Raw genomic sequence first — 105,734 nt, 5'->3', positions numbered from 1 at the left:
GCGAATCCTCCGCCGTGCCCACAAGCGCGAGTGCCACTTCCAGGCTCCCATCGGCGCCGGGTGCACCACTCGGCACAGCGGCCGTGGCGGGGATCCCGTTGAAGGAGAACGCCGAAACCTGCTGCTGCCTGCCCTTCTTTGTCATTCGCCAGCCTCGTCCTTCTTGCGGACCCACTCGGCGTGGGCGTCGGCGACCCGCGCCTTCCACTCCTGCCACGCCTCGTACGTGGGCAGTACCTCCGGGACACTCTCGCCGATGAGCGCCCTGGCGAACTCACTCAGGACGATCTCCGGGACCCCGCTTCTGAGCCAGCCGTAGTACCGGCCACCGCGGATCGTGGTCTGCGTTGGCGAGTCGTCCTCCAGCACCTGGCGTATGAACCGGGGGTCAGGCTCGAAGCGCCAGTCGTGCTTCACCATGATCCGGATCGTGTCCATTTCGTCCTCGGTCAGCCGAAGGCCCGGCTTCCGGTCGTGCATACCTCTCCTCTCAAGGAAAGGAGCCTGCCAGACACCACTGACAGGCTCCCCAGGGACAACTAGCGGACCGGGCGAACCACCACGTCCGCCGGCTCGCTTCCCGACTCGTCCAACCGGTGAGCGTTCACCCAGTGCGGCTTCCGCCACAGCAACTTCGGCACCGATCCACCGGGGCCGGTGTGGTACGTCTGCCATGTCGGCCGCCGCCTGTGGGCCCGAGGGCTGCGCCTGGTCGAGCCGTCTCCGGCTGATGCCCGGTTCTCCTGCTCGTGGCGCTGACGCTCGGCGAACAGTTCCGGCCCGAGCCGCCAGCCCACCTTCACCAGGCTGTCGATGTCGCCAGCCCGCGGTCGGCGCTGTTTGCGCGCCTTCTGCTTCGCGTTAGCGGCCGGACGGTAGATCTCGATGTCCGGCTGGTCGGTGCAGACGTACAGCACCGTGTTGAAGACCTGCGTGACGTACCTCCGAAGCCACGCCTCCAGCCGAGCGGGGTCGGACTCCCCGATGTCAGACGACCACCGGAAGCCCTTGACCGTCGTGGTCACGGCCTCATCGACGGACGTCACGTCACCGGCAAGCGGGACGCTGCACCTGATCACCGAGAAGCAGCTCGCCCCGTTGTCGACGATCTCGCCGGCGAACATGATGCCGAGGACATCCAGTCGCGGGTCCGTGGTCGAGCACATGTACTTCCCGCTGTCCCGCTTGCCGTAGACAAACGCGCCGGCCGGCAGCCCGACATGGGTGCGGTAGTAGCGCGTCTCCTCGTCATCGAAGTCCGGGGACGGAAGCAGGACGAACGGGTTCCCGTGCCGAAGGTCCCGCAGGACCCCCGTCGGCACCTTGTCCGCCGAGGACTCACTCAGCTCGCCGAGCAGACGGTCGTCCATGGCGTAGGCGACCTTGCTGCGCTCCCACAGTCGGTAGATGGCTGTGTCCGCCGAGTACGCCCGCACCTGAGTGAACGTGCGCGGGTCGTCCTCGTAGGGTTCGAGCCGTTGCAAAAGGTGCGCTGGGATCTTCGAGTCGCCGCCCGCCATACTCTCGGCCAGCGGCCGAACCACAGGGTAGAGCTGCTGACCCTGCTGTACATGAGCGGCGACATCCCCCATCACCTCACGGACGCTGGCCAGAGCCTCCTTGTCCGTGCGTCGAATCACTGCTCTCTCCTCTCACAGAGCACAAAGAAGAGGGCCCCGCCGGAACCACCCGGCAGGACCCTCTCTCTGCTGTGTTGGGCTACTTGCCCTTGTTCGCCTTCTCGAAGGCTTCGCGGACCTCGGCCGGCACGCGACCGCGGGTCTTCAGGTCGGGCCAGCCGTTTGACCTGGCCCAGGCCCGGATCGTCGTCGAGTCAGCGCCGACCTCGACGGTCGTCGTGGCAGCCGGCTTCCGACGGCCCGAGATCTTCCGCCCCGCCCCCGTGTAGGGCTCCAGGATTCCCCGGAGCTTGTCCGCGTTGGACGTGGTGAGGTCAATCTCGTACGTCTTCCCGTCCAGCGCGAAGGCGACCGTCTCGTCCGCCTCCCCGCCGTCCAGGTCGTCGACCAGCAGAACCTGAACCTTCTGTGCCACTTGCTCGCCTCTCCTCGCACTTCGTTGCAAGGCAAACTACCTTGCATGGGACCTTTTACTCCTGGCCCCTTCAGGCCCTCCCCGCCGGAGAAGAGAGCTGTGGTGACGGCGGGGAGAACCTGAACGGATCAGGAGATGGTCGGGGCCTCCGGGAGGAGAGGTGTGGTGACCGGAGGCCCCTGGTGCCCGGACGGGGGATCGAACCCCGCTGCTGCCTCCCCGATCATGAAGACTCGGGGCCGGGCGGTAGTGCTAGATGGTGTTCCTCGACACGAGGAGCTTGGTCAGCGCCGTGTCGTGCTGCTCGTTGGCTCGCGCCACTTCCGCGTCCAGGTCACGGTTGACCTGGTCGCCGTTGTCCGCGTTCCAGATCAGCCGCTTGACGGCGCCCTCGTAGGCGCCCAGACGGCGCTCCAGCCGGCTGATCTCCAGCTTGAGCTTCTCGACGTCGTCGTCCGCGCCGTGCTCCTGTTCGTAGCGCCTGAGCAGGGTGGTGCAGACCGTGCAGTCCTCCGCCGGGAACTCGTCCAGCTCGGAGTGGACCAGGCAGTTGCCGTCGTTGCCGACCGGCCAGCCGTGGCGGTGCTCCAGCCAGTCGTTGTAGTCCATGCCCGTCAGCCCGAGGAACTCGTACTGCTCGGTGGGCTGCGCCTCCCACTGCTCGCGCAGCGCGGTCATGAAGTCCTGCTTGCTCACTGCTTTCTCCTTCGCGCCACATGGCGCGCAAGGGGAAGGTCAGCGATGGACACCTCTGCGAGCCATGTGGATCTCTCCTCTCACGGCTGCGGACGAGGTGTCCGCATGGCGCCCCGGCCGGGAATCGAACCCGGCGCTTCCTTCAGGGCTGCTCTGTCCCCAGAGCGTCTCGCATCTTCGCCACCTCTTGCTCTAGGTGCCGGCGTAGTGCGCCGCGCTCCTCGTCGAGCTGGTGACGTCGGCGGAGAACCGCTGCGAGCTTGTCGGACAGCTCCTTCTCCTCCGCAGCCAACTTTTCGTCCTGCTCGTTCAGGGCCTGGAGGCGCTCCTGCGCGCGGGTCGCTGGCGAACGCGGGGCGGCGGACTTCTTGGTCCGTGCCTGGCGGGCGACCTCTTCCTGTATCCGCCGGTACTCGTCGAACTCCGCAGTGACGTAGTACTTCGTGGTCACCGCTCCCCGCTTCGTCATGACGATGTCCGGGAAGCTCGCGTGCCGGCGGATCCAGCTACTGACGGTGCTGGGGTCGACGCTCACGCGCTTGGCCAGTTCAGTGACCGTGGAAAGCTCATCCTCGCGGCCCTGAAACTCTGTCCGGTGCCACTCGACCTGCTCTTCCACGGCACTCCTCTCAGCAACGGCGGCTGGCATAAACCTACCCCCGCGCTGCGAGCGTGCTGACCAGGTCAGCCGCCCAGGATCGCAGAACATCGTCCGGCATCGTCGGCCGGTACTCGGCGACCAGCTTGTCGATGCGGACCTCCCGCTCCATGCCCGCGGTCAGCTCGGCGTCCACGTCAGCGGACACCACGACGCTCGGGTGCAAGGTGGTGACGCCGAGCGACACCGTCTGGCCGTCGTCTCCCAGGAGGATCGCGGCGTCGGCCAGCGGGCGGACCCCGTCCTCGCCGATCTCGACGAGACGGAGCCTGTTCAGTTCCTGCATGTGCTCTCCTCTCAGAACCGACTCAGCATTTGGCTGCCTTCGTCAGGCCGTGGGAACCACCCCACGACGACGCCTCCCGGCGTTTCGGCAATGTGGAACAGGATCAGAGGTCGACACCGATGCAGTGCCAGGGACCTCCGTTGATCGAGCGGTATAGCTCGCGGCTGTGACGGACCACGTCCTTGTGGAGCCAGGACCGGTGCACGACCTTGATCCGGATCCCTTTCACGCGGACATCACCGCGGTGACCTCGACCGGCTTCGCTTCGCCGGCCAGAAGGGCACACCACGCCTTCGTCAGCGCGTGGCCGTCCTCCTCGTTGAGGCCGTAGAACCCGAAGCGTTCGAGCGCATCGCCGTCCGCCAGGAAGTCCAGGTGCCCCAAGGCGTACTCGTAGCCCTGGCCGTTCCCGTCCTCGGCGTAGACCTGGCCGAGCACGCAGAAGTACCCGTGGTCGATGTCGAGCAGGCTGGGTTCGACCCGCTCCTGCCAGTCCTCCGGACCGACGCGGTTCAGCAGTGCGAACCCGTTGGACGCGCGCTGCTCCACGGACAGAGTGCTAACACCCATGTGCTCTCTCCTCTCAAAGCTGACGGCTGCCGTCGTCAGGCCGTGGGCACCACCCCACGACGACCCCCGAGGGGGTTTCGGCATGTGTAGGAAACGGACCTTCTCAGCGTCTCTTGCGGGCCTTCTTGACGGCGCGCTCGGTCTCTCGGGCGAGGCGAGTCATCTCGGCGTTGTCACGCCCACGGCACCGCCAGAAAGCGCCCTCGGGCCATTTGGCGTCCTCGGGCACCCAGTTGTGGGCGGGATGATCCTCGGTGTTCGAGCACTCCATGTGTAGGGCGGGGCGAGTGTTCTGACTCTTCTTGGCCATGACGCTCTCCTTTGAAAGCTGACGGCTGCCGGCGTCAGGCCGTGGGTACCGCCGCGCTGGTGGTGTCCCAGATGTTCAGCTCGTCGATCGCTTGGACGAGGTCGTACTCCTCGCGGCTCTCGTCGCTGTACATCAGGTGCTCTCTGATCTCGGACTCCATGTCCCCGATCACGTTGCGGACCACGTCCTCGATCGTCCGCGCACTGCCCTCGCAGTCCATCAAGGAGGCGTCGACCACGATCTTGCCTGCGAAGTGGATGGTGACCTTCTCGACGGGAACCTGGTCCTGGTCGTTGCTCATGTGCTCTCTCCTCTCGTGCGCTGACTTCAGCGGGCTGCCTTCATCAGGCCCACGGCACCACCCGTGGACGACGCCTCCCGGCGTTTCGGCATGTGTTGGATCAGTTCGCGCTCTGGGGGATCGGGGGCAGTGCAGACAGCAGCGATGCCGCCTCGCACTTCAGCTCTTCGCTCGCGTCCCAGAACTTCTGGAAGAACTGGGTCGTGATCAGCTTGTCCAGCGCGTCGGGGTCGGTCTCGTCGCCGTACTCGTCGCGGTACTGGTCGCGGACGTCCACCCACTCGCCGTCTACGGTCTCCCACTGCTTGACCTTCGCCAGCAGTACCGACAGGAGATCCTCGACCTTCTGGGTTCTGCCGATCACGGGACGGACGGTCGCCAGCGGACGCTCGTCGATGCGTTCGGCCAGGCAGGAGGACCCGTCCTCCTGCGGGCTCCACCGCTCCTTCAGCTCGTACTCGACGTCACGAGCTGCCTCGGACGCCAGGACGGCCACATCGGTGTCGGAGTCCACGTACAAGTCGACGAAGCCGGCGAAGTGCACCCGGACCGTCCTCCGGTTGTCGCTCATCTGCTCTCTCCTCTCAACGCTGACACCAGCGGGCTGCCTTCGTCAGGCCGTGGGCACCACCCCACGACGACCTCCCTCCAGGAGGTTTCGGCGATGTTGGACTACTTGCTCGCGAGCACCTTCGTGGCGACCTTGTCCAGGTACTCGTTCGTGTTGACGGCCAGGTCCTGCTTGACCCTGACCTCGTGCGCCACGCTGGCCCGGAACGCTTCCAGCAGGTAGCGGACCAGTTCGGGGGAGCGCGGGAGGTCCATCCGATCGGGCAGGTACAGATCGTTGCTGGGCGGGAGCATCCCAAGGCGGGTGAACGCCTCGATCAGGGACCACTGCCAGCCCTCGGCCTTGGACGTCGGGCACAGACCCAACTCCATGTCCCCGGCCATCACGAAGCAGACCGGGAGGTCGTCGATGATCTCCGCCGCCTCCGGCCACTCGATGTCGAACGCCTCGGACATACCGAAGTAGCTGTTCTCGACCGGAGCCTTGTCCTTGCGGCCGAAGCGGGTGTAGTGCTCGCGCCAGTCGTTCAGGAAGACCTTGCGGGTGTAGACGTCCCACGGGTCCTCGAACTCACCGACGAAGTGCACCTGCCGGCCGGCCAGAGCCTGCAACGTCTCGACCGGGATCCGATCGGGCTCGGGCACGTGGCACCAAGTCCACGCCCCTCCACCGATGTCGTACAGGTCGTCGTGGTCGGGGTCGACCACCGTGGTCATCTGCGAGGGCCTGTCCGACGAGTCCCACTCCCAGCTCACCCACAGAACGAGGGCGCGCCTTTCGGTGAAGTTCTCGTCGCCGGACCTCGGGAAGTCCATGTCGACGACGTGCACGCACTCCCAGCCCGTACCGTGCTGGCGGGCCATCGACTGCGTGTACTCGGCGACCTTGCGGACCTGGTCCAGAGTGAACCGGGGCCGCAGGTAGCCGTTCCACGTGTCGCCCAGATCGGCCATCGCCTCGAACAGGGGCGAGTCCTCGATCCGGACGCGTACAGACTGCATGCTCATCTGCTCTCTCCTCTCAAAGCTGACTTCAGCGGCTGCCGTCATCAGGCCGTGGGCACCACCCCACGACGACCTCCTTCCAGGAGGTTTCGGCGATGTTGGAACGGATCAGGGGACGATGGCACCCAGTCCCTTGATGAGCTTCTTGACGCGCTTCGCAGCGAGCGGGATGTCGTCCACGCCCCAGTCGCCGGCGAGGAGCTGCTCGCCCTCGCAGTCGATGGACCAGGCCCAGTTGGGCCACGTGGTCACCCACAGGATGTGCTTGTCGGTGAGCTTGACGACCGAGGCCCAGCAACCGCCCCCGGTGCTCTCCAACTCGGCCTTGACGCCGAGCCGGACCAGCTCCTTGGTCATCTGCTCGCACTCGTCGTGCTCGGACAACTCCCTGGGCTCCTCGTCCTCGTCGTCCGGGAGGGAGACGGGGGTGAGTTCGCCCTCGAACGCAGCGGCGATCTTGTACTCGCCGTGCAGTTCCGTGAGCATCAGGTCGTGCGGCAGGCCGGTGTCGACGCCGGGAAGCCCGCCGTCGCACTCCCCGTAGTACCGGGGGAACGACCACTCGAAGACGTCCTGCGGGCTGTCGCCTCGGTCCGTCCACACGATCGGCTTGAAGTCCGGGTCGTGGTGCTTGATCACGACGATCGTCCACGACTGGCGCTCTTCGCCCATGTTGCTCTCTCCTCTCGTGAACTGACTTCAGCGGCTGCCTTCATCAGGCCCACGGCACCACCCGTGGACGACCTCCGTTCAGAGGTTTCGGCGTTGTTGAATCAGACGTACTCAGCCCGGACGGCCAAGTCCTCGGCCAGAGGGAACGCGTCCATCTCGTAGTCCCCCACCAGGTGGTCGTGGTCCTCCTGCTTCTCATCCAGGAGGTAGCCGTCCGGATCACGGTTGGGCTTGTCCTCCTCGTCGTACTTCTTGAGCAGTTCGACGAGTTCCTGGAGCTTGTCCCAGAACCTGTGCTGGGGGCGGAGGTCGTTCCAGTGGTAGGCGCAGTCCTCGGCCGGCGCACCCTCGCGCGACTTCTCCGGGACGATGTAGCAGTCCACGGATTCCTCGCGACGGATGTGCGTCGACAGAGCCACGGCCCACGCCTGCTCCCGCGACTCGGCGGAGACCACGTACGTGTACGGGGCCTCTCCGTCGTGGCGCTCGGAGCCGGCGATCGTGACCGTCCAGTCCCTCCGCTCTCCCGGCTCCTCGGAACCGAGGTGGCCGTACAGCGGACGACTGTCGAACACCTTGGAGACCGGACGATCACCCAGACGCTCATCTCGCGCCCGGATCTTGCGGACGGCGTCCCACGCCGCCGCGTTCGTCCGGAACCCCAGGAACTCGGACTTCTCGCCCTGAGCCCTGCCGTCCGGGAGCGCTGCCCAGCCACGGTTCGTCTTGGCGACGTAACCCTGCCACGGACCGCCCTCGGCACGGACGTTCAGAAGGTGTTCACCCTTGTCAGACATAGCTCTCTCCTCTCAAAGCTGACTTCAGCGGCTGCCGTCATCAGGCCGTGGGCACCACCCCACGACGACCTCCTTCCAGGAGGTTTCGGCTGGTTGGATCACCGGAACATGTCGAGCGTCTCGATGCGCCACGTGATGTTCGGGAACAGACGACGTGTCCATTCCTCCGCGAACTTCTCGGCGGCCTCGTGCGACTCGTGAGTGGGCTCGTTGGCGAACTCGTGGAACCCCTCCGCGCACAGACCCTGCCGTTCGGAGATGATCCGCATGACGTCCTCGACCGTCAGGCTCTCGGGAAGCTCGTCGCCGTTGTCGAGACAGAAGGCGTGCTTCTCGTAGATGAAGGACGAAACCGTCAACCCGTCCAGATTGAAGGACGTGGTGATGCGCAGGACGGGTCCGCGGCCGGCTCGGTCGTCCACGACTTGGTGGACGGCGGGCTCCGGATCGGCGTGATCCGTCAGCGGAGTCATGTTGAGACCCATGTGTTCTCTCCTCTCAAAGCTGACTTCAGCGGCTGCCTTCATCAGGCCCACGGCACCACCCGTGGACGACGCCTCCCGGCGTTTCGGCTGCTGATCACATCTCGAAGTGGATCTGGTCGTTGCGGATGAACAGGCGACCGACCGGCCACCGGCCCGCATCCCTGTGCAGCGCTCGTCGAGCCTGCTTGGGGAGTCGCAGGTCCACCCGGAAGCTGCGATTGGGGAATCCCCAGCGCCCCCGCTTGGACTGCCAGAACAACTGGCCCGCCGAATCTGCGGGGATGTGCGCGAGGTGCTCCTTGTGTTTCTCCACGAACTCGTGGCACATGCGCATCCAGCGCTCGCGCGCTTGGGCGTCGGCGATGTCGGCGACGGTCAAGTGCTCGACCGACTCCCACTCGTGGCCGCCCACCCCGTCCAAATTGGGGTCGGACTCGAACCACAGCGCCTCGCCCAGTGCCCAGCGAGCGAACTCCTGAACGTAGGACGACCACTGCGGATCGGCGACGTACGGGACCGGCTCGCGCCAGTCCTGCCAGTGCGGGGCCTCGATGCCGACCACGTTCGGGTCGATCAACCAGTAGCCCTCACACCCGACCACGACAGCAGAGCCCGCCATCACATGTCCGTCCGGATCGCACGGGGGGATGTGCGTGTCGCACTCCGTGCAGACGGATGTCAGGTAGGACTCGATGAGACCCAGCGGCGTCTTACGGACGGCCTCCAGGTACTCCTCCACATTGGCTTCCATGTGCTCTCTCCTCTCAGAGCTGACTTCAGCGGCTGCCGTCATCAGGCCGTGGGCACCACCCCACGACGACGCCTCCCGGCGTTTCGGCGATGTTGGAACGGATCAGGGGACGTTGATCTCCCCGACGAGCTTGAGCAGCGCGGCGATGTTCCGCGCGGCCTGATCCGCATCGGTCTTCGGCCACGTGCCGCCGAAGACGCTCTCCTGATCGTTGTTCAGGATCTCCCAGACGTATCCGACGTCGGTTCCGTCCGGAGCGGAAGACCACAGGAAGTAGCCCGCCTCCATCTCGATCTGGGCAACCATGCAGTTGCCCCCCGTGTGGTACGGGTCGGCCTTGACGTCGTGCGTCTTCAGCTCCCGGATAAGAGCGGCGACGTCGTCCTCGTGCTCGACCTGGCCGTCCACGGAGTCCGGGACGGACTCCTGGAACTCGGCCCAGGCGTGCGAGAAGTCGAACTGCCGCTTCGTCCACTCTCGTCGGCTGGGAGCCGACGGGATGTAGCGGGGGAAGGTCTCGAACAGAGTCGGGACCGTCACCGCCGTCGGAGTCTTCGCGCTCTGGCGGCCGGACATCCACTTGGCCGCCATGTCCTTCGACAAGTACTCCTGCATCCCGCTGATCGCTGCGTTGCGGACCTTGTCCTCGTCGCAGCCGTTCAGCCCGACGGTGACCTCCAGGACACCGACGAAGGGGATCATGAGCTTCTTGTCCTTCATGGACTCGTGCATGTGCTCTCTCCTCTCAAAGCTGACTCAGCGGCTGCCGTCGTCAGGCCACGGGCACCACCCCGTGACGACGCCTCCCGGCGTTTCGGCGATTGATATGCGCTAGTTGGGCTGCTCCATCTGCCCTAGACCGCGCATGAGGGCACGGATCCGCTTGGCGGCCTTCTTGGGACCGATTCCCGGACCCCACCCGCCTTGCGGGTTGCCGCCTGCGCTCTCGTGCTCGATCCCGTAGTAGTAGCCGTACTCGGGACCGTCGGGGCGGGACGAGCAGATCCGCCATCCGTTGTTGAGGTGGACGTTCACGACCCAGCAGCCACCGCCCGTGTAGGAGATGTTGCTGTCGATGCCGAGCGCTTTCAGCGCACCCTGCAACCGTTCCGTACCGTCCTCGTCCTCCTTGGACTTGGCCATCTGTTCTCTCCTCTCAGAACTGACTTAGCGATTGGCTGCCGTCGTCAGGCCACGGGCACCACCCCGTGACGACCCCCGGAGGGGTTTCGGCAATAAGGCATGACGGACCGGCCGGCGGGCATGGCAAGCCGGCGAGTCCTCTGTGTCTCTGTGGATCAGGCTCCCTGGTGCGTGTCGATGCCACCGGACGTGCATGCAGGGCACTTGCACGCCTGCACGTTGTGCAGTTCGCGCGGGAAGTAGGCACCCTCCCGACGCCACGGACCGGCGTCATCCAGGAACCGCAGGACGACCATCTCGTCGCCGAACGTCTCCTTCACCTCCGCACGGGCGGTGAACGGGGAACGCTTGGAACGGAAAGATCCCGGACCGGACGGCTCGTGGTAGTACGGCCGGACGGCCACCACGCGACCCACCAGCGACTCACGCGAATCGTCGTCGTGCGTCACCGGAATGAGGTCCTGCGCCTCCAGGGCGATGTCCTCGGCGACCTCTCGGAGGTGCTCGTCGCGGAGAGACTCCACTGACGAGTACCTGCCGAAGTGCCAGCCCTTGATGACGATCCCCCACAGCGCGGCCTCGTATCGAAGCTCGCCGTGGACCACAGCCACCATGCCGCAGACGGTCCACTCCCCGGACTCCAGGTTCTCGCGGCACTCGTTGATGAGTGATTCGGAGTCGCTGAAGTTGTCCAGGTCGAAGTCGTCGTCCTCGACGATTGCGAAGCTGACCACAGTCGAAGCAGTCTGCATAGCTCTCTCCTCTCAACGCTGACTCAGCGATTGGCTGCCTTCGTCAGGCCGCGGGCACCACCCCACGACGACGCCTCCCGGCGTTTCGGCAAAAGGGCACAGCAGGGCTGCCGGCAATAGGCACACCTCGCCGGCGAGTCCGCTACCGCGGATCAGAACAGTTCGGCGTCCGCGTAGGACATCAGGATCAGTTCGCCCATGTCCCAGACGAACGAGAACCCCTCCGGAGCGTGCTCCTGGAGGTACTCCGTCGCCTGATCGGACAGTTCGCCCTGACCGTTGATCGCGTCCCAGTGCTCCTCCTTCTCGGCGAACGAGAACGAAGAGCCGGACTCCCTGTACGCGTCCATCGCGTCCCGATAGTCCTCGGGTACGACGAACCCGTACTCCTCGGCCCGGAGGACGACACGGTAGGCGTTGTGCCAACCCATGTGCCCATCGAGCCAAGTTCCGGCCATGGCCGGAGTGATCTCCGGAGCCATGACATCGCTCATTGCTCTCTCCTCTCAGACCGACAATGGCTGCCATCGTCAGGTCCCAGGAACCACCCTGGGACGACCTCCTTTCGGAGGTTTCGGCATGTTGGATCAGGCGTTGATGGGCACGGCGTCGCGCTCGGGCTCGAAGTGCCCCATGGCGCTGCCGATCAGGTGGTCGACGTCGACCCCGGCGGAGTGCGAGAGGTGCAGGAAGTCGACCAGGAAGTCGGTCAGCACCTCGTACGCGCCGTCCATCGGCTCCACGTCGCGCAGGTCGGACTGCGTGAGGTCGGTGGCCATGTGGCGCTTGCCGTACTCACGGACCGCCGGGAAGAGACGACTCCCCTTCTCGGCAGACTTCGACCCCGTGTAGATACCGTCGGACGCGATGTATTCGCCCATGTGCTCTCTCCTCTCAAAGGACCGACAATGGCTGCCATCGTCAGGCCCCAGGAACCACCCTGGGACGACCTCCTTTCGGAGGTTTCGGCAATTGGAAATCAGGCGTGGCAGTCGAGGATGTGGTAGGTTCCCCCGCCCTCGTACTTCACGTAGTAGTCCCCACCCATCAGGTAGTCGTGCGCCATGGACTCGGCCACGGCCTGCGTGTGGCTCTTGAACTTCTCCGGGAGTTCGGACTCGATCTCGTCGTAGAGGTACTCGGCGAGCGCCTTGGTGTCATCGCCCCAGCATTCCTTGATGGTCGCGATGAATCCGTCCTGGATCTTGGGCAGGATCTCGTCCGGCTCCAGGTGGGAGTTCTCTGTGAAGTAGTGCGCCACCACTACGGAGGGGTACTCGTCCAACGCATTCGCGATGGTCGTGATCTTCGCCAACGACTCGTACTCGCCGAGGTTGAACTCCCCGAACCCGTCGTAGTCGTGAATGGCGTACTCCTCCGCCACGTCGCCGTACTTCCGGGCCGCAGGGGACTCCTTCAGCATTTCGGCGATCTCTTCGTGGATGGTGTCGACATCCTGATCTGCGTCTATCCAGCGTCCGTGGAGAATGCCGTTGTTGTAGTCGGACAGACTCGCCACGTAGATCCGCAGGTCAGACATAAGCTCTCTCCTCTCGACACTGAATCAGACATTGGCTGCCATCATCAGGCCCCAAGCACCACCTTGGGACGACCTCCCTTCAAGGAGGTTTCGGCATAAGGGAATTCAGAACTGTGCGGCTTCGACACGCAGGTCGGTACCGCAGTTGGGGCAGACGGGATTGGAGACCAGGTCGTCGAACGACACCTCCGTGTCGTCGTCGATCTCCTCGCCGCTCCGGTCGATGCGCTTGACTCGCTGCCCGCCGGACTCGATGTCGAACACGACGTCCTCGCATTCGAGGCAGTACGCCGTGGCCTTGTCGTCGTCCAGCAAGTAGCCAGCGTCGTGACAGGACACGTGGAACACCATCGGACGCGTACGCGCTCGGTATCCCGTGCACTGCTGCCACAGAGCGACGTACGTCTCGTCCTCGTACCGGAAGAACTGGCCCTTGACGCCGTTCGGCATGAACGACTCATAGCCGTCCGTGTCGATGCCGGAGACGTAAGGGGATCCGAAGTATTCGTCCGTGATGGACTTCGCCCAGACTTCCAACGATTCTCCGTCCGCAGAGGACGGGTCACCGTAGATCGGAAAGTTCTGGCGGCTGTCCATGATCCACTGGACGAACCTCTCGTCCAACTCCCGGTGGTAATCCACGCGCTTGGCGTAGAACTTCACACCGTCGAGAACGATGGTGTCGTTGCCCTTGTCGAAGAGCGCGTCGACATGCGCCTCCATAGCCGGCGGGGCCGCGAACAGTTCGTTCAGGGCCTCCTCGGTGGAGTCGTACAGAAAGTCGGACGCAACCATTTCGAGGGTCTGCGCAGACATAGCTCTCTCCTCTCAGAACCGACTCAGCAAATGGCTGCCTTCGTCAGGCCCACGGCACCACCCGTGGACGACGCCTCCCGGCGTTTCGGCAATAAGGATTGGGGGTCAGGCCGCCATACGCAGGCCCGCCCAGAACTGCTTCCACTTACGCTGGATCACGTGGTGGACGTGCGCGTCCTCCTCGTCCGTGAACCCGTAGAGATGGGCGGACGGGTCGATGCGCTCTCCCGAGTAGTGGTCGCGGATGTACGACCCCTCGCAGTTGTAGAACCAGTCCGCACCCTCGTCGTACGCGCAGTCGGCGTCACGAATGGCGTCGATCGCGAGCTTGACAGGGTTGTCCTCCGGATGAGTGGCCCAGTTCGGGACGCAGTCCACGACCTCATAGGTCTTGAGCGGACCGGGACCGAAAGTGCCATTCGGAAGACGCGGCGCACCGTAGTCGCCGTCGATGATCATGTCCTCCGTGAAGTACGTGCGGTAGACCACCACGAACTTGCACGGCTTTCCGTCCGGTCGGGAATGCAGGGCGCGTACGTTGACGCGCCGCTTGCAGTTAGGGCACTGCTTCCACGCACCGGAACGGGGTCGCAAAACGCGCTCGGACCAGTTCATCGGGCTGATGCTCATAACTCTCTCCTCTCAGAACCGATTCCGGCGGCTGCCATCATCAGGCCCCGGACACCACTCCGGGACGACTCCCATAATGGGGAGTTTCGGCAATTCGAATTTGGGCATGGCAAGGCAAGCCGGCGCATGGGTATACCCAGCCGGCCTGCCCAGCCTTCCTGTTTAGACCGCCTTACCCATCATGATGTCGTTCCACTTGTTCCGGCGCGTCGCAGACGACTTCCAGATCTGGGAGGAACGCGTGACACCATTCGTGGTACGCGTAATCCAGAAAACATCACCGTCGGGATTCGTGGCGGAGTGCTGCCGATAGATGGAGCCACCCAGCACGAATCGCTTGTCCTCGCCCGCAAGGAAAGCCGGGGACGTGACCATGACGGTCGTGAATTCCTCTTGCATTGCTCTCTACCTCTCAAGATAGACAGGGCACCACCCCTGTCCCGCAGCACTGCTGCGACCCCGTACGGAAACCCGTACGGACGCTCTCGGCCTAACGCCTGTTTAGAGTCGCCGAGTCGACTGTCAGCCCTGATCCATGAAGAGCACGCCGTAAGGCGTCTCGATGAATTCGGACATGCAGCCATGGATGATGTCGTCCAGCACGTCGGACCAACGAAGCACCCCATCGAATTGCAGATACTTCGACACCTCCACGGACAGATTCCCTGTACGGGCCGCATGGATGATCGCTTCCGTCCGGTCGCGCCCGATTCCCCTGAAACGGTCCTCGTTGCCGAGCACCCAGGAAAGATCGTCCTCCCAGGACGGATCGCTCTCCACGGCTTTCTTGCCTGCCCACGTAAGCGCGGAACGCTTGGACAGCACAAAGTTAGCCATAGCCATTGCTCTCTACCTCTCATGGGTGACCAACGGATACCACTCCGTTGGCTCTCGGCTACAGCAGGGGATTCGGCTAATGAGACCTAGCACCCTGCTGCGCCGTAGTGCATGAGATTGCATTGTCCGTCGGTAAACGGACCAAACAGAGAGGGTAGGGGGGCACCGGAGCGTATCTAACGTGACTTCTCCGTGAGGTTTACAGCCCGAAGGCTTTCATCCCTCTAGCGTGTGGGCATGTTTCAGTCCCACTGTGTCCGGACGCCTTCTCAGGCCGGATACCCGTCGTCGCCTTGGTGAGCCGTTACCTCACCAACAAGCTGATAGGCCGCACGTTCATCCCATGGAATTGGTCCGAAACCGATGCCGGCATATCGGACATTATTCACCTCTGTAGCGTGAACCATGGTGCAGATTACGCACGTGTTACTCACCAATTGCACCACGAACGGTGCCCCCGATCGCGCCCAAAATTCGGGCACGATATGAGAGAGAGTGACGCTACGGGTAACGGTGGCGGTACCTCTTACTGCTCTAGCCACCACGTATCCACTGACTGTCTGTCCCCAGTTCTGACAAAGCAACCGGACGTCCAGCCACGCGCAATATGGTCCACCCCTCTAAGGGTTCGGCGACAGTAGGCATACATCACCCCTGTGGCTTGCGCGCCCTATCGACTCGTCGGCCGATAGTGGGGAGTCCTCACTCCCCTTGCAGAAACGTCGTTACCGTTCCCGTGCGTCTATATCCACTGTTGAGTTCTCAAACAACGGCCGCTGCCTTTCTACTGACCCCGTAGGGCTTTCGTCCGGGCGGTTTTGCTGTCTTCCCTCGCGCCCCCCGTTTCCGGTGGCCGCTTGTTCCGACACAGAGAACATTAGGGGGTGCCAGACGTCTGGCACTACCCCCTTGCGCCATTTGGTTGGCATGCAAGCCTCGCCAGGTACTTGGCACCCCATCTGACCTGCACTTTTATGGCTAATGTGACGTGGCTCACATTCCCTCGAATGCCCTTCGAGCGTTGACCGGCTTGACCGGCAACGACCGGCTATGTCCGTGTTGTCTTGCGAAGAGTCGCCGGCGATCCTGGCGTTACCTTATGTATGCATCTCTGCACTAATGTCCGTTTCTCGCGCTGCTCGTCGGCAACGCTCGGCATGCCGCCGCATGCTCCGCAGCAGCTGCTAGGCGCCCTGAAAATCGGGGGGTGAGGGGTGTTCGGCATGCTCCCTACGGCATGCACCACGTAGGGCGTAGGCACGGCTCACGCTGCCTCGCTACGGCTCACGGTGCCTCGCATGCTCGGTACGCCTCACAGCGGCTCACAGCGGCGCCTAGCGGCTCACGTCCGGCACGCTGCCTAGCGGCGCCTGTAGCGCTCACAGCGGCTCACGGTTGCTCGATATGCCTACGGCTCACAGCGGCGCCTGTAGCGGCTCACGCTGCCTCGCTACGGCTCACGCTGCCTCGCTTGCCTCACAGCGGCTCACAGCGGCGCCTAGGGATTTTCGGGGGGTGCGGGAAGTGGTCGGCATGCTCTCCCCATACACACAGTGAGTAGGTAGCCACGTTGTGCCATGCTGCGCCGTGCGCACGCTCGGTAGCCATGAAAGCTACCTTCGCTACTTTCCGCTATGCCGGCTCTCTGTAACTGCTGACATAGGTAAGCCTAAGTATCTGACGGTCTATTGGTATAGTGCGCCCCCATGACCGGCCCATACCTGTGACCTGCGCATATACACGTTGAGTAACTCTCTGCGTATCTGATGGTCCGTTTGTCAGGGGGTGGCCCCACGACCCCGCAACCCTGTGTTGACAGTATCCGTTCACGGGCTGTAACTGTCGACTTTATACAGAAGAAGGTGTCGCGAAAGGGTTGACGTGCGACCTGGTGACACTTTCTCAGTTGGCCCGGCGACGTTTCCCCTGTTGGGGGCGTACCCAAATGGGAATTTGGGAGTACCCCTTTTGGTGCGTATACCGGCCTAAGCGACGTAGGGTGCGAAACGGGCACGTGCACATGCATGGAATAGTATGCGTTGATCGACATAATATGCATGCGCGCACAAAGGGGCGAAACGGACACCCCCACCCTTAAATGGGCAAAGCCGGCGAGTGCCCCCTGATGGTTCATGTAGCCAACAGGTCGAGCAATCTGGACAGTAGCCGTGCGTGACTGGGGTGGGTTTCGCGATTTCGTAGACGGAGAGCCACGAAAGTGCCCGAGCTGGTCACGCTGAGCAGCTTCGCAGCGGATCGGCCGGCGGCGCAATCGAACTGGGCAGCACGGAGCGTCATGTGGCGTTCATCACAGGCGAAAAGGGTTGTGACCTGGGCAAGTTGGCAGGCGCTACGGTGCGGCGCATGAAGATCCGAAAAGGTGTGACGGCGGTGGCCGTGGGTGGACTGCTGCTCGTTGGGCGTGTGATCCAGGTTGCTGTGGCGCGGTCGAACAGCGAGGAAGCCGGTCCCCGTACTCGAACGTTTTGGCACTGGCGCTGTGAGTGCGGCGCTCGGTCTCGCGGTGGCGATCCCTTCAAGTCCGACGCGGAGTACAACGCTCAGCGGCACCAGTGGCGAAAGGGCGTGGGACATGCGATGCCAGAGATCTACTCCACCGAAGCGGAAGTCGAATGGTGAGCTTCTGGGGGCTGATGACGGTTCGGTCACGGTTGGCCTGGGCGAGTAAGTCGGGTTGAGGCGCAGCCGGCGGTCCGCGACGTACTTTCCGCCGCATGAGCGATGAGTTGCAGAGAGAGCAGGACCGAGCGCTGGTCGAACTGGCCGCGGAGAAGCTGCTGAAGACATCGAGCGCAGCGGTCCAGGAGCAGAGCCGACGGCGGTACGTCCAGTCGCAGACGCTGGGGAGCGGTACCCCGGTGGTGGTCGACGATGTCGAGAAGCCGAGCTGCGTGATCGAGGTGTTCGCGCCGCGCTACGAGTTCGTCCTGGAGCACCTGGCGCTGGTTGGCTCGCCGGCGGTCGGGTGGTCGGTGGCTGTGTGGCTCGGGACGGTCGTGCGGCGGTGGGACGAAGCCAGTCGCGAGGAGCGGCATTCTGCGGTCGAGGTGGCGGCGGAGCTGCTGAAGTACCAGAAGAGGGATTTGGGCTTCGGCCGGCACCAGTGGATACCGATCCGGGCTGCCGCGGGCGAGGCTGCGTGAGGACCTGGTCGTCGACCTGGGCGTGCGATGCGTCGGTCGGTCCGGAGGGCGGTGCAGCCGCAGGTGCCTCGGTGCGCTGTGACGCTGCCGGCCGGCCGGTCGGGCACGTGGTCGTCGTTCGATTTGAACGGGATGTGGCCGGCAGCCCGTACTACGAGGTGGCCAACGTGCTCGCGACGGCGATGCGTGCGTTGTCTGCCGGCGCGCGAGTGCCCCTTATATACGGAGACCTAGATGGCGTCGACCGTGGGTTGGGGACGATACGAGCGTGGGCGCCGGACGGCTATCCGGATCGTGTGCCGGTGGATCTGCGCCGGCTGCTGGAGGCTCTCGGCCCAGCGGTGGAGCGCGTCCAGTACGAGCGGTTGCAGCGCAACAGCACAGCATCTCTGGCTCTCGTGGACCGTGTGGCGAGGTCGGCGATGCGTGGCCGAAAGCTGAGGGGTGACGTTTGCGAGGTCTCGTGCGCTGGGGTGATTGACGAGTTCAGGCAGCGCGTGAAGGCGGCGTAAAGGTTCGTTAAGGCGTGAGGGTCTAGACCACTGTGTGGGTCGTGTGAAGTCGCAGGTGGAGCGGCACATACTCGCGGGTATGCGGGGCGCTTAGCCGGTTAACGGATCGTTAACCGGCTCCTTGAAGTGTGACCCTCGCCACAGCAACCTATTGAGGTCTCAACCGTCACCTTGATCACTGTGTGGTGGCTCGATCGATACGGTCAGTGGCAAATTCCCACGTCAGAGGCTGTTACCGATGGTTGCACCTTGTCATGTAACGGACGCTGATCGTTTACACGGGTGATCCACAAGAAGAGGCACAAGATGGTCAACAACTTGTGCCGGTGATAGATGTGGAGCCATCCGGTCCGGGAGGCCGCCTGCGGCCGGATGGCACATCGTTCGAACGTCTGAGAGATGGCGTTCGCGTCTGGGGAGAGTGCGCCATGACTTTGGTCGCTGGGGTGGGGGATACGGGAGCGATCCCGGTCTTGAGGGCAGCCGACTTCAGCCGGCGAGGGCCGTACGTGCGCAATGGCGAGGATGTTCCCCACGAGGGATCGATTCCGGACCTGTACGGCCTGGCTGCGGATGAGGCTCTGGAGGAGGCTATAGAGGATGGTCGACTGCGGTGGTCGATCAACCTCATGACGGGTGAGACGGTGCTGAGCGTTCGAACGGATAAATCGAACGTCTGAGTGGTTTGTGACCCAACTAGCTCCATCTTGTGGAACAAGTAGGCGCACAAGTTGACCAACTCGTGGTCTATAGTTGCGGACGTCGCTGCATGTAGTGGGGTCCGCCTGGAGCGGGTCAGCTTGATAAATGCGCCGCTTTTCATCACGCGGCACGGAAGGAGTACGCCATGGCGGAGACGCCAGGAGCGGGCAGGCATTGCAACCGGCTCGAAGGCCATGACGACACCGGTCGCGAGATCATCTGCGGCAAGCCGATCCCCGGTGCGCCGACGTACGTGATGATCAACGGCTCGCGGGCGATGAACCTGCTGCTGTGCCCGGAGCACAAGGCTGAGTGGTACGAGCTGAACGCTCCGTGGTTCTCCCGTGCCGAGGCCGCGAAGGTCGCGCTCTACAAGCTGTTCGAGGACCACCAGGGGAACCTGTTCACCACGTCCGAGATCCGCGACTATCTGCGTGCCACCTTGCAGAAGCGGGACGAGCTGCTGAAGAGCCCGCAGGAGCGCGAGCTGATCGAGACGCTCCAGGACAAGGGGAAGCTGAGCTTCGCCGTCGAGGACCTGTTCAAGGAGGTTCGTCGGCGCGAGTCCGCGCTCGAAGGTGACGACTGGGAGGAAGTCACTCCCTCCAAGGTGCGTGAGTACCTTAATACCGCGTTCGAGAACAAGGATCCGCGGCTGTCTCCGCAGGACATGCGTTTGATCGTGATGATGCCGGATACGGGTATGCCGGCGCAGCCTCTCATGGAGCTGTACGCCCGACTGCGGCGTGCGGACCTTGGGCTGGACGAGAACAAAGGATCGGCGGTAAGGCAGTGACCTTATTACCGTGCCGCCGCTCGGGCGGCTGTCCGAATCGGGGGAGGACCTAACTCAACAGGGGCCGGGGCGCTCGGGAGACCGAGGCCGGGCCCCTTTGCTGTATCGCTGACAGGAGATGTTCGGATGGGCGACTTCGAGGACCGTACCTCCGCGTTCGACAGGGTGATTCACCATGGCGCGGACTCCTGGCATCGGCTGGAGCACACAGAGAGCGCGGCGCGCAGGGAGCGCTCGGCGCGGAATCGTTCGGCATCACTGCGCCGGAACTCCCGTAACGGTCGCACCCGGACCACGGTGAAGGTGTGGCCGGAGGTCCTGAAGGTGGCTCTGGCGCAGGCTGGCGGGGATGCCAGCCGGCTGAGGATCGTCAGCGACACCGAGGTCTGGGTCATGTGAACAACAAGTTGAGCAACAACTTGTACCTCAAGTTGTTCTTCTAGTAGGCTCGGAGAGTCACCAAACAGCGTTGGGCAACGCGAAGAGGTGACACTCCGGGCCTTCTTGCTTGGCGGGCACCAAGCGCCGAGGGCCTTCCCAGCTGGACGGTAGGAAGGCGGACATGGGCGCTCAGCTCGCTCTCGTAGAGAACGGTCGTATACAGCCGATCGCCGTGGCCGGCGCCTTCCTCCTGACCAAGAACGGGCGCACCCGCGAGGAGTACAGGCGCGACCTGCGCCACTACCTCACCTGGTGCTCCGAGTACGGTCTGGACCCGTTCAACCAGAAGCGCGCCCAGATGGACGCCTTCAAGAACTGGCTCCTCGACCACTACGGCAACGGCTCGGTGAACCGCCACCTGTCCGTGGTCTCGGGGATGTTCAGGTACGCCATGGCCGAGCTGGAGGACGTCGTCTTCCGCAACCCGGCCGCGCTCGTCGACCGCCAGCCCGTCTCCACGATCAGCCAGGCCACCGGCCTGACTTTCGAGGAAGCGGAGCAACTGCTGCGCGGCGCCGAGGCGTACAACCCGCGGTGCTCTGCCGTCGTCCACGTCCTTCTCCTGACCGGCATGCGCGTGAGCGAGCTGGTCAACGCGAGCATCGAGGACCTGGGCGAGGAGCGCGGACACCAGGTCCTGCGCATCACCCGCAAGGGCGGTCACACCCAGACCATCGTCATCCCGCCGAGCGCGTGGACGGCCCTGGAGGCATACATCGGCGACCGCACCAGCGGACCGCTGATCATCACCTCCACCGGCCGGCGCATCACCCGGCAGGGCATCTGGGACATGATCAAGCGTCTCTGCCGCCGGGCTGGCGTCCGTACGATCCGCACCCACGACCTCCGTCACACCGCCATCACCCTGGCGCTGGAGAGCGGCAAGTCGCTGGAGTCGGTCCAGGACATGGCCGGTCACGCGGACCCGCGCACCACCCGGCGGTACGACCGCGCACGCAACAACCTCGACAACTCCCCGTCCTACGCGCTGGACGAGCAGCTCCGCGCCGTGGCCGCCCGCCGTCAGGCAGAAGCGGTACTGGACGAGGCCGTCGAGGTCCTGGTCGACGAAGCTCTCCGCGAGGTGCTTGCCGCCGCGGAACTCGTCGCCGCCTGATCCGTGAGAGGAGAAAGCATGCCCGAGGTTTCACCGGACACGGTCCGGCTCTTCCGGGACGACTACCCGCCGTCGGGCTCGTGCCCGGCCAAGGCCATCGACGACCCGTCCCAGCACCACGTCTGGGAGCGCACGCAGTACGGCAACGTCGCCTGCGCCGACTGCTTCGTCCCGCACCCGGACGAGCCGCTGGAGCAGCTCAGCCAGTCGGACCTGGACTTCCTCCAGAGCGTCTGTGACGCCACCGGCCCCCTGTACGGCGGGCGGTTCAATGCCGCACGCGGGATGCAGGAGTTCCACGGCATCGAGCTGTTCGACGACGAGGAGGGGGAGGACCTCACCTTCTACCTCGTCGCCCGCAACGCCATGCCCGCGCTCATCCACGCGTACCGCTGCCTGCTGGCAGAGACGCAGGAACGCGCCGGCGAGGTCGTCAAGGTCGTCCCTCTGCGGGAGGCGGCGTGATCCAGATCCCCGACACCTTCATAGGGTTCGACCTGGAGACCACCGGAGTCGACGTGGAAACGGACCGCATCGTCACGGGCGCATGGGTCGAGGTCCTGCACGGCTCCCTGCGCCGCTCGCGGAAGTGGCTCGTCGACCCCGGCATCCCGATCCCCGCCGAGGCCACGCGCGTCCACAAGATCACGACAGAGATGGCCCAGGCGGAGGGCATGAACCCCATCCGGGCGACCGCCCAACTCGCCGGCCGTATCTGGTCCGCGCTGAGTGAAGGCGTCCCGCTGGTCATCATGAACGCCCCGTACGACCTGACGCTCCTCGACCGCGAGTGCCGGCGCCACGACGTCACCCCCATCACCGAGATGATCGCCTCCGCCAAGGACGCCGTCATCCTCGACCCCTACGTCCTCGATCGCCGCGTCGATCCGTTCCGCCCCGGCAAGCGGCAGTTGGAAGCGCTCGCCGGCTACTACGGCGTGACGCTGAACGGAGCCCACGAGGCCGGCGCCGACGCCCTGGCCGCGGTACAGGTCACACAGCAGATCCTTCGTACCGCCGAGGACGAGCGCGCCTTCAGCCGCAGCACCTACCACCACGAGGTCCACGGCCGCGACCTCGGCGAGCTGTACCAGCAGCAGAAGCTGTGGTTCGCCGCACAATCCGCCGGCTACCAGGACTGGCTGCGCCGCACCAAGAACCCCAAGGCCGTCATCAACGGCTCCTGGCCCGTCATCCCCGCCCCTGAGAACGCCCCGAAAGTTGCTCATGTCGCCTAGCACCGCCCCCGTCGACTTCGAAGGCGCCGTCGCCGAGTTTCACCGCGCGTTCGACGTCGACAACCGCATCACCGACCCCGAGAAGCTCCGCGCGCTGCTGGAGGTCCGCACCACACTGATCACCGAGGAGTTCGAGGAGGTGCTCGACGCCGTCGAGAAGGCTCAGGCCGGCGTCGGCAACTCCCGATTTCCGGTGTGGGCGTTCGAGCACCTGGCTAAGGAGTTGGCCGACCTGCTGTACGTCGTCTTCGGCAGCGCGGACCTGCTCGGCATTCCGCTGGGCAAGGCGTTCGCCGAGGTGCACGACAGCAACATGTCGAAGCTCGGCGAGGACGGCAGGCCGATCCTCCGGGAGGACGGAAAGGTCCTGAAGGGCCCGCATTACCGGCCCGCCGATATGGCGGATGTCGGCGTCGACATCCTCACGAATTACATCGGACAGCAGATCGCTGGATAACACAATGTGAAGTAACCCGCATAGCATTGAGGGCGTGAGTCCTTGACGCTGAAGGCGGTTTGAATGCTTCACCACCTGCTCGCAGCAGCGGCCTCAGACGGCGGTGTCAATTTCGACAATCCGCTGATTCTGGGGCCGCTTGCTGCGTTTGTCTTCGCGATCTTCGTCAGCGAAGTCGTCGTCCCCGGAAAGACCTATCGCCGGGAGGTCGACGAGAACGCGAGGCTGAGGGATCTCGTGGAGCATGTGATTCCCCTGGCGGAGTCGATGACGACGACCGCACAGGAGATGGTCTCGGCGACAACCCGCGTCACTGACGTGATGGACCGAGTCGTCAACACGCTGGCCGATCCCCGCCGTAACGGCTGAAGGGGGCGACCGTGGCCTTCTGGAACATCAAGCGTCGCCAGCACAACTCGATCGACCTCGCGGACGCCTCAGCACGCATGAAGGACGCAACCAGCGCGTTGCGCATCACCGCCATCAGGGCACGCCACGCCTCCAACGACGCCCGACGCTTCACCGACCGCGTCGAGGCCCAGATCGTGAACAACCAGGGAGCAGCATGACCGCCACCACCACCCGCAAGACCACGAAGGTCGCCGAGGACGAGCCCCGCCACCACTGCGACAACCACCCCTCGCGCCCGGCGGCCCTGAGCACCACCAGCGGCGGCGCCCACAGCCAGGTCCACCTGTGCAAGGACTGCGCCAGAGCCGCAGGGAGGCTGTGATGCAGGTGTCCACGTGCGTGTGGTGGCAGGGCAAGCATGTGCAGGCCGGCCGCTTCTGCGCGCACCGACCGGGGGTCGACATCGACCCCGAGGGCCAGGAGCACCCCGTCGGATGGACCGTCCAGAACCCTGGAGGTAAGGATGCCTAACCGCGGATGGAAGCCCCCGCCCGTAAAGCAGTTGCCCGAGCCGGCACTCGGCGGGAACCGGTACTCCAAGAGGCAGGTCGACCGCCTCCAGGCGTACGACGAGCGGGACATGCGGCCGAAGACCCGCGCCGCGATGGAAGAGTTCCGGGCGACCGGCAACACCGACAAGCTGCTGACGTTCCACACCTGGCCGAACCACACCATCGACCGGAACCGGCCTCGCACCGTGTCCGCCGGCTACGACTCCAAGAGCCACACCCTCCGCGTCGAATTCCGTAACGGCGAGGATGGCCGAGGAAGTCGCGGCGGCCCTATTTACGAGTACTACCGCGTCGACCCGAACGTCTGGAAGAACGTCCGCCGTACAGGCTCCGAGGGACGGAACATCATCAACAAGGCCCTCGAAGGCCACCCCTACCGGCGAATCCGTTAACACATTCGCAGAATCGACACTAGGGTGCGGCGCATGATCAGAATTCCCTTCTTCATACGCCGCGTTCCCACCCTCAAGGGCTGGCCCTTCACATACAAGACCTGGACCACCGAAGTGTCGGAACCCTTTCGCCGCGGCGAGACCCGAGTGTTCCGTCTCCCGTTCCGGCAGGGATTCGGCGTCGGTCGGTGGACCGAGACCCTCCCGAGCGAAGACCACGCCCTGGTGGCGGTCCTGGGCCACCCGAAGCCCTACATCCCCGGCCGCGATGACTGACGAGGACCTGGCCCGCCGACAGGTGGCACGCAGAAGCGAGGACACGGACGAGGAGTGGGAGTTGCTACAGATGCTGGGACTGGACGGATGAAGCTGAGACGACTGCTGGAGCGGCTGTGGCCGGCTCACCGGCTGCTGGAGCGAGCGGAGCGGCGGGTCAAGTTGCTCCCGGCCGTGGAGCTGCTGGACGCGGCCGACAACACAGGCTCGACCATCGCCGCGGCGCTGTACCGGCACCGGAAGCAACCGAGCGAAGAGGCCCTCACGGAGGCCGTGGACGCGGTGGTCGCCCTCGCGGTCATCGTCCGCGAGCTTCAGGAGCGCCAAGCGGCGTGACAAAGCCCCAACCCGATGAAGGTGGGTTGGGGCTTCGTGCTGCGCGGCCTAGGTGAGGGGGAAGGCCCAGGAGACGCAGAAGATGTAGAAGACGATGCTCGACGCGGCGATGTAGCCGGAGAGCGTGAGCAGGTGGACGCCGCCCTGTGCCCGGCGCAACGATGCCTCGACGCGGCCGGCGTACGGGCCGACGTGGAAGCCCGCCCAGCGCCTGCGGCGGGTGAGGCGGAAGGCAATGCCCGTGTAGATGAGCACGGTGAGCGCAAGGGGGGCGAGGGAGTCCCGGAACGAACCGGAGGCGTACCAGGTCTGGGCCCCGACGTAGACGGTGAGCGCGGTGAAGAACACGACGGCGATCCGGTAGACGAACACGATGCGCTGCTCGATGACATTGCCGGCGGCCACCAGGTACGCCTGACGGTCGGTGAGTCCGTGCCCCGGCTCGGATCTGACTCGGTCGGCCTGTCCTATGACGGCCTGTGCGAAGTCGTCCTCGGCCCCCCAGTTGATTCCCATTCCCCGCCCCCTGCATATGTGCGTGCTGTGTGAAGCAAGCGTAGTCCTGTTGTGGGCCTGACGTGCTAACACAATTCCCGAGTCCCTTTTTACCCTGATTGCACAGAATTGGAGCAATGTGGGGTAATGCATGACATCGACGGTTGAAGACGGGGCTCGAATAGACGACGACGAGGAGTTCCAGCTCCCTGTCAATGCCGAGGTGTCCCAGGAGACCGTCGACCGCATCATCGAGAAGATGCTGCTCGTTATCGACGAGCTGAGTGGACACCCTCTGCGTGACTACCAGGTGCCGCTCGCGCGCCGGATCCTGGAGTCGATGATCCTCGGCGACACCGCCAAGATCACCGCCTGCTGGGCCCGCCAGTCCGGGAAGTCCGAGACTCTCGCGAACACCCTCGCAGCCATCTTGATCATGTTCCCGCGCCTCGCGCCGATCTTCCCCAACCTGCTCGGCCGCTTCCGTGAGGGCGTCTGGCTCGGAGCCTTTGCCCCGGTCGACGACATGGCGGACAACATCTACGGCCGTATCGTCAGCCGGCTGACCTCCGAGCGCGCCCAGGAGCTGATGGCCGACCCCGAGATCGACGAGAAGGTCGTCGGAAAGGGCAAGGAGCTGCGCCTGGTCAAGTGCGGCAGCCTCGTACGCAAGCAGACCTGTCACCCGCGCGCCCAGATCGAAGGCCGCACGTACCACGTGGTGTTGATCGACGAGGCGCAGGTCGCCGACGAGAAGGTCGTCAACAAGAGCATCTCGCCCATGCTGGCCTCGACCCGAGGCTCCATGATCCTGACCGGGACCCCCACATACACCAAGGGGATCTTCTACAAGATCATCCAGCAGAACAAGCGGTTCGCCACCAGCCGCGGCGCACGGGCGAACCACTTCGAGGCCACCTGGAAGGACGTCGCCAAGGCGCACCCCGACTACGGCGTCTACATCCGCGGCGAGATGCTCACGATCGGCGAGGACAGCGACGAGTTCCGCCTCTCCTACCGGTTGCAATGGCTGCTCGACCGAGGAATGTTCACCACCTCTGAGCGGATGGAAGAGCTGGGGGACAGGTCGATGCAGATCGTCCACGCCTGGCACCGCACGCCAGTCATCGTGGGCATCGACCCCGCCCGCAAGCAGGACAGCACGATTGTCACGGTCGTCTGGGTGGACTGGGACCGGCCGGACGAGTTCGGCAACTACGAGCACAGGGTCCTGAACTGGTTCGACCTGGCCGGCCTCGGCTGGGAGGAGCAGTACTACCGCATCTGTGATGCGCTGGCGAACTACAACGTCCTGGCCATCGGCATCGACGCGGGCGGCATCGGAGACGTGGTGGCCAGCCGGCTGCGTGTCCTTCTGCCTGGTGTCGACATCATCGACCTGCCATCCGACCGCGGCGCGCAGTCCAAGCGATGGAAGCACCTGATGGAGCTGATGCGCACGGACAACATCTCCTGGCCGGCGCACTCCAAGGTCAAGCGCACCAAGACATTCCAGCGCTTCCGCACTCAGATGGAAGACGCCGAACTCGACTTCCAGGGGCCGAACGTCATCGTCCACGCGCCCGAGGAGGCCGGAGCCCACGACGACTACGTGGACTCCCTTGCCAACGCCGTCTACATGACCGCCGACCTGTCCATGCCCGAGGTCCAGGAAGAGGGCAACTTCCTCTACGGCAGGGCCGCCTAGGAGCCAGCGTGACGCTCGACCCCAACTACCACACCTACGACGCCGACGACCCGTACAACATCCCCGGCTGGACGGCGATCAACCAGCTACCCGGCCCCGGAACCCCGACGACCACCCCGCCGGCCCCCTTCCCCGCCGACATCGCCGTCCAGACGGTCACGGCGACGTACATGGCCGAGGGCGGCCAGCCGCTGCCCGGCTCCGTGCTCGTCCAGGCCGACCGCAGATACCGTGACAAGGCCACTGGGGACCTGGTCGTCCCCAACGCCCGCCGGCTGAAGGTCGTCAACGGCACCGTCAGCGTCGACCTACCGGCCGGCAACGATCCCGACCTCGACGAGCCGTTCTTCTACAGCGTGCACGAGATCGTCCCCGGCGGCCGGAAGTTCATGATCAGCGTCCCCTACAACGCAACCGGCCCGCTCAGGCTCCACGACCTGGCCGTCGACATGGACTACCAGGAGATCCAACCGCCCCGGATCTACTCCCTCAGTCCGCCGACCGGCGGCTACTGACGCACGATCGCCCCGCCTCCCGCACGGGAAGCGGGGCGTCGTCCGTTCAGGCCGCTGCTCGCAGCTCCCTGACCATCACCGCGTAGAGGGGCGAGTCGGCGAACGGCCGCTGCTCACCCACCTTGTCGTAGCCCCATGTCTCGTACAGCGACTGCACCTTCGGGTGAGTCACGTCGACCAGCAGCACGGCCAGGTCCTCGGTACGGGCCTTCAGCAGGGCCTCGTGCAGTCGCTCGGAGATCCCCTGCTTGCGCCACTGCGGCCGGACCATGACCTCGGAGACCGCGTAGGTCGAGGTGTACCCGTTGTTCGGCTTGTACTCGGTCTTGCGCCACCACTCACGGCCGGGCTGAAGCGGTGCACCGTAGGCGAATCCCGTTGGCTCCTCATCGTCGAACGCCACGACGCAGGTGAAGCCCTCCATGCCCGACCAGTGGTCGACGAACCACGGGAAGCGCTGGTTGAACTCGTCGTCCATGGCGTCGGCGTAAGCGTCCGCGTGCACATCGATCAGCAACTGTTTGAACCCCTCCGGCAGGCTGCCGTGCTGGAAGTGCCGCAGGTCGGTCACGCTGGTCACCCTCGACTCCATTCATCTCGCATCAGTTCCGCCCAGTCGCGGGCGAAGGACGTGGACGGCGCCAGGCGGAAGAGGTCTCGATGGAAGTCTCCAACCAGGGTCCTCATCCGTCCAGGTAGTGGCACGCCATCCATGATCGCGAACACGTTAGCGGCCGTTCGCGTCGCCTGTTCCGGCTCCCCCTGGTGCAATTGCGCGCTCGCGAGTTGGCATGTCGCCAGGGCCCGGTTTCGACGGAACTCCGGAGGGATCTTGCCCAGCGCACGGTGCGCCATGGCCTCGGCCTCCGCGTGCTTCCCGTTGCGGTTCATGATGATGGCGGCCAGGTGGTTCAGTTCGGCGGTGCCGTAGAAGGCTGTCCACCGCGGGCGCTCCTCCTCGGATGCCTTGCGGAGCGACTCCTGAGCCCCGCCGAGGGACCGCTCGGCTGTCCGTGTGTCACCCAGCGTGGCACACGCGAGTGCGACACGGACCCGGCCCATCGAGCCGAAGAACGGATCTCGTCGCGCGGCCGTGGACGCCTGTGCCGCCTGTGCCGCAGCGAGCTGCTCCGGCCAGTTCTTGCGCTGGTAGGCGAGCATGGTCTGGTTCATCCAGACCCGCATCTCCGTGGGCGGATCCTGGGAGAGGCCGGCGAAGGTCGTCGCCTCGTGGAGATGCCTCTGAGCCTCGGCCAGTTCCCGCAGGTCGATGTAGGCCCAGGCGGCTATGGTGGTGAACTCGGCGGCGAGTGCGTACAGCGCACCCCTTACGCGCTGGCTGGCGTTGCGCTGCTGGAGGTCCAGGACCTCTGTACGACCTTCGATGGCAGCCGCTGCCAGCTTCTTGTGCCCACCGTGACGGTCATCCGCTTCGATCAGCGCGTTCATCCCTGCCGTCGCGCGCTGGACGTCGGACATGCCGACCGAACGCCGCTGTCTGATCAGAGGAGCTGCGCCGGCAGCCGATCCGGTGGTTGATGCGAGGAATTGGCGACGCCGCACAGGGTCCTCCGGAGGATGTTGCATGGAGCGTGGTGCGCTGAACCCTAAATCCTCTACAGGACAGCCGAACACACGCTCAAGTGCCGCGCACGTGCGGCCGATCGGCCGGCGGCTCGATCCGTTGAGCAGATTCCGGACCGTTCGCGCGGAGATGTCCCCCGGCCGTCCGGTGATGTCCCACAGGGCGTCGTTGAGCTTGTACGCCAACTCTTCCTGCGTGAGACCCAGTTCGTCCATGCGGCCTTTGAGGGCGGGGTTCTCTCCCATGAAACGACGGTAGCCCCGAGTGACGGTCCGCGACCAGGCGTCAGGTAATGAGACCTTAAAGTCTTCCGGTTGGGGCGGTTGCGCAGAAACGGAACCCTTCCTGTATTTCGTCTCGCGGCGGTCGTTGACTGGACATCAGTCGCAGAGCGCCGAACCCCATCCGTACGGCATCCGCATCTCTGCGGCGTGGAGAGAGCCCGACCCCGCTTCCCCCGACGGGGTCGGGCGACCCACCCCCACGGAGGGACGACCTCGTGACGATGACTGCTGTCAGGGCTTCTGGGACAGACGTTCCCAGCTATACGGAGACGTGGGACTGCGCACCCGAGTCGGCGGCGAAGGCTCGTCGGCTTGTGGCGGCAGCCCTGTCGCTGTGGGGCATAGCTGAGCAGGCAGAGGCCGGCGTCCTCGTTGCGTCCGAACTCGTGGCCAACGCGATCACCCATTCGAGTTGCCGGCGCTTCCGCATCAGGGTTTCGCGCCCCGGAAACAGGACCGTCAAGATCATTGTGTCGGACACCAGCCGGAAGATCCCCAGCCCGAGTGAGGCAGGCCCCGACTCCGAAAGCGGCCGTGGACTGCACCTGGTTGCGCTGATGAGTACGAAGTGGGGCTACGAACTCAAAGGCTGGGGAAAGATCGTCTGGGCCGAGTTGGAGTTGCCGGAGCAGTCGGACTCCGGGGTGGAGTCCTGATGGCTGCGGTCGCGTTGAGCCTGCATCCAAATCCTGCCGCCATTCCGCAGTGGTCACCGCCCATGGAACCGCACCAGCTCGGCAGCATGCTGTCCAAGATGGCCCACTGGAAGCCGTTGGACCTCGACGCCATCTACGAAGACCTGGACCAGGTGCTCGGGGAGCAGCAGCCGGCCGCCGGGATACTCGACGCGGTCAGTGACCGCTTACGCGACGCCCTTGAGCGGCTGAGCGTCATCGCCGAAGCGGACCCAGTCTTCCGGCCCAGCCCCGAAACCGCTGCCATCATCGCGCGTGGCCGCCTCTTGCGGGACGAATCGGTCGGTGTGTACCGGCAGGCGCTGGGACTTGCACGGCGCCGGGCCTTTGCGACCTCCGACCTCATCGACCATCTGGTCGCCGAGAAACAGATCAAGGACGACAATGCGGCCTGACCACCCGATGCTGCTCCGGCGCACGCCAGCACTTCCCCTCGCCACGCAGCACACGGTGGCGCCGGTCGCAGGCTTCTGGTGCGAGTGGAGTCACGCTGGGGGAGCCCGCATCAGGTCTGGTGTCGCGCCGACACCGGTTGCGGCCGTTCGGTGGGCGCGCATCCAGGTGCGTGTGATCGGCTCCGCCGTAGGTCTCTTCGCGATGGCCGACCTGTGGGACCGAAGGGCGGCTGACTGGCGTGACGCCGTTGATGCCCTCGGCCGCGGTGACGACTTCACGCTGAAGCTCTCGGCTGGCCCTTTCGATTTCGTCTGGCACTGCCGCCCTGTGCTGGCCCTCCCGCTCGTCGGTGGAACACCCCGTCCCCACCTCTCGCCATGAGCGAGTCCTGATCGCCCCGCCCCCGCTGTTCGAACTGGAGGTTCCCCTGACCTCAGAAGGACAGGTCACAGCGGGGGCGGGGTCCGTAAATAGCCGCGAGGAGAAGCGCATTGACAACCGAAGACGAAGAAGACGACGAGCTGTTCGGCCTGATCCGCGCCGTTGGTGCCGGAGTTGGGATCAGCAAAGACGAGGGCCTTCCGCCAGCTGCGCGCGAAGTCGGTGCTGAAGCAGCATCCGACGCTGCGGCCAAGCTCCAGGAACTGAAGCGCCAGGGGCTGGCGTAGGGCCGAGGGCTCGTCCCAGAACACCCGCCGGCAGGTGCCAATCTGCATGTCTCCCTGTGCTTGCCGGCGGGCTCCACCTTCCCTGACCGTCCACAACACGGAGGAACCATGACCGATCTCGGACTGCCCACCGTCCCCGCGCAGAGCCGCCGGGACCTGGGCGGGGGTGTCGCGTACGCGTACAACGGCCAGCACTTCGACGCCCCGGCCGACACGGACCTCGACACCCTGGTCAACGCGCTCACCGTTCCGCTGTCCGTGATCGTGCAGGTCACCAAGCGCTGCGACTTCGACTGCTCGTTCTGCTCCGAGGTCCTCCAGATGCCGGACCCGACCCTCAACCAGCTCGACACCATCCGCCAGAACCTGGCAGGCGTGAGCCGGGTCTTCCTCTCCGGAGGCGAGCCGCTGATGCGCAAGGACTTCAGCGAAGTCGTCGACATCTTCCACCTGCACCACATCGTCGCAGTGCCCACGAACGCCACACACGCCCTGGACCACGCGCGCAACATCGCCGGGAAGATCGCCTACGCCAACGTCGGCTTCGAGGGTCCCCGTGCCGCCTTCAAACGCGTCCGCGGTGACTACGACAAGACGATGGCCGGCGTCCGTGTCCTCCAGGAGGCCGACATCCCTCTCGCCCTGTCGGCGGTGGTATACCGCTCGACCCTGTCCGTGCTGCCGTTCACCGTCCAGATCGCGGACGTGCTCGACGCGACCAAGGTCAAGCTGATCCTGCCGTTGCGCAAGGGCAACGCCCTGAACCTGGCGGACCACGAGTTCATCACCACCGCGGAGGCTGAGACGACCTTCTCGCGCCTGAAGGAGCAGCGCGCCGAGCAGCAGTGGTCACCAGCGCTGCGGCTGACGGCGTGGACCCCGGAGAACGAGGGGCACATGATCGTGGTCGAGCCGAACGGCGTCGCCCGCGCCTGGCCCGTCTACGACGCCCCGGACCTGTGGGAGAACCTGGGCAACGTCCTGGAAGAGCCCATCACCGAGATCTGGAAGCGGTACCGCTTCAAGAAGAACCACGTCTCGAAGTACGTCGGCCGCTCGATCCACGCCGTCGCTCAGGGGGTATGACGTGCAGCAGCGCACGAACCTGGGGTGGCCGGAGACGCCCTTCGGATCGGTCACACGTCCCGTGCAGAAGCCGGCGACGTGGCTGACGGCCATATCGCTCATGTGGGGGGAGGCGGGTGACGATCCGGTCCTCATGGGTGCCGCCGCAGTGTTCATGAAGATCCACCGCACTCGTGCTCTGGCAGTTGTCCCCTCGCTCGCCAACTTCGGCTATCGCGTCCTCCTCCCGGACGCCATGGGCCAGACGGCGGCGATCGTCCAGCAGCTCGACATCCTGCTCGTGCAAGCCCGCCGCAAGGCGCAGGTCATCGCTTGGCACAATGGCGCCGACGACTTCCACGTCCTTCAACACCTGGCCCGTGCCGACGGCGAGCCGCGGCAGCCGGGCGTGAACGCGGTCGCCGACGCGTGGAAGAACCGCACCACCCGCGACCCGAGCACGGCTCGCTGCGTGGACACCAGTCACGACCTCGGTCCGGCCGGGCTCGTCAGTGATACCGCGACGGCGCACGGCCTGGAGCCGCTCAAGGCGTTCGCCGGCTGGCAACAGCAGGCCAGCGCGCAGGATGCCTGTGACGCTCTCGCCGAGGAGCGCGCCGCAGACGTCTCCGCCGACGGCCTCGCCAGCAACGTCCTGTCGTCCGCAGTCATCACCGCTCTGCTGGGCGGGAAGCACGTCGGTCGTCTCCACTGGGACGAACCGCTGAGCGTCTACGACATCCTGACCCAGGTGGCATGGGAAGCTGCGCCTTCCATCCTGGGCGGCGTGCCGACCAGTCACGGCTAGTAGCGTCCGACCGGGCCGTGCGTATCCCCGCGCGCGGCCCGGTCCTAGGTCAGGAACATCCCGAATGATCATCAAGAGCAGCATGGGCGAACAGCGTCGGATGCAGCCGCCTCCGCGTCGCTCCGGCGTGGCTCGGATCGCCTCCATCGACGCCGAGTGGTTGAAGAACTACACGATCAAGAATGGTCAGCGGCCCTTCTGTTACAGCATCGTGTGGCTCGACCTTCCCACCTCCGGCACCTCCGATCTGACCATCGTGCCGTTCGAGTGGACGAGCATCTATGTCGAGGATCCGGACGAGATGGACGAACTTGTGCGGCACGCCGCGGCCACCGTCGCCTCGGCCGAGGACTCGGCGGACATCATCACCGGCCATCAGTTCTGTTCCGACCTAGCTGTCCTTGAGGCCAACGCCCCCACGGACGCCATTCGGTCGTTGCAGCAGTCCCGCGCACAGTGGAAGCAGCGCCGGGATGCCGACCCGGACGGCAGTTACTACCTGGACACACGCTTCGACGCCGGGCACCTCCTCACGGGTGCCTCCCGCCGTCTGGTTGACGTGTGCACGGAGCTGGGCCTGGACGTCACTCAGCCCGAACTCCTCAAGGTGTCCATGCCTGCCTGGCACCGCCGATGGCTCGACGACGGACAGGCGGAGGGCCGGGAACGCGTGAGCGTCCTGAACCTGCGCCATTCCCTCTCCACGGCCTACGTCGCCGCTCGGACTGCCGATCTCGGGCAGTGGCCGGCGGCAGGCATGAACGTCAACCAGGCGCTCGCTGCCGGGGCAAAAGGCGCATGGTCCTGGCTCGACGGCCCAACATTCACCGCACTCCTGGAGGACTCATGCCCGTCCGTGACTGCCGCGTCATCGCCGTCGAGGGCACCCAAGCGGCAGGCAAAACAACGCTCGTCCACGCGCTGACTGCCCATCTGCGTGAGCAGGGCACCAACGTCACATGCACTGGCGAGCCCGCACGTTCCAGCCCTTTCATGGAAGAGATCGTGCTGCACGGCAAGGGCAACTTCGACCTCCCCGCCGAGATCGACCTTCTTGGCCAGCAGCTCTCCATCCCGCTGCGCACGGCGCGCAACCACCAGATGCTGATCACCGACAAGACGCCGATGAACGTGATCGCCCTTGCCCGTCTGGTCCTCGACGGCAGCGAACCGGGCACCGGGGCCGTCCTCGCCGCAGCGGAATCGCTCTGCCGGGCGTGGATGCCCATGGCGTACGACGCGATCGTGTACTGCCGTGATCGGTACGACCAGAAGGCCGGCGGCGACCGTATGCGGGAGAAGGTCCTCGCCATCCAAGATGAGGCCGACGAGGCCATCTTCGAGGCGTGCCGAGCTGTCAACGTCCCGCTGCTGGAAATGCCCACCGGACTCAGCGTTGCGGAGCGTGTCCAGTGGACCGTCGCCCGCGTTGGGGAAATGGGGCTCACCGCCGTCTGAAGCCAGCGCAGGCGCTAGGGTCCCTCCTGTCTCAGCACGCCACAGGAAGGGCCCTAATGCCAGTCCGCCCCATCGTCGATGTAATGGTGATCCTTGAGCGTGACGGGCACATCCTGCTCGCCGAGCGCATGAACACCGGATACGCCGACGGGAAGCTCAACCTCCCCTCCGGCAAGGTCGATCATGACCGCGAAGACGTGATCAGCGCCGGTGCCCGCGAACTCCGCGAGGAGGTTGGCGTGGACGTCGCCCCCGCAGCTCTACGGCCGGTGCACGTGATGCAGTACCTCAACCCGGAAGGCGAGCAGCGCATCGGGTGGTTCCTACTGGCGACGCACTGGGAGGGGGAGCCGTACAACGCCGAGGAGGAGAAGTGCGCCGGCCTCTCCTGGCACCGGCCCGACCAGCTCCCCGAGAACACGGTTCCGTACAACGCGCTTGGCATCGCTGCGTACCTCAAGGGCGAGCCCATCTCTGTGCATGGGTGGTAGGCCCCAGCCAGTCAGCAGCCAGCGGCGACAGTAGGGAACGGCACGATGGACGACGAACCGCTGTCGGAGTGGGCGGAGCGCCGTGATGCGAAGATCGGCCAGCTTCGCGCCGTCCCGATCTACTCGGGCGAGGGTCCCCGTGGCTCGCACTTGCGACCGGACGCACCACGCGCGATCGAGCGCTGGAACGGACACGTATGGGAAGCACACGGATTCGCAGAGAACCTGGCCGAGGCGAAGCGCATCCTGTTCCCCGATTCTCAAGTGACTGCGGCACCGGGACTAACGGTTAACCCACTCGGTCCCGGTAAGGGCAAGCACCGGAAGCCTCCGGCACCGCGCTGACGGGCAGCCCTGCGGAGAAGCGGCCCTATAACACTTTCCTGAAATCCCCATCACCCTTGATTCCGAGACGTCTCGTAAGGAATTGAGGAACGCATGGCAGGAAATCTCGCCCCGAACCCGAGTTTCCCGGAGAAGGGCCAGTACGACTACGGCGTCAAGGCTGGCGTCAACACCGCCCGTCGGGGCCGCCTCCGCTTCGAGGAGGGTGTCGCCACCGACACCGACATTCCGCAGGAATTCGGCAAGGGTGTGATGCAGGGTTACCAGACCGCGCCGGGCCGGAACAACCACAACGTCAACGTCTTCGAGAAGCCGGCGGACGAGACCATGCGCGAGCGGGCCCACGTCGGTTCCGCGGCCTGGCCCGAGGCTCCCGAGTTCCTCGGAGGCTTCGCCCATGGCGCTGGCCACGGCGCGGAGCAGCGCTTCGAGATGGTCGTCCGTGACGGCCGGCACCAGGAGCGCCCGAACTACGCCAAGACCACCGACTGAGATCACACTGGTCAAGGCTGGTCGCAGGGCGCCTGCCGGGTGAGGATGGTGATGCACCACCGTTCCGCCAGCAGGAGGCACCATGGCCACCCCCGACGACCTGTCCAACCCGACGCTCGTCAAGGAGTACGTCCTCGGCAGCACCGACGAGGAGATCGCCGAGAAGTACGGCCTGGACGCCGAAGAGGTGGCACGACGCCGACACGCGATCGGGCTGCACAAGGTTTCGCCGCAGTAGCCAACCCGGCTTCCCATAAAGGCCCTCCAACCGCTGGGGGGCCTTTGTGCTGCGCTAACACTCCCAGCGGCCCCCGTGTGAGGATTGGGCATAGCGCAATTCGTCACATCCATTCGTAGCACCGCGCCTCCCTACAGGTGCACCATTCGGTGCTTAGTCGAGGATGTGTCGGTTGTCCTTCGCCTTCTTTCCGCCGAATCAGCGCGCGGCTGGCTCGGACCTCACCATCTCCATCAGCCCGCTCGGCCTGGTGGAATTGTCGGACCAGGACTTCGAAATTCATGGCCCGCGGCTGAACCGGTACGCCACCAACTTCGCTTTCTACCTCGGCCACCACTGGGCCTACAGGAGAGAAGCCGGCGAACCGCAGATCACCCTGAACTACGTGGCGACGTTCGCGCGCTACATCAACAACTTCTGCTTCTCCAAGGGTGTGAAGTTCGCGGTTCCCAAGCGGTACGAGCACATCGTGCCGGCGCTCCTGAAGCGAGTCTGGGAGGTCGACAACAGCAAGCAGTCCCTGCTGAACACCATCGGCGAGCAGGGCAGCGTCACGGGCGACTCCTTCGTGAAGGTCGCGTACGAGCCCGCGTGGGTCGATTCGGCCGGCGGTACTCATCCGGGACGCGTCCGCATCCTCCCCCTGAACAGCGCTCACTGCTTTCCGGAATACCACCCGCACGACAGAGACCGTCTCGTCGCCTTTCGCCTCCGCTATAAGTTCTGGACGACCGGCGCAGACGGGGCGCGGGTCATGATGACCTACACCGAGCGGCTGACCGACACGCAGATCGACGAGTTCCTCAACGATGAGCTGATCGACTCCCGCCCCAATCCGCTCGGCATACTCCCTATCGCTCATATCCGGAACATAGCCGTGTCCGGCTCGCCCTGGGGTCTCTCCGATATCGGCGACATCATCTCGATCAACCGTGAGCTGAACGAGAAGATGACCGATGTCTCGGACATTATCAACTACCATGCATCGCCGACCACAATCATCCAGGGCGCGAAAGCGACCAACCTGGAGCGCGGTCCACGGAAGATCTGGGGTGGTCTGCCCGAGAAGGCCAAGGTCTATAACCTCGAAAACGGTGTTGATCTCGGCGGGCCGATGGGCTACATCCAGACGCTGAAGCTGGCCATGCACGAGATAACGGGTGTTCCGGAGAGCGCCCTGGGGCAGATGCAGCCGATTTCTAACACGTCGGGAGTTGCCCTCTCAATTCAGTGGTACCCGCTGATCAACAAGAATTCGCTGAAGCAGCTCAACTACGGCGTCGGCATCAAGCGGATCAATGAGCTGGTGCTGCGAACGCTTTTCTGTCACGAGCCCGAGACCCTGCTGTACGACCCGTACACCGACGGCATCAAGACCGAAGACTTCCAGCCCGACCTCCTCGACCCCAATGACGCGGACGTCTACAACGTCGACTGCGTCTGGCCGAGCCCTCTGCCAGTTGACAACCTCGTCAAGCTCAACGAGATCCAGGCCAAGCTCGCCATCGGTCTGGAATCCAAGCGCAATGCCCTCGTCGAACTCGGGGAGGAATTCCCGGACGAGCGACTGGAAGAGATGTTCAGCGAGCAGCGCCGGGACGTCGTCGAGCAGGGAGCCCTGGAGCTTATCAAGGCAACCATTTCCTCTGCTATTCTCCAGATGACTGGAATTGCTACTGAGGAAAGTGGTAAGCCAGCCCCGTCAAGCGGGGGAACCCCGGATCAGTCCGGATCTCCCGCTGGCAATGCTCAGACCGGAGTTCTTCCCGGAGCAACCGGGATCGACCTCGGTGTGGACACCAAATCGTTGATCGACCAATTCGTGACCATGGCGTACGGCACAAAGCTGCCGCAGAGCCGGAATTCGGAGGATGCCAGTAACCAGGAGACGAGCTAATGACTGTTCCGGCCACCGCCACCGCCCCTGCCCCCAACGGCAACCTGAACGAGCCGGTGATCACCGTCCCGATCGTTCCCCAGGAGCCGACGACCCCGCCGGCTGAGGGCCGCTTCACCGCCGAGGACCTGGAGAAGGTCCGGCGCGAGGAGCGCGAGAAGCTGTACGGCCGCCTGTCCCAGCAGGACGAGATCCTGAAGGCGACCAAGGAGGAGCTGGAGGCCACCCGCAAGGCCCGCGAGGAGAAGGAAGCCTCCGAGGTTTCCGCCCGCAAGAAGGCCGAGGACGAGGCAGAGGCGAAGCGCCAGGCGGAACTGTCCGCCAAGAGCCTGCTCAAGGAGCGCGAGGAGGAGTGGGAGCGCCGCTTCACCGACCTCCAGTCCAAGTACGAGCAGGACCGGGAACTCTTCGCACGCGAGCAGGAGTTCCAGCGGCTTCAGGCCGTGCGCAGCGAGCTTCTGGCCGCTGCTGCCGACGACATCGCGCCCGAACTGGCTGATCTCGTCCAGGGCAACACCGAGGACGAACTGCGCAACAGCGTCGAGCTGATGAAGACCAAGTCGGCCGCGATCGTCGCCCAGATCCAGCAGACCCAGGTCGCTGCGCGGGCCTCGATGCGAGGCACCGCTCCCACCGGTTACGGCGTCGGCCCGGCCGACACGGACGCCGGCTACCGCCAGTACTCCGCTGGCGACATCAAGAACATGTCCATGGGTGAGTACGCCAAGCTCCGCGGTCAGCTCCTGCCGGCCGCTGGCAACGCGGCGCGTCAGGGCATGTTCGGCTAATCCGCCGCACAAGTAAGGAAGCAAAGTATGGCATCTGCCATCACCGGTACGCCGCGTCTGTCGGCGTCTCCGACCAACTACTCCGGCTCGAACTCGCAGCTTTCCCCGGCCATCCAGGAACTCTGGTCGAAGGAAATCCTGTTTCAGTCGATGCCGATTCTCCGGTCTCGGGCCGCCTGACGCAGTGATGCGTCAGTGAGAACCACGCTGTATCGGTGAACCCCTCCTCCTCGTAGCACTCATTCGTAGCACGGGGAATACCGAGGGAACCCAACACCTGGGACTCCGTAGAGACTACACGCGAGGCACCTCCAACAGGTCCAGCTCTTAGGTGAGAAGTGAGCTGGAACTGGAGGCGAAGATATAGTCCGATCTTGCGGGATGGAAAACCGTAAGAGCCAGGCAGAAATGACCTGGCCCCGCATCCAGCGGGTAACAACGCGAATTGTCGAGCAGTTCGCAGTCAAGAAGACCGAGCTGGGCGTTTCCCCCGGCCTCGTGATCCACTTCATGCGGTACGACAACCTGGGTTCGGCGAGCCAGCTCGTCGAAGGCGTCCGCATGGAGACGCACGCCCTCACGGCGTCCCAGTTCTCCATCACCGTCTCCGAGCACGGCTACGCCATCGCGGTCAGCGAGTTGCTCCTCAACTCGTCCTTCGACGACGTGCTCGCGTCCGGCTCGCGGCTCCTGGGCCGCAACATGGCCAAGTACCTCGACGAGCAGGCGCGCGACACCCTGCTCCAGGCGTCGTCCGTCCTGTACGGCTACGACAAGTGGGCCACCACGGGTAACGCGATCACGCGCGTCTCCCCGTACGACAAGGGTGCGCCGGCCGCGAACCGCGCCGGCCTGACCGGCAACTACCGGTTCACCTCGGCCCTGGTCAAGGACATGGTCGAGACCCTCGCGACCCGCAACATCCCGCGTCTCGGCGATGTGTACGTGTGCTTCGTCCACCCGCACCAGTCGCGCTGGCTGCGTGAGGACCCGACCTGGATCGAGTCCTCGAAGTACGCGCAGCCGGGCGCGTTCAGCCTCGGCGAGATCGGCCGGATCGACGACGTGATCTTTATCGAGACCACACAGACGAAGAAGATCGACAACGGCAACGGTACGACCCCGGCGGACGTCTATCAGAGCATTTGCATTGGTGACAACGCCTTCGGTCACGCCATCTCCCTGCCCGTCGAGCTGAGGGACGGCGGCGTCCAGGACTTCGGCCGTGAACACCTGCTGGCCTGGTACTCGATCTTCGGGCTTGGCCTGATCACCGACGCGTCCGTGGTCATCGCTGAGACCAACTAAGGCATTCGCTATGGCGAAGTTCGGTCTTCGCAAACACCCTTTGCAGGCGGGCTCCGACATGGAGCCTGCTTGTGGAGATCCCACAACATTGTCTTGAGTAGGAGAACCACATGGCGACTGCCCGAAAGGCCGCCGGAGACCTCACCGGCCGCCAGGCGGAGAAGCTCGCGGCGGAGCGCGACGCCGAGGCCCAGGAACGTGCGAAGACCATGGCGACGGCCACGTTCGTCGCGGAGGCCGAGAAGTCCAACACGGTCGTCGACTACGTCGACAAGCCCCGGCCCGAGGTGGAGGAGCAGCCGGTCGTCGTCGAGGAGTCACCGCGGGAGATCCGCGTGAACACCAACCTCACCGACGTCGTCATCGGCCAGGGCAACTACCTGACCTTCGAGGTCGGAGTGCCCTACCGGGTACCGGCGTACGTCGCCGACCACCTGGAGGAGAAGGGCCTGATCTGGCACTGAGCCAGCCCCTGAGCCCACGGGGGAGAGGGGTCTCCCTCTCCCCCCTTTTCGTCTGCGCCCTTCCAGGAGAAATCTCGTGAGTGACATCCAGCTCGGTCAGCCCTATGTGTTGACGGCTGAAGGCGGCTACGGCAACGGTGTTGGCTCCGTCCCACAGGGCTCCGTGGTGACGCCGTTCGAGATCGTCCCGCCCGGCACAGCCGGCGTCGGCTACTGCGTCGAAGACGTCGTCCTCTCCACCTACGAGGACACGGTCACCTTCCCCGGCGCGTCGGTCGACCGCACACTCGCCATCGCGGTCTCGACGTTCGACGCCGCCTTCACCCTCCAGGCGGACCTGCCAGCCGCGCCGACCGCGCCGGAACAGCCTGTCGTTCCGTCCGCCCCGGACCCCGCCCCGACTGGCGGTGTGTGATGGCCAGCGGATACCTCACCCGGCAGGCTGCGCATGCCCTGCTCACCCTCATGACCGGGGGCGGGGAGGACAGCACCTCCGGCACCGACGCCGTGGCCGACCGGCTGCTGAAGGCGCACCAGGTTCGGCACTGGGGTGGGGGAGACGCGAGTGCCCCAGGAGCCTGGGCGCCCAAGGCGTACCTCCTTCACCTCCTGGACCAGGTCGACGCGATGGGCTCCGCTGCCGTGCGAACTACGGTTCAGGCGCTGCCGGACGACCCGAGCGGGTCGGTGTACCTGGCGCTGTCGACGGCCGATCCGGGAGACGTCGCGGCCAGCGTGGCGAACGAACTCGCGGCAGCCGGCTATCAGCGGCAGGTCGTACCCCTGTCCGCGCCCAAGACCGGCGGACAGTTCGTCATCCAGTCCGGGACACCTGCCGAGGTCGACCTTGTCGGCAGCGTCGTGTTCGGTCCGTTCACCGATCCCACCGGTTCCGGCGCTGCTGTGACGCACATGGCTCTGGTCACGGCTCCGACCGGCACCGACTACGCCGTGCTGGCTGTGTGGCCGCTGGACGTTCCCGTCACCGCCGCCCAGGGCGAATCGCTGCTCGCGCAGTCGGGCTCACTGACGATCAAGGTGGCGTGATGTCCGGATACCTCACTCAGGTCGCCGAGCGTGCGTCGCTCCAGTTCGCGACCGCCACCGCGAGCAGCTCTTCGGCTCCTTCCGCCTCGATGATCCGGTCGTACCTCCTGAAGCTGTACCAGCAGCAGAGCCTGGCGGGACTCGCGGACTACCTCCCGGTCGCGTTTCTCAACGGCTTCTCGGCGCAGGCCAAGACAGACACCAGCGGCAGTTGGCTCAGTGGTCTGATCGGCACCCGCACGGACGGCTCCGGAAGCGCGTACCTGGCACTGCTGACCGCCGATCCGGGCCGGCAGACGACGTTGACGACCATGGCCACCCTCGAAGTGTCCGCGACCGGATACAGCCGCCAGGCGCTGCCCTTCACCCTGGCGGGGTCACCTGACGGCGGCGGATCAAGCCAGTCCAACTCCGCCCCCGTGTTCTTCGGGCCCTTCACCGCCTCCGGTGGCATGGGCGTGGTCGCCACACACGCCGCCCTCGTCAGCGCTGCCAGCGGGACGGCCGGGGCCGTGATCGCGGTGTGGCAGCTCGATTCCCCCGTATCCGCCAGCCAGAACGAGAACCTCATGCTCAGCACTGGCGGCCTGGCGATTGGGCTCGACTCATGGCAGAGCTGACCCGAATCCTCGCCCGCATGCGCTCCGAACTCGGCGACTTCGGAAGCGGCTTCCGCGACGTCCTCGCCGGCACGGGAGAGCTGACGGACTACGACCTCAGCTCCGTCAACGTCACCCTGGCCCGCGTCAGCCTCCTCAACGGCCAGGCCCTCAACGACCTGGTCGCCGGCACCGACTACCAGGTCGACGGACGTGAGGGGCGCATCACGCTCCTCGGCCAGCACGCACCGCTCCCGCTCGGCCAGACACTCATCGTCGAAGGCTCGGCCGCCGGCATGTTCACCGACGAGGAACTGGCCCAGCATCTGCGGGACGCCGTCCTCCAGCACTGCCACAACCGCCACGTCACCGTCCGGTACCGCTCGCAGAACGGCTTCATCCGGTACGCCGACGAGGCCCTGACGCTGGACAACCTCCCGGACGTCGAGGAGCTGCCGCTGGTACTCCTCGCCGTGGTCAACGCGCTGTGGGCGGTCGCCACCGACGCTTCAAGCGACGTCGACATCAGCACGGGCGAAGGCACCCACGTCAGCCGCAGCCAGCGCTACACCCAGGTCCTGCACCAGATCTCGGTGATGACCGACCGGTACGAGGAACTGTGTCGGCAGCTCAACATCGGCCTCTTCCGGATCGAGATGGCCAACCTCCGCAGGGTCTCGCGCACCACCGGCCGCTATGTGCCCGTCTACGTCGACCGCGAGTACGACGACAACGCATACCCGGAGCGGGTGCTGCCGCAGATCGACAAGCACGACCTCGACCCCTCCGGCATCCCCAACCCCACCTACAACGGGTGGGCCGCATGAGTAGGGCCGACTGGAAGCGCGGTCGGTTCTCCGCCACGGAAGAGGGGGAGCGCATCGACCGGGGGCTGCGCGCGTGGCAGCGCCACGTCGGGGACGTCATCGCCTACTGGCGCTTCTCCCACAGCCGTTCGGTGTCCAACGACATCTACGACGAGAGCGACGAGGGCGGCCTGGCCTACGACGGCCCGTGGCCCGTGCCCGTCCTGCACGCCACACACGTAGAAGCCGGCGACCAGGAGAACGACCGCGGCTTCTACACCGTCGACACGCTGGAGATCTCGGCTGTCTTCGCCCAGGTGCAGAAGATCGGCCTCACCCAGGCCGACATCCACAACGACCAGTACCTACGGGACCGGATCGCCTACGACGGCCGGCTCTTCCGCATCACCCAGATGTCCATCCTCGGGCAGATCCGCAGGCAGGACGTCCTCGTGTCCATCACCGCCGTCGAGGTCAAGCCCGACGAGCTGACCGCGGACTCCGTCTTCGCCCAGTACATCCCCGCCGCGGGAGCCGGCGAGCGCTGAGCGCCCGGCACATCAAGGAGCCCCATTGGCCACCTACGAACGTCCTGACGCCTTCGTCGAGGAGCGTCTGACCACCTACGCGGACACCGTCACCAGCGGCACCACCACCTCCACCGACTACGTCACCTCCGACCAAGCTGACGCCCGCTACCAGCAGCTCGGCCAGCCCGTGAACCTCACGCTGTCCGCGAGCCAGGGGCAGGCCATCACGGCGAAGCAGACCTCCGACACCAAGCCGCGCCTCCAGGTCGGCTCGGACGGCGTCGTCGCGTTCGGTACCGGCTCTGCGGACCCCGACGCGAACCTGAAGCGCGTCGGCCCTGGCCTGCTCGGCACGGATGGCTCCCTCTCCCAGGGCGGCCACACCGTCCTGGACGTCTCCCAGGTCGCCGTAGCCGGCGGACTCGCCACCCTCGGCACCGACGGAAAGCTCCTCGCGAGCCAGCTCCCGGCCAGCGCAGGGGGCGGCTCGTCGAACCCGAACACCACCCTCAGCACCACGAAGGGCTACTACGTACCGCCGAGTTGGGGCGAGTTCTGGCGCGTCAAGCGCGACGCAGCGAAGACCGGGGCAGGCAAAGCGACCGTCGCCGTCGTCGGCGGTGCAGCCGCAGCAGGCTTCCCCGCATCCAAGCTGCGTGCCAAGGGCTGGCCGGGCGTCCTCACCACGTCGCTTCAGGGCACCTATGGCGACGGCGGAAGCGGCTACTACACCTCCCTGCTCAGCTCGCTGGGCATCATGGGCTACACCAGCACCACGTCCTGGACCAGCGAACTGATCGGCCAGGTCGGCACCTGGGCCATCGGCGGCTTCATGGCGGGCCCCGGCTGGGGCTACGTGTACTCCAAGACGCCCGGCGACAACCTCACCTTCACGGTGAGAGGCACGAGCGTCACGATCTACACGCTCGGCGCGGACGGCCAGCACTCGCCCTGGTCCTACAGTATCGACGGCGCCACGGCGGTCGCGGTCACCGACACGGCCACCACCGGCCTCGCGGTCATCACCACCAAGATCACCGGCCTGGCCGTCGGCACTCACACGGTCAAGCTCACGCACACCGGCACCGCGAGCCAGTACCTCTCCGTCTGCGGTGTGGCCGGCGAAAACGCCAACGGCGTCGTGCTCAACAACTTCGGCCGCCGCTACGCCATTGCGAGCGAATACCTGCCGGCGCTGAAGGTCCCGTGGAACGGCGGACCGTCCTACCCGGCCGACGTCGTCATCTACGCGGTCAGCCTCGACGACATCGTCAGCGGAATCGACGCCGACGCCTGGGCGACCAACGTACGCCAACACCTCAGCAACATCCGAGACGGCGGAGCCGCAACCGGCGCCACCGACATCGTCATTGTTCTCCCTCACGTCGGAACAGCAGACACCGCGACCTTCTGCTATCAGGACTTCGTCGACCGCGCCCACGCTCTCGCCCGGACTTTCCAGGCGGCAGTCATCGACCTCTGGGCTCTCGGTCGGAACTCGTGGAACTACTGGAACTCCCTGTCGTACTGGGGCGATACCGCAAATCCAGGCGCCGCAGGTACGGACGCATTCTTCATGTCAGACGCCGGCCACTCCTACGTCGCAGGAGTCATCAACGCGCTCCTTTCGAGCTGACAGAGAGTTCCCATGGTTATTCCTCAGATGCCGCTTGTCATAGCGGTAGCCAAGAGCCAGGTCGGCGTTCACGAAGGGTATGTCGAGGGCGGCTGGAACAACCTCACCCGATACGCCTACGAAGTCCCCACCCTCGCTTGGGCGGATGGCCAGTCGTGGTGCGACACATTCGTCTCGTGGGTAGCTATGCGAGCCGGTGTCGCCAACCTCTTCCCTCGCACAGCGGATTGCTCCGCCTCCATTACCTGGTGGCAGGCAGCCAACCGATGGAGCTGGTATCCCGCGGTTGGAGCACAAGTCATGCTGGGACCCAGCGGAGCTGACCACACCGGGATCGTGTACGCCTTCGACTCCGTTTTCATCTACACGATCGAAGGAAATGGAAACGTAAACGGCACCGACGAAGGCGACGGCGTCTATCTGCGAAAGCGGAAGCGCACGGACACCAACGTGTACGGGTACGGCTTGCCGGCGTACGGCGAGGGCATCATCACCGCAGACTCCTCGCTGAAGGGCCTGGCGGGCTACATCTACGCGACCTCCCACACCGGCCCAGGTCCAGCCACTCTGCGCCAGGGCGCCTGGATGGTCGACAACCTGGTCACCGGCACGCTCGCCATCAACGGGCCCGCGAACACGGGTCGCCTGTTCATCCAGCAGAACGACCCCGACACCGTCGGCCTGGAGGTCACGGCGGCATCGTCGCCCAACCAGTCCCTCGTCAAGTTCCGGGACACCAACGGCAACGTCGCGTTCGAGATCAACGCCGCCGGCCAGATCATTCACCGAGGCCAGGCACTGCACACCAGCAGCATCCAGATCGGCTCCGCCACCCCCGACCTCGGCGGAGGCGGCGGTGTCCTCGGCATCAAGGACGCGTCCCCCGCCCCGACGACCAACCCGACGGGTGGCTCGCTACTGTACTCCGAGGGCGGTGTCCCGAAGGTGCGCACCGCGGGTGGTGTCGTCGTCGACCTGTCCACCGTTCCCAGAAACGAGTGGCGCCCCAGCGACCACGGCCTGGTCGCCTGGACGATGGACCCGGCCTCCTGCTCCACGACCGGAACAACCCTCAGCACGGGATACATCTACTTCATCGAGATCGTCCTGCGGAACGCAGCCACGATCACGAGCCTGTGCGCGAACCTCGGCAGCGGCGGCACCGGCCTGACCGCCAGCCAGTGCCTGGCCGGCCTCTACACCTCCAGCGGCACGCGCGTCGCCGTGACGGCCGACATGTCGACGACGTGGAACTCCGCAGGCGACAAGACCATGGCGCTCACCGCGTCGTACAGCGCGGCGGCAGGCAAGTACTACATCGCCTTCCTCGTGAACGGGACGACGAGCCCGACTTTCGCGTGTGGCAGCACCCTCGGCAGTTTCACCCCCGGAAATGCTCACCTCACCGCCGGCAATTACAGGTTCTGCCGCTCCGCGTCGGGCCAGACCTCGCTGCCCACGAGCTACACGATGACGAGCGCCACGCCGGACGCGAACAACGTCTGGGCTGCCGCTGCCTAAATCCGGGCCTGTAACAGATTCCTGCGAATGCTGCAATCCTGACTTCGGAGGAATCATGACGTAATCACCGGAAGGCCCGAATAATGCCCTGGATAACCAACGAGGATGCCGCCATCAAGGCGAAGCTCCAGGGTTTGGTTGTCAAGGACACCAACGCACCCGTCGAGGGCCTTCCGGTCGATGTCCGATTCCGTCTCCCTGAAAACGAGCTGGCGACAGCGACCTTCCCGCTCATCGTCATCGAGCGCACCCGCGTAGAGCCCGACCACGATCGGGAACACCGCGGCACCGTCGAACTCGGATACATCCCAGAGGGATACGACAGCACCAAGTCCTACTTGGCGACAGATCCCATCCCGTACGTGTTCGAGTACCAGGTCACCGTCTACACGCGAAAGCAGCGGCACGCGGCTAATATCGCCCAAATGCTCTCCGCTAGGGACTATCTCCACCCGCGCTGGGCCTACCTGGAAGTTCCGCAGGACGGAACCGTAAGGCGTCTCGAAGTCGCAGGCGGACCCGAATTCAACGAGGGCCGCGACTCCCAGGGAAAGCGCCTGTGGCAGGTCGACTACCTGCTGCACGTGAGCGCTGAACTCCTCGACGAGATCGCCGAAATCAAGCCCGTCCAGACGGTCGAACTCACCACTCATCCCCTCGGCCAGTAGGCCCTTAAAGGAGCTTTCCCTATGGCGACTTTCCTGCGCCCCGGCATCTACGTGGACGAGACGCTGGATGCAATATCGAACCCCGTCACGTCGAGCCCCGGCGAGGCCATCGCCGCGTTCGTCGGCGCCCACAACTTCGGTCCGGCCGTCCCCACGCTGATCACCTCCTGGTCGCAGTTCAACCTCGTCTACGGCGGCTGGGGCAGCGGCACCGACCTCCTGCCCTACGCGGTCTACTCATACTTCGCCAACGGCGGCGGCAAGGCGTACGTCTGCCGCGCTGTCCCGTCCGACTCGGTCGCCTCCCACGTCACCCTGAACGACCGACAGGCCACCCCCGAGGCGCTGCTCACCCTCACCGCCCGCGCAGCCGGCGCCTTCGGCAACCAGATCTACGTCGACATCTCCAACGCCAACACGGGCGCCGGCCGATTCAACATGGCCGTCAAGGTCGGCGGCACCGGGGACGCGTACATCGCCGACCGGTACAACGACGTCTCCCTCGACCCGGCCGACTCCCGGAACCTGGTCGCGATGATCAACTCCCCGGTCACCGGCAGCGCGTTCGTCAGGGCCGACTACGTCGCCACCGACGCTTGGTCCGCCGCGCTCACCCCCGCCCTCCAGACCGGTACGCCACTGACGGGTGGTATCGACGGCAGTGCCGCGCCCGACCTGGTCGCCGCGACCAAGCAGCTCGAAGCGACCGGCGAGATCGTCAACATCAACCTGCCGGGTGTCACGGACACCGCGGTCCTCAACAACATCATCAGCTGGATCGAGGACTACGGCTACGGCTTCCTGGTGGTGGACGCACCGCAGACGGTGTCGCTGGACGCTCCGACGGCCGTCACCAACTACGCCAAGCTCTCGCCCGCGGCGAACTCCGGCTCCTCCCCGGCGCCTCTGACGTCTAGCTCGTACGTCGGCGTCTACGGGCCTTGGCTGGTGAGCGCGGACCCGGCCTCGGTCGCGTCCGGCGCCACCCGGATCCTCCCGCCCGGAGGCGCGGTCCTGGGCAAGATCTCCCAGACCGACACCCTCTACGGACCGCACCAGTCGGCCGCCGGCACCCTGAGTCGTCTCAGCGGGGTGTACTCCACCGAGCTGCGCTTCACCAACGCCCAGCTCGACAACCTCAACGCCTGGGGCATCAACGTCATCCGGCAGATCCCCCAGAGCGGCATCTGCATCATGGGCGCGAGGACCCTCAAGTCCGGCTACCCCGACCGCTACATCGCCGTTCGCCGGCTGCTGACGTACACGCGCAAGATCCTCGTCGACCTCACGCGCTCGGCGGTCTTCGCGCCCAACACGCCGGACCTGTGGCACTCCATCGCGGCCACTCTCACCCAGCAGCTCACCACGCAGGCTCAGGCGGGCATGTTCGCCAGCGCGACCCCGGATACCGCGTTCCAGGTGATCTGTGACGACACCAACAACACCACCAGCACGGTGGACAACGGTGAGGTCCATATCGACGTGGGCATCGCGGTGGCACGGCCGGCCGAGTACGTCGCGATCCACATCAGCCAGTACGACGGCGGTGCGACGGTCACCGAATCCGCATAAGGAATCGGGGCCGGGTCAGTAACAGGCCCGGCCCCGCCGTAACCCCTTGAATCCCCACTCGGACACCGCACACAGAGCACTACCCGGCGCACCTCGTGCTACGGGAGTAGTGAATGGCATCCACCCTCAAGACCGTCTCGCAGAGCCAGAGTCTGGCCACGCGACAGACGGACCCCCTCCGCTCGTTCAAGTTCCACGTCCAGATCTCTCAGGTCGGGAAGCTCTCGCAGGCTTACCCGAAGCTGGGCTTCATGTCCGTCAGCGGGCTGAGCGTGACGACCGACGTCATCGCATACCGGGCCGGCGGCATGAACACGACCACCCAGAAGATGCCTCGAATTGACTGGGCCCTCGCTGCGTAAGTAGTGAGTGAAAATCCCGAGAATTGCTGGGACGTCCTGTTAGACCTCGGCGCCACAGCGTGGGGCGAAAGCCCGAGCGCGATGGCTTGAGAAGTCCGTGGGTAGGGAAAATCAGCAGCCGAGCCCGCCTGGGAAACCGACGGGAAGGTTCAGAGACTATGTACGGGACACCCCACGGGGGTGAAGATAGAGTCCGAACTCACGTGAGAGCGTGAGAGGCTGGCAGAAATGACCAGCCCGCTCCGGGAAACCGGAGAGGTAACAGCACCTGGGTCAGAGCGACTTCAGCCCCGTCACCCTTTCCAAGGGAATGATGCCGGGCGACCAGAACCTCGTGAACTGGATGTATCAGCTCTTCGATGTCATGCAGGGCAATGGCTCTGGCAGTGACACCGGCAGCGAATTCCGGGCCACGATCGACATCATGCTCATCGACCACCCGGTCACGAAGAGCAAGGCCGCCGTAAAGGCAGTGTGGCGTCTCTACAACGCCTGGCCGACCTCCGTTGCATTCGGCGACCTCGACGCCGGAAGTAACACCTTCGCCGTTTCCCAGCTCACGTTCGCGCATGAGGGCTGGGACTTCAAGGTGGCCGACTCCTACGGCCCGAACTCCTACGCGGTCATCAAGTAATCCCCGGCACAAGGAAATCACTCATGTCTGAAATGCAGTACGACTGGACCTTCGATTCCCCCGCTGGTGGCCGGCAGGTCGACGTCCTCGGTGACACGCAGGGCGCGACCGCCGCCATTCAGAGCCTCCTCACCGACTCAACCGGCGAACCGCCGGCCATCCCCACGCCGCCCGACTGCCTCATAACTCTCCCCGCCGGACTGGTCCGCGAGAACTACGTCATCACCGAGGCCGAGGTGCGCGAGCTGACCGGCGCCGACGAGGAGGCCCTGGCCCGCGTCCGGTCCAACCCCCTGCGCATGCTGGAGACCCTGCTGGAGCTGGGGACGGTCCGTATCGGCGACGTGCCGGCCACCTCTGACATCCTTCCGCAGCTCCTGCTCGGTGACCGTGACGCCCTGGTCGTCGCCATCCGGCGAGTCACCTTCGGCGACGAAATGGACTTCGCCGAGATCGGCTGCCCCACCTGCGGAGCCGACTTCTCGGCGACGATCTCACTCGGCGACATCAAGTCCCAGACGGCAGAGGTCGGCCGGCTGACCGTCCCGCTGCGCAAGGGCGGCTACGCCATCGTCCGGTACCCGACCGGCGCCGACCAGGCGGCCATGCTCGCCGACCCCAAGGCCACCAACGCCGAGCACAACTCCACCCTGCTCGCACGATGCCTGGTAGAGATCCGCGACGCACAGGGCAACACCAAGCCCGGCGGCGCAGACCTCGCCAAGTCCCTCGGACTGGCCGACCGCCGCACGATCCTCAACCAGCTCGCGGCCAAGCAGCCCGGTCCCCGGCTGCTGGAAGTGTCGATCGAGCACGAGGAGTGCGGAGGTGAGGTCCCGCTCCCGCTCAGCGTGGCCGACCTCTTTCGCGACTTCTGACGCCCGAGCAACACGGGCTGACATCACAACCCTCGCCTACGCCCACCCCGAGTGGCAGCTCAGCGAGATCAAGCAACTGACGGTCCAGGAGCGCGAGTACTGGCGTGACCTGGCCGTCTGGGTCAAGAACAGAAGGGAGGCGGCGGCTTCCAGTGGCTGAAGACAACGAGATCAACCGGGCAGAGCCCAACTTCGGAGGCCGCCTCCTCGGCACGAACGGCATGCAGCGCGCGGCCGACAAGGTCGAGCAGGACATCAACAAGCTCGGCGCGAACATCGCCGCCCTGAACCGTGCCCTCCAGGGCGCGGTCAACTCGGCCACCCGAGGAGCAGCGTTCCGGGGCATGCCCACCCAGGCATTCCCCGCAGCCAACCAGACCACCCGCATCAACCCGGCCCCGATCTCTCACCCACCGGCCAACACCGTCACCCAGGCCGGGGGCACCTTCACGCACCCGACGACGGGACGGGTCTACAGCGGGCCCATGGCCGACCGCCTGGCCGCGCGGCACCAGGCCCAGATCGCGGCGCAGCAGAGTCTGTCTGCCGCGCGAGTCTCGCGGCAGGAGGCGTTCAGCCAGCAGGCCATGGTCGCCGCGCAGGGCTGGGGCTACCAGGACAACGGTCTGTCGCAGCACATGTCCGCTTCGTTGGCTGCGGCGCAGGCTCGGGAGGCCGGCCGGCAGCAGCGGGCGAAGATGCAGGCCCAGATGCAGGCCCAGTCCGCACAGGCGCGGGCCAGCCGCCAGCAGATGGTGAACCAGCAGAGCCTGGACGCGCAGCAGAACTTCGCGGCCACCTACGGTTCGCAGGCAAGCCAGCAGTACCAGCAGAACATGTCTGCGTCCCAGGCGGCAGCCCAGGCTCGCGCGGCGGCGCGACAGTCTCGTCAGCAGGCCCGGAACCCCGGCATCAACCCGGCCCTGGTGTCCCGCGTCACGCCGGAACGAGTGGCGCAGGCCCGTCAGGCGAACGCCGACGCCTACTACGGCTCCCTCTTCGACGAGGCGATACGACGGCAGAACATCGCCGACAACCCGACGTACGGCCTGCGCATCGGCCAGCGGATGTGGTCCTACAACCGCGGCGCCGGTCTCTCCAGCGCCCGAGTCAGCGGCGGCGGTGTCTACGCCACGCGCAACGGTTCGGTCCTGAACCTGGGCCGGCAGCAGCAGAACTACACCGCGCCTCCGCCGCAGGGCTTCTCCTCGACCGTGCCGTCGGACGAGGCGACCAACGGCATCGACGGCAGCCCTCCCTCGACCCTGGGCAAGGGGCCGGTCAACGCCGTCTACCAGCAGGCGGTGAAGTACGGCGACCGTATGAAGCCGCAGATGGAGGAGATGGACCGGTACACCAACTGGGCCGCCATCGCCTCCGGTGGCGCACCGTCGGGCTACGACAAGTGGGGCTGGAAGAACGCGATCCGCGACCACAGCTACGGCATGGTCGTCGCCAAGTCCACCGAGGATGCCAGCAACGCGAACTTCCTCCTCGACAAGAACTTCGGCCTGACCTACGGCACATCCGCACAGTCCGCTGTACGAGGCAACGCCTTCGGTGCCGCGTACGTCGCCGGCTTGGACGCGGAGACCGGCGCCAAGCTGTACTCCAGCCTGTACAACCCGCAGGCGTCGCTTGCGGCGAAGCGTCTCGGCTACGGGCCCACCATCGGACGTGGCGGCAAGGCGACGGGCATCGGCACGCTCGCCGACAACATCATGTCTCGCACCTTCGGGTCGAAGTCGATCTCCAGCAAGAAGTTCGCGGCGGCCACTGCTTCCGGCCAGGTCCTCGACTACAACGTCGACCAGCTCGGGCAGGCATCCGGCTGGGACGCCGACACGATCGACAACCTCAAGGAGTACATGCGGGGCAGGAACACCCTGCTCCAGAACTCCCACATGTCCTCCGCCGCGGCCGACAAGCTCATCGCCGACGCATCACAGACCGGTAAGAAGGGCGAGGCGGCCCGCAGCAAGCTGAGCAAGTACGGCGTCTCGGAGAGTCTCGGGCAGACGCGCAAGGACTTCGAAGCACAGGAGCGGCAGCACGACGCCAACATGGGCGACTCGTTCGCTCACAACCTGGAGACGGCCACCCACGCCGTCCAGAAGTTCGAGGGCGCGATCAACAGCTTCCTCGAACTGCCGGGCATCAAGCAGATCGTCGGTGCCTCGGGCGCGTGGGCTACAGCCACCAAGGAGCCGGTCAGCCAGATCAAGAGCATCTGGAACTTCGGCAAGAGCCTGCTGCCCACCGGCATCTTCGGTGGTGCCGCAAGCTCCGCCTCCACCTCGTCCTCCGGCGGCCACGACAAGAACTCCAAGCCCACCGCGGGCCATGTCGCCAACGGCAACGCTGGCAAGGCCATCTCGGCTGCCCTCACCCAGGTCGGCGTCCCCTACGTATGGGGCGGCGAGCAGGAAGGAAAGGGCTTCGATTGCTCCGGCCTGATGCAGTGGGCCTTCCGCTCGGCAGGCATCAACCTGCCTCGGACATCACAGAGCCAGATGAAGGTCGGCGTCGAGGTCGACAAGCAGCACATCCAGCCCGGCGACCTCCTCTTCCCCGAGCCCGGCCACGTGATGATGGCGATTGGCAACGGAAAGCTCGTCGAGGCGCCGCACACGGGCCTGGACGTCCGCGTCCGCTCCTACAACCTCGGCGAGATCAAGGCCGTTCGCCGGGTCGCCAGTTCCGTCGGCGCCGTAGCGGACTACAACACATCAACCAACCAGAGCGACGCCGACGGGTCCGGCAACGCCGGCTCGTACGCGGGAGTAGGCACCAACGCCAGCCAGGAGGAAGTCGACGCCATCGCCGCCGCACTCGCCGGCGGCGGGGCCTACACCATGGGCGCCCAGACCAGCGGCACCGGCACGTCGATCAACGCAGACAGCACCACTACCGTGGCGAACGCCCCCTCGAACCCGAAGGGCAACGCCGCACTCGGCAAGAAGCTAGCGGCCAAGCGCGGCTGGACCGGCAAAGAGTGGAACGCGCTCTACGAGCTGTGGGACCACGAGTCCAACTGGGACGAGAAGGCCACAAACCACAGCTCAGGCGCGTACGGCATTGCCCAGGCGCTGCCCGCGAGCAAGTACGCCTCCAAGGGCAAGGACTGGAAGACGAACCCGGCCACACAGATCGAGTGGGGCCTGGACTACATCGCCGAGCGGCCGGACTACGGCAAGCCGTCGAAGGCGTGGGAGCTGTGGCAGAAGCGCAGCCCCCATTGGTACGCCTCGGGCGCTTGGGAGATCCCCCAAGACCTCACCGCGCAGGTCCACAAGGGAGAAATGATCATCCCGGCGGCCAAGGCGGAAACGATTCGCCAGGCGCTCATCAAGGACTCGGTCAACGTCGTATCCCCGGCCGGCGCCGCGGCATCCGCTGCCACGGGCTCGGCGGGCGGCGGTGTGTCCCTCTCCTTCGCCCAGGGCGCCATCCAGATCCACGTCACCGGAGCGATGTCCGACCGCGCGGCCTCCGACGCCGCCAAGAAGGTCGTTGACTGCATCGCCGCAGACAACCGCATCAAGCAACTCGGAGTAGGTGTCTGATGGCCGTCAACCCGAAGAACCCGCAGTTCGACCCCCGCATGCGGAGCATCCCGGCACTCGGGGTCGCCGCGAAGAAAGACTCAGGGTTCTGGCGAGGCTCTATCTATCGCGAAGAGAGGACCGTCACGGGTGGCTACCTGACGCTGGACTTCCTGTTCAACCCGTCCACGATCAGCATCAGCCACAGTCTGGGATACAACCTGTCCGCGGCCGACCGGTCGACGGACGGAAACGTCATCGGCGCTCAGGGCATCGGTACGCTCCAGTTCGACTTGCTCTTCGACCGGACGTACGAGATGTACGGGGCCAGCCCGAACTTCTACGACGAGGCCGCAACGAAGGGTGTGCTCGCCGACGTCGAGGCCCTCTACAACATCACCGGGGCCTACGACGTCACCGCGAAGGGCGCGCAGCAGAAGTCGCTCCAGGCGATGCAGCCCAACGCATGCAATTTCTTCTTTGGAGGGTCGTCGTCCGGTGCCGGCCTGCTGGCGAACAACACCCTGTCGTACTACGGGACTGTGACAAGCCTGACCGTCACCTACACCCATTTCTCGCGAGAGATGATTCCCCAACGCTGTGCTCTCAGTCTTTCGGTGGACCTGTCGACGAAGGTGAACTAGTAGCCGTGATTCCTGCGAATTCTCGATATGCGGCCAGCGCCACCACGATCATTACCGGAAGCGACGGAAAGTCCCGTAACGTGATCCTTCCGGATGGTCCAGGAATTCTCGCCGCAACTGTGCAGATATACACCTGGGCTGAAGGTGACAGAGCGGATCTGGTGGCCTACCGAAACTACGGCGACGCCTCCCAGTGGTGGCGAATAGCAGAATTCAACCCTCAGATCCTGGACTGGACGGAACTAGCCGTCGGCACAAGGGTGAGGATCCCGATTGTCTAGCAAGTGGCCGCTCATATCCCTGGAAACCCCCGCTCTCAGCGGAAGGAAATGGGTCACGGATGCAGTGATCACCCAGGGCGAAGCGCTGCACGAGGTCGCCCAGATCACGGTGCTCCACCAGGTGCAGCGCGGCGCCTCCAGCAGCTCCGGCTGGTCCCTGGACCTCACGGGCGTGATGACTGAGGGCACACCCGTCGCCCTGCGCTTCGGTGACACGGTCCGCTCCACGACGTTCCACGGATACGTCTCCTCAGTCGCCGTCCGGGGCAGTGACACCCACCAGTCGCTCGCCGCGTCTGTGAACGTGCCGGTCGTCTACACCTGCATCGGGCCGACCTACTACATGCAGTCCCAGACCAACCGGCTGTGGCCCTCGGCGACCGCCTCGTACGTGGCGCGGAACCTCACGCGAGGCGCCGGCCTGCGCCCGCAGGTGCAGCAGAGCAGCAGGCTGTTCGAGAACCTTCCCCAGCAGGCCACGAGCGACTTCCTGTTCCTCCGGGACCTGGCCGACGAAGTCGGGTTCCGGATGGTCCCGAACGGAACGACCATCTCGGTCACCGACCCCCTGGTATCCCTGCGCGAGACAGGGGAGGACCGGCCGGCGTTCAACTACGCGAAGGCGCCCACCGACTCGGTCAAGACCTGGAAGTCGACTGCCGGGCAGCTCGACCCTCTCGGCGGCACCCGCACCCGACGCGAGGGCTACAGCTTCAACACCACCACGGGCGCGCTCGTCCGTGTCGTCGCCGACGGTACGCAGGACGCCACTGTCACGCAGTACAGCACCGGACGCCCGTTCGCGTCGCAGGCAGAGGCTGCGGAAGCACTCGCCGCCGAGGTCCGCCGCGAACGCCTGTGGGTCCACGGCGAGGGCACGCTGCGCGGGGACAGCCGGCTACGGCCCGGCGTCGAGCTGGAGATCGACGGCAGCGCACTCGGCCCCAACGACGCCGGGCTGTGGATGGTGCGCTCGACCGCACACCGCATATCCGTGATGCCCAACGAGCCGTCAGCCGGCGTGTATTGGACCGACGTCAGCCTCGGCCGCAACCGCATCGACGGACTCGATTCCGTCCCCAAGACCGGGCTGGTCGACGTCATCCAAGACGGCTCATCACTGATCGACGGGCGCTGGCGCGCTCAGCACGTTGGGAGGGCCTGACCCATGGCGCTCGCCTCCACGAGCACCGACATCTACGGTGCGATCATCACGCACGCCCAGGACCCCCAGGGCCTCGGGCGCGTCCGCCTGCGCATACCGCAGGTCTCAGGAGACGCCGTCACCGGCTGGGCCTACCCGTCCGGGCAGGTCACCCGACAGGCCGCTGTCGGCGAACGAGTCTGGGCCACCTACGACGGCGGCGGCCGACGCCTCGTGTACTGGCCGGCCGAACCGGGACAGGTCACCGGCCCACAACTCGCCGCGAACGCCCTCGACGGCATGACGGTGTCGGCCAGCAACCCTCTGCGCGGTAGCGACACCTGGACCAACCCAACACTGACGACCGGCTGGGCGACGACCACCGCCTTCGGCGGAACCACAGGTGTCCAACCCATCCAGTTCCGCCGGGACTCCTGGGGCAACCTGCACATCTGCGGGGCCCTGACCGTGACCGACGCGGCAGCAACCTCCACCGCGTTCACCGTGCCCGACGGCTACTACAACCCCAACTACCGCGTCGGATACCCGGTCGTGGAACAGAAGACCGACGGCACGTTCATCACGACCTGGGGCTACGTCAACGCCATCGGCGCAGTCCACTTCGACAAGCCGGCCGGCTTCACCCGCAACGCAGGGGACGCCTTCTACGTCAACGCGCGGGTCCACCTGGGCATCATCACGTAAGGACCGTCCCCTTGAGCGACACCTACTCCAGCTACGCAGACCTCGCCGCGCACCAGACGTTGGGCACCGACTACCTCGTCTCATCGCGGGTCGTACCCGAGGCGCGCGGCGCGCACATAGCCATCCACGGTGGCGGCATCGAGGCGCCGACCACCCAGCTCGCCGACTACTGCGCCGCCACCCAGACCTCGTCCTTCTACTCGTTCCAGGGCATGCTGAGCAGCGGCAACTCGACGCTGCACATCACCAGCACCAGGTTCGACGAGCCCACCATCTTCCAGGTCCTGCGCAACGTCGAGTGGACGGTGTCGTGGCACGGCACCAGCGGCAGCGACCAGACCACGTACCTGGGCGGCCTGGATACAGAACTCGGGGCCGCGATCAAGGACCGCCTCACCGCGGCAGGCTTCACCGTCTCCGCCTCCCCGCAGGAGATCGACGGCAACGACCCGCTCAACATCGCCAACCGCAACTCGCGCGGGCAGGGCGTCCAGCTTGAACTCAGCCGAGGACTGCGGGAGAGCTTCTACGTCGGCGGCAGTCTGACCCTGGCATCCATCGCCGATGCGTCCCGGCGCACCGACCTGTTCTACACCTACGCCTCAGCGGTCATGGCGGCCGTCGCCGAGACCTGGCCCCAGAGCCGTCCGGACGCCGGCTCGACGAACCAGCCTGTCGCCGGCACCGAGACAGTCACCAGCGTCGCCGGCTACCCAGGCGCGGGCTCCGTCCAGATGCGCATGCCCTTCCAACTCGACGCCATGGGTCGGGTCGCCGTCATCACCAACCCCGACAAGATGCTCGTCCAGCGCTCGCGGGCGGTGGTGGCCACCGTGCCCGGCGAGTACGTCGGGGAGCCCGCCTTCGGATCCAACGTCTCCGCCGCACTCTTCAGGCCCAGCGACCCCATCGCGCCGGCCATCCTCGCCGAAGCAGTACGGGACGCCATGGCGCGATGGGAGCCCGGCGCCGTCATCACCGAGATCCGCCCGGTCGTCAACGACGACCAGGAGGGCATCGTGGACGTCGAGGTAGGTGTCGCGCTGACCACCACGCCGGCCGCCGAGGTGGAACAGACGGAAAGCGTACGCATCATGCCCGGCGGGCGCGTGGTCGGCGGCTCCCTATAACACTCCAGGTTTCCCGCCTCATAAACTGATCCACATACGGTGCACGAATTGGGACCCATTCCGCTGTCCCAATTCAGGAGAAACCCACTGTGGCGGATCTTACGTCCAGCTCGCCGGCGATCGACTACACCTCGAAGGACTTCGAGGGTTTCCGGCAGGCCATGCTCGACCACGCCGCCCGTGTCTATCCGGAATGGTCCGGCCGGAACACGGCAGATTTCGGCGTACTGCTGGTCAACCTCTTCGCGTATATGGGCGACATCCTCTCCTACTACGGAGACGCCGCCGCGCGCGAAGCCTTCCTGGAGACCGCCACCCAGCGCTCCTCCGTGCTCGCGCACGCCGCACTCCTCGGCTACACACCGGCTTCTGCGGCCCCGGCCACCGGATCCGTCACCTTCGTCACCGACGCGACCCAGACGACGGATGTCATCATCCCGGCCGGCACACAGGTGACAACCGCGTTCATCGAGAGCCTCGACGCACCGCTCACCTTCGAGACGGACGCAGCCGTCACCGTCCCTGCGGCGGCCGGCAGCGCCACGGTCTCCGTCACCGAGGGGGCGACGGCCGGATCGCAGACCATCACACTCAACGCGGACACGGTCACGGAGACCCTCGTCCTCGTCGACAGCCTCGGCACGTCCGACGGCACCGGCAGCCAGGCGTTCACCCTGCCGTCCGCTCCCGCGCTCGTCGACAGCGTCCGCGTCTTCGTCGGCAGTGATGCGCCTGCCGAGTGGCAGGTCTCCACCGACATCCTGACGGCAGCAGCCACGGACAAGGTCTTCACCCTGACCAGCTCGGACACCGGCACCGTCACGATCACCTTCGGGGACGGAACGCTCGGCGCCATCCCGGACCTGGACGTCCCCATCTACGCCGCCTACCGGGTCGGCGGAGGCGCCCGCGGCAACATCGACGCCAACCAGATCATCGACATCTCCGTAGGCATCGCCGGCATCTACATCGCCAGTTCCTCCGCCATGACAGGCGGCCGGGAAGTCGAGAGCACCGAGTCGATCCGCACCAACGCACCCAAGGCGTTCCGCGCGCAGGACAGAGCCGTGAGTCTGCGCGACTTCGAGGACCTGGCCCTCGCCGTCCCCGGCAACGCGAAGGCCAAGGCTGTCGGCGCCCACTACAGCGCCATCACCATCGCCACCGTCGGCGCGGACAACGCCGTGCCCTCCGACGACCAGCTCACCGCGACGGCCCGCTACGTCCAGGAGCGCACCCTGACCGGGGTGTATGTCGACGTCGTCCCCGGCACGCTCGTCGGCGTCAACATCGGCTCGACCAGCAGCCCCGTGGTCCTCGGCATCTACTCCACCTTCCGGGCCTCCGAAGTCGTCCTGGCCGCGCAGAAGGCACTTCAGGACCTCCTGTCCAGCCAGCGCTCCTCCTTCGGCCAGCGCATCCCGGCATCCAAGCTCTTCGCGCTCCTCGACTCAGTCCCCGGTGTCGAGTACGTGACCATCCCGCTCCTGGCCCGCGCCGACGGACAGCAGAGCGGCGTCCAGGACATCATCTGCCGCGACTGGGAGATCCCCGTGGCCGGCCAGATCTACATCACTTCAGACGGCGGCCAGTAAGGACACCATGAGCAAGGTCTACCCCAACGCGATCCGTACGTTCCCGACCCACCAGGACGGCCGAGACTTCGTTCTGGCCGCCGACGTCAACGAGATCCAGGACGAACTCACCGGCGTCGAGACGGCCTTCGGGACCAAGCCGCAGATCTACACCGACGCGGCAGGCAAGACACATGCCTACAAGGACGTCGCCAGCCGGCTGGACGCCATGCAGCGCTACGACGACCAGGTCGCCACCACCGTGAACCAACTGGTCGACGCCAGCAACACCGGCTGGAACCTCCCCGTCGGCTCCGTCCGCTCCACCGGCAGTTCCATCGCGCCGACTGTCGACCAGCTCGACGTCGACATCACGAAGGACTGGCACCCGGTGACCTGGAACCGGAAGTTCACCGACCTCGGCATCCCCACCAAGTTCTTCCCCTGGCTGAACAGCCCCACCATCACCTGCCCGCGAACCGGCTGGTGGATCATCACCATGCGCCTGATCGCCACCATCCCCACCGGGCCCAACTCCCTGGACCACATGTGCTACGCGCGCATGTACCTGTCCGACCACGACACCGACGTGGCGACGGGGGAGTCCACCAACCCGCGTGGCACCCACGGCTACCACCGAGCCGACCTCACCTACAGCGGGGAATGGTTCCAGGGCGAGCGGCTCCAGCTCCAGATCCGCCACATGGACTCCATGCGGGTCCACAACCGTGCGAGCTACCCCAACCCGGTCGGCAACATCACCGCCTGGGCCTGGTGCGGCATGACCTACATCCGGGCGCTTCCCGGTGACATGACCAGCCGCCCCATCGACGACATCGACCCGGCCCTGCCGTCGGCCTGAACACGGCTCACCCCAGGAGACACACATGGCCGTGTACGGCTACGACTACTACGGCAAGAGCCTGTACGGCGCCGACACGGCAGTCCAGTACAGCGTCGAGCCGGTCACCGCGACGTCCGTCGCCCCCGGCCACATCCAGCTCGCCTGGGGAGCCGCGTCCCAGAACACCTGGAGTGTTCTGCGGATCGTCCGCAACGCCTACGGTGTGCCGGCGCACGGCGATGACGGCACCGTCATTGCCGAGATCCCCCAGAGCGCTCCAGGCCGCACCTGGGACGACCTCGACCTGCCCCAGGCGCGGGTCTTCTACTACGGGATCTTCCTGGGCGTCACTGCCTGGTCGAGCACCGCCACGTACACAGCAGGCGACGTCGTCAGCTACAACGGCGTGAACTACGCCGCCATGGCCAGCAGCACCGGCATCGCACCCGGCAGCGACACCAACTACTGGGAGCCGGCCACCCTCACCGAAGACTGGGTCCGGGCCGGCGCAGCCGCTGGCCTGTCCGTACTCGACGCCGGCTATGCGCTGCGCCTGTACGAGTCGATCCCTCGCGCCTACCGCCTCGACACCACCGAGGTCACCGGCTTCGAGGACGGCGTCACCAACCCCGAGCTGTACAAGTTCCTCTCGATCTTCGGGCACCAACTCGACACCATGGCCACCGAGACCGGCATCCTGCGCGACCTGCGACGGATCGACACGGCTCCGAACAGTGCAATCGAGCACCTGGCGCACCAGTTCGGCGTGTCCACCGAGGTCAGCGACGAGCCGCTCCGCCGCCGCCTGCACACCCGCAAGGCTGTCGACCTGGCCAGGAGCCGGGGCACAGATGCAGGCATCGCCGACCTCATCAACACCCTCACCGGCTGGGACGTCGAGATCGACGACAGCAGCAACCTCATGCTCAACCAAGACCAGGCCGCCTTCGCCAACCCGATCTACCTCGACTGGAACAAGGACCTCACGTACCAGGGTGGCGAGGTCGTCGACCACAACGGCGCCCTCTGGACCGCGGTGAAGTCCGTCAGCACCCAGACGCGAGCCGACACCCTGACCGTGGCCGCAAGTTCGGGCACCGTCACGAAGAACCCATCCGGCGGCACCGCCCAGGGCACCAACGGAACCTTCATCCTGAGCGTCAACCCGAACCTCTCGCTCAGCGGCCCGGTCAACTCCTACGTCACGCTGAACTTCACCATCGCTGCGGACGGCGTCTACGACCTGTCCGTCGCCGCCATCGACGGCACGTCCTACGGCAAGACGAACTACTACATCGACGGCGTGCAGAGCAGCATCGGTACGGTCGACCACTACCTGTCAACGCTCCTGGGCAAGCCGCGCATCTGGTACTCGACCCGCTACCTCGGCCGCTACACCCTGACCGCGGGCACACACACCTTCATGATGAAGGTCGTCAGCAAGAACGCGGCGGCGACGGGATACAACGCCGGACTCAACACCTTCATCGTCACCGGCACCGTCGACCCCTCGCACGGACAGGAACCCGTCGCCGGCAGCGGATGGTGGAGCAAGGTCACCGACGCCACCCGGCTCGACGTCGGCAGTGCACTGACCAACCCCATCACCCTGTCGCCCTCGACGTGGAGCCTGCAAAACCTCACGACCGGCGCCTACCCCGGCGGCCTGAGTGTCGCCGCGGGCCTGACCGCCGTCACCGGGACCAGCACCGACAACAACGCCGGCACCGTCACCAACCAGGGGGCGTCCGCAGCCACCCTAGGCGTGCGCTCGGTCGGTACACCCGTGGCGCCGACCTGGTCGTCGACCACCGTCTACGTCCTCGACAACCTCGTCCGGGACTCCGGCGGTACGGTCTGGCGAGCGCTGGTCAAGAACACGGGAGTACAGCCCGGAACCAATCGCGACGTGTGGGAGGTCGCCGACACCCAGGGAAGCGCTCCGCTCCCGATGCAGACCATGGTGCGCCAGTGGGGTGTCCCGCTCAGCCGGAACCCGCAGTGGAGTCCCCAGGTCGGCTACGCAGCCGGCGACCGCGTGGCCTACAACAACTTCGCGTACACGGCTCGCGTGGACTCCCGGAACAAGCAGCCGGACGGAGACGCGGCAGACAACACCTACTGGGCCTTCGCCGGCTCGGCGCAGCAGAGCTTCACCGTCTCGGCGTACACCAAGCTGCTCGCCGGAACCACCAGCACGGTCGCGCGGCCCTTCGTCGAGTGGTACGACGAGCAGGGCAATCTGGTGATCACGAACTACGACCAGCGCACCGTCGGCCAGGTGTTCTTCCAGCGCTTCAACGAGCCGAACTCCAGCCTCAGCGGAGACCGCAGCTACTCCATCAACAGCTCCTTCTGGCTCACGCCGAGCGCCTGGACGACGAGCGGCACATGGGTCGTCTCCGACGGCATGCTGTCCCCGGTCACGCAGAGCACCACCCCGTACAAGGTGTGGGCCCTGAACACGATCCCGTGGGGCACCCCGATCGGTGACCAGCGCCTCTTCATCACGTTCATGAGCCGGCCGCGGCTCGGCGCGGGCGCAGAACACGGCATCGTCTTCCGCTGCAACAGCGACGCCAGCAGTTTCTGGATGGCCTCGCGCACCCGGCTGACCAAGACGGTCAGCGGCACCATCACGGTCATGGCGACCTGGCCGGAGGTCCCCGACGGCGGACGCATCTACGTCAACCACGTCGGCAGCCTGATCGAGGTCTACCAGTACGTCGGTCCCGGCATCGCGCCGCGCAAGCTGGCCTCGGTCGCACAGGCCACACCCGACGGCGCGTTCTTCGGCCTGCTCGAAAGGAGTCTGTGATGCCGGTCCTGTCTACCCAGCCCATCCAGGCGACCACCTCCACCACGGGCAGCGACCCCGTCGTCCAGTACTCGCTGGTGATCAGCGGCACAGCCACGAGCACCTCAAGCGGCACGGGCGCCATCAACACCCTCATGCCGGCCGGAGGGTTCGCCGACCTCGGCATCGCCAACCCCGCATGCCCGGACCCAGCCATGTCGTGGATCGCCGGCTCGGAGGCCCTGACCGCCGTGACGTCCGCGTGGCAGAGAACCAGCCTCACTGCCACCGCGCCGATCGACTACAACCGCGGCGAGGCAGGCACGCTGTGGAACGGGGCCGCCTACGCGAGCGTGGGCCTGCGCTGGGACAGCCTGCCGGCATCGAGCACGATGGCCTTCGACCGCATCCAGCTCGCCCAGGCTCCGTTCGGCAACCTGCTGGACCGCTCCGCCGCCGTGCACGACGACCACATGTGCTACGAGTCGTACAACGGCACCATCGCCACCCGCACCCAGGAGCGCGCGATGGTCGGCGCCTACTCCGCGAAGTCCACGATCCTCTACATCCCCAGCGGCTCGACCGGCTGGGGACTCGACCCGCACACCGACGCCCTCGCCCCGCTGAAGGCCGGCAGCGGACGGATCACCGCTCGCGTCTCCGTGTCGACGGACGTGTCCCGGAAGTGGCGCGTCTGGGTGCGCTGCTACGACGCCAACTACAACCTGGTCTACGACGGCCTGTCGTCCGCTGCTGACAACACCAGCCGGCCCAACGGCATCTGGTCGACCGCGCAAGTCAGCGTCACCGCCCCGAGCACAGCCCGGTACGCGTGCGTGACGCCCTTCGTGTATTACGGTTCCGGATCTCCCCAGATCGGCTGGTATTTCTACGCCGACGCCCACTTCATCGCATACGAATCCGCAGACCCCGCGTACCAGGTTCCCGACTGGGTGGCGCCGAGAAAGCTGAACATCAAGGTAAAGCCCAGGCGAGTCAACCTCGTCAACAACCCCGGATTCAATTCCGGCACCTCCCGCTGGGGATTCTTCGGTCCTTCAGGGGTAACCAACACATTCACCTGGGACAGTGCCACCGGGCGGACCAAGACCGGGTCGGTGAAGTTCCAGAGCCCGGCAGGCGGGACTCCGGGTTCCCAGGTGGGCATCGCCGCGCTCGGCGGCATCAACCCTGGCACCAAGGGCGGAGACCTGCTGCATACCGGTGTCCCACACACGATCTCGGCCTGGGTGAACGTCCCCGCCGGCTACCCGCCGGTCAGCGCCGCCGTCTGGAATCCACTCGCCGCGGCCTACCAGTTCGGGCCCAACTCGGACTGGATCAAGGCCAACCGGCCCGATCTCGTGGACGGGAACTGGGTCCGCGTCTACAACACCTGGACCCCGCCGGCCACCAGCACTCGGCAGGTCTACGGGGGCGTCATGGTGCCCAAGGCCACGTACCAGGCGAGCACCAACGGCGTCCTCTTCTGGATGGATGACGTCCTGCTGGAAGAGAGTGCGGAACTGGGCGATTTCTTTGACGGATCCGACCCTTCCGCAGATTACCTGTGGCAGGGAACGAACGATGCCTCGAAGAGCCTGTATTTCCCCGGAAGGGCGCGGCACGCGCAACGCCTCACGGAAATTCTCCAGGACAATGTGCCGTGGGGGACAACGTTCAATCTCGACTTCTCGTAAGAATTTCGGAGTGTCAATGGACAAAGTAAGCCTTGTCAATGTGCTGGTCGGTGCCGTCCTTCCGCTACTGGTTGCTTTCGTTTCCAAGGAGAGCTGGGCCGGCTGGGTCAAGGGCACCATCCTCGCCGCGCTGTCTGCGGTCGGCGGCCTGGGCACCGAATACGTGGCCGGCCCCGCCAACTTCAACCTGACCATCGCCGGCTGGTCCGCAGCCTCGGCCTTCGTCTTCGGTGTCGCCGCGCACTACGGCGTCTACAAGGACACGACCCTCCAGGAGCTGCTCGCCAAGGCGCTCTACAAGGCTCCGGTCCCGGCGGACGCCGAGGGCTGATCGAGTACGGCCGTCCACGAGCCCGTCCCGGATTCCGGGGCGGGCTCACTTGTTAGTCAACTTGTGCCACAAGTTGAAGCACTTGTACGTTAAGATGTTCCACAAGTCTTTGATCTTCCGGCGCGTCCGTCCGGACGGCGTGACGTGCCCGTACAAGGAGCACATTTGGCCACCATCCACATCGCAGTCGCCGGCTACGGCCCCGTTGACAAGGGCACCGTCACCGAACTGTTCGACGACTGGCTCGGCATCGACAGCAAGGGCCGCCCGACCAACGACGACGAAGTGCAGCTCGTCCTCCCCGCTGCTGCCGACCACGTCACCCCCGCCGTCAAGGCCGTCTACAACTGGTCCGGCGAGGTCGACCCCGAGGTGCCCTACACCGCGGTCGTCGCCCAGAGCCTCGACAAGGCGTCCAAGGTGATCCGTGACAACGCCGAGAGCGCGGTCCCCGCGCGGGACGAGGAGGTCTACACCGTCCTCGGCAGCACCCTCGCTGAGCGAGACGGCGACCGCTACCTCGTGGTCGCGGGCGACGAAGGCGACGACGAACTGCGCGACCTGGTCGAGTACGCCCACGGCGAGGACATCACGGTCCTGGACCTGCGCGATGCGCTGAAGCAGATCACCCCGCCAGAGCCCGAGGCTGAAGCCGACGAGATCGCGGGGGAGGGTGAGGAGCCGGCCGACGACGGGGACGCCACCGAGGAGGAGCCCGAGGCCGACGAGGAGCCCTGCACGGGCGGAACCCAGACCCTCGTACCGCTCCCCGAGCAGCCGCCGGCCGACGAGCCGGAGGAGACGCTGGAGGAGGAGGTGGCCGCGGCACACCGCGACGTCGTCCACATCGAGCGCTACCAGCAGCCCAACGGGGACGTCGTCGAGGTCCTGGAGGCCGTCGTCCGGCACCTGCGCCTGGTCGACGAGTCCAACGCCGCCGCCAACCTCGCCGAGGTCCGCTACCGCCCAATCACCTCCCTGGCCATGAAGGGTCTGGAGAAGGTCAAGGCCAGCGCCGTCCGGGCAGCCGAACCGGTCCTGACCGAAGCGGTGGAGGAGCCGGCGAAGCGGGCCACCGGCAAGGTCCGCAAGGAGTGGCTCAACCCGAAGACCAACGAGTGGGAGCCCCTGCGCGGCCGACCCCGCAAGGACGTCGAGATCCGCGAAGTCGCGGCCTGACAAGGCCATCCAGCGGGGCGGTTCCGGCCGCCCCGCTTCCCCTTGCCCCACCGCCATCGAGGTGACCACATGAGCCACGACGACTTCCCGACAGGGACCCTCCAGGGCTGGGCCAATGCGCCCGTGAGCATCCCCCGCGAGATCGCCGCCGACACCAGCATCTCCTGCGGAGCGCGCGGCCTGTACGCCTACCTGCTGACCCGCGAGGAGGGGGCCACCATGACGCCCGCGGCCCTTGCCCAGGAGCTGCCCGACAGCCTGCCGAAGATCAACGGCTGGTGGATCGAGCTGCGCTCTGCCGGCCTGATCACTGCTGCGGGTGGCCGGTGACCGACGCGCAGCAGGAGGACACGCTGCAAGCCCACGAGCTGTGGGTCAAGGCACCGCACGTCTTCATCTTCGACACCAGCATCTCCGAGCAGGCGCGCATCCTGGGACTCGCGCTCGCCAAGTACGCCGGCCGTAACGGCTGTGCCTTCCCCAAGCAGAAGACGCTGGCCGAAGCCCTGTGCTGGTCTCTGCGCACCGTCAACCGTCGCATCGCCGAGCTTCGTGAGAGCGGCTGGCTGCGCGTCGAGCGGCGCTGGGCGGGTGGCCCGTGCAACTACTACCTGGCAGACCCGGAGGGGAAGGCGGGTCACGCCAAAACTGACGCAGGGGTCACGCCAAAACTGGCGCAACAAGAAGGAGATTCAAAGAATCTCCTTCCTTCGGAAGGGCCGCACGCTCCGCGAACGGCGCCGCGCAGGGTCTCCCGACGGGCCGAGGAGCGGCAGCGGGCGGCTGAGGAGGACCAGTACGACCCGGCCAAGGCCATGGGCCTGTGGGACGACGAGAAGCCTGCTCAGGACAGCTCGGAGGGCTCGCGGGGCGGCTGGGGTGCCGGTCGGGGGGATCGAGCCTCCAGCGGCCGTCGGCCGGGTCCTGACACCGGTCCTGGGCTGGCCCGGCACTGGCGCGACACCGTCGGCGCGCAGCCGTGGGCGTTCGGCCTGGAGTCCAACGTGAAGGCGCTCGCCAGCCACTTCGTGAAGTTGAAGCAGGCCGGCTTCACCCCGGACGAGCTGCGGGCCATGTCGGAGCTGTACGCCACCACGGAGGGCCTGCGGAACCCGCGTGCCCTCCCGTGGCAGGACTTCATAGGCAAGCGTGCGCTGCTCATCGACGCGGTGCGCAAGGACCGTGAGGCGCGGGCCGCGAACGAGCGCCCGGACGAGGTCTACCAGGGCTGGGACAAGCCTGCGGAGGACCAGCCGGCGACCGAATGGACGTGGTGAGTAACAACTTGTGCTTCAAGTTGAGTAACAAATTGTGGTTCAATGAGGTCCTCAACCGACCGCAAGGAGGAGGACCGTGCAGACCGCCGAGCAGACCAGGGATGAGAGCCTGGTCTGGCGCACCGCCCGCATCCCGGTGAAGCACTGGGGGCACGGAGTCGACGCCATCGACCAGATGCACCCCGACGTCCAGGCCACCATCGAGCGCTTCATCGCCACCTGGCGCCAGCGCTACATCCCGCTGGACGCGACGATGGCGCAACTCCCCGAGGACCGCAGCCTCGTCGGCAAGGGCCTGCTGCTCTTCGGCAACGCCGGCACCGGCAAGACCACCACGGCGTCCGCCATCCTCACCACCATCCGGCGCGCATACGGCGCCGTCGTCTTCTTCGTCCCGTTCGCGGACTACGTCCAGGCCCTGATCGACCACCGCAACATGCGGGACCTCTACCAGGCCACCGGAGACGAGTTCGCCCGCGAGAAGTTCCTGGCACTCCAGAAGCTCCTGGACAAGGTGCTGACCTGCCCCCTGGTCGTCCTCGACGACATGGGCAAGGAGCACCACACCAGCTCGGGCTTCGCGGCCGACGTCTTCGACGCGCTCATCCGCGGTCGGCACCGCAACGGCCGGCCCACCATCCTGACCAGCAACAACAAGCCAGGCGACTGGGACAAGGTCTACAACGCGTCGATGCAGTCCTTCCTCACCGAGGCGTGCGAGGTCGTCGCGATGGCAGGAAGGGACCACCGCCGTGGCTAACACATGCGGCGGTGCCCACCTGTACGAGCACAGCTTCGAACTGCCGGCGTGGCTGCCCCGCCACCAGATCCGCCGCATCGAGCGCTCCGGACTCGCGGTGATCCTCGCGCAGATGCGCATCGACGGTGTCGAGCCCGACTGGTCCACCTTCCGGCTCCACGTCGAGTGGCCCCGGCGCACCGGCAAGACGGTTCTGATCAACACCATCGTCAAGGCCCTGAAGGGGGGTTGCGAGTGACCGCGGTCCTGTCGCACGAGCACAAGCTCCTGTGCAAGGTCATCGCCACCGGGGACATCACCACGGTCCTCAACGCCAAGATCAAGCCGAGACACATAACCAACGGCGACATCCGGCGTGTATTCGAGGACATGATCGCCTACAACGCCGAGTACGGCATGGCGCCCACCCTCGACGCCGTCAAGGCCGATCACCCCACGTTCGAGGTCGCCCAGGTCGACGAGCCGATCGACTACCTCATCGACCGGATCCGCGACCGGCGCCGCACCGCTCTGACCGAGCGCGGCCTCAACGCGGCCGTCGAGGCGCTGGTCTCCCAGGGCGACACCGACCACGCCCTCGACATCGTCCGCGCCCTGATCAGCAAGGTCGCCGAAGACACCCCGATCGGGAACGACTTCAACTGGGCGCGCACGGTCGACGACCGCCTCGCCACCTACCGCTCCTACGCCGAGCGGGAGGAAGGGGAGTTGATCGGCCTTCCCACCGGCTTCCCCTCGCTCGACCGGCTCACCCTCGGCCTCCAGGCCGGCCAGATGGTCACCCTCACGGGCCTGGAGAAGTCGAACAAGACCACGACCCTTCTGGCCATCACACGCGCCATGCACTCCGTCGGCGCCCGCCCCCTGCTCTTCTCCTTCGAGATGAGCGCCATGGAGATCTCCGAGCGCCTGGACGCCTTCCTGGCCGGCATCAGCCAGCGCAAGCTCCGAGCCGGCGAACTCAACGAACTGGAGTGGAAGCGCCTGGAGAAGGCCATGCGGAAGCTGGAGGGGATGGGCGACTACATCATCGCCGAGGACCCTTCCGCCCGGATGACCCTCGACAACGTCCAAGCCAAGATCGACGAGTACCAGCCGGACTCGGTGATCATCGACGGCGCGTACTTCTTCGTGGACTCCGTCTCCGGCGAGCAGCAGACCCCGCTTGCCATGACCAACATCAGCCGCGGCATCAAGCGCATGGCCGCCCGCAACGGGCTCCCGTTCGTCGTCACCACGCAGGCCCTGCGCTCCAAGCTCGGCTCCAACGGCCTCAACTCGGGCTCCATGGGTTACACCTCGGCCTTCGCCCAGGACGCCACCCTCGCGCTCGGCGTCGAGCAGACCGACGACCCCATGTTCTACAAGCTCAAGGTCCTGGCCGGCAGAAACGTGCCCAAGGACGAGTGGTTCGTGAAGCTCGACTGGGAGTCCGGCTCCCTGATCGAGCAGCAGGGCGACCCCTTCGGCGAGGAGGCGAACGACGATGTCCCGGCGTACGCGGGCTGGTAACGAGGACCTCTTCGACGCGCCCATCCCCGGCGACGTCATCTCGGCGCTCGGGAAGCTGGGCATCGAGATCGTGGGGGAGGACTCGGAGAACTGGCGGATCCCCTGCCCCGCACACGTGAGGCGGAAGGGAAAGGAAGACCGGAACCCTTCCTGCTACGTGCACAAGGACACCGGAGTCTTCCTCTGCTTCTCCTGCGACTTCCGGGGCCCCTTCGTCCGGCTCGCTGAGGAGATCCGCGGTCAGGGCGAGGACGACGCCGTCCAGTGGGTGAGCGACCAGGGCGTCATCGACCGCGCGGTGCGCCTCCTCGCCGGCGAGACCTTCGCCAAGAAGAGAGAGACAGAAGAGGTCACCGAGTCGCACCTGGCGCTGTTCACCGAGCCGCCGGCCAAGGCCCTCGCCTCCAAGGGCATCACCGCCGAGGCCGCACTGCGCTTCGAGATCCTCTGGGACCCGAAGCGGAAGTACTGGATCTTCCCCGTCCGGGACGAGCGCGGGAAACTTCTGGGCTGGCAGGAGAAGGGGAAGGGACACTTCCTCAACTACCCGGAAGGCATGCAGAAGGGCGACTCGCTCTTCGGCCTCCAGGCCCTCGACGGTGAGGAAGGCGTGCTCGTTGAGTCGCCCATCGACACTGCGGTCCTGTGGACGGCCGGCATCGCGGGCGGGCTCGCGAGCTACGGCGCCATCCTCACGCCCAAGCAGTTCCACATCCTCGGCGGGCGCCTCAGCCGGCTGGTCGCCGCCCACGACAACGACCACGACGGCAAGCGCGAGCGGCGCAAGGTTTTCGACCACTTCCACGGCACCGGCCTGATCGTCCGCTACTTCGACTACGGCGACCTGACCGTGAAGGACCCCGGCGAGATGACGCCCGAGCAGAACCGGGCCGCCTACGAGGGTGCCTACCACCCGATGATGCGTCGCCTGTCCGCCTTCGGGAGGCGCTGATGTTCGTGGGACTCCTGCACCCCTACCAGGCCGACGACGTCGACCGCATCGTCGACCGCGGCTCCATGCTCGCCGCCTACGGCATGGGCACCGGCAAGACCGTGATGGCCATCGCCGCCGCCGAGATGCTCATGGACAACGACAGGCACATCACCTGCATGGTCGTCGTGCCAGCCGCCCTGAAGTGGCAGTGGGCCGAGCGCATCGCCCAGTTCACCGACGTCGACACCAAGCACCGCAAGGTGGGCAAGGCCCACATCGTCGTGCCGGCCGACCACCACTGCACGGTCATCGACGGGACCCCGCAGCAGAAGAGGAAGCAGTTCGACTACATCCAGCAGCACCAGCCGGACTACGTCGTCACCGCCTACGAGAACCTCGTCCACGACTGGACCGACGTACGGAAGATCAAGCCGGGCATCGTCGTCGCCGACGAGGCTTCCCTGATCAAGACGTTCAACGCCGAGCGGACCCGGAAGATCAAGCGCATCAAGGCCGACCACCGCATCGGCCTGACCGGAACGGTCATGGACAACGGCAACCCGGAAGAACTGTTCTCGGTCTTCCAGTGGGTCGACCCGGAAGTACTGGGGCCCTGGGAGTACTTCGACCCCGCCTTCATCGTCCGCAGCAAGGGGAAGGGCAGGACAGGCTTCCCCGTGGCGTACAAGAACCTTCCCCTTCTCCACCAGAAGGTCTCCGTCGCGATGGTCCGCAAGACCCGCGAGGATCCCGAGGTGGCGAAGTACATGCCGAAGGTCGAGCGCAGCAGCGTCCTCGTCGACCTCGACCCGGCCACCGCGAAGGTCTACCGCCGCATCGCCAAGGACACCCTGTTCGAGGTGTCCAAGGCGGCCGGCCATGGCTCCGGCAGCATCGACCTGGCCGCGCTCTACTCGGGCAAGGCCAAGCCCACCGAGGACACCGCCCAGGGCCGCGTGATGGGCCGGCTCCTGGCCCTTCACATGTTGGTCAACCACCCCAGACTCATCAGGGACTCGGCGGAGCGCTACCTGGCCGGCAAGGGTGGCAGCAAGTACTGCCTGACCCTCGCGGAGTCCGGGGTCCTCGACGGGCTGGACCACTCGCCCAAGCTGGAGGAACTGACCCGTCTGCTGCGCAAGGAACTGATGCGGGACTCGGACCTGAAGATCGTGGTCTTCTCGTTTTTCAAGGGCATGCTCAAGCTCATCGGCGAGGCCATGCCGCAGTACCGCTCGGTGATGTTCACCGGAGACCACAACGCGCTCAAGAAGGCAGAAGCCAAGGCGCTCTTCTCCTACGAGAAGGATGTGCGTCTCTTCCTGGCTTCCGGTGCTGGCGGCTACGGGCTCGACCTTCCGGAGGCCCGCGTGCTCATCAACTACGACCAGCGCGACTCAGCCGGCGCCCAGGACCAGCAGGACACCCGGCACGTGCGCGCCTCCAGCCAGCACGACACCGTCCAGGTGATCGACTTCATGGCGGCCGGCACAGTGGAGGAGCGGCGCAACCAGCGTCGGCAGTTCAAGAACCGCACCACCTCGGCCATCCTCGACGGCCGCGGCGCCGATGCCGACGGAATGGTCGTCAACGACGTGGAGACGCTCCGGGAGAACCTGGAGCGCTCGCTTCGTCAGCTCTCGCCGGCTGCCTGAGCTTCCAGAGCAGCCCGAGCCCGTTGGTACCACTCGGCCGGTACCAGGGCAGCGACCTCTTTGCCGTGCCTGGTGATGACCGTGATCTGGTCATCCTGCACCGCAGCGTCGATGTGGTCCCGCAGCTTGTCGCGCGCCTGCTGCACGCCAACGGTCTCGATCTTCCCCATGTCGGTAGCGTACCGGCCTGGCAGTTCTGTAAGGTCTGGAAGGTCTGAAATGCTTTCAGCTCCAGACGCCACGTACCCACACACGAAAAGACGGCTCTGGGCGCGCACCCAGAGCCGTCGGAGATAGGAGCCTGTGACTCCCATGAAGAACCCTATCCGGCACCGGCCGAAGCCGGGGGCCACCAAGCAGGACCGCGTCCCCGGCGAGCGCTTCACCGTCTACTTCGTCATGACGATGACCGTCGCCGCCATCCTCCTGGCGTTCCTCTTCGACTTCGGCAACGTCTGGGCGCTCGCGGCCCGGCTCGGCGTCCCCGAGCACGTCCAGGCCCTCGTCGCCCCGGCCGTCAGCCTCTCCTATCTCGGGCTCATGGTCGGCCAGCAGTACCTCGGACTGCGTGGCTGGAGCGATGCCGAACTCCGCCGACCGCGGATCTGGCTCGGCCTCATGGGCGTCATGACCTACGGCCTCAACTGCGCCGACGCCTTCATGCGCCACGCCTACGGCGAGGGCCTCTTCGACGCCGTGATGCCCACCCTCCTGCTGATCTGGGGCGAGATCGGGCCCTGGCTCATGCGCCAGGTCCACTTCGCCCGCACCGAGTACGCCGACTCCCAGACTGCGCCGCAGCAGGTCGTTGAGGACGGCCGCGTGGATGACCTGGAGCGCACCGTCGAGGAGCTGCTCGCGGAGTTCATGGCGAAGGACGTTGAGCAGGGGGCGGGCAAGAAGGGTGGCCGGAGGGAGTCCAAGCTGCGGCCCACGGCGCGCGAGTTCATCAAGCAGTGGCTGGCCTCCGGCAAGACGTACGACGACCACCCCGCAGCCGCGTGGCACAAGGCCCTGGTCGCCGAGATGGGGCAGGACAAGGCTCCGACCGTCGTCCGCTGCCGGCAGATCATGCGTGACGAGTTCCCGGTGATCGAGGCGGAGTGGAAGGCTGCCAAGACCGACAAGGGCAGCGTGGACGAGCGGATCGGTGAGATGGAGAAGGCGCTGACCGCCTGATCCTCGCCGCAGAGCCCCGGTGGACGCATGAGCCGCCGGGGCTCAGTGCTGCCTCCTGGCTTGTTGCTCAACTTGTTCTTCAACTTGAGCAACAAGGGTGTTAGTCTGTGATCAGTCGCCAGGGCGAGCCCCCGATCTGCGGCGGTCCGCGTTACCGCGCAGTCAGCCGCCCTGGCGACGACTGTTCCCTACTCGTACTTGAGGAGCACGGCGTGGATTTCTCTGACGCCCCGGCAGGGTCGGTACTGACCGCGAACACGCCGGAATCCGCATTCGAACGCAAGGCTGCTCAGTGGTTCCTGATCAAGGGCCGCGTCGACACCCAGACGACCCTGCTGAACAAGCTGCGCGACGACATGTCCGACGACCTGCGCGCAATCGGTGTGAAGGACGAGAAGGGCAGCTACATCATCGAGTTGCCGCGCCCTCTCCGCGTCGGCGACAAGCAGTACAAGGGCCTGAAGCTGGAGCGCTACACCAGCGAGGGGCTCGACGAGGACGAGGCTGAGACCATCGCCCGCGACCTCGACACCCAGGCCGCCGAGAAGGGCGACGACGCCGTCATCTACGACCGGCTCTTCCCCCTGGTCCGGCAGTTCGACCCCCAGGAGGCATACGTCCTCTACCAGGAAGGACTCCTCTCGGAAGAGGACCTGGAGCGGATCTTCCCGGAGAAGGAAGGCTTCCGGTTCGTGCGGGTGGCTGCATGAGGGACTGGGACAGCGAGTTCGCCAGCATCGCCGGCGAGACGCCCGCGACACAGTTCTACCCCGGCTCCACCCGACGCATCTCGCGCCGGCCGGTGCGCACGCAGATCGACCCCCGGTCCGCAGAGCACGCCCGCCACGACGACACCGACGGATGGGACGCCAAACCGCAGGTCCGCCCCTACAAGGGCGGCTACAGGGAGTTCTTCGGCATCGGACACCTGGCCAAGGCGCTGCGACGAGACGCCGTGACCCTGCGCAAGTGGGAGAACAGCGGGGTCATCCCCAAGGCCACCTACCTCATCAAGGGCAAGACCGCCAACGGCGACCGCCGCCTGTACACCCGCGAGCAGATCGAGGCAATCGTCCAAATCGCGGCGCAGGAGGGCCTGTTCGACGGCGATCCAAGAGGCATCCGCATCACGGACACCAACTTCACCGAGCGGGTGAAGGAAGCGTTCGAGGCGCTCAAGAGCAAGGAGGCGGCGGCGTGAAGCCGGTCCTGGAGTACGAGAAGACGGTCACCGAGCGCTACAACCTCGGCTCCTACGAGCACATCGAGGTGACCGCCCGGGTCAAGTCCACCGATCCGCGCGTCCTGGACGACGCGATCGACGAACTGCTCGCGCGCGAGCGGCAGATGGCGGCCGAACTCACCACCGAAGAGAACAGCTTCGCGCACGTCCACCCCGCCACCGACAACGAGGACTGATCTATGGCCCGAGGCAATCTCGACGACATCTTCGAGGAAGACGCAGCACCCGCCGCCCGACGTGCCGGCCGCAGCCGGCGAGGCTCGATCGACGAGGACGACGCCCCCAGCACCCGCCGCGGTCGAAAGGCTCAGGACCGCGACGTGTTCGACGAGGACGACGAAACCCCTCGCAAGGGCCGGGAGCGCACCAACTCGGCCCGGAAGCAAGGAGCCTCCGCCGGCTGGGGCGCCTTCGACGAGGTCGCCGGCAGCGGCGGCCAGGACTTCGAGGCCAGGAACGAGATGCGACTGGAGATCACCAAGGATCCCCAGCTCATCCGGCTCCTCCAGCCCGAGCCCTTCGACTCCTACGAGTACCACTACGTCCGGGAGATCACCTCCGGCAAGCGGTCCTTCCGTGGGCTCGCGCCGAAGGAGGACTGCCCGCTCTGCGACGACCTCGACCACTACGGCCGCAAGGTCGCCACCTTCAACGTGGCGCTGTGGGACGAGGACGACAAGAAGTGGGTCCACAAGGTCTGGGAGGTCGGCATCCGCGCCGCTCGCACCCTCCAGGCCATCGCCAAGGACCCCAAGAAGGTCGGCAGGGACCACGTCGGCGACCTCACCTCGCCCCAGCTCTACGTCGCGGTCCACAAGACCGGCAAGGGCACCAAGACCGAGTACCACGTCGAGGCGGTCAAGGCCCGTGACGTCGACTCGGACTGGGACGCCGACGAGCTGACCGACGCCGACTACGAGCGCCTGGACAAGGACCTCTACTCGGATGCCTGGGAGCGCCACTGCACCCGCGCTGAGCTGGAGGCCGCCGTGCAGAAGGTCCTCAACGGCGTGGACGAAGACGACGAGGACGACTAGACCACCAGACCGGCCGCTCCCCACCTGTACCCCTCTCCTCCGGGTGGGGAGCGGCCACCCCGCTCCTGAAGGACACGCATGCCGATCCTCGGCCTGTGCGCGGGATTCGGCGGCCTAGAAATCGCAGTTGAGGAACTCACCGGCGAGCGCGTCGCCTACGTGGCAGAGATCGACCGCTACGCCGCCCAAATCCTCGCGCACCACCACCCAGACCTCCCCAACCTCGGGGACATCACCTCCATCGACTGGACCGAACTCGTCGGCCAGGTCGACATCGTCTGCGCGGGCTTCCCGTGCCAGGACATCTCCAACGCAGGGCACAGGAAGGGAATCGATGGCGAGAAGTCGGGCGTCTGGCGAAACGTCGCCGAAGCCATTCGCGTACTTCGACCCCGCCTCGTCTTCCTGGAGAACGTCTCAGCCATCGCTCGACGAGGACTCGACCGAGTACTCGGGGACCTGGCCGCGATCGGGTACGACGCGCGATGGATGTGCTTTCGAGCTTCCGAAGTTGGAGCAGCCCACCATCGCGACCGATGGTTCTGCGTCGCCTTCCCTTCTGCCGACGCCCCTGGCGCGGGACTGGAAAGCCGGCACCGGGAGCCGGCACGGGAAGATGAGCCGCCCGCTGAGCGAGGTCGCCTTGCTCTTGCCGGCGGAGCCCCTTCCGATGGCGATGCTGCCGACTCCGAGGGCCAGCGACGGCCCGAAGGGAGCGCCCAACCAGCGGGACAGCAGCGGACGCTATACGCACTTGCCGGCGGCCGTAGTGCATCTGCTGCCGACACCGACCGCGTCCGACGGCATGGGCGGAGCGGGACACGCCCCCGGCTCGACTGGGGCGATGAACCTGCGCACCCTCGTCACTCACCTTCCGAATGGTGGGGAGAGTACGCGCCGGCAATCCACCGATGGGAGTCCGTCATCGGAGTCCCGGCGCCGTACCCGACCGAGATTGGGCCCCGAGGCGGACGCCGCCTGACCGCGGTCTTCGCCGAGTGGCTCATGGGCATCCCCGGCCGAGTCACCACCATCCCCGGCCTCAGCCGCTCCCAACAACTCCACAAGGTCGGCAACGGCGTCGTTCCCCACCAGGCATACGCCGCCTACCGCCTGATCCTCATCGAGCTTCTGCTCACCGAACGACTCCAACTCGCAGCCTGACACGGAAGGAACACGAGAGTGCGCGACGTCATCCTCACGATGGCCGACCTCGAAGATGTCGTCGCGCACTTCGAGCAGTTCGACGAGTTCGTCATCGACATCGAGACCGTCGGCGAACACCGAGGCGTCCCGGTCGCCAACGAGATCCTGTGGATAGCGCTCGCCACGCACGGCCGCGCGGTCGTCATCCCGATGGGTCACCCCAACGGCGACCGCCTGATATCCAAGGCGACCTGGCGCAAGAACAAGCAGACGGGAGAGCGGGAGACCGTCCCCGCGGTGTGGAGCGCCCCGCCCAAGCAGCTCCGACCCTCGCAGGTCTTCAAGGCCCTCGAACCCCTGATCTTCTCCAGCCGGCGAAAGGTCGCCCACTCCGCGACCTTCGACCTCGGCAGCCTCGCGAAGTACTACCAGGGCAGGATCCCGCCCAAGCCCTACGGCTGCACCCTCGTCGGCTCCTGGCTTCTCGACGAGAACCGCCTCAACGGCCTCAAGAACCTCGTCGAGAAGCGCTACAAGCACAAGTACGACACCGAGAACGTCGGCAAGGAAGTCGAGAAGCACGCCTTCACCACGGTCGCCCGCTACGCCTACCTCGACGCCAAGTACACCTGGCTGCTGTGGCGCGCGATGTGCGGCGACCTGGTCGAACAGGACCTTTCCCGCATCATGTCGCTCGAACTCGCCGTCACCGAGGTCCTGCTCGACATGCACCCCACGGGCGCCTGTGTCGACGAGGACCGGCTGCTGGAGCTGGAGCACGAACTCGTCATCAAGCTGGAGGAAATCAAGACCAGGCTCTTCCGGGCCGCCGGGAAGGTCTTCAACGTCGGCTCCCCCCAGCAGCGCCAGGACATCCTCTTTCTGCCCAAGACCAAGGGCGGCCAGGGCCTCAAGCCCATCAAACTCACCGACGGCGGCAAGGCCAAGAAGCGCAACCGCGAGAAGATCGGGTTCCGCGACTGGTCCACGGACGCCGAAACGCTGGAGGCGTACCCGGAGAACGAGGTCTGCCGGATCCTCCTGGAGTACGCCGAGGTCGACAAGCTGCTGTCGACGTACGTCTACGGCTACCTCGGCAAGGCCAGTCAGCCCAAGCGCATCTTCAACGGCCGCATCCACCCCATCTTCAAGCAGTACGGCGCCCGCACCGGCCGATTCTCCTGCTCGGCCCCGAACCTTCAGAACGTGCCCAGACCCGGCACGGAGTTGGGCACCAAGGTCCGCAGCCTGTTCGTCGCCCCCAAGGGCTACAAGCTCCTGGTCGCCGACTGGGGACAGATCGAGCTGCGGGTCCTCGCGCACTACCTCGGCCGCGGCGCCTTGTACGAGGGCTTCCTGGCCGGCGTGGACGCCCACACAGCCACCGCGGCCCTCGTCTTCGGTGTCGCCTGGGACGAAGTCACCAAGGCCATGCGCCAGGTCGCCAAGGGCCTGAACTTCGCCATCGTGTACATGGCCGGCCCGGAGACCGTGGCAGCCATGGCCGGCATCACGGTGCGCGAGGCAGAGCGCATCATGGCCATCCACGAGGAGCAGTTCCCCGAGATCTACGCCTTCCGCCGCTCGGTCATCGAAACCGTCCGCAAGCGCAAGACGCGTGACCTCACCACGCTCCTCGGACGCAAGCGCCGGCTGCCGGAGATCGTCTCCAGCCAGGGCTGGCTGCGCGCCAAGGGCGAGCGCCGGGCGGTCAACAGCCTCATCCAGGGATCCTCGGCCGACCTGATCAAGCTCGCCATGGTCCGGCTGTACAAGGCCATCAAGGAAAGCGGCCACGACGACATCAAGCTCTCCCTCACCGTGCACGACGAACTCGTCGTCATCTGCCCGGACGACCTGGTCGACGTCGGCTCCAAGATCCTCCAGGAAGCCATGATCGGCGAGGGAATCCAGCACCTCATCAACGTCCCACTCACCGCCGACGTGGTCGTCTGCGACCGCTGGTCCGAAGCCAAGGATTAAGCAATGAGAACGATTCCCTTCGAGGTCCTCAAGGCCGAGTTGGCGCAGGACCTAAACGCCGGCCGAGCAGAGAACGAACTGCTCGTCAAGAGCGGACAGGTCGGACGCAGCGAAGAGGTGCTCGAAATGGAGCAACTCGAATCGGCCGAGAGACTGGCGGCAGTTGAGCCGCTTCTCCCGCTCATCGCGGTGTACGGAGCACTCATCACCGACATCCTTTTCGGGGGTATCCTGGACACCTCTGATTTGGATGACGACCCGGCTGAGTATTTGGCGTTCCGCACGGACTATCAGGCAATTCTCACTGCCTCTGTCATCGCGGTGCTTTCCAACCTCCAGGACAAGGGCCTCATTCAAAACGGAGTGGTGTAGTGAGCAACTTCTGGAACAGGCACCTCGGCGCCCCCGCGCCCGCCTACCAGCCGCCGGCACCGATGTACCAGCCGCAGGCGCCCCAGTACCAGCCCCAGTACGAGCAGCAGCCTCCAGCGCCTCGACAGGCCGCCCACGCCAGGGACTCCGAGATGTGCCCTGAGTGCGGAGGCAGCAACTACTTCGCCATCCCCACAGAACCTCGGGCCGGCAAGCGCTGCTATGAATGCGGCTACCCCAAGCTCCACAGCACCTCCGGGCTCAACATCAAGTCCGAGGGCAAGGCAACCCCTGCGCGACAGACGGTGGCGAACAAACAAGGCGGATTCTCGATGACAGTCGTCGGCCGCCTCGGATAACCGGAGAGTAATTGAGCACCATCCTCAATCCGGACGGAACCCTCCAGGACCCGTACCGGAACTACATCGCCCTGTCTCGATACGCCCGCTACCTGGAGACCGAACAGCGTCGGGAGACCTGGACGGAAACCGTAGACCGCTACTTCACGTTCATAACCCAGCATCTGGCCGACGAATACGACCACGTGCCGGACAAGGACCTGCTCTACGAGATGCGGGACGCCGTCCTCACCCACCAGATCATGCCGAGCATGCGCGCAGTCATGACGGCCGGCGAGGCGCTGGAACTGTCCAACATCGCCGGCTTCAACTGCTCCTACTTGCCATTGCTCGACATTCGGGCCTTCAGCGAACTGCTTTTCATCTTGATGAACGGGACCGGCGTCGGCTACAGCGTCGAGAAGCAGTACGTCGAGCAGCTCCCGGTAGTCCCTGACCTCCTGCGCATGGTGCCGGAGATGGTGATCACCGTCGGCGACAGCAAGCTGGGGTGGGCGGAGGCGTTCGACGAGCTTCTGCGTCTGGTGTGGCTGGACGGCATCATCCCCAGCATCGACATTTCCGAGGTGCGGCCGGCCGGCGCCCGCCTGCGCACCTTCGGTGGCCGTGCCTCCGGCCCCGAACCTCTCCAGGACCTCTTCGACTTCACGATCAAGCTGCTGCACGGTGCGGCCGGCCGCCGACTGCGCCCGATCGAGGCGCACGACCTGGCCTGCAAGATCGCCTCCGTGATCGTGGTGGGCGGCGTCCGCCGCAGCGCCATGATCTCCCTGTCCGACCTGAGTGACCAGGAGATGGCGCAGGCGAAGTCCGGGGCGTGGTGGGAGGACCACCCCTACCGGGCCCTGGCCAACAACAGCGCCGTCTACAGCGACGACATGAGCCGCGAAGACTTCGACGCCGAGTGGGCCACCCTCGTGGCCAGCGGCTCCGGCGAGCGCGGAATTTTCCACCGCGGCGCCGCCCAGCGCCAGGCCGCCAAATACGGGCGACGCGATGCAGATGTCGTGTACGGGACGAACCCGTGCTCGGAGATCATTCTGCGCCCGTTCAGCTTCTGCAACTTGTCCGAGATCGTGGTCCGCGAGGACGACACCGAGGACACGCTCGCCCGCAAGGTCGAACTGGCGACGATCCTGGGGACCTGGCAGAGCACGCTCACGGACTACCCCTTCCTGCGCGAGGAGTGGAGCCAGAACGCCGAGGAAGAGCGCCTGCTCGGCGTGAGCCTGACCGGATTCTTCGGCTCCGACCTGCTGGTCACCCAGCCAGCTGAGAAGCGCAACGCCCTGCTGGACGCCCTGCGTGAACTGGCGGCGTCGGTCAACGCCGTCTTCGCCGACGAACTGGGCATCGAGCACTCGCACGCCATCACGTGCGTCAAGCCGTCCGGCACGGTCAGTCAGCTCGTCGGGGTCTCCTCGGGCCTGCACACCTGGCACAGCGAGTACTACGTCCGCCGGGTCCGGGCCGACAAGAAGGACCCGCTCAGCCAGCTCATGCAGAGCTACGGCGTGCCGTGCGAAGACGACGTGATGTCTCCCTCGAACAACGTCTTCAGCTTCCCGATCAAGGCACCGCTCGGTGCGATCACCCGCGACCAGACCACCGCGGTCGACCACCTGAAGACCTGGCTCGATGTCCAGCGCCACTGGTGCGACCACAAGCCCTCGGTCACGATCTCGGTACGTAACGAGGAATGGGACGAGGTCGGGGACTGGGTGTGGGAGCACCTCGACGAGATCAGCGGCGTGAGCTTCCTGCCGCACTCCGACCACAGCTATCAGCAGGCGCCGTACGAGGAGTGCTCGCGCGAGGCGTACGAGGAGCTGCTGGCCCGGATGCCTGCGGAGATCCACTGGGAGGACCTGCCGTTCTGGGAGATCGAAGACTCCACGGTCGGCAGCCAGGAACTGGCGTGCACGGCCGGCGCGTGTGAGGTCGTCGACCTGGTCGCCTGACCGCGCCACGACGAGGGGCCACACCCGCACGGTGTGGCCCCTTCGCGCTTCTTGATCAGGACGTGCGCTCCTCGCGCAGGGGGAAGTAGGGGATGATCACGCCCGCGCCGAAGATCAAGGCGCCGCACAGGGCGAACATGGTCGCAGTCTCAGTCCCGTGGAACGGCAGGACCAGGTGGTGGCGTGCCCCGGATATGACGGCGGTCAGGCTGAGGCCCGCGTAGAGGACCCCGCAGAGGCCGGCGACGGCGGATGCCCAGAAGCCGATGCGCACGCGCAGGCCGAGGTCACTGGCACCGATTGCCAGGTAGCTGAAGCCCAGCGTGACGGCGCTTGAGGCGAGGGCCACGAAGGTGAAGTAGATGCAGGCGTAGGCGATCGGTCTGTCGCACAGCGGTCCGCCGGAGGCTGTGTCGGCGGCCAGAAGACGCAGGCTGGTGCCGGTGTACTTGCTGGCCAGGTTGTTCTGGGCGAAGAGAATGGCCATCGCGGTCACGGTCGCAACAGCGACGGAGCTGATCAGCAGCAGCACCCGGTGGTAGCAGGTGTGCTCCAGGATCCACCACGCCAGCAGGGCCAGGACGCAGACCAGCAGGCTGACGACGGCTACGCCGGAGATGGCGGTGGCCAGCCCGACCTCCGTGGCGTCGGCAAACGGCTTGACGACCATCGGGTCGGCGAAGGTCATGGCGATGCACCCGAAGGCCATGGCTGTGCCGGCGAGCGCAGCCCCGACGGACTGGCTGCCGGACCGATTCCGGGCACGACGGAAGAGATCGAACGTTGCGAGGAATCCGAGGGCGAGTGCTCCTGTGTAGAACGCGGACTTCAAAACTAAGGCTCCATGGTCTCCGCAGCGCGCCGTGCGGCTTCGGACATCCGGCGACGTCCGGGACGCTTGCGTTGTTGAGCAGGTGGGGGGAGGGGTGGATCCTCCTGGACGCCTGCCGCCTCGGCCCGTTCCCGGACGAGCGCCTCGATGTCCGCCAGATCCTTTTCAGGCAGACGGGCCATGAGGGTCAGCAATTCGCGGATGTGGGGGCTCCCGAACATTCGAACCGCAGGCAAATCTGTTACATCGTACAAGGGAAAGAAGAAACCGGGCGAAACGCCCAGCGCCGCGGCGAGATCCTCAACCGTCTGTATGCGGGGGTTGTCGTTGGTGCCGTCCGCGATCTTGCCGACCGTGGTGTGTGACATGCCCCTGCCGTCCAGCTTGGTGGCGTCAGAGAGTGTCCGAACGGTCCACGGAACCCCGTCTGGCCCCATGCTGCGGAGCATGAGAAAGCTCAGCTTGAAGGCCAAGGATCTGTTGTCGCTCACGAGATGGTCCCCCTGTTCGCCGGCGGCCGGTCGTGTCCGCCGTCGTACCCCTTGGCCAGTGTCTGGATCATCGCAACCTACCTGTATGCGCCCTGCGATTGTCTATTGGAAAGTTTAGTTGACAACGGTGCGACTTGCCCCGCATCCTCGGGTGACGGACGCTGACCGCCGGGGTGTACGCCGGCCGGTCCCTCTACTGCCAGAGGTGCGACCTGCGGCGGCCGACGGGGTATGGAGCAATCACGGTGGAGATTGAAGGTGGGCTGGGCCTGCGGGTCCCGGCGTCCGTCGCAGAGGTCCTGGACGACGTCCTCACCAGTGAGACTCTCGCACGGATGGTCGAGGACGGCCTCGTCAAATGCATGGTGCACCTGACTACCGGCATCGTCACCTACAAGCTCGCCTCCGAGGTCGCGACTGTTCTGTAGTCCGCAGTCCTCCGGCTGCCGTCTCACCTGTCGGCGGCCGGGATCGAGCCCCCGGTCATCACCCCCCTGGTGGCCGGGGGCTTTCTTGTGTCTGGATTCCGTGATCAAGCCGTGACGCTCACGAGCAACTCGACTCTCTGTCTCTGACCTGCATCGACACCTAATCTCCTACTTGAACAACAAGTTGGCTCAACTTGTGGAACAAGAAGGGGGGTTCGTGTGGCGCCGTCGCCCGAGGCACTCGCACTCATGGCCCAGCTCAACAAGAAGTACGGGCCCGAGACCATGATCATGGCCTCTCAGATGAGGCAGGTCTCGCCGTTCGCCACGGGCTGTCTGCCTCTCGACATCATTCTCGGAGGCGGGTTCCCCGCGAACAAGTGGACCGAGATCATCGGCTTCGAGTCCAGCGGCAAGACCACCGTCGTCCACAAGACCATCGCCCACCAGCAGGCCAAGAACCCTGAGTTCTCCACCCTGTGGATCGCGGCCGAGGACTACGACAAGGAGTGGGCGCAGCAGCTCGGCGTCGACACCGACCAGGTCGTGGTCGCGGAGATCCGGGCCATGGAAGAGGCGTACGAGGTCATGCTGGAGTTCGCCGCCTCCCGCGCGGTCGACGCCATCGTCCTCGACTCCTACCCGGCGCTCGTCGCCTCGGAGGAGGACGCCAAGGCCATGGACGAACTGTCCGTGTCGCCCGGCGCGCGGATCACCAACAAGTTCTACCGCAAGGCCGGCAAAGCAACGAAGCGCAGCCACCTCACCGACGAGCGCGCGGTCATGGGCATCGTCATCAACCAGTGGCGCGAGAAGGTCGGGGGCTTCAGCCCGCAGGGCACCCCCAAGACCACGCCCGGCGGCCTCGGCAAGAACTTCGCCTACTGGACCCGCCTGGAAGTCTCCCGCGCGGAGTTCCTCGACGAGCCTATCCCCGGCAAGGGCAAGAGCCGCGTCGGCCAGGCCATGAAGTTCAAGACGGTTAAGCACAAGTCCGCCGGCCCGCAGAAGACCGCCGAGACGCACTTCTACTGGGACGACTCGCCCTCCCGCGGCATCACCGCCGGCTCCTGGGACGTCGTACGCGACCTCATGACCTGGGGCGTCTACTTCGACGTCATCACGCGCCGCGGTCGGTACTTCGACTTCGGTGAGCGCACCTGGGACCTGAAGGACGCGATCATCGACTCCCTGCGAGGCGAACTCGATCTCCAGGACGAAGTCGCCGAAGCCGTCCTGCGCGCCGTCACGAACCCCGAGGCGTTGGAGGTCGCAGCGTGACGGGAGCCCTTGCGGCCCTGGCCCTCGCGGAAGCCGGCTACATCACCTTCGTCTCCTGGCGGGCCAGCCGATACCTGCGCCGGAAATCCGACGAGATCGACCAGCTCCTGGAGCTGATCCGAAAGAGGCTCACGGGTGACGAACCGCGGCCTTAAAAGGTCCCAGCGGCAGGAAAAGGGACTCGCCTCGAAATACGACGGCAAGGTCAGCCCCGGATCGGGAAACGGCTGGATTCACAAGAACGACGTCCGCAATGACACGTTCTCCTTCGAAGCCAAGACCACCGAGAAGCGCCAGTACACGCTCAAGCTCGACGACCTCAAACTCGCCGAACGACACGCACTGCTCTCCGGGAGAGAAATGGTCTTCGTCATCGAAATGGGAGGGAGGAATTGGATGGTGCTCTCCCAGGAAACCTTCGACACCATCCTGGAGACCTAGTGGCACTGTTCTCCCGATGCTCGGCCCCCGACTGGACCGGCGGCGACGACCCCGAACACGAGGCGAAGTGCCGTAAGTACCAGACCCCTTCGCGCGACAACGACCCCTGGTTCGACGACCTCCGGGAAGCCGCCGCGATCTGCAACGGGGACACCGACGGAACCATCTGCCCGATGCGCCAGCGCTGCCTGGACTGGGCGATGAAGAACTGCGAACGCTACGGCGTCTGGGGCGGAATGCTCCCCAACGACCGAGCCAAGCTCCGCAAGAAGTACCGCAACCAGAAGAAACCGGAGACGTGGCCATGGCAGCCCTCAAGCGAAAGGCTCCCCGAGCCGTAAAGCGCCGGGCCCCGATACCCACCAACCTCTCCGATTTCCTCGCCGAGAAGCGGGGCGCCGGCGAAGAGAACTTCCTCGGCACAGTCCGCACTCACATCGTCGAGAAGAACAAGGCCGACAACTCCCGTCGGCAGGACATCATCCACCCCTCGGAGATGGTCAAGGACGACTGGTGCCCCAAGGCCACCTTCCTGCGGATCACGACCGGCGTCCACCACAAGCAGTCCTTCGGCTTCCAGTCGCTGAACATCTTCGACACCGGACACGAGTCGCACCGCAAGTGGCAGAACCGGGCCTGGGACATCGACTGGCTGGAGGGCATGTTCACGTGCCTCAACTGCGACGAGAAATGGTGGGCAAAGAGCCCCAAGCAGTGCCAGTCCTGCCAGAGCACCGCCCTTGAGTACGCCGAAGTGCCGCTGTCCGCCGAGGCCACCCACCTGATCGCCGGCCACAGCGACGGCATGCTCACACCGGCCCGCAGCCTGCTGGAGATCAAGACCGTGGGGGAGGGGACGGTGCGGTTCGAGGAGCCCGAGCGCCTCGCGAAGTACCTGGTCACCCTCCCCGACGGCAGCAAGATGGTCGACTTGCCGGCCATGTGGTCATCCATCAAGGTGCCCTTCCCCAGCCACATCCGCCAGGGACAGATCTACCTCTGGATGGCCAGGAACCTCGGGCTCGACGTCGACCGGATGACCTACGTCTACGAGTCGAAATTCAACCAGGACGTACGGCAGTTCGTCGTCCGCTACAACCCCGCCATCGTCGACCCACTCCTCGAAGTGGCCCTCGACATCAAGGAGCGGATCGCTGCCCAGAAGGACGCTCCCGACTGCGTCAACGGCGATGTCTGCAAGCAGTGCAAGCCCTACCAGGAGAGCAGCGATGGCGAGGACGCCCCTCGACGAGGACGACGACAGCCTCTCGACGAGGACGACGCAGAAGCTCGGACGCAAGGGTCTGAAGCTGCGCAGCCGGCCCGAGGACGACATGCCGGATCTGCCGGCCAACCTGACGGAGCTGATCGACGACAAGCTGATGGAGCTGTTCGTCGAACTGACGCGGTGGGCCGAGTACGCCGGAACACAGCTAGCAGCAGCAGCGGTCGACGAGAAGGCCGCTGAAGCCCACCTCGAACGCTGCAAGGCCATGGCCGCAGTCAAGGCCAAGCACGAGAAGTCGGTGACCGCGCAGAAGGCCGCAGCCGCCTCCGACGAGGACGTCCTCGAAGCCGACTCCCTGTACCGCCAGACCTACGCGGTCCGAAAGCTCACCGAAGCCATCTACAGCGGCGCCGACCGAAAGGCCGCCGTCGTCTCCCGCGAACTGACCCGGCGCATCGGCCGGAGCGACCGAGAAAGCAGAGCAACACGATGGTCCGCCTGAACCCTCGCCGGCTGATAGCCGCGGCACTGACGGTCACCGCCAACGGGTGCGCTGCCGGCGCCGGAGCCCTCCTCGCGCTCGTCACCATCGGCGCCATCGGCTGGACACCGCTCCTGTTCGCCCTCATCACCGCCGCCGCCTTCGGCTTCAGCATCGCGGCCGAGATCGTCGAGAACCCCAAGAAGGGCCCGAAGCATGCAGCACGTTGACTCCGGCCAGCTCTGGCTCGACAAGACCAGCAAGGGCGAACGCGTCGTCTACGTCCAGTCCATCACGCCCAACTTCGGCGGCTACGCGAACTGCATCTCGTACAACTTCGGCAAGGGCACGCGCAGGTACACGCAGATCAAGCTCGCCGGCTTCACCAACCAGTTCCGCTGCCTCGCCACCTGAGAGACCTGTGACCACCCCAACCTTCCGCAGCGACATCACCGTCGAGCTGGTCAAGCACAACGCCGCCGACACCGACGTCCTCTTCGCCGCCCGCGTCTCCACCGGCACCAAGACTCTCGTCGGTGAAACCGGGGACCTCGCCAAGAGGGACCTCGGCCTCATCAACTACCTGATGCGGGACAAGCACGGCAGCCCCTTCGAGCACAACTCCATGACCTTCCGGATCGAAGCCCCCATCTTCGTCATCCGGGAGTGGATGAGGCACAGATCTGGCTGGAGCTATAACGAGGAGAGCGGGCGCTACACCGAACTCAAGCCCGTCTTCTACATCCCGAGCCTCGACCGGAAGCTGGTCCAGGAGGGAAAGCCCGGACGCTACACGTTCGTCAAGGGCACAGCCGCCCAGCACGAGATCGTCAGCCGGGTCATGGAGTACGCGTACCAGGAAGCGTACGAGGCGTACCAGGTCCTCCTCGACGCCGGCATCGCCCGCGAGGTCGCCCGCTCGACCCTCCCCGTCGGCCTCTTCTCCTCCATGTACGCCACCTGCAACGCACGCTCGCTGATGCACTTCCTCGGCCTGCGCACCGCCGACGAGCGGGCCACCTTCCCGTCCTTCCCGCAGCGGGAGATCGAGATGGCAGCGGAGCAGATGGAACGTTTCTGGGCCCAGCTCATGCCCGCCACCCACACCGCCTTCAACACCCACGGCCGCGTCGCCCCCTGACGACGCCCTACGAAAGGCACCCCTTGCCCGGCCTCTTCGACCCGATCCTCGACATGCTTCCCACCAAGGCCCGCGTCATCAAGGACCTCACCAGCAGCCGCTACAACGTGCACTTCGCCAGGGTCGAGCCCGGCAGCGGCGCCGCGATCAACCAGGGCCGCTTCAACGGCGTCCGCGGTCAGATCGAGTTCACCACCCCGCCGTACGTCAACACCGAGCCGGTCCTCCGCCTCACCCGCCCCGAGTGCGACACCCTCTACGACGCCCTGGGCAAGGCGCTCGACAAGACGGCCGAGAAGGTCCTGAAGGACGATCTCGCCGCCGCGAACAAGAACCTCGCGCAGGCCGAGCAGGACCGCGACGACGCCCGCAACCGCAACCGCGTCCTGGTCCAGGAAGCGGGCCGGCACAAGAACGAGCTGCGAGAGACCCAGGCCCGCCTCGCCCAGGTCTCCGAGATGTACTCCGGCCTCCTGGACCGGCTGAGCAAGTGACCCTCAGCCCCGCCCCGCACGCGACCCGATGCGCCTGCGGCCGGCTGATCGCAGCCGACGAATACGCGGGCCAGGTCGACGGTCACACCGTCTGCGAAGTCTGCGCGGCCCCCGAGTGGGACGACGACTACGCCACCGCCTACGACTACCTCTGACCAACCCGGAGCACCCACTTGACCAACGTCACCGACTTCCGTCCGTGGCCGAAGATCCCGCGCTTCAACCGAGAGTTCGTCCTGACGGAGATGATCAACGGCAGCAACTCGCAGGTCGCCGTCAAGCGCCTGACCGAGGACGAGGACCCTGCCCGCTACCTCAACGGGCACGGCTACAGCGTCGTCTCCAAGGAGGACGGGCTGTACGTCCTGCGCGCCGGCAGCCACAAGCGGTGGATCGCCCCCAACCGCCAGAAGATGGACGGCACTCAGGCCCTCGACCACTTCGACTTCGCCGCCTGGGTCGCCGACAACGCCAGCGCCCTGGCCAACCTCGGCGAAGGCGTCCACCACGGCGAGTGGTACGGCCGCGGCATCCAACACGGATACGGCATGACCGGCCGCCGCTGGGCCCTGTTCAACACCACCCGCTGGGGCACCCGCGGCCAGGGACTGCCCGACGAGTCACCGGCTGAACTGACCGTCGTCCCCGAACTCGCCCGCGTACGCGGACACCTCCTCAACGAGGCCATCCGAGACTGCCTGCGCCTGCTGCGCACCCTCGGCTCCGTCGCAGAAGCGGGGGCCAAGGCCGAAGGGATCGTCATCTACAGCGCCGTGGCCAACCAGTGCTACAAGGTCCTGCTGGAGAACGACGACCTCCCCAAGGGGCTGGTCGCATGACCACGTACGTACCGGTGCTGTACCTGGTCGTCGCCTTCATCATGGCCGTGGCCGTCCGCAAGCCCATCGCCCAGGCCATGAACCTCGACTACGACCGCAGCGACACCCACGACTTCGTCATCGCCGCCATGTTCGTCGTCATCGCCGCTCTGATCTGGCCGATGTCTCTGCTCGTCTGGTGGGCCCTGCCGCCTCGTCCCGAGGGCGAGCGCCTGTGACCACCACACCTCGCAACCAAGTCGTCGGCTACCTCGCGGCTGCCGCCTACATGGCCACCATCCCCGCCGCCAACATCGCCCTGCACCGCTACGGAATCGTCTCCGTGGGCTTCGGCGTCAAGGCGCCGTCCGCTGTGTTCCTCGCCGGACCCGCCCTCGTACTCCGAGACCTGGTCCAGTGGGCACTCGGACGCAAGGCCGCCGTCATCGCCCTGGTCTTCGGCGTCATCCTGTCCTTCGTGGCAGCCGACCCGGCCGTGGCCCTGGCCAGCGCAGTGGCGTTCGCCGTCTCCGAAGCCGCCGACATGGCCGTCTTCAGCCGGCTCACACCCCACTGGATCCGCGCAGTCTTCGCCGGAGGAGTCGTCGGCATCCTGCTGGACTCCCTGCTCTTCCTCTCCATCGCCTTCGGCTCGCTCGACTTCCTCGGCGGGCAGATCATCGGCAAGCTCTACGGAGTCCTCCTCGGCTCCCTCGTCGTGGCGCTGCGGCGTCGCGCCGCTAGGTGACGTTCTTCCTCGGAACGCACATCCCCTCCTGGCTCGGCAACGCCAACGTCCCCCTGTTCGTGTCGCACCGCCGACTGATCGGCCGCAAGACCTTCCCCAGAGCCATCAACACCTGGGCACTGGACAGCGGAGGCTTCACCGAGATCTCCATGCACGGCCGGTGGACCATCAGCCCGGCCACCTACGTCGAGGCCGTACGCCGCTACCGCGACGAGATATCCAACCTCGCCTGGGCAAGCCCCCAGGACTGGATGTGCGAACCGTGGATCACCCAGAAGACCGGCCTGACCGTCACCGAGCACCAGCACCGCACCGTCAACAACTACCTCGAACTCAAGGCAGCAGCTCCTGACCTGCCGTTCGCCCCAGTCCTACAGGGCTGGGAGCGCATCGACTACCAGCGCTGCGCCGACATGTACGAGAAGGCCGGCGTCGACCTGGCCGCCGAACCGATCGTCGGTATCGGATCCGTCTGCCGGCGCCAGCACATGGACGAAGCCGTCGACATCATCACCGACGCGACCGATCGAGGATTCCGGGTCCACGGCTTCGGCTTCAAGATCACGGGGCTCAGGCGAGTAGGCCACCTGCTCACCTCCTCGGACTCCATGTCCTGGAGCTTTCACGCTCGCCACCGGCCCCCGCTTCCTGGCTGCACCCACAAGACCTGCGCGAACTGCCGCCGCTACGCCCTGCGTTGGCGCGAGAAGCCACTGGCGGCGATCGAGGAAGCCCGCGCGAACAACCCCTACCACCTGGAGCAAGCAGCATGACCCGACGCAAGACCGCTCTGATCGCCGGCATAGCCGCCCTGCTCGGCGCCTGCCTGAGCGCCTGCGGCATGAGCGAGAAGTACTCCGAGCCGTTCCGCGACGCGCCCCGCGCCAACACCGACAACGGCCCCGCCACCGTCTTCACGATGCCCGACGGCTTCGGCAACGGCGCCACGAAGTGCCTGACCGGCACCGGGGTCCGCGTCACCACCCTGTACCACCAGGACAGCGACTACGGCAGCGTGTCGACGATCCTCGACCCCGCCTGCAAGTGACCGACGGCCCCGATCTCGGGGCGATCGAAGAGCGGTGGGCCAAGGCAGTCCCCGGACCCTACGAGTTCTGGCTCGACGAGGGATCCATGGCCTGGGTCGTCGACAAGGACAGCCGCCGGATCGCCCAGGTCCACGGCTTCTACTGGCTCACCGCCCACGCCTTTGCTCACGCACCCACCGACATCCGTGCCCTGCTGGACGAGGTCCAGCGACTTCGAGGAACCACCCATGACTCAGCGAGTTGAGACCGGCCAGATCTGGGCCGACACCGATCCCCGTCGTGCCGGACGCAAGCTTCGCATCGACGACGTCAAGGCGAACTTCGCCTTCTGCACCGTCATGCAGAACACCTACGAGGTCCAGGCGAAGATCGACACCTACGGGTTCGGCGCCGCACAGGACCGCCGCGGCACCACCACCCGGATCGGGCTGTCCCGCTTCTACGACGAGAAGTACCGGCTGTGCGACCCCACCGAACTCCAGGCCATGAGCGTCGCGCACTACGGCAACGTCCTGCGGCTGCCGAGCGCCTGCACCGACCTGTCCCAGCACAGGTGGGTCCCGGTCACCGTCACCTACAGCCAGACGGCCCGGCCGTTCTTCCACCGGCCCGCTGAGCCCGACGCCTACGTGGTCGTCGCCGTGTGCCCCAAGTGCTGGACGCACACCGAGTTCCCCTCCAAGCGCATCCCCGCCCCGACCACCCCCGGAGACCTCGCCGCATGAGCCCGCTGCCCGAAGTTCTGGCCCTCGGCGGATACGCGTACGCCGGCAAGGACTCCGTCGCCAACGTCCTCGTCGAGCGGTACGGATACACCCCCATCCGGTTCGCCGACGCCGTCCGCGACGTGCTGGAGACCATGAACCCGCTCGTGCCCACCCCGTACGGGGCGGTCAACCTCGCCTGGGTCCTCAAGGACGTCGGCTGGGACGTCGCCAAGCGGGAGTACCCCGAGGTCCGCCGGCTGATGCAGCGCCTCGGCGGCTCGGTCCGCGAGCACATCGGTGACGACGCCTGGATACAGGCCGCGCTCAAGAAGGCCGAGGGCCACCCGCGCGTCGTCTACACCGACGTCCGGCACAAGAACGAGCTGGAAGCCGTGGCCGGCCTGGACCACTACAGCATCTGGATATCCCGTCCCGGTGTCGGCCCGCTCAACCAGGACGTCTCCGAGAACACCCTCGGCCGGCTCGACTTCGACTTCGGGTTCTTCAACGAGGACGAGTTGGAGGACCTGCCCGACATGGTGGGCCTGTTCATGCACGACATCTTCGGGGTGGAGCCATGACCGTCTGCCTCGGCATCGACCAGTCCTACTCCGGGCTCGCGATGGTGGCCTACGACAGCGACTCGCAGCGACGCTACAGCTACCTCCACGCCTTCGCAGCCGACAGGTACACCACCCAGTCCGACCGCCTCGACGCCGTCCAGCTCCAGATCGGCCTCAACATCGACGACATCACGACCATGTTCGGCCGCATCGACGTCGTCGCCATGGAGGGCTACGCGCCCGGCTCGAAGTTCGGCCGCGAACTCGCTGGCGAACTCGGGGGAGCGGTGAAGCTCGCCCTCCTCGACAAGCTGAACAAGCCCGCCTGCTACCCGCTCGTCGTCGCCCCTACCAAGCTCAAGAAGTACACCACCGGCAAGGGCACCGCGGCCAAGGCCGAGATGCTGCTGGCGGTCTACAAGAAGTGGGGCGTCACCTACGACGACGACAACCTGGCCGACGCGTACAGCCTCGCCCGAGCCGCCAACACCTGGTTCACCGGCACCGGCACCAAGGCCGAGACGGAGAGCCTGAAAGACCTCAAACGCTTCAAAGGCGAAACTCACCTCGTCTGAGCAAGAGCCCTGCCATTCCGGCGGGGCTCTTCGCGTATTAACACAATGCGGAAATATGCCCTTAGCCTGCGAAAGGAGATCAAATCAAGGAGAACCGCATATGGACAACAAGAAGGATTCCGGCGCGGACGACGCCGTGTTTTTCGTCAAGAGTTCGACCAGCGCCACCGACCTGGGTGCCGCCGTCGCTCACGCCATCTACGCCCGCAAGAACGTGACGCTGCGCGCGATCGGCGCCGGGGCCATCAACCAGGCCGTCAAGAGCGTCCCGATCGCCCAGGGCTACGCCGGCTCCCGAGGACACCGCCTCGCCATGCGCCCGGCGTTCTTCACCGCGACCGTCCCCGAGGGCGAAGTGTCCGGCCTCTCCTTCGTCGTATTCGACGAGGCCGCATAACACCCGATACGGAATCGCCCATAAACTGGTGAGGCAGTTCCACCACACGTAGCTCACTCGCACTCTGCCCGGACTGCGTCACACGGCATATCGCGAGGAGCACAGTGTCAGAGAACGTCCTCTCCAGCGGAGAGTTCCCGACCATGGGGACTTCCGCTGCGACCAGTTTCGTCGTCCGCAAGCCCGAGGCCGGCACCCTCGTCAGCAAGTCCGGCAACTCCAAGGGCGGCTCCGGCGAGCCGGCCACCGCCAACCACCGCACGAACGTCCTCAACCGCAACGCACTCGGCGGCCGAGGCGTCAAGGTGTACCGCGACTACACCAACGCCGCCTCCTCGACCGCCACCGGCCGCAACGTCAAGACTCTGCCGTCGAAGTTCACCACGGACGGGCGGTGACGCATGGCGTTCCTCCTTGCAGCACCGCTGCTCGAAGCCGCCGTGGGCGGAGCCGCCGTTGAGGGGGCAGGAGCCGCAGCCGCTGGTGCCGCTGCGGCCGAGGGCGGCGCCGCCGCTGGTGGAGCTGCCGCAGCCGAAGGCGGTGCCGCAGCCGCAGGTGGTACGGCCGCAGCCGAAGGCGTCGCCAACGGCGCCGGCCAGGCAGCCGGCAGCGGCCTCGCCTCCCACTTCACCGGCGGACACAACGAATCCCGAGGCGAAAACGCCCCCGCCCCCTCCGGTCCCGGCGTCGCTCACCAGACCAACCCGGTCTTCAACTACTAGCCCAGCGGGGGACGCGAAGTGAGCAACGTACAGTACGTCGCGCCCATGGGCGTCCCCCAGCCGGGAACACCCACTTACGGCGGCGGCGGACGAACCGACCTGGTCGGCGCCCGCAGCATCCTCGACGCCAGACGCATGATGGCCACCCCGCGCACGCCGACCGCCGAGTACCCCGACGGATACCTCGGCACCATCAACAGCCGCAGCGAACGCCTCGGCGACCAGTCGCTCAACAGCCGGCCCATGCGCTCCGCGCAGAAGAACTACACGGTCGGCGTCCACAAGGGCGAGCGCATGGACCCCACGGACTACCTGTGGCCGGCCGACTTCAACCCGATGACAGCGCTGGAGTACCAGGCCCGCGGCAAGAAGTGGACGGCTCACGGTACCCAGCCGGCTGACACTCGCCTCGTCGGAACCGGGGCCATGCAGCAGACCGACGCCGACCGCCTGGCCGCCCTGCGTAACCTCCGATCCCCCTGGAAGTGACGTGCTCAACCAGGACGGCGTCTACAACCGCACCAGTCCGTGGGCCAGCGAACCCGAGCGTCAGGTCAGCGATGTCCTCGCCTACCTCGCCAGTCAGGCACCCGCCTGCTGGACCCCGCCCCGGCCGGCCCCGAAGACCAGCACACAGCAGCCGACCATCTACGACGTGCTCGGCATGAGCAAGGGAGACCAGCGTGGCCCGTGAGCCCATGAGCATGTTCGACCGGCGCCGTGCCGGCCGAGGCGACAACGTGAAGTTCACCGTCGGCGACAGCGGCAACATGTCCGGCACCTCAGCCGAGGACCGCTTCGCGAGCCTCTTCAATGACCGCAGCTCGAAGCTCGGCGGTAAGGCCGTCAAGCTCGGCGGAAAGGCGCTGATCTGATGGGCCTGCCCAACCAGCGAAGCCTCAACGGCGACCTCGACAACGGCCTCGACGACGGCCGCTCTCGCCAGATCAATCCGAACTGGGGCGGCGACACCTCCAACGACCTCGACTCGATGGACCGCACCTGGAACGCCCTTCACGGCTGCTCGTCCGTGCAGGGACGCCAGGGGTCCGTCCGGGGCTACTGATCAGGTGGCCACGAAGACGTAGCGGCCCTCACGGATCTGAACCGGTGGGACCGAGCACGTGTTGAGCAGGAGCGCAATGTCCGACGCGTTCAGTCCCTTGTCCAAGGACAGGGCGAAGGCTTCGCGGACAACGTCCTCCGGCGTTTCATCCTCATCGATCATGCCCGCCAGGATATGACCAACTGCCTGCTGGGACACACACATTCACCTGCGGAACACCATATGAAGCAGTAACACGGCACCACCACTCGGAGCACTCACCCTCGGGAGAGCACTCCGATGGCAAGCACGCCTGACGCCCTGCTGGCCGAAGCCGAGAAGTGGCTGGGCTACAAGGAAGGCGCGAACAACCACACCAAGTTCGGCGAGTGGTACGCCACCCTCGTCCACGACACCTCCTTCGCCTACGCCTCCTGGTGCGACGAGTACGTCTCGTACTGCGGCTACGCCTCCGGCAACGCCGACATCGTCGGAGAGTTCGCCTACTGCCCCAGTCACGTCAACTGGTTCAAGAACCGCGGGCAGTGGCACAAGGCGACCGAGGCGGTCAAGAGGGGCGACATCGTCTTCTTCGACTGGAACGACGACGGCGTCGCCGACCACGTCGAGATCGCACGAGCCGACTCCGCCCCCGGCTCCACGATCGCCACCATCGGCGGCAACACCAGCTCCGGCCTCGCCGGCTCGCAGTCCAACGGCGACGGCGTCTACGAGCGGACCCGCTACCGCTCCGACGTCCTCGGCTTCGGCCGGCCGGCATACAAGAGCGCGGGTACCTCGACCGGCACGGGCGGCGGCAAGGCGCCGGCCCCGACCACGAAGTACACCCCGCCGGCATTCCCCAAGGGTCTGGCCCCCAACCGGTCGACCCCGTCGGCCAAGCCGCTCCAGAAGGCGCTGAAGGCCACCGGCTGGCTCGGCCAGGGCATCACCCTGTCCGACAACTACGGTCCCCAGACCCAGAAGGCCGTCGCCGGCTTCAACACGAAGCACGGTCTGAACGACGTCGGCAAGCCCTATGACCCGGCAATCGGGCCCAAGGGCTGGGCACTTCTGTTCACCCTGGCCTACGGCTAATAGCCATGCCACCACGAAGCCCCGAGGAACTGTTTCTCGGGGCCTTCGTGTTACTATTCACGAAGCGTCTGAATGGCCTGCGAGGAACGTCGGACGGGAATGCCCCCAAGGTGAGGACTCCCGTGTGACTCGCAGGCCATTGTCGTGTATATCGGCAGCGCTCGTGATAGCCCTCATGCCGATCGCCTCCAATACGCGACAAGAGGCCGTCGAAACCGCCCAGGCTCCCGCACCGACGGCCTCCCCGACGCCATCGCGCAGCCAGCCGGCCAAGAAGACGCCGAAGCCCAAGAAGACCAAGAAGGTCAAGAAGCCAAAGGCCAGCACGCCGCCACGGCCCAAGGCCACCCGCACCGCCACCCCAAGGGCGTCCCGCTCGGCGACCACCACGCCACGACCCTCCTACGTCTCACCCAGGGCGTACGCGAAGTCAGTCCTGAGCACCGCGCAATTCCTCTGCGCCGACGCCGTGTTCGCCCATGAAAGCAACTGGAACCCGTTCGCCACGAACCCGAGTTCCGGGGCCTACGGAATTGCCCAGGCGCTTCCCGCAGAGAAATACGCCTCCGCAGGATCCGACTGGCGAACCAACGGCGTGACACAAGTCCGCTGGGGACTTTCCTACATGGACGCACGGTACGGCAGCCCCTGCGGCGCATGGGCCTTCTGGCAATCCCACCACTGGTACTGAGCAAGGAACACCACCACATGGCCGAGAACATCCGGCTCCTGCTGTGCAAGACGTGCGGGTCCATGGAAGAGCTGCCCGACTACGAGGGCGACCCCCGCCAGGACTTCCTCCTGGACACCCTCGTCAAGCGGCACCGCAACCCCGACGGCAGCCCGCACATCGCACACCCGATGCTCCGCGTCGAGAAGCGCCACTGGGACTCCCCGTCCACACGCGAGGAGATCATCAAGCGCATCCGCGAGAACACCGGTCACACCGGCCTGGACCCCGCCTTCTACGACGCGAAGAACACCTTCCAGGAAGACGCGATGACGTGCTGGCAGCAGCACAACCGGTCCATTACCTGCTCCGACTGGTGCACCGACAAGAAGCGCCTGACCCCGGACACCGCGGCCGAGCGCAAGGTGGCCGGCCTGCCGAAGTACCGGTCCTCGAAGGACATCTACCTCTGCCACTTCTGCCCGGTCGCCAACGCCGTGCGCCGGGCCGCCTACGACAAGGCAGGCTGATGCACGAGTACCGCGCCACCATCGTCGACATAGTCGACGGCGACACCGTGGACATGGAGATCGACCTCGGCTTCGAGGTCACCACCCACCAGCGGATACGCCTCTACGGCATCAACGCGCCCGAGAAGAACACCCAGCCCGGCAAGGACGCCCGCGAGTTCGTCGTCAACTGGGCCACCGTCCACGGGCCGGCATTCACCCTCGCCACGGTGCAGACCCCCAAGGACTCCGACGCCCGCGAGAAGTACGGCCGTTACCTCGGCACCATCTCCGCTGCCTCCGCCAGCGACTCCCTGAACTCCGCGCTCGTCATCGCCGGCCTCGCCAAGCCGTACGACGGACACGGACCCCGTCCCTGATCCACTGCTGAGGAACCGCCCATGGCTCAGACCATCACCAAGGTCTTCGTCGTCAACGCCTCCAAGCGCGTCACCAACCACGACATCGACCTCGCCACCCAGGCCGTCAACCACCAGGTCCGCGACCACTTCGCACCGCTGTGGGGCATCAAGGCACCCGCGGTCGTCTTCACCACCGCCACGCCGACCCCGGCCAAGGGCACCGCCGTGATCACCGTCTACGACACCCCCGACGTGGACGGTGCCCTCGGCTACCACACCGAAGACAGCGGCGTCGTCTACGGCAAGGTCTTCGCCGGCGTCATCCTCGACAACGGCGGCACCGCCCACACCGGCTCGGTCTCCATATCCGCCTGCCTCTCCCACGAGGTTCTGGAAACCCTCGGCGACCCCCGCGTCCAGCTCTGGGCCTCCAACGACCACGGCGCCCAGATCGCCTACGAGGTCTGCGACCCGGTCCAGGGCGACAGCTACGACATCGTCGTCCACGGCACCTCCGTCGCCGTCAGCGACTTCGTCACCCCCGCCTGGTTCGACGACCAGCAGGCCGGCGAGCAGCTCAACTACCTCAACACGGTGACCAAGCCCTTCACTCTGCGCAAGGACGGCTACGTCGTCCGCATGGTCGAGGGCCGCGTCACCAACGTCTTCGGCGAGGCGATGCCCGCCTGGCAGAAGGACCTCAAGCGCAAGCACGGCCGCATCTCCCGCCGCGCAGCCTGACCCGCACACACCCACACCACCACCAGGAGCACCACTGTGACTGTTGACCTGTCGACCCTCGCCAAGACCGCCGCCGACACCGTCGAGGAGCTGACCGACGCCCAGCGCGAGCAGCTCAAGAAGATGGGGGAGGAGGCGGGCATCACCGAGGAGCCGCAGGGCACGCTCGCCGAGACCGCGTTCCTCGTCGTCATCACCCCCGAGGGCCAGGTCCTCGCCGAGCCCAACATCAACACCAAGATCCGTATCAAGCGGCCGGCCAACCTGGACGACTTCCAGCGCTCCGGCCACGTCCTGGTCGACGACGCCATCGCGATCAAGACCGCCTCGATCACCGGCCAGCAGATGATGCAGATGACCGCCGCCATGGCCGAGCAGCAGCGTACGAACGCCCTCGTCCAGAGCCTGAAGCTGTGATCTTGGTGTAGTCTCGTAGACGAGCTGAGCTTTCTTCCTCGGAGGGATGCTCTCTCCTCTCAAGGGAAGGCCCCCCGGAGACCACCAATCTCCATCAAAAGGGGGGCCTTCGCCTTTTCCGGGCCCGGAATGCAGCCCCTTTGAATTCTTCGTATCGCCGGTAGAGTGCGGGATATGGAGACGAACTCTTTCTACCGTCGTCTCGGGGAAAACGCTCAGCCCATCATGGAGTCCGCCGTCGGCGCCTCCGGCTATTTCTCAAGCCCGGCTGACCACCTTGACCCGAACCTTTTCAACGGTGACCGCATCATCCCCCAGGTCCGAAACTGGCTCCTCGACACCCTCTACAAGTTCTGGTCCACCAGGTACAACGGCCCAGGTCAGTGGAGTGAGGTGTGGCTCGCCGGCTCCGGCATCAGCTACCAGTGGGCCGCCGACCGAGGAAATGGAGACCTCGACGTCCTCATCGGTGTCGACTTCTCTTCCTTCGGCTGGTACAACCCCGACTACGCGGGAATGACGAGGCAGGAAATCGCCGACCTCTTCGACGAGGAACTCAAGGCAGAACTCTGGCCCGACACCGCCACGACACAAATCGGGGACCGAACGTACGAGGTCACCTACTACGTCAACCCCAACAGCCGCGACATCCGCAATATCCACCCCTACGCGGCCTACTCCCTGACCAAAGACGAGTGGACCGTCCGTCCGCCCGAGCTGCCGGCCCACCCCCGCGACATGTACCCGCAGGAGTTCACCGAGGCAGCCGCCCGCGACACCGCCGAGGCCGACCGCCTGGTCACCGCCTACAACGCCCTCGCCGAGGAGATGAAGCACTCCCCACAGGGTGGCGGGCACTGGGTCACCACCGGCTCCCAGCTCAAGACGATCGTCGCCCAGGCCGCCCAGCTCTTCGACGACATCCACCTCGGCAGGCGCGCAGCCTTCGCTCCCGGCGGCTCCGGATACGGCGACTTCGCCAACTACCGCTGGCAGGCCGCCAAGGAATCGGGGTCCGTCGAGAAGCTCCGCTCCATCAAGGACGTCCAGGTCGCCACCCACAACCAGGTGGAGAGCGACGCCTGGGGCCAGCCCATCAGCGCCGCCCAGTTCGCCCTCCGCAACGCGGCCCTGTGGCGGTCCCGGTGAACGTCGTCATCGCCATCGACGGTGTCCTCAAGCGACCCGACAGCGACGCCGTCATCCCCGCCGGGCAGCTCCTCTACCACGGCCTCGCCGAAACCCACGTCGTGCACCTGGCCGACGACGCCGACTCCTTCAACTCCTCGAAGACGCTCGCGCAGAACTGGCTCAAGCGCCAGGGCTTCACCAAGCACGTCCGCGTGGTCAAGCCCTACGCCAGCGACCGCTACGGCCTCCTCGGCGGTCTCCAGTCCCTCCGCGCGGACCTCCACGTCGACCTAGTCGTCGTCGCCGACCCCACCCAGGCCAGCGACCTGCTCGCCGCTGGCTACACCACCGTGCTGTTCAGCCACCCCCGCTACAGCCGCCCCCAGTGGAAGCCCGACTACCGCGGCGAGCCCCGCGCGTGGGACGACCTCGTCGCCGAGATCGAGGCCCAGGACCAGCACTACGCCCAGGACGCCCGGCGCACCGCCGGCCCCCTGTAGGAGACACCCCTCGTGAAGCTGTACCTGGCCGGGTGCGAGATCCCGGCCTACCGCAGCCTGCTCGCCCAGGAGGGCTACACCACCGTGGCCCTCTCCTATTGGGGCCTGCGCAGGCGCACCAAGTTCACCAAGCCCTACGACCTGGCCGAGAAGTTCGTGGACGCCCCGGAGATCCTCATCGACTCCGGCTGCCACTCCATCAACGCCAAGCCCAACAGCGACCTCACCGACGCCGAGCTGCTCGACATCGCCGGGCACTACTACGACGTCTTCATCGCCGACAACCTCAGCCGGCTGAGCTACTTCGTCGAGTTCGACGCCCACCAGCTCGGCCACGAATGGATCCGCGAGCAGCGCCAGCGGCTCGAACCACAACGGGACAAGGCCATCGTGGTGTGGAACCCGGAGACCGGCCGCGAAGGACTGGAACTGCTCTGCAACGAGTGGGCCAACGTCGGCATCACCCAGGCCGGCACCGACCGCCTTGACGTCGCACACCTGCTGCCCCAGCTCGCCAAGACCACCGACACCAAGCTGTTCGGCCTCGGCATGACCAAGACGGCGGCCCTGGAGCACGGCCACTGGTACGGCGCCGCCTCCACCTCATGGATCTCCCCGAGCCAGTTCGGCGACACCATCGTCTGGGCCGGCAAAGAGCTGCACCGCTACCCCCGCCGCTACAAGGACATGGCCCGCGCCCGACACAAGCACGCCATCGCCGACGCCGGCTTCGACGCAGAGGCCGTCATCGCCGACGACCCCACCGAGGTCCTGCGCCTGTCCGTGTGGTCCTGGAGGCAGTTCACCGACCACATCAACGGCACAGGAGTAACTGCCCCCGGAAACACGCATACAGACGAAAACGCGGATCCGGCCCCCGAAGCAGTTGATCGACTGCCCCAGCAGGCGCGGCACGCAGGAGTAACTCCAGCCGTCGCGACGCCACGCGAGAAGATCCCGTTCCCCGGCCTCGCAGTGGTCCAGGAGACCGCCCAGGACGGCACCGTAGGCAGGCCCGTCCTCAAGACCGTCGACCCCGGCGTCCGAAACTGTGACCGCTGCTACCTCTCCAGCAGTTGCCCCGCCGTGCAGCCCGGATCAGCCTGCGCCTTCAGCCTCCCCGTCGAGATCCGCACCAAGGACCAGCGCGCCGACGTCGCCGCCGCACTCCTTGAAATGCAGGCAGGACGCGTCTTCAGCCTTCGATTCGCCGAAGAGCTGGAGGGCGGCATCACCAATCCAGTGCTCTCAGGTGAACTCGACCGCTTCAACAAGATGCTCAAGACGGTCGAGGACATGGAGGAGAACTCCTTCTCCGTGAAGATCACCGCCACCCAGAAGGGTGCCGCCGAGACCGGCCTCATCAGCCGGCTGTTCGGCCGCGACGAGGGCGAACGGGCCCGCTCGCTGCCCGAGCCCGTGACCGTCGAGCGGGCCGCCATCGAGACGGGATTCGTCGACGCCGAAGTGATCGAGGACAGGGCCGCATGAACCACACGAGTAACTGGACCGACATGGACGACACCAGCAAGCACGGTCATACGACCGAGCGCCCCTGCCCGCACTGCAAGGGGCGCTGGCCCGAGATGGACGCCTGCATCGTCTGCGAGGGAGACGGCACCGTCGAGATCGGTTGACCGCTCCGCACTTGTGGCATAAGTTGAACAACAAGTTCAGCGAACATGAGCAACAAGCTGAGGCCGCCCACCTCGGCCCATGGCCGGCACGCCCAGCCGGCGGCTCCGCACCCAGCAGCACGACCAAGGAGCGCGCCATCAACGACAAGCTCGCGGACGTCGTCCCACTCCAGCCGCGGCCGGCGCCGGCACAGGTCACCTTCCGCTACACCAACGAGAAGATGCCCGACGCCCGCTTCAACCGCCTCCTCGCGATCCTGTTCACCGAACACGACGAACCCGAGCAGGAGCAAGCGGCAGCCTGACGACCAGGCAAAAGACCCCCAACGCGGGGCGGTTGGCCTCTTATACTCGACTGATCACAAGGGTGCCCTGGCGGCGAACGGGCCACGTACACCGCCAGGGCTCTCGGTCAGTCTGCGAGGAGACCAACCTTGACCACTACGGTAGCGGTTTCTCTGAAGCCGCCCTCCATACCCCGTACCTTCGACTCGGCATCACGCGCCAAGATCACGATCAAGCGCGTCGGTGCCTACCTGCGCGTGTCCACCAAGGACCAGATCCTCGGCTACGGACTCGACGTCCAGATCGCAGGCATCGAGGACTACGTCGGCAAGAAGAACATCCTGGACCGCGACAAGAACATCCTCTGGGAGATCGCGGAGGTCTACGAGGACGCCGGAGAGTCGGGGGCAAAGCAGGACCGCCCCGAGATCATGCGCCTGGAGCGCGACGTCCGCGCCAAGAAGATCGACGTCGTCGCCGTCCACAAGTTCGACCGCATCGGCCGCACCGGTCGCGCCTTCTGGCACTGGGTCTGGGCCCTCGAAGACGCAGGTGTCTCCATCATCTCCGTCACCCAGGAGATCGACACCACCACCACCCACGGCACCGTCGCCCTCCAGAACCTCGCCTCCTTCTCCGAGATGGAGTGGCGCACCATCCTGGAGCGCACCCAAAACGGCATCAACATGAAGGCCGCTGTCGGCGGATGGACCGGCGGACCCCCGCCCTACGGCTACTGCATCGAGAACAAGGGCAGCCGCAACTCCAAGCTCGCCGTCGACCCCGCGGAAGCCGCCGTCCTCGAACTGGCCGCCAAGCTCATCGTCGAGGGCGGCTACTCCGTCGACCGCACCGCCCACATGCTCAACCTCATCGGCAAGCCCACCCGCAGCGGCGCCGAGTGGACCGGACACAACCTCCGCCACAAGTTCTTCAACACCGCCCTCGACGGCTTCGTCGTCTTCCGCAACACCGACGAAGTCATCAACAAGCGACGCCGCCGCGCCACCGTAATGGGCGAGGACGGACAGCCGAAGCACGGCCCCACCGTCATCATCGACACCCCGCTCGCGCTGCCCCTGGAGACCGTGTACACCGTCCGGGCCGCCCTCAAGCGCAACGGCTGGACCCTGGAAGGCCCGTACAAGTACCACCCCCTGAGCACCCGCATCATCGGCACCTGCTCGAAGCACTACACCGGCGTCTGGGTGAAGGCCGAGCAGCGGCGTACCTACCGATGCTCCGGAGGGGCTGGCTGCGGAGACAGCGTCATCGACGCCGTCGCCATGGAAAAGGTGGTCTGGGACAGCCTCGTTGAGTTCTTCGACAACAAGGAAAAGCTCCGGGAACTGGCGAAGACGTGGCAGGGCGAAGCCCCCGATTACACCCACATCTACGAGGAACGAATCGTCGAGCTGGACAAGGAGATCAAGGCCCTCGACGACCTGAGCACAAACCAACTCCTCGGCTTCGCCAAGGCCGGCGTAGACCCCGAGCAGGTCGCCAAGGCCATGGCCACACTGAAAGCCGACCAGGAAAAGAAGATCAACCTCCGGGCCGAAGCGCAGTCAATGCTCGAAGATGCCAAGAAGGTCGCACAGCGCGCCGAAGAACTGGAGAAGTTGGTCGAGACAGCCACCTTCAACCTCAAGGGGCTCTCGGACCGCCACAAGGCCGAAGTCCTGGACCTGGCCGACATCAAGGTGAGGCTGCTCGGCCCCGTACCCCTTGAAGGTCGCTTCGGTCCGGGCGCCGACATCGAGAAGTGGTTCGACGAACGCGGTGTCCTCCCCGTCGAAATGACCGACGAACTATGGGAGGAAGTTCGGCCGCGGATAGCCTTCCGCGTCACGAAGAACAGCCATGATCTCCGACTGCTCGTCGAAGGGCTGCTGCACAAGGCGCGTACCGGCTGTCCCTGGGACGAGATGCCCGACCACTTCCCGCCGAAGGAGGCGCTGCGCGCCCGCTGGAGGGCCTGGAAGGGTGGAGCGTGGGAGAGCATCGTTGAGCCCTTGCTGAGGCCGGCACCGCCTCGTACGCCGCCGCTGCCGCCGTTCGAAGTGATCGGCAACATCGACCCCCGGCTCTACAAGTTCTCGGAGATGGGTGGCACGAGCCAGGATGCTGATGTCTGTGAACTAACCCCTGGCTGAACCTGCCCTGCGCCACCTGGCCGGTCAAGCAGCAGACCCCGGTCGAGGTCCACACCGGCAAGGGCCTGCCCGGCGTGCTGATCGTGCAGTCCGAGCGTGACGCGGCCACGCCGTACGACGGCGGCGTCGAACTGCACAAGCGGTTCAAGGGCTCCCGCCTGATCACCGAGAAGGACGCGGGCTCCCACGGTGTGACCGGCCTGACCAACCCCTGCATCAACACGCGGGTCGACACCTACCTGCTCACCGGCAAGCTGGACGCGGCCGACGTGACCTGCACCCCGCACGCCACGCCGAAGCCGTAAGCGGTACGC

The 105,734-nt window shown here is 65.9% G+C and carries 145 protein-coding genes, 1 tRNA gene, 17 other RNA genes, 2 pseudogenes and 1 other annotated feature (1 of these 166 running past the window's edge); of the genes and pseudogenes, 114 read left to right on the top strand and 51 right to left on the bottom strand.

The annotated features are described in order from the left end of the window. The 43 genes from ACFULQ_RS08215 to ACFULQ_RS08005 form a co-directional block, all read right to left on the bottom strand. Positions 1-145, bottom strand: partial view of a hypothetical protein gene (locus tag ACFULQ_RS08215; protein ID WP_383539808.1) — the 5' portion only. The gene continues 332 nt to the left of window position 1, outside the view; 145 of the gene's 477 nt are visible here — the first part of the coding sequence; its start codon is at positions 143-145; the stop codon falls past the left edge of the window. Continuing rightward, positions 142-480, bottom strand: coding sequence for a hypothetical protein (locus tag ACFULQ_RS08210; RefSeq protein ID WP_383539805.1), 339 nt, complete (start codon positions 478-480; stop codon positions 142-144). The genes ACFULQ_RS08215 and ACFULQ_RS08210 overlap by 4 nt, the downstream gene beginning before the upstream one ends. A gap of 59 nt (positions 481-539) precedes the next feature. After that, complete coding sequence (locus ACFULQ_RS08205) at positions 540-1,640, bottom strand: hypothetical protein (RefSeq protein WP_383539802.1); 1,101 nt, start codon at positions 1,638-1,640, stop codon at positions 540-542. A 79-nt stretch (positions 1,641-1,719) separates the two neighbouring features. Beyond that, a complete protein-coding gene (locus ACFULQ_RS08200; protein WP_383539799.1) occupies positions 1,720-2,055 on the bottom strand; it encodes an Lsr2 family protein in 336 nt (111 codons plus the stop codon). Positions 2,056-2,307: 252 nt separating this feature from the next. Then, on the bottom strand, positions 2,308-2,751 hold the full coding sequence (locus ACFULQ_RS08195; RefSeq protein ID WP_383539797.1) for a hypothetical protein: 444 nt from the start codon (positions 2,749-2,751) through the stop codon (positions 2,308-2,310). A 106-nt stretch (positions 2,752-2,857) separates the two neighbouring features. After that, positions 2,858-2,918: transfer RNA gene (locus tag ACFULQ_RS08190), tRNA-Ser, on the bottom strand. Further along, on the bottom strand, positions 2,894-3,370 hold the full coding sequence (locus ACFULQ_RS08185; RefSeq protein WP_383539794.1) for a hypothetical protein: 477 nt from the start codon (positions 3,368-3,370) through the stop codon (positions 2,894-2,896). The genes ACFULQ_RS08190 and ACFULQ_RS08185 overlap by 25 nt, the downstream gene beginning before the upstream one ends. A gap of 34 nt (positions 3,371-3,404) precedes the next feature. Beyond that, positions 3,405-3,695 (bottom strand): hypothetical protein, encoded by a 291-nt coding sequence (locus ACFULQ_RS08180; RefSeq protein ID WP_383539791.1) that lies wholly within the window; start codon positions 3,693-3,695, stop codon positions 3,405-3,407. 27 nt (positions 3,696-3,722) lie between these two features. Then, an RNA gene (locus ACFULQ_RS08175) (hammerhead ribozyme type II) lies at positions 3,723-3,785 on the bottom strand. Between the two features lie 135 nt (positions 3,786-3,920). Further along, positions 3,921-4,265, bottom strand: coding sequence for a hypothetical protein (locus ACFULQ_RS08170; RefSeq protein ID WP_383539788.1), 345 nt, complete (start codon positions 4,263-4,265; stop codon positions 3,921-3,923). A 20-nt stretch (positions 4,266-4,285) separates the two neighbouring features. Continuing rightward, an RNA gene (locus ACFULQ_RS08165) (hammerhead ribozyme type II) lies at positions 4,286-4,348 on the bottom strand. Positions 4,349-4,368: 20 nt separating this feature from the next. Beyond that, a complete protein-coding gene (locus ACFULQ_RS08160; protein ID WP_383539785.1) occupies positions 4,369-4,575 on the bottom strand; it encodes a hypothetical protein in 207 nt (68 codons plus the stop codon). A gap of 34 nt (positions 4,576-4,609) precedes the next feature. Next, complete coding sequence (locus tag ACFULQ_RS08155; RefSeq protein WP_383539782.1) at positions 4,610-4,876, bottom strand: hypothetical protein; 267 nt, start codon at positions 4,874-4,876, stop codon at positions 4,610-4,612. A 28-nt stretch (positions 4,877-4,904) separates the two neighbouring features. Next, positions 4,905-4,967: hammerhead ribozyme type II (locus tag ACFULQ_RS08150), an RNA gene on the bottom strand. 9 nt (positions 4,968-4,976) lie between these two features. Continuing rightward, positions 4,977-5,447 carry a hypothetical protein gene (locus ACFULQ_RS08145; RefSeq protein ID WP_383539780.1) on the bottom strand — a complete coding sequence of 157 codons (471 nt, stop codon included), beginning with the start codon at positions 5,445-5,447 and terminating at the stop codon, positions 4,977-4,979. 27 nt (positions 5,448-5,474) lie between these two features. Beyond that, an RNA gene (locus tag ACFULQ_RS08140) (hammerhead ribozyme type II) lies at positions 5,475-5,540 on the bottom strand. 8 nt (positions 5,541-5,548) lie between these two features. Next, positions 5,549-6,454, bottom strand: coding sequence for a hypothetical protein (locus ACFULQ_RS08135; RefSeq protein ID WP_383539778.1), 906 nt, complete (start codon positions 6,452-6,454; stop codon positions 5,549-5,551). A gap of 26 nt (positions 6,455-6,480) precedes the next feature. Further along, positions 6,481-6,546, bottom strand: an RNA gene (locus tag ACFULQ_RS08130) — hammerhead ribozyme type II. A 13-nt stretch (positions 6,547-6,559) separates the two neighbouring features. Continuing rightward, positions 6,560-7,123, bottom strand: coding sequence for a hypothetical protein (locus ACFULQ_RS08125; protein WP_383539775.1), 564 nt, complete (start codon positions 7,121-7,123; stop codon positions 6,560-6,562). A gap of 28 nt (positions 7,124-7,151) precedes the next feature. After that, an RNA gene (locus ACFULQ_RS08120) (hammerhead ribozyme type II) lies at positions 7,152-7,216 on the bottom strand. 8 nt (positions 7,217-7,224) lie between these two features. Continuing rightward, positions 7,225-7,920: a hypothetical protein gene (locus tag ACFULQ_RS08115; RefSeq protein ID WP_383539772.1), complete on the bottom strand. Its 696-nt coding sequence runs from the start codon at positions 7,918-7,920 to the stop codon at positions 7,225-7,227. Between the two features lie 25 nt (positions 7,921-7,945). Continuing rightward, an RNA gene (locus tag ACFULQ_RS08110) (hammerhead ribozyme type II) lies at positions 7,946-8,011 on the bottom strand. 7 nt (positions 8,012-8,018) lie between these two features. Then, complete coding sequence (locus ACFULQ_RS08105) at positions 8,019-8,405, bottom strand: hypothetical protein (RefSeq protein ID WP_383539770.1); 387 nt, start codon at positions 8,403-8,405, stop codon at positions 8,019-8,021. 26 nt (positions 8,406-8,431) lie between these two features. Continuing rightward, an RNA gene (locus ACFULQ_RS08100) (hammerhead ribozyme type II) lies at positions 8,432-8,494 on the bottom strand. 5 nt (positions 8,495-8,499) lie between these two features. Further along, positions 8,500-9,156 carry a hypothetical protein gene (locus ACFULQ_RS08095; RefSeq protein ID WP_383539768.1) on the bottom strand — a complete coding sequence of 219 codons (657 nt, stop codon included), beginning with the start codon at positions 9,154-9,156 and terminating at the stop codon, positions 8,500-8,502. A gap of 26 nt (positions 9,157-9,182) precedes the next feature. Beyond that, an RNA gene (locus ACFULQ_RS08090) (hammerhead ribozyme type II) lies at positions 9,183-9,245 on the bottom strand. Positions 9,246-9,258: 13 nt separating this feature from the next. Further along, positions 9,259-9,888 carry a hypothetical protein gene (locus ACFULQ_RS08085; RefSeq protein WP_383539765.1) on the bottom strand — a complete coding sequence of 210 codons (630 nt, stop codon included), beginning with the start codon at positions 9,886-9,888 and terminating at the stop codon, positions 9,259-9,261. A gap of 25 nt (positions 9,889-9,913) precedes the next feature. Beyond that, positions 9,914-9,976: hammerhead ribozyme type II (locus tag ACFULQ_RS08080), an RNA gene on the bottom strand. A gap of 11 nt (positions 9,977-9,987) precedes the next feature. Beyond that, positions 9,988-10,299 carry a hypothetical protein gene (locus ACFULQ_RS08075; protein WP_383539762.1) on the bottom strand — a complete coding sequence of 104 codons (312 nt, stop codon included), beginning with the start codon at positions 10,297-10,299 and terminating at the stop codon, positions 9,988-9,990. A gap of 29 nt (positions 10,300-10,328) precedes the next feature. Next, an RNA gene (locus ACFULQ_RS08070) (hammerhead ribozyme type II) lies at positions 10,329-10,391 on the bottom strand. Positions 10,392-10,454: 63 nt separating this feature from the next. Further along, positions 10,455-11,051 carry a hypothetical protein gene (locus tag ACFULQ_RS08065; protein WP_383539759.1) on the bottom strand — a complete coding sequence of 199 codons (597 nt, stop codon included), beginning with the start codon at positions 11,049-11,051 and terminating at the stop codon, positions 10,455-10,457. Between the two features lie 28 nt (positions 11,052-11,079). Further along, positions 11,080-11,142: hammerhead ribozyme type II (locus tag ACFULQ_RS08060), an RNA gene on the bottom strand. Positions 11,143-11,203: 61 nt separating this feature from the next. After that, positions 11,204-11,545 carry a hypothetical protein gene (locus ACFULQ_RS08055; RefSeq protein ID WP_383539756.1) on the bottom strand — a complete coding sequence of 114 codons (342 nt, stop codon included), beginning with the start codon at positions 11,543-11,545 and terminating at the stop codon, positions 11,204-11,206. A gap of 21 nt (positions 11,546-11,566) precedes the next feature. Further along, positions 11,567-11,631, bottom strand: an RNA gene (locus ACFULQ_RS08050) — hammerhead ribozyme type II. Between the two features lie 7 nt (positions 11,632-11,638). Beyond that, positions 11,639-11,932: a hypothetical protein gene (locus tag ACFULQ_RS08045; protein WP_383539754.1), complete on the bottom strand. Its 294-nt coding sequence runs from the start codon at positions 11,930-11,932 to the stop codon at positions 11,639-11,641. Positions 11,933-11,957: 25 nt separating this feature from the next. After that, an RNA gene (locus ACFULQ_RS08040) (hammerhead ribozyme type II) lies at positions 11,958-12,022 on the bottom strand. 8 nt (positions 12,023-12,030) lie between these two features. Continuing rightward, positions 12,031-12,591, bottom strand: coding sequence for an antirestriction protein ArdA (locus tag ACFULQ_RS08035; RefSeq protein WP_383539751.1), 561 nt, complete (start codon positions 12,589-12,591; stop codon positions 12,031-12,033). A 29-nt stretch (positions 12,592-12,620) separates the two neighbouring features. Then, an RNA gene (locus tag ACFULQ_RS08030) (hammerhead ribozyme type II) lies at positions 12,621-12,687 on the bottom strand. A gap of 9 nt (positions 12,688-12,696) precedes the next feature. Beyond that, positions 12,697-13,407 (bottom strand): hypothetical protein, encoded by a 711-nt coding sequence (locus ACFULQ_RS08025; RefSeq protein WP_383539750.1) that lies wholly within the window; start codon positions 13,405-13,407, stop codon positions 12,697-12,699. Positions 13,408-13,435: 28 nt separating this feature from the next. Beyond that, an RNA gene (locus tag ACFULQ_RS08020) (hammerhead ribozyme type II) lies at positions 13,436-13,498 on the bottom strand. A gap of 14 nt (positions 13,499-13,512) precedes the next feature. Then, positions 13,513-14,037: a hypothetical protein gene (locus ACFULQ_RS08015; protein WP_383539748.1), complete on the bottom strand. Its 525-nt coding sequence runs from the start codon at positions 14,035-14,037 to the stop codon at positions 13,513-13,515. Positions 14,038-14,062: 25 nt separating this feature from the next. Next, an RNA gene (locus ACFULQ_RS08010) (hammerhead ribozyme type II) lies at positions 14,063-14,129 on the bottom strand. Positions 14,130-14,559: 430 nt separating this feature from the next. Next, positions 14,560-14,874, bottom strand: a complete 315-nt coding sequence (locus ACFULQ_RS08005; protein WP_383539745.1) for a hypothetical protein — start codon at positions 14,872-14,874, stop codon at positions 14,560-14,562. Between the two features lie 220 nt (positions 14,875-15,094). Then, positions 15,095-15,313 (bottom strand) — a sequence feature (16S ribosomal RNA rRNA prediction is too short). A gap of 1,859 nt (positions 15,314-17,172) precedes the next feature. Here ACFULQ_RS08005 and ACFULQ_RS08000 point away from each other — a divergent pair. The 16 genes from ACFULQ_RS08000 (at position 17,173) to ACFULQ_RS07925 (ending at position 25,228) form a co-directional block, all read left to right on the top strand. Then, positions 17,173-17,514, top strand: a complete 342-nt coding sequence (locus ACFULQ_RS08000) for a hypothetical protein (RefSeq protein ID WP_383539742.1) — start codon at positions 17,173-17,175, stop codon at positions 17,512-17,514. Positions 17,515-17,609: 95 nt separating this feature from the next. Continuing rightward, positions 17,610-18,038, top strand: coding sequence for a hypothetical protein (locus tag ACFULQ_RS07995; RefSeq protein ID WP_383539739.1), 429 nt, complete (start codon positions 17,610-17,612; stop codon positions 18,036-18,038). Between the two features lie 940 nt (positions 18,039-18,978). Then, positions 18,979-19,230 carry a hypothetical protein gene (locus ACFULQ_RS07990; protein WP_383539736.1) on the top strand — a complete coding sequence of 84 codons (252 nt, stop codon included), beginning with the start codon at positions 18,979-18,981 and terminating at the stop codon, positions 19,228-19,230. 167 nt (positions 19,231-19,397) lie between these two features. Further along, the gene (locus ACFULQ_RS07985) at positions 19,398-20,048 is read left to right on the top strand and encodes a hypothetical protein (RefSeq protein ID WP_383539733.1); all 651 of its coding nucleotides are present in this window, start codon (positions 19,398-19,400) and stop codon (positions 20,046-20,048) included. A 126-nt stretch (positions 20,049-20,174) separates the two neighbouring features. Beyond that, the gene (locus tag ACFULQ_RS07980; protein ID WP_383539731.1) at positions 20,175-20,447 is read left to right on the top strand and encodes a hypothetical protein; all 273 of its coding nucleotides are present in this window, start codon (positions 20,175-20,177) and stop codon (positions 20,445-20,447) included. A 163-nt stretch (positions 20,448-20,610) separates the two neighbouring features. Then, the gene (locus ACFULQ_RS07975; protein ID WP_383539728.1) at positions 20,611-21,606 is read left to right on the top strand and encodes a tyrosine-type recombinase/integrase; all 996 of its coding nucleotides are present in this window, start codon (positions 20,611-20,613) and stop codon (positions 21,604-21,606) included. An 18-nt stretch (positions 21,607-21,624) separates the two neighbouring features. After that, on the top strand, positions 21,625-22,071 hold the full coding sequence (locus ACFULQ_RS07970) for a hypothetical protein (protein ID WP_383539725.1): 447 nt from the start codon (positions 21,625-21,627) through the stop codon (positions 22,069-22,071). Further along, positions 22,068-22,844, top strand: coding sequence for an exonuclease domain-containing protein (locus tag ACFULQ_RS07965; protein ID WP_383539723.1), 777 nt, complete (start codon positions 22,068-22,070; stop codon positions 22,842-22,844). The genes ACFULQ_RS07970 and ACFULQ_RS07965 overlap by 4 nt, the downstream gene beginning before the upstream one ends. Then, the gene (locus ACFULQ_RS07960; protein ID WP_383539720.1) at positions 22,834-23,301 is read left to right on the top strand and encodes a MazG nucleotide pyrophosphohydrolase domain-containing protein; all 468 of its coding nucleotides are present in this window, start codon (positions 22,834-22,836) and stop codon (positions 23,299-23,301) included. Before ACFULQ_RS07965 ends, ACFULQ_RS07960 begins: the two co-directional genes overlap by 11 nt. Positions 23,302-23,364: 63 nt before the next feature. Next, positions 23,365-23,670, top strand: coding sequence for a hypothetical protein (locus tag ACFULQ_RS07955; protein WP_383539718.1), 306 nt, complete (start codon positions 23,365-23,367; stop codon positions 23,668-23,670). A gap of 11 nt (positions 23,671-23,681) precedes the next feature. Continuing rightward, the gene (locus ACFULQ_RS07950; RefSeq protein ID WP_383539716.1) at positions 23,682-23,870 is read left to right on the top strand and encodes a hypothetical protein; all 189 of its coding nucleotides are present in this window, start codon (positions 23,682-23,684) and stop codon (positions 23,868-23,870) included. Next, positions 23,867-24,034: a hypothetical protein gene (locus tag ACFULQ_RS07945; RefSeq protein ID WP_383539713.1), complete on the top strand. Its 168-nt coding sequence runs from the start codon at positions 23,867-23,869 to the stop codon at positions 24,032-24,034. The genes ACFULQ_RS07950 and ACFULQ_RS07945 overlap by 4 nt, the downstream gene beginning before the upstream one ends. Continuing rightward, positions 24,034-24,183, top strand: coding sequence for a hypothetical protein (locus tag ACFULQ_RS07940; RefSeq protein ID WP_383539710.1), 150 nt, complete (start codon positions 24,034-24,036; stop codon positions 24,181-24,183). Before ACFULQ_RS07945 ends, ACFULQ_RS07940 begins: the two co-directional genes overlap by 1 nt. Beyond that, positions 24,176-24,616, top strand: coding sequence for a KTSC domain-containing protein (locus tag ACFULQ_RS07935; RefSeq protein WP_383539708.1), 441 nt, complete (start codon positions 24,176-24,178; stop codon positions 24,614-24,616). The genes ACFULQ_RS07940 and ACFULQ_RS07935 overlap by 8 nt, the downstream gene beginning before the upstream one ends. 33 nt (positions 24,617-24,649) lie before the next feature. Next, positions 24,650-24,892: a hypothetical protein gene (locus ACFULQ_RS07930; protein WP_383539705.1), complete on the top strand. Its 243-nt coding sequence runs from the start codon at positions 24,650-24,652 to the stop codon at positions 24,890-24,892. 87 nt (positions 24,893-24,979) lie between these two features. Continuing rightward, positions 24,980-25,228, top strand: coding sequence for a hypothetical protein (locus ACFULQ_RS07925; protein ID WP_383539702.1), 249 nt, complete (start codon positions 24,980-24,982; stop codon positions 25,226-25,228). Between the two features lie 48 nt (positions 25,229-25,276). On the opposite strand, the gene ACFULQ_RS07920 is transcribed toward ACFULQ_RS07925, so the two are convergent. Beyond that, positions 25,277-25,744, bottom strand: coding sequence for a hypothetical protein (locus ACFULQ_RS07920; RefSeq protein WP_383539700.1), 468 nt, complete (start codon positions 25,742-25,744; stop codon positions 25,277-25,279). A gap of 130 nt (positions 25,745-25,874) precedes the next feature. Between ACFULQ_RS07920 and ACFULQ_RS07915 the strand changes: the two genes are divergently transcribed. After that, positions 25,875-27,431, top strand: coding sequence for a hypothetical protein (locus ACFULQ_RS07915; protein WP_383539697.1), 1,557 nt, complete (start codon positions 25,875-25,877; stop codon positions 27,429-27,431). Positions 27,432-27,439: 8 nt separating this feature from the next. Then, positions 27,440-27,946 (top strand): hypothetical protein, encoded by a 507-nt coding sequence (locus ACFULQ_RS07910; protein WP_383539695.1) that lies wholly within the window; start codon positions 27,440-27,442, stop codon positions 27,944-27,946. A gap of 46 nt (positions 27,947-27,992) precedes the next feature. Here ACFULQ_RS07910 and ACFULQ_RS07905 read toward each other — a convergent pair whose 3' ends face one another. Together ACFULQ_RS07905 and ACFULQ_RS07900 are read right to left on the bottom strand one after the other, a co-directional pair. Beyond that, positions 27,993-28,526: a GNAT family N-acetyltransferase gene (locus ACFULQ_RS07905; protein ID WP_383539692.1), complete on the bottom strand. Its 534-nt coding sequence runs from the start codon at positions 28,524-28,526 to the stop codon at positions 27,993-27,995. Further along, a complete protein-coding gene (locus ACFULQ_RS07900; RefSeq protein ID WP_383539690.1) occupies positions 28,523-29,776 on the bottom strand; it encodes a helix-turn-helix domain-containing protein in 1,254 nt (417 codons plus the stop codon). The genes ACFULQ_RS07905 and ACFULQ_RS07900 overlap by 4 nt, the downstream gene beginning before the upstream one ends. A 260-nt stretch (positions 29,777-30,036) precedes the next feature. Here ACFULQ_RS07900 and ACFULQ_RS07895 point away from each other — a divergent pair, with 260 nt between their 5' ends. Together ACFULQ_RS07895 and ACFULQ_RS07890 are read left to right on the top strand one after the other, a co-directional pair. Then, positions 30,037-30,471 carry an ATP-binding protein gene (locus ACFULQ_RS07895; RefSeq protein ID WP_383539927.1) on the top strand — a complete coding sequence of 145 codons (435 nt, stop codon included), beginning with the start codon at positions 30,037-30,039 and terminating at the stop codon, positions 30,469-30,471. Continuing rightward, positions 30,471-30,905 carry a DUF6415 family natural product biosynthesis protein gene (locus tag ACFULQ_RS07890; protein ID WP_383539687.1) on the top strand — a complete coding sequence of 145 codons (435 nt, stop codon included), beginning with the start codon at positions 30,471-30,473 and terminating at the stop codon, positions 30,903-30,905. Before ACFULQ_RS07895 ends, ACFULQ_RS07890 begins: the two co-directional genes overlap by 1 nt. Positions 30,906-31,352: 447 nt before the next feature. On the opposite strand, the gene ACFULQ_RS07885 is transcribed toward ACFULQ_RS07890, so the two are convergent. After that, complete coding sequence (locus ACFULQ_RS07885; protein ID WP_383539684.1) at positions 31,353-31,622, bottom strand: hypothetical protein; 270 nt, start codon at positions 31,620-31,622, stop codon at positions 31,353-31,355. A gap of 60 nt (positions 31,623-31,682) precedes the next feature. On the opposite strand from ACFULQ_RS07885, the gene ACFULQ_RS07880 reads away from it, so the two are divergent. From ACFULQ_RS07880 to ACFULQ_RS07670, 43 genes are all read left to right on the top strand, one after another. Continuing rightward, positions 31,683-32,660, top strand: coding sequence for a radical SAM protein (locus tag ACFULQ_RS07880; RefSeq protein WP_383539681.1), 978 nt, complete (start codon positions 31,683-31,685; stop codon positions 32,658-32,660). 1 nt (position 32,661) lies between these two features. After that, positions 32,662-33,447 carry a hypothetical protein gene (locus ACFULQ_RS07875; RefSeq protein WP_383539678.1) on the top strand — a complete coding sequence of 262 codons (786 nt, stop codon included), beginning with the start codon at positions 32,662-32,664 and terminating at the stop codon, positions 33,445-33,447. Positions 33,448-33,511: 64 nt separating this feature from the next. Further along, positions 33,512-34,372: a hypothetical protein gene (locus tag ACFULQ_RS07870; RefSeq protein ID WP_383539675.1), complete on the top strand. Its 861-nt coding sequence runs from the start codon at positions 33,512-33,514 to the stop codon at positions 34,370-34,372. Beyond that, a complete protein-coding gene (locus ACFULQ_RS07865; RefSeq protein ID WP_383539673.1) occupies positions 34,294-34,905 on the top strand; it encodes an AAA family ATPase in 612 nt (203 codons plus the stop codon). Before ACFULQ_RS07870 ends, ACFULQ_RS07865 begins: the two co-directional genes overlap by 79 nt. A gap of 56 nt (positions 34,906-34,961) precedes the next feature. Further along, positions 34,962-35,396, top strand: coding sequence for an NUDIX domain-containing protein (locus ACFULQ_RS07860; protein WP_383539670.1), 435 nt, complete (start codon positions 34,962-34,964; stop codon positions 35,394-35,396). A 45-nt stretch (positions 35,397-35,441) separates the two neighbouring features. Then, positions 35,442-35,741, top strand: coding sequence for a DUF6087 family protein (locus tag ACFULQ_RS07855; protein WP_383539667.1), 300 nt, complete (start codon positions 35,442-35,444; stop codon positions 35,739-35,741). A gap of 93 nt (positions 35,742-35,834) precedes the next feature. Then, on the top strand, positions 35,835-36,233 hold the full coding sequence (locus tag ACFULQ_RS07850) for a hypothetical protein (protein ID WP_383539664.1): 399 nt from the start codon (positions 35,835-35,837) through the stop codon (positions 36,231-36,233). Positions 36,234-36,315: 82 nt separating this feature from the next. After that, complete coding sequence (locus ACFULQ_RS07845; protein WP_383539662.1) at positions 36,316-36,471, top strand: hypothetical protein; 156 nt, start codon at positions 36,316-36,318, stop codon at positions 36,469-36,471. Positions 36,472-36,643: 172 nt separating this feature from the next. Next, positions 36,644-38,368: a phage portal protein gene (locus ACFULQ_RS07840; RefSeq protein WP_383539659.1), complete on the top strand. Its 1,725-nt coding sequence runs from the start codon at positions 36,644-36,646 to the stop codon at positions 38,366-38,368. Further along, a complete protein-coding gene (locus ACFULQ_RS07835) occupies positions 38,368-39,156 on the top strand; it encodes a hypothetical protein (protein WP_383539656.1) in 789 nt (262 codons plus the stop codon). The genes ACFULQ_RS07840 and ACFULQ_RS07835 overlap by 1 nt, the downstream gene beginning before the upstream one ends. A gap of 27 nt (positions 39,157-39,183) precedes the next feature. After that, positions 39,184-39,336, top strand: a complete 153-nt coding sequence (locus ACFULQ_RS07830) for a hypothetical protein (protein WP_383539653.1) — start codon at positions 39,184-39,186, stop codon at positions 39,334-39,336. Positions 39,337-39,564: 228 nt separating this feature from the next. Then, on the top strand, positions 39,565-40,464 hold the full coding sequence (locus ACFULQ_RS07825; protein ID WP_383539650.1) for a N4-gp56 family major capsid protein: 900 nt from the start codon (positions 39,565-39,567) through the stop codon (positions 40,462-40,464). A gap of 110 nt (positions 40,465-40,574) precedes the next feature. After that, complete coding sequence (locus tag ACFULQ_RS07820; protein WP_383539647.1) at positions 40,575-40,928, top strand: hypothetical protein; 354 nt, start codon at positions 40,575-40,577, stop codon at positions 40,926-40,928. Between the two features lie 76 nt (positions 40,929-41,004). Further along, positions 41,005-41,343 (top strand): hypothetical protein, encoded by a 339-nt coding sequence (locus tag ACFULQ_RS07815; RefSeq protein ID WP_383539644.1) that lies wholly within the window; start codon positions 41,005-41,007, stop codon positions 41,341-41,343. After that, positions 41,343-41,975 carry a hypothetical protein gene (locus ACFULQ_RS07810; protein WP_383539641.1) on the top strand — a complete coding sequence of 211 codons (633 nt, stop codon included), beginning with the start codon at positions 41,343-41,345 and terminating at the stop codon, positions 41,973-41,975. The genes ACFULQ_RS07815 and ACFULQ_RS07810 overlap by 1 nt, the downstream gene beginning before the upstream one ends. Further along, complete coding sequence (locus tag ACFULQ_RS07805; protein ID WP_383539639.1) at positions 41,975-42,595, top strand: hypothetical protein; 621 nt, start codon at positions 41,975-41,977, stop codon at positions 42,593-42,595. The genes ACFULQ_RS07810 and ACFULQ_RS07805 overlap by 1 nt, the downstream gene beginning before the upstream one ends. Then, entirely contained in the window at positions 42,583-43,401 is an 819-nt protein-coding gene (locus ACFULQ_RS07800; protein ID WP_383539636.1) for a hypothetical protein, read from the top strand. The genes ACFULQ_RS07805 and ACFULQ_RS07800 overlap by 13 nt, the downstream gene beginning before the upstream one ends. Next, positions 43,398-43,928, top strand: a complete 531-nt coding sequence (locus ACFULQ_RS07795; protein ID WP_383539633.1) for a hypothetical protein — start codon at positions 43,398-43,400, stop codon at positions 43,926-43,928. The genes ACFULQ_RS07800 and ACFULQ_RS07795 overlap by 4 nt, the downstream gene beginning before the upstream one ends. A gap of 25 nt (positions 43,929-43,953) precedes the next feature. Beyond that, entirely contained in the window at positions 43,954-45,546 is a 1,593-nt protein-coding gene (locus ACFULQ_RS07790) for a hypothetical protein (protein ID WP_383539631.1), read from the top strand. Between the two features lie 300 nt (positions 45,547-45,846). Next, positions 45,847-47,067: a hypothetical protein gene (locus ACFULQ_RS07785; protein ID WP_383539628.1), complete on the top strand. Its 1,221-nt coding sequence runs from the start codon at positions 45,847-45,849 to the stop codon at positions 47,065-47,067. 83 nt (positions 47,068-47,150) lie between these two features. Continuing rightward, the gene (locus ACFULQ_RS07780; RefSeq protein ID WP_383539625.1) at positions 47,151-47,735 is read left to right on the top strand and encodes a hypothetical protein; all 585 of its coding nucleotides are present in this window, start codon (positions 47,151-47,153) and stop codon (positions 47,733-47,735) included. A 21-nt stretch (positions 47,736-47,756) separates the two neighbouring features. Further along, positions 47,757-49,307, top strand: coding sequence for a hypothetical protein (locus ACFULQ_RS07775; protein WP_383539622.1), 1,551 nt, complete (start codon positions 47,757-47,759; stop codon positions 49,305-49,307). Between the two features lie 113 nt (positions 49,308-49,420). Beyond that, a complete protein-coding gene (locus tag ACFULQ_RS07770) occupies positions 49,421-49,669 on the top strand; it encodes a phage tail protein (protein ID WP_383539619.1) in 249 nt (82 codons plus the stop codon). Positions 49,670-49,937: 268 nt separating this feature from the next. Next, positions 49,938-50,303, top strand: coding sequence for a phage tail protein (locus tag ACFULQ_RS07765; protein WP_383539924.1), 366 nt, complete (start codon positions 49,938-49,940; stop codon positions 50,301-50,303). A 23-nt stretch (positions 50,304-50,326) separates the two neighbouring features. After that, positions 50,327-51,181, top strand: coding sequence for a hypothetical protein (locus ACFULQ_RS07760; RefSeq protein WP_383539617.1), 855 nt, complete (start codon positions 50,327-50,329; stop codon positions 51,179-51,181). Positions 51,182-51,333: 152 nt separating this feature from the next. After that, positions 51,334-54,747, top strand: coding sequence for a C40 family peptidase (locus tag ACFULQ_RS07755; protein WP_383539615.1), 3,414 nt, complete (start codon positions 51,334-51,336; stop codon positions 54,745-54,747). Next, positions 54,747-55,370 (top strand): hypothetical protein, encoded by a 624-nt coding sequence (locus ACFULQ_RS07750; protein WP_383539612.1) that lies wholly within the window; start codon positions 54,747-54,749, stop codon positions 55,368-55,370. The genes ACFULQ_RS07755 and ACFULQ_RS07750 overlap by 1 nt, the downstream gene beginning before the upstream one ends. A gap of 273 nt (positions 55,371-55,643) precedes the next feature. Then, positions 55,644-56,816: a hypothetical protein gene (locus ACFULQ_RS07745; protein WP_383539609.1), complete on the top strand. Its 1,173-nt coding sequence runs from the start codon at positions 55,644-55,646 to the stop codon at positions 56,814-56,816. A 3-nt stretch (positions 56,817-56,819) separates the two neighbouring features. Further along, complete coding sequence (locus ACFULQ_RS07740; RefSeq protein WP_383539606.1) at positions 56,820-57,500, top strand: hypothetical protein; 681 nt, start codon at positions 56,820-56,822, stop codon at positions 57,498-57,500. 11 nt (positions 57,501-57,511) lie between these two features. Further along, on the top strand, positions 57,512-58,630 hold the full coding sequence (locus ACFULQ_RS07735) for a poly-gamma-glutamate hydrolase family protein (RefSeq protein ID WP_383539603.1): 1,119 nt from the start codon (positions 57,512-57,514) through the stop codon (positions 58,628-58,630). A gap of 89 nt (positions 58,631-58,719) precedes the next feature. Continuing rightward, the gene (locus tag ACFULQ_RS07730; RefSeq protein ID WP_383539600.1) at positions 58,720-60,225 is read left to right on the top strand and encodes a baseplate J/gp47 family protein; all 1,506 of its coding nucleotides are present in this window, start codon (positions 58,720-58,722) and stop codon (positions 60,223-60,225) included. Between the two features lie 7 nt (positions 60,226-60,232). Further along, complete coding sequence (locus tag ACFULQ_RS07725; RefSeq protein WP_383539597.1) at positions 60,233-61,066, top strand: hypothetical protein; 834 nt, start codon at positions 60,233-60,235, stop codon at positions 61,064-61,066. 25 nt (positions 61,067-61,091) lie between these two features. Continuing rightward, a complete protein-coding gene (locus ACFULQ_RS07720) occupies positions 61,092-63,866 on the top strand; it encodes a carbohydrate-binding protein (RefSeq protein ID WP_383539594.1) in 2,775 nt (924 codons plus the stop codon). Then, positions 63,866-65,545, top strand: a complete 1,680-nt coding sequence (locus ACFULQ_RS07715) for a hypothetical protein (RefSeq protein ID WP_383539592.1) — start codon at positions 63,866-63,868, stop codon at positions 65,543-65,545. Before ACFULQ_RS07720 ends, ACFULQ_RS07715 begins: the two co-directional genes overlap by 1 nt. A gap of 16 nt (positions 65,546-65,561) precedes the next feature. Beyond that, positions 65,562-65,876 (top strand): hypothetical protein, encoded by a 315-nt coding sequence (locus ACFULQ_RS07710; protein WP_383539590.1) that lies wholly within the window; start codon positions 65,562-65,564, stop codon positions 65,874-65,876. Positions 65,877-66,041: 165 nt separating this feature from the next. Further along, the gene (locus ACFULQ_RS07705; RefSeq protein ID WP_383539587.1) at positions 66,042-67,055 is read left to right on the top strand and encodes a hypothetical protein; all 1,014 of its coding nucleotides are present in this window, start codon (positions 66,042-66,044) and stop codon (positions 67,053-67,055) included. 69 nt (positions 67,056-67,124) lie between these two features. Beyond that, on the top strand, positions 67,125-67,385 hold the full coding sequence (locus ACFULQ_RS07700; RefSeq protein ID WP_383539584.1) for a hypothetical protein: 261 nt from the start codon (positions 67,125-67,127) through the stop codon (positions 67,383-67,385). Then, positions 67,382-68,332, top strand: coding sequence for a helix-turn-helix domain-containing protein (locus tag ACFULQ_RS07695; RefSeq protein ID WP_383539582.1), 951 nt, complete (start codon positions 67,382-67,384; stop codon positions 68,330-68,332). Before ACFULQ_RS07700 ends, ACFULQ_RS07695 begins: the two co-directional genes overlap by 4 nt. A gap of 76 nt (positions 68,333-68,408) precedes the next feature. Continuing rightward, a complete protein-coding gene (locus tag ACFULQ_RS07690) occupies positions 68,409-69,092 on the top strand; it encodes an ATP-binding protein (RefSeq protein WP_383539578.1) in 684 nt (227 codons plus the stop codon). Continuing rightward, positions 69,085-69,330, top strand: a complete 246-nt coding sequence (locus tag ACFULQ_RS07685) for a hypothetical protein (protein ID WP_383539576.1) — start codon at positions 69,085-69,087, stop codon at positions 69,328-69,330. Before ACFULQ_RS07690 ends, ACFULQ_RS07685 begins: the two co-directional genes overlap by 8 nt. Next, complete coding sequence (locus tag ACFULQ_RS07680) at positions 69,327-70,604, top strand: DnaB-like helicase C-terminal domain-containing protein (protein ID WP_383539573.1); 1,278 nt, start codon at positions 69,327-69,329, stop codon at positions 70,602-70,604. The genes ACFULQ_RS07685 and ACFULQ_RS07680 overlap by 4 nt, the downstream gene beginning before the upstream one ends. Further along, entirely contained in the window at positions 70,579-71,556 is a 978-nt protein-coding gene (locus ACFULQ_RS07675; RefSeq protein WP_383539571.1) for a toprim domain-containing protein, read from the top strand. Before ACFULQ_RS07680 ends, ACFULQ_RS07675 begins: the two co-directional genes overlap by 26 nt. Beyond that, positions 71,556-73,193 carry a DEAD/DEAH box helicase gene (locus ACFULQ_RS07670; RefSeq protein WP_383539568.1) on the top strand — a complete coding sequence of 546 codons (1,638 nt, stop codon included), beginning with the start codon at positions 71,556-71,558 and terminating at the stop codon, positions 73,191-73,193. The genes ACFULQ_RS07675 and ACFULQ_RS07670 overlap by 1 nt, the downstream gene beginning before the upstream one ends. Here ACFULQ_RS07670 and ACFULQ_RS07665 read toward each other — a convergent pair. Further along, complete coding sequence (locus tag ACFULQ_RS07665; RefSeq protein ID WP_383539565.1) at positions 73,172-73,363, bottom strand: type II toxin-antitoxin system Phd/YefM family antitoxin; 192 nt, start codon at positions 73,361-73,363, stop codon at positions 73,172-73,174. The two genes, ACFULQ_RS07670 and ACFULQ_RS07665, sit on opposite strands and share 22 nt — an antisense overlap. Positions 73,364-73,505: 142 nt before the next feature. On the opposite strand from ACFULQ_RS07665, the gene ACFULQ_RS07660 reads away from it, so the two are divergent. The 10 genes from ACFULQ_RS07660 (at position 73,506) to ACFULQ_RS07615 (ending at position 82,473) form a co-directional block, all read left to right on the top strand. Continuing rightward, on the top strand, positions 73,506-74,372 hold the full coding sequence (locus ACFULQ_RS07660) for a hypothetical protein (RefSeq protein WP_383539563.1): 867 nt from the start codon (positions 73,506-73,508) through the stop codon (positions 74,370-74,372). Between the two features lie 212 nt (positions 74,373-74,584). Further along, positions 74,585-75,082, top strand: coding sequence for a hypothetical protein (locus ACFULQ_RS07655; protein WP_383539561.1), 498 nt, complete (start codon positions 74,585-74,587; stop codon positions 75,080-75,082). Beyond that, the gene (locus tag ACFULQ_RS07650) at positions 75,079-75,573 is read left to right on the top strand and encodes a hypothetical protein (RefSeq protein ID WP_383539558.1); all 495 of its coding nucleotides are present in this window, start codon (positions 75,079-75,081) and stop codon (positions 75,571-75,573) included. Before ACFULQ_RS07655 ends, ACFULQ_RS07650 begins: the two co-directional genes overlap by 4 nt. Further along, positions 75,570-75,791, top strand: coding sequence for a hypothetical protein (locus tag ACFULQ_RS07645; protein ID WP_383539555.1), 222 nt, complete (start codon positions 75,570-75,572; stop codon positions 75,789-75,791). The genes ACFULQ_RS07650 and ACFULQ_RS07645 overlap by 4 nt, the downstream gene beginning before the upstream one ends. A 3-nt stretch (positions 75,792-75,794) precedes the next feature. Further along, entirely contained in the window at positions 75,795-76,652 is an 858-nt protein-coding gene (locus tag ACFULQ_RS07640; protein WP_383539552.1) for a hypothetical protein, read from the top strand. A 78-nt stretch (positions 76,653-76,730) separates the two neighbouring features. Beyond that, on the top strand, positions 76,731-77,816 hold the full coding sequence (locus tag ACFULQ_RS07635; RefSeq protein WP_383539550.1) for a DNA cytosine methyltransferase: 1,086 nt from the start codon (positions 76,731-76,733) through the stop codon (positions 77,814-77,816). A gap of 18 nt (positions 77,817-77,834) precedes the next feature. Continuing rightward, positions 77,835-79,781, top strand: coding sequence for a DNA polymerase (locus ACFULQ_RS07630; RefSeq protein ID WP_383539547.1), 1,947 nt, complete (start codon positions 77,835-77,837; stop codon positions 79,779-79,781). A 3-nt stretch (positions 79,782-79,784) separates the two neighbouring features. Beyond that, positions 79,785-80,153, top strand: a complete 369-nt coding sequence (locus tag ACFULQ_RS07625) for a hypothetical protein (protein WP_383539544.1) — start codon at positions 79,785-79,787, stop codon at positions 80,151-80,153. Beyond that, the gene (locus ACFULQ_RS07620) at positions 80,153-80,512 is read left to right on the top strand and encodes a hypothetical protein (RefSeq protein WP_383539541.1); all 360 of its coding nucleotides are present in this window, start codon (positions 80,153-80,155) and stop codon (positions 80,510-80,512) included. Before ACFULQ_RS07625 ends, ACFULQ_RS07620 begins: the two co-directional genes overlap by 1 nt. An 11-nt stretch (positions 80,513-80,523) precedes the next feature. Then, complete coding sequence (locus tag ACFULQ_RS07615; protein WP_383539538.1) at positions 80,524-82,473, top strand: hypothetical protein; 1,950 nt, start codon at positions 80,524-80,526, stop codon at positions 82,471-82,473. A 55-nt stretch (positions 82,474-82,528) separates the two neighbouring features. Here ACFULQ_RS07615 and ACFULQ_RS07610 read toward each other — a convergent pair whose 3' ends face one another. After that, positions 82,529-83,161: a hypothetical protein gene (locus ACFULQ_RS07610; RefSeq protein ID WP_383539536.1), complete on the bottom strand. Its 633-nt coding sequence runs from the start codon at positions 83,159-83,161 to the stop codon at positions 82,529-82,531. 146 nt (positions 83,162-83,307) lie between these two features. Then, positions 83,308-83,796 carry a hypothetical protein gene (locus ACFULQ_RS07605; protein ID WP_383539533.1) on the bottom strand — a complete coding sequence of 163 codons (489 nt, stop codon included), beginning with the start codon at positions 83,794-83,796 and terminating at the stop codon, positions 83,308-83,310. A gap of 245 nt (positions 83,797-84,041) precedes the next feature. Here ACFULQ_RS07605 and ACFULQ_RS07600 point away from each other — a divergent pair, with 245 nt between their 5' ends. From ACFULQ_RS07600 to ACFULQ_RS07465, 28 genes are all read left to right on the top strand, one after another. Further along, a complete protein-coding gene (locus ACFULQ_RS07600; RefSeq protein WP_383539530.1) occupies positions 84,042-84,224 on the top strand; it encodes a hypothetical protein in 183 nt (60 codons plus the stop codon). Between the two features lie 219 nt (positions 84,225-84,443). Then, a complete protein-coding gene (locus ACFULQ_RS07595) occupies positions 84,444-85,505 on the top strand; it encodes a hypothetical protein (RefSeq protein WP_383539528.1) in 1,062 nt (353 codons plus the stop codon). Beyond that, positions 85,502-85,660, top strand: a complete 159-nt coding sequence (locus ACFULQ_RS07590; RefSeq protein ID WP_383539526.1) for a hypothetical protein — start codon at positions 85,502-85,504, stop codon at positions 85,658-85,660. Before ACFULQ_RS07595 ends, ACFULQ_RS07590 begins: the two co-directional genes overlap by 4 nt. Beyond that, the gene (locus ACFULQ_RS07585; RefSeq protein WP_383539523.1) at positions 85,641-85,946 is read left to right on the top strand and encodes a hypothetical protein; all 306 of its coding nucleotides are present in this window, start codon (positions 85,641-85,643) and stop codon (positions 85,944-85,946) included. Before ACFULQ_RS07590 ends, ACFULQ_RS07585 begins: the two co-directional genes overlap by 20 nt. Beyond that, the gene (locus ACFULQ_RS07580) at positions 85,946-86,287 is read left to right on the top strand and encodes a WhiB family transcriptional regulator (RefSeq protein WP_383539520.1); all 342 of its coding nucleotides are present in this window, start codon (positions 85,946-85,948) and stop codon (positions 86,285-86,287) included. The genes ACFULQ_RS07585 and ACFULQ_RS07580 overlap by 1 nt, the downstream gene beginning before the upstream one ends. Continuing rightward, positions 86,251-87,414 carry a hypothetical protein gene (locus tag ACFULQ_RS07575; RefSeq protein WP_383539517.1) on the top strand — a complete coding sequence of 388 codons (1,164 nt, stop codon included), beginning with the start codon at positions 86,251-86,253 and terminating at the stop codon, positions 87,412-87,414. The genes ACFULQ_RS07580 and ACFULQ_RS07575 overlap by 37 nt, the downstream gene beginning before the upstream one ends. A gap of 25 nt (positions 87,415-87,439) precedes the next feature. Next, positions 87,440-87,676, top strand: coding sequence for a hypothetical protein (locus tag ACFULQ_RS07570; RefSeq protein WP_383539515.1), 237 nt, complete (start codon positions 87,440-87,442; stop codon positions 87,674-87,676). Continuing rightward, positions 87,664-87,885, top strand: coding sequence for a hypothetical protein (locus ACFULQ_RS07565; RefSeq protein ID WP_383539512.1), 222 nt, complete (start codon positions 87,664-87,666; stop codon positions 87,883-87,885). The genes ACFULQ_RS07570 and ACFULQ_RS07565 overlap by 13 nt, the downstream gene beginning before the upstream one ends. Then, a complete protein-coding gene (locus ACFULQ_RS07560) occupies positions 87,872-88,069 on the top strand; it encodes a hypothetical protein (RefSeq protein ID WP_383539509.1) in 198 nt (65 codons plus the stop codon). The genes ACFULQ_RS07565 and ACFULQ_RS07560 overlap by 14 nt, the downstream gene beginning before the upstream one ends. 7 nt (positions 88,070-88,076) lie before the next feature. Continuing rightward, positions 88,077-88,796 carry an FAD-dependent thymidylate synthase gene (gene thyX / locus ACFULQ_RS07555; protein ID WP_383539506.1) on the top strand — a complete coding sequence of 240 codons (720 nt, stop codon included), beginning with the start codon at positions 88,077-88,079 and terminating at the stop codon, positions 88,794-88,796. Positions 88,797-88,819: 23 nt separating this feature from the next. After that, on the top strand, positions 88,820-89,290 hold the full coding sequence (locus ACFULQ_RS07550; protein WP_383539504.1) for a hypothetical protein: 471 nt from the start codon (positions 88,820-88,822) through the stop codon (positions 89,288-89,290). Then, complete coding sequence (locus tag ACFULQ_RS07545; RefSeq protein ID WP_383539502.1) at positions 89,287-89,445, top strand: hypothetical protein; 159 nt, start codon at positions 89,287-89,289, stop codon at positions 89,443-89,445. Before ACFULQ_RS07550 ends, ACFULQ_RS07545 begins: the two co-directional genes overlap by 4 nt. An 18-nt stretch (positions 89,446-89,463) precedes the next feature. Next, complete coding sequence (locus ACFULQ_RS07540) at positions 89,464-90,129, top strand: hypothetical protein (RefSeq protein WP_383539500.1); 666 nt, start codon at positions 89,464-89,466, stop codon at positions 90,127-90,129. Further along, positions 90,126-90,347, top strand: a complete 222-nt coding sequence (locus ACFULQ_RS07535) for a hypothetical protein (RefSeq protein ID WP_383539498.1) — start codon at positions 90,126-90,128, stop codon at positions 90,345-90,347. The genes ACFULQ_RS07540 and ACFULQ_RS07535 overlap by 4 nt, the downstream gene beginning before the upstream one ends. Further along, positions 90,344-90,856 carry a VUT family protein gene (locus ACFULQ_RS07530; RefSeq protein ID WP_383539496.1) on the top strand — a complete coding sequence of 171 codons (513 nt, stop codon included), beginning with the start codon at positions 90,344-90,346 and terminating at the stop codon, positions 90,854-90,856. Before ACFULQ_RS07535 ends, ACFULQ_RS07530 begins: the two co-directional genes overlap by 4 nt. Further along, positions 90,853-91,629 carry a hypothetical protein gene (locus ACFULQ_RS07525; RefSeq protein ID WP_383539494.1) on the top strand — a complete coding sequence of 259 codons (777 nt, stop codon included), beginning with the start codon at positions 90,853-90,855 and terminating at the stop codon, positions 91,627-91,629. The genes ACFULQ_RS07530 and ACFULQ_RS07525 overlap by 4 nt, the downstream gene beginning before the upstream one ends. Further along, on the top strand, positions 91,626-91,904 hold the full coding sequence (locus tag ACFULQ_RS07520) for a hypothetical protein (protein WP_383539492.1): 279 nt from the start codon (positions 91,626-91,628) through the stop codon (positions 91,902-91,904). The genes ACFULQ_RS07525 and ACFULQ_RS07520 overlap by 4 nt, the downstream gene beginning before the upstream one ends. Next, complete coding sequence (locus ACFULQ_RS07515; RefSeq protein ID WP_383539490.1) at positions 91,901-92,149, top strand: hypothetical protein; 249 nt, start codon at positions 91,901-91,903, stop codon at positions 92,147-92,149. Before ACFULQ_RS07520 ends, ACFULQ_RS07515 begins: the two co-directional genes overlap by 4 nt. Further along, positions 92,133-92,630 carry a hypothetical protein gene (locus tag ACFULQ_RS07510; RefSeq protein ID WP_383539487.1) on the top strand — a complete coding sequence of 166 codons (498 nt, stop codon included), beginning with the start codon at positions 92,133-92,135 and terminating at the stop codon, positions 92,628-92,630. The genes ACFULQ_RS07515 and ACFULQ_RS07510 overlap by 17 nt, the downstream gene beginning before the upstream one ends. Next, positions 92,627-93,193, top strand: coding sequence for a hypothetical protein (locus ACFULQ_RS07505; protein WP_383539485.1), 567 nt, complete (start codon positions 92,627-92,629; stop codon positions 93,191-93,193). Before ACFULQ_RS07510 ends, ACFULQ_RS07505 begins: the two co-directional genes overlap by 4 nt. After that, a complete protein-coding gene (locus ACFULQ_RS07500) occupies positions 93,190-93,750 on the top strand; it encodes a hypothetical protein (RefSeq protein ID WP_383539483.1) in 561 nt (186 codons plus the stop codon). The genes ACFULQ_RS07505 and ACFULQ_RS07500 overlap by 4 nt, the downstream gene beginning before the upstream one ends. 100 nt (positions 93,751-93,850) lie before the next feature. Next, on the top strand, positions 93,851-94,147 hold the full coding sequence (locus ACFULQ_RS07495; protein WP_383539481.1) for a stage V sporulation protein S: 297 nt from the start codon (positions 93,851-93,853) through the stop codon (positions 94,145-94,147). Between the two features lie 143 nt (positions 94,148-94,290). Further along, positions 94,291-94,545, top strand: coding sequence for a hypothetical protein (locus ACFULQ_RS07490; RefSeq protein ID WP_383539479.1), 255 nt, complete (start codon positions 94,291-94,293; stop codon positions 94,543-94,545). A 3-nt stretch (positions 94,546-94,548) separates the two neighbouring features. Further along, positions 94,549-94,869, top strand: a complete 321-nt coding sequence (locus ACFULQ_RS07485; protein ID WP_383539477.1) for a hypothetical protein — start codon at positions 94,549-94,551, stop codon at positions 94,867-94,869. 18 nt (positions 94,870-94,887) lie between these two features. Continuing rightward, the gene (locus ACFULQ_RS07480; RefSeq protein ID WP_383539475.1) at positions 94,888-95,358 is read left to right on the top strand and encodes a hypothetical protein; all 471 of its coding nucleotides are present in this window, start codon (positions 94,888-94,890) and stop codon (positions 95,356-95,358) included. Between the two features lies 1 nt (position 95,359). After that, entirely contained in the window at positions 95,360-95,563 is a 204-nt protein-coding gene (locus ACFULQ_RS07475) for a hypothetical protein (RefSeq protein WP_383539473.1), read from the top strand. Further along, a complete protein-coding gene (locus ACFULQ_RS07470; protein ID WP_383539471.1) occupies positions 95,553-95,744 on the top strand; it encodes a hypothetical protein in 192 nt (63 codons plus the stop codon). The genes ACFULQ_RS07475 and ACFULQ_RS07470 overlap by 11 nt, the downstream gene beginning before the upstream one ends. Then, entirely contained in the window at positions 95,744-95,935 is a 192-nt protein-coding gene (locus tag ACFULQ_RS07465) for a hypothetical protein (protein WP_383539469.1), read from the top strand. The genes ACFULQ_RS07470 and ACFULQ_RS07465 overlap by 1 nt, the downstream gene beginning before the upstream one ends. Here the strand turns inward: ACFULQ_RS07465 and ACFULQ_RS07460 are convergent, their stop codons facing one another. Next, on the bottom strand, positions 95,936-96,097 hold the full coding sequence (locus ACFULQ_RS07460) for a hypothetical protein (RefSeq protein WP_383539467.1): 162 nt from the start codon (positions 96,095-96,097) through the stop codon (positions 95,936-95,938). A gap of 117 nt (positions 96,098-96,214) precedes the next feature. Here ACFULQ_RS07460 and ACFULQ_RS07455 point away from each other — a divergent pair, with 117 nt between their 5' ends. The 13 genes and pseudogenes from ACFULQ_RS07455 to ACFULQ_RS07395 form a co-directional block, all read left to right on the top strand. Further along, positions 96,215-97,012 carry a CHAP domain-containing protein gene (locus tag ACFULQ_RS07455; RefSeq protein WP_383539464.1) on the top strand — a complete coding sequence of 266 codons (798 nt, stop codon included), beginning with the start codon at positions 96,215-96,217 and terminating at the stop codon, positions 97,010-97,012. Between the two features lie 475 nt (positions 97,013-97,487). Beyond that, a pseudogene (locus tag ACFULQ_RS07450) lies at positions 97,488-97,703 on the top strand (transglycosylase SLT domain-containing protein); the annotation flags it as partial. A gap of 17 nt (positions 97,704-97,720) precedes the next feature. Then, a complete protein-coding gene (locus ACFULQ_RS07445; protein WP_383539461.1) occupies positions 97,721-98,212 on the top strand; it encodes a hypothetical protein in 492 nt (163 codons plus the stop codon). Continuing rightward, complete coding sequence (locus tag ACFULQ_RS07440) at positions 98,212-98,571, top strand: thermonuclease family protein (protein WP_383539459.1); 360 nt, start codon at positions 98,212-98,214, stop codon at positions 98,569-98,571. Before ACFULQ_RS07445 ends, ACFULQ_RS07440 begins: the two co-directional genes overlap by 1 nt. 21 nt (positions 98,572-98,592) lie before the next feature. Continuing rightward, positions 98,593-99,294 carry a hypothetical protein gene (locus ACFULQ_RS07435; protein WP_383539456.1) on the top strand — a complete coding sequence of 234 codons (702 nt, stop codon included), beginning with the start codon at positions 98,593-98,595 and terminating at the stop codon, positions 99,292-99,294. Between the two features lie 36 nt (positions 99,295-99,330). Continuing rightward, a complete protein-coding gene (locus tag ACFULQ_RS07430; protein ID WP_383539453.1) occupies positions 99,331-99,711 on the top strand; it encodes a hypothetical protein in 381 nt (126 codons plus the stop codon). A gap of 174 nt (positions 99,712-99,885) precedes the next feature. After that, positions 99,886-100,860, top strand: coding sequence for a hypothetical protein (locus ACFULQ_RS07425; RefSeq protein ID WP_383539451.1), 975 nt, complete (start codon positions 99,886-99,888; stop codon positions 100,858-100,860). Continuing rightward, positions 100,857-101,342 (top strand): hypothetical protein, encoded by a 486-nt coding sequence (locus tag ACFULQ_RS07420; RefSeq protein WP_383539448.1) that lies wholly within the window; start codon positions 100,857-100,859, stop codon positions 101,340-101,342. The genes ACFULQ_RS07425 and ACFULQ_RS07420 overlap by 4 nt, the downstream gene beginning before the upstream one ends. A gap of 12 nt (positions 101,343-101,354) precedes the next feature. After that, the gene (locus tag ACFULQ_RS07415; protein WP_383539446.1) at positions 101,355-102,833 is read left to right on the top strand and encodes a hypothetical protein; all 1,479 of its coding nucleotides are present in this window, start codon (positions 101,355-101,357) and stop codon (positions 102,831-102,833) included. Next, positions 102,830-102,979 (top strand): hypothetical protein, encoded by a 150-nt coding sequence (locus ACFULQ_RS07410; protein ID WP_383539443.1) that lies wholly within the window; start codon positions 102,830-102,832, stop codon positions 102,977-102,979. Before ACFULQ_RS07415 ends, ACFULQ_RS07410 begins: the two co-directional genes overlap by 4 nt. A gap of 23 nt (positions 102,980-103,002) precedes the next feature. Beyond that, entirely contained in the window at positions 103,003-103,284 is a 282-nt protein-coding gene (locus tag ACFULQ_RS07405; protein ID WP_383539440.1) for a hypothetical protein, read from the top strand. A 237-nt stretch (positions 103,285-103,521) separates the two neighbouring features. Beyond that, the gene (locus ACFULQ_RS07400; protein ID WP_383539921.1) at positions 103,522-105,420 is read left to right on the top strand and encodes a recombinase family protein; all 1,899 of its coding nucleotides are present in this window, start codon (positions 103,522-103,524) and stop codon (positions 105,418-105,420) included. After that, positions 105,408-105,725: pseudogene (locus ACFULQ_RS07395) on the top strand (alpha/beta hydrolase); the annotation flags it as partial. The gene ACFULQ_RS07400 and the pseudogene ACFULQ_RS07395, both read left to right, overlap by 13 nt. Between the last annotated feature and the right edge of the window lie 9 nt (positions 105,726-105,734).

It is taken from the genome of Streptomyces sp. NPDC057253 (genome assembly GCF_042669125.1).
In the GTDB taxonomy this organism is placed as follows: Bacteria; Actinomycetota; Actinomycetes; order Streptomycetales; family Streptomycetaceae; genus Streptomyces.
This window is presented reverse-complemented; position numbering and strand designations above follow the sequence as displayed.

Excerpts from the sequence above, each read along its gene's own strand:
- ACFULQ_RS08210 (WP_383539805.1), bottom strand. The coding sequence starts at position 480 with ATGCACGACCGGAAGCCGGGCCTTCGGCTGACCGAGGACGAAATGGAC.
- ACFULQ_RS08180 (WP_383539791.1), bottom strand. The coding sequence starts at position 3,695 with ATGCAGGAACTGAACAGGCTCCGTCTCGTCGAGATCGGCGAGGACGGG.
- ACFULQ_RS08170 (WP_383539788.1), bottom strand. The coding sequence starts at position 4,265 with ATGGGTGTTAGCACTCTGTCCGTGGAGCAGCGCGCGTCCAACGGGTTC.
- ACFULQ_RS08160 (WP_383539785.1), bottom strand. The coding sequence starts at position 4,575 with ATGGCCAAGAAGAGTCAGAACACTCGCCCCGCCCTACACATGGAGTGC.
- ACFULQ_RS08155 (WP_383539782.1), bottom strand. The coding sequence starts at position 4,876 with ATGAGCAACGACCAGGACCAGGTTCCCGTCGAGAAGGTCACCATCCAC.
- ACFULQ_RS08145 (WP_383539780.1), bottom strand. The coding sequence starts at position 5,447 with ATGAGCGACAACCGGAGGACGGTCCGGGTGCACTTCGCCGGCTTCGTC.
- ACFULQ_RS08135 (WP_383539778.1), bottom strand. The coding sequence starts at position 6,454 with ATGAGCATGCAGTCTGTACGCGTCCGGATCGAGGACTCGCCCCTGTTC.
- ACFULQ_RS08125 (WP_383539775.1), bottom strand. The coding sequence starts at position 7,123 with ATGGGCGAAGAGCGCCAGTCGTGGACGATCGTCGTGATCAAGCACCAC.
- ACFULQ_RS08115 (WP_383539772.1), bottom strand. The coding sequence starts at position 7,920 with ATGTCTGACAAGGGTGAACACCTTCTGAACGTCCGTGCCGAGGGCGGT.
- ACFULQ_RS08105 (WP_383539770.1), bottom strand. The coding sequence starts at position 8,405 with ATGGGTCTCAACATGACTCCGCTGACGGATCACGCCGATCCGGAGCCC.
- ACFULQ_RS08095 (WP_383539768.1), bottom strand. The coding sequence starts at position 9,156 with ATGGAAGCCAATGTGGAGGAGTACCTGGAGGCCGTCCGTAAGACGCCG.
- ACFULQ_RS08085 (WP_383539765.1), bottom strand. The coding sequence starts at position 9,888 with ATGCACGAGTCCATGAAGGACAAGAAGCTCATGATCCCCTTCGTCGGT.
- ACFULQ_RS08075 (WP_383539762.1), bottom strand. The coding sequence starts at position 10,299 with ATGGCCAAGTCCAAGGAGGACGAGGACGGTACGGAACGGTTGCAGGGT.
- ACFULQ_RS08065 (WP_383539759.1), bottom strand. The coding sequence starts at position 11,051 with ATGCAGACTGCTTCGACTGTGGTCAGCTTCGCAATCGTCGAGGACGAC.
- ACFULQ_RS08055 (WP_383539756.1), bottom strand. The coding sequence starts at position 11,545 with ATGAGCGATGTCATGGCTCCGGAGATCACTCCGGCCATGGCCGGAACT.
- ACFULQ_RS08045 (WP_383539754.1), bottom strand. The coding sequence starts at position 11,932 with ATGGGCGAATACATCGCGTCCGACGGTATCTACACGGGGTCGAAGTCT.
- ACFULQ_RS08035 (WP_383539751.1), bottom strand. The coding sequence starts at position 12,591 with ATGTCTGACCTGCGGATCTACGTGGCGAGTCTGTCCGACTACAACAAC.
- ACFULQ_RS08025 (WP_383539750.1), bottom strand. The coding sequence starts at position 13,407 with ATGTCTGCGCAGACCCTCGAAATGGTTGCGTCCGACTTTCTGTACGAC.
- ACFULQ_RS08015 (WP_383539748.1), bottom strand. The coding sequence starts at position 14,037 with ATGAGCATCAGCCCGATGAACTGGTCCGAGCGCGTTTTGCGACCCCGT.
- ACFULQ_RS08005 (WP_383539745.1), bottom strand. The coding sequence starts at position 14,874 with ATGGCTAACTTTGTGCTGTCCAAGCGTTCCGCGCTTACGTGGGCAGGC.
- ACFULQ_RS07995 (WP_383539739.1), top strand. The coding sequence starts at position 17,610 with ATGAGCGATGAGTTGCAGAGAGAGCAGGACCGAGCGCTGGTCGAACTG.
- ACFULQ_RS07990 (WP_383539736.1), top strand. The coding sequence starts at position 18,979 with ATGACTTTGGTCGCTGGGGTGGGGGATACGGGAGCGATCCCGGTCTTG.
- ACFULQ_RS07985 (WP_383539733.1), top strand. The coding sequence starts at position 19,398 with ATGGCGGAGACGCCAGGAGCGGGCAGGCATTGCAACCGGCTCGAAGGC.
- ACFULQ_RS07980 (WP_383539731.1), top strand. The coding sequence starts at position 20,175 with ATGGGCGACTTCGAGGACCGTACCTCCGCGTTCGACAGGGTGATTCAC.
- ACFULQ_RS07975 (WP_383539728.1), top strand. The coding sequence starts at position 20,611 with ATGGGCGCTCAGCTCGCTCTCGTAGAGAACGGTCGTATACAGCCGATC.
- ACFULQ_RS07970 (WP_383539725.1), top strand. The coding sequence starts at position 21,625 with ATGCCCGAGGTTTCACCGGACACGGTCCGGCTCTTCCGGGACGACTAC.
- ACFULQ_RS07960 (WP_383539720.1), top strand. The coding sequence starts at position 22,834 with ATGTCGCCTAGCACCGCCCCCGTCGACTTCGAAGGCGCCGTCGCCGAG.
- ACFULQ_RS07955 (WP_383539718.1), top strand. The coding sequence starts at position 23,365 with ATGCTTCACCACCTGCTCGCAGCAGCGGCCTCAGACGGCGGTGTCAAT.
- ACFULQ_RS07945 (WP_383539713.1), top strand. The coding sequence starts at position 23,867 with ATGACCGCCACCACCACCCGCAAGACCACGAAGGTCGCCGAGGACGAG.
- ACFULQ_RS07940 (WP_383539710.1), top strand. The coding sequence starts at position 24,034 with ATGCAGGTGTCCACGTGCGTGTGGTGGCAGGGCAAGCATGTGCAGGCC.
- ACFULQ_RS07935 (WP_383539708.1), top strand. The coding sequence starts at position 24,176 with ATGCCTAACCGCGGATGGAAGCCCCCGCCCGTAAAGCAGTTGCCCGAG.
- ACFULQ_RS07930 (WP_383539705.1), top strand. The coding sequence starts at position 24,650 with ATGATCAGAATTCCCTTCTTCATACGCCGCGTTCCCACCCTCAAGGGC.
- ACFULQ_RS07925 (WP_383539702.1), top strand. The coding sequence starts at position 24,980 with ATGAAGCTGAGACGACTGCTGGAGCGGCTGTGGCCGGCTCACCGGCTG.
- ACFULQ_RS07920 (WP_383539700.1), bottom strand. The coding sequence starts at position 25,744 with ATGGGAATCAACTGGGGGGCCGAGGACGACTTCGCACAGGCCGTCATA.
- ACFULQ_RS07915 (WP_383539697.1), top strand. The coding sequence starts at position 25,875 with ATGACATCGACGGTTGAAGACGGGGCTCGAATAGACGACGACGAGGAG.
- ACFULQ_RS07900 (WP_383539690.1), bottom strand. The coding sequence starts at position 29,776 with ATGGGAGAGAACCCCGCCCTCAAAGGCCGCATGGACGAACTGGGTCTC.
- ACFULQ_RS07895 (WP_383539927.1), top strand. The coding sequence starts at position 30,037 with ATGACTGCTGTCAGGGCTTCTGGGACAGACGTTCCCAGCTATACGGAG.
- ACFULQ_RS07890 (WP_383539687.1), top strand. The coding sequence starts at position 30,471 with ATGGCTGCGGTCGCGTTGAGCCTGCATCCAAATCCTGCCGCCATTCCG.
- ACFULQ_RS07885 (WP_383539684.1), bottom strand. The coding sequence starts at position 31,622 with ATGCAGATTGGCACCTGCCGGCGGGTGTTCTGGGACGAGCCCTCGGCC.
- ACFULQ_RS07880 (WP_383539681.1), top strand. The coding sequence starts at position 31,683 with ATGACCGATCTCGGACTGCCCACCGTCCCCGCGCAGAGCCGCCGGGAC.
- ACFULQ_RS07870 (WP_383539675.1), top strand. The coding sequence starts at position 33,512 with ATGATCATCAAGAGCAGCATGGGCGAACAGCGTCGGATGCAGCCGCCT.
- ACFULQ_RS07865 (WP_383539673.1), top strand. The coding sequence starts at position 34,294 with ATGCCCGTCCGTGACTGCCGCGTCATCGCCGTCGAGGGCACCCAAGCG.
- ACFULQ_RS07860 (WP_383539670.1), top strand. The coding sequence starts at position 34,962 with ATGCCAGTCCGCCCCATCGTCGATGTAATGGTGATCCTTGAGCGTGAC.
- ACFULQ_RS07855 (WP_383539667.1), top strand. The coding sequence starts at position 35,442 with ATGGACGACGAACCGCTGTCGGAGTGGGCGGAGCGCCGTGATGCGAAG.
- ACFULQ_RS07850 (WP_383539664.1), top strand. The coding sequence starts at position 35,835 with ATGGCAGGAAATCTCGCCCCGAACCCGAGTTTCCCGGAGAAGGGCCAG.
- ACFULQ_RS07845 (WP_383539662.1), top strand. The coding sequence starts at position 36,316 with ATGGCCACCCCCGACGACCTGTCCAACCCGACGCTCGTCAAGGAGTAC.
- ACFULQ_RS07835 (WP_383539656.1), top strand. The coding sequence starts at position 38,368 with ATGACTGTTCCGGCCACCGCCACCGCCCCTGCCCCCAACGGCAACCTG.
- ACFULQ_RS07830 (WP_383539653.1), top strand. The coding sequence starts at position 39,184 with ATGGCATCTGCCATCACCGGTACGCCGCGTCTGTCGGCGTCTCCGACC.
- ACFULQ_RS07825 (WP_383539650.1), top strand. The coding sequence starts at position 39,565 with ATGACCTGGCCCCGCATCCAGCGGGTAACAACGCGAATTGTCGAGCAG.
- ACFULQ_RS07820 (WP_383539647.1), top strand. The coding sequence starts at position 40,575 with ATGGCGACTGCCCGAAAGGCCGCCGGAGACCTCACCGGCCGCCAGGCG.
- ACFULQ_RS07810 (WP_383539641.1), top strand. The coding sequence starts at position 41,343 with ATGGCCAGCGGATACCTCACCCGGCAGGCTGCGCATGCCCTGCTCACC.
- ACFULQ_RS07805 (WP_383539639.1), top strand. The coding sequence starts at position 41,975 with ATGTCCGGATACCTCACTCAGGTCGCCGAGCGTGCGTCGCTCCAGTTC.
- ACFULQ_RS07800 (WP_383539636.1), top strand. The coding sequence starts at position 42,583 with ATGGCAGAGCTGACCCGAATCCTCGCCCGCATGCGCTCCGAACTCGGC.
- ACFULQ_RS07795 (WP_383539633.1), top strand. The coding sequence starts at position 43,398 with ATGAGTAGGGCCGACTGGAAGCGCGGTCGGTTCTCCGCCACGGAAGAG.
- ACFULQ_RS07785 (WP_383539628.1), top strand. The coding sequence starts at position 45,847 with ATGCTGGGACCCAGCGGAGCTGACCACACCGGGATCGTGTACGCCTTC.
- ACFULQ_RS07780 (WP_383539625.1), top strand. The coding sequence starts at position 47,151 with ATGCCCTGGATAACCAACGAGGATGCCGCCATCAAGGCGAAGCTCCAG.
- ACFULQ_RS07775 (WP_383539622.1), top strand. The coding sequence starts at position 47,757 with ATGGCGACTTTCCTGCGCCCCGGCATCTACGTGGACGAGACGCTGGAT.
- ACFULQ_RS07770 (WP_383539619.1), top strand. The coding sequence starts at position 49,421 with ATGGCATCCACCCTCAAGACCGTCTCGCAGAGCCAGAGTCTGGCCACG.
- ACFULQ_RS07760 (WP_383539617.1), top strand. The coding sequence starts at position 50,327 with ATGTCTGAAATGCAGTACGACTGGACCTTCGATTCCCCCGCTGGTGGC.
- ACFULQ_RS07750 (WP_383539612.1), top strand. The coding sequence starts at position 54,747 with ATGGCCGTCAACCCGAAGAACCCGCAGTTCGACCCCCGCATGCGGAGC.
- ACFULQ_RS07740 (WP_383539606.1), top strand. The coding sequence starts at position 56,820 with ATGGCGCTCGCCTCCACGAGCACCGACATCTACGGTGCGATCATCACG.
- ACFULQ_RS07725 (WP_383539597.1), top strand. The coding sequence starts at position 60,233 with ATGAGCAAGGTCTACCCCAACGCGATCCGTACGTTCCCGACCCACCAG.
- ACFULQ_RS07720 (WP_383539594.1), top strand. The coding sequence starts at position 61,092 with ATGGCCGTGTACGGCTACGACTACTACGGCAAGAGCCTGTACGGCGCC.
- ACFULQ_RS07715 (WP_383539592.1), top strand. The coding sequence starts at position 63,866 with ATGCCGGTCCTGTCTACCCAGCCCATCCAGGCGACCACCTCCACCACG.
- ACFULQ_RS07710 (WP_383539590.1), top strand. The coding sequence starts at position 65,562 with ATGGACAAAGTAAGCCTTGTCAATGTGCTGGTCGGTGCCGTCCTTCCG.
- ACFULQ_RS07700 (WP_383539584.1), top strand. The coding sequence starts at position 67,125 with ATGAGCCACGACGACTTCCCGACAGGGACCCTCCAGGGCTGGGCCAAT.
- ACFULQ_RS07675 (WP_383539571.1), top strand. The coding sequence starts at position 70,579 with ATGTCCCGGCGTACGCGGGCTGGTAACGAGGACCTCTTCGACGCGCCC.
- ACFULQ_RS07670 (WP_383539568.1), top strand. The coding sequence starts at position 71,556 with ATGTTCGTGGGACTCCTGCACCCCTACCAGGCCGACGACGTCGACCGC.
- ACFULQ_RS07665 (WP_383539565.1), bottom strand. The coding sequence starts at position 73,363 with ATGGGGAAGATCGAGACCGTTGGCGTGCAGCAGGCGCGCGACAAGCTG.
- ACFULQ_RS07660 (WP_383539563.1), top strand. The coding sequence starts at position 73,506 with ATGAAGAACCCTATCCGGCACCGGCCGAAGCCGGGGGCCACCAAGCAG.
- ACFULQ_RS07650 (WP_383539558.1), top strand. The coding sequence starts at position 75,079 with ATGAGGGACTGGGACAGCGAGTTCGCCAGCATCGCCGGCGAGACGCCC.
- ACFULQ_RS07640 (WP_383539552.1), top strand. The coding sequence starts at position 75,795 with ATGGCCCGAGGCAATCTCGACGACATCTTCGAGGAAGACGCAGCACCC.
- ACFULQ_RS07635 (WP_383539550.1), top strand. The coding sequence starts at position 76,731 with ATGCCGATCCTCGGCCTGTGCGCGGGATTCGGCGGCCTAGAAATCGCA.
- ACFULQ_RS07625 (WP_383539544.1), top strand. The coding sequence starts at position 79,785 with ATGAGAACGATTCCCTTCGAGGTCCTCAAGGCCGAGTTGGCGCAGGAC.
- ACFULQ_RS07610 (WP_383539536.1), bottom strand. The coding sequence starts at position 83,161 with ATGACCTTCGCCGACCCGATGGTCGTCAAGCCGTTTGCCGACGCCACG.
- ACFULQ_RS07575 (WP_383539517.1), top strand. The coding sequence starts at position 86,251 with ATGGCAGCCCTCAAGCGAAAGGCTCCCCGAGCCGTAAAGCGCCGGGCC.
- ACFULQ_RS07570 (WP_383539515.1), top strand. The coding sequence starts at position 87,440 with ATGGCCGCAGTCAAGGCCAAGCACGAGAAGTCGGTGACCGCGCAGAAG.
- ACFULQ_RS07565 (WP_383539512.1), top strand. The coding sequence starts at position 87,664 with ATGGTCCGCCTGAACCCTCGCCGGCTGATAGCCGCGGCACTGACGGTC.
- ACFULQ_RS07560 (WP_383539509.1), top strand. The coding sequence starts at position 87,872 with ATGCAGCACGTTGACTCCGGCCAGCTCTGGCTCGACAAGACCAGCAAG.
- ACFULQ_RS07535 (WP_383539498.1), top strand. The coding sequence starts at position 90,126 with ATGACCACGTACGTACCGGTGCTGTACCTGGTCGTCGCCTTCATCATG.
- ACFULQ_RS07520 (WP_383539492.1), top strand. The coding sequence starts at position 91,626 with ATGACCCGACGCAAGACCGCTCTGATCGCCGGCATAGCCGCCCTGCTC.
- ACFULQ_RS07510 (WP_383539487.1), top strand. The coding sequence starts at position 92,133 with ATGACTCAGCGAGTTGAGACCGGCCAGATCTGGGCCGACACCGATCCC.
- ACFULQ_RS07505 (WP_383539485.1), top strand. The coding sequence starts at position 92,627 with ATGAGCCCGCTGCCCGAAGTTCTGGCCCTCGGCGGATACGCGTACGCC.
- ACFULQ_RS07500 (WP_383539483.1), top strand. The coding sequence starts at position 93,190 with ATGACCGTCTGCCTCGGCATCGACCAGTCCTACTCCGGGCTCGCGATG.
- ACFULQ_RS07495 (WP_383539481.1), top strand. The coding sequence starts at position 93,851 with ATGGACAACAAGAAGGATTCCGGCGCGGACGACGCCGTGTTTTTCGTC.
- ACFULQ_RS07490 (WP_383539479.1), top strand. The coding sequence starts at position 94,291 with ATGGGGACTTCCGCTGCGACCAGTTTCGTCGTCCGCAAGCCCGAGGCC.
- ACFULQ_RS07485 (WP_383539477.1), top strand. The coding sequence starts at position 94,549 with ATGGCGTTCCTCCTTGCAGCACCGCTGCTCGAAGCCGCCGTGGGCGGA.
- ACFULQ_RS07465 (WP_383539469.1), top strand. The coding sequence starts at position 95,744 with ATGGGCCTGCCCAACCAGCGAAGCCTCAACGGCGACCTCGACAACGGC.
- ACFULQ_RS07460 (WP_383539467.1), bottom strand. The coding sequence starts at position 96,097 with ATGATCGATGAGGATGAAACGCCGGAGGACGTTGTCCGCGAAGCCTTC.
- ACFULQ_RS07455 (WP_383539464.1), top strand. The coding sequence starts at position 96,215 with ATGGCAAGCACGCCTGACGCCCTGCTGGCCGAAGCCGAGAAGTGGCTG.
- ACFULQ_RS07445 (WP_383539461.1), top strand. The coding sequence starts at position 97,721 with ATGGCCGAGAACATCCGGCTCCTGCTGTGCAAGACGTGCGGGTCCATG.
- ACFULQ_RS07440 (WP_383539459.1), top strand. The coding sequence starts at position 98,212 with ATGCACGAGTACCGCGCCACCATCGTCGACATAGTCGACGGCGACACC.
- ACFULQ_RS07435 (WP_383539456.1), top strand. The coding sequence starts at position 98,593 with ATGGCTCAGACCATCACCAAGGTCTTCGTCGTCAACGCCTCCAAGCGC.
- ACFULQ_RS07425 (WP_383539451.1), top strand. The coding sequence starts at position 99,886 with ATGGAGACGAACTCTTTCTACCGTCGTCTCGGGGAAAACGCTCAGCCC.
- ACFULQ_RS07410 (WP_383539443.1), top strand. The coding sequence starts at position 102,830 with ATGAACCACACGAGTAACTGGACCGACATGGACGACACCAGCAAGCAC.